99 protein-coding genes (2 of these 99 cut by a window edge) are annotated in these 115,343 nt (G+C 71.3%); 61 read left to right on the plus strand and 38 right to left on the minus strand.

The window, feature by feature from the left end:
- Positions 1 to 53: the beginning of a VOC family protein gene (locus ACIQU3_RS07540; protein ID WP_403725867.1), read on the minus strand. 373 nt of this gene lie to the left of the window's left edge; the window shows 53 of its 426 coding nt (coding positions 1–53); its start codon is at positions 51 to 53; its stop codon lies beyond the left edge, outside the window.
- A gap of 100 nt (positions 54 to 153) precedes the next feature.
- On the opposite strand from ACIQU3_RS07540, the gene ACIQU3_RS07545 reads away from it, so the two are divergent.
- Complete coding sequence (locus ACIQU3_RS07545) at positions 154 to 549, plus strand: nuclear transport factor 2 family protein (RefSeq protein ID WP_403725862.1); 396 nt, start codon at positions 154 to 156, stop codon at positions 547 to 549.
- 176 nt (positions 550 to 725) lie between these two features.
- Here the strand turns inward: ACIQU3_RS07545 and rpsT are convergent, their stop codons facing one another.
- A complete protein-coding gene (gene rpsT / locus ACIQU3_RS07550) occupies positions 726 to 992 on the minus strand; it encodes a 30S ribosomal protein S20 (RefSeq protein ID WP_031103817.1) in 267 nt (88 codons plus the stop codon).
- Positions 993 to 1,233: 241 nt separating this feature from the next.
- Here rpsT and lepA point away from each other — a divergent pair, with 241 nt between their 5' ends.
- Together lepA and ACIQU3_RS07560 are read left to right on the plus strand one after the other, a co-directional pair.
- On the plus strand, positions 1,234 to 3,102 hold the full coding sequence (gene lepA, locus ACIQU3_RS07555; protein ID WP_403725859.1) for a translation elongation factor 4: 1,869 nt from the start codon (positions 1,234 to 1,236) through the stop codon (positions 3,100 to 3,102).
- Positions 3,103 to 3,366: 264 nt separating this feature from the next.
- A complete protein-coding gene (locus ACIQU3_RS07560) occupies positions 3,367 to 5,238 on the plus strand; it encodes an AMP-dependent synthetase/ligase (RefSeq protein ID WP_403923833.1) in 1,872 nt (623 codons plus the stop codon).
- A 65-nt stretch (positions 5,239 to 5,303) separates the two neighbouring features.
- Here the strand turns inward: ACIQU3_RS07560 and ACIQU3_RS07565 are convergent, their stop codons facing one another.
- Entirely contained in the window at positions 5,304 to 5,774 is a 471-nt protein-coding gene (locus ACIQU3_RS07565; RefSeq protein WP_403725852.1) for a two-component system response regulator, read from the minus strand.
- On the minus strand, positions 5,771 to 9,796 hold the full coding sequence (locus tag ACIQU3_RS07570) for a HAMP domain-containing protein (protein ID WP_403725849.1): 4,026 nt from the start codon (positions 9,794 to 9,796) through the stop codon (positions 5,771 to 5,773). The genes ACIQU3_RS07565 and ACIQU3_RS07570 overlap by 4 nt, the downstream gene beginning before the upstream one ends.
- 192 nt (positions 9,797 to 9,988) lie before the next feature.
- Here ACIQU3_RS07570 and ACIQU3_RS07575 point away from each other — a divergent pair, with 192 nt between their 5' ends.
- Both ACIQU3_RS07575 and hemW read left to right on the plus strand, forming a co-directional pair.
- Positions 9,989 to 12,316, plus strand: a complete 2,328-nt coding sequence (locus tag ACIQU3_RS07575; protein WP_403923836.1) for a SpoIIE family protein phosphatase — start codon at positions 9,989 to 9,991, stop codon at positions 12,314 to 12,316.
- Between the two features lie 27 nt (positions 12,317 to 12,343).
- Complete coding sequence (gene hemW / locus ACIQU3_RS07580; protein WP_403725843.1) at positions 12,344 to 13,576, plus strand: radical SAM family heme chaperone HemW; 1,233 nt, start codon at positions 12,344 to 12,346, stop codon at positions 13,574 to 13,576.
- 46 nt (positions 13,577 to 13,622) lie between these two features.
- On the opposite strand, the gene ACIQU3_RS07585 is transcribed toward hemW, so the two are convergent.
- Together ACIQU3_RS07585 and ACIQU3_RS07590 are read right to left on the minus strand one after the other, a co-directional pair.
- Positions 13,623 to 14,423, minus strand: coding sequence for a DUF3097 domain-containing protein (locus tag ACIQU3_RS07585; RefSeq protein WP_403725840.1), 801 nt, complete (start codon positions 14,421 to 14,423; stop codon positions 13,623 to 13,625).
- Positions 14,424 to 14,454: 31 nt separating this feature from the next.
- Positions 14,455 to 15,186 carry an MBL fold metallo-hydrolase gene (locus ACIQU3_RS07590; RefSeq protein WP_403725837.1) on the minus strand — a complete coding sequence of 244 codons (732 nt, stop codon included), beginning with the start codon at positions 15,184 to 15,186 and terminating at the stop codon, positions 14,455 to 14,457.
- 170 nt (positions 15,187 to 15,356) lie between these two features.
- Here ACIQU3_RS07590 and hrcA point away from each other — a divergent pair, with 170 nt between their 5' ends.
- The 10 genes from hrcA (at position 15,357) to ACIQU3_RS07640 (ending at position 26,218) form a co-directional block, all read left to right on the plus strand.
- Complete coding sequence (gene hrcA, locus ACIQU3_RS07595; RefSeq protein WP_366709274.1) at positions 15,357 to 16,373, plus strand: heat-inducible transcriptional repressor HrcA; 1,017 nt, start codon at positions 15,357 to 15,359, stop codon at positions 16,371 to 16,373.
- Complete coding sequence (dnaJ, locus tag ACIQU3_RS07600) at positions 16,373 to 17,509, plus strand: molecular chaperone DnaJ (RefSeq protein ID WP_033306348.1); 1,137 nt, start codon at positions 16,373 to 16,375, stop codon at positions 17,507 to 17,509. Before hrcA ends, dnaJ begins: the two co-directional genes overlap by 1 nt.
- 214 nt (positions 17,510 to 17,723) lie before the next feature.
- Positions 17,724 to 18,797 carry a nitronate monooxygenase gene (locus ACIQU3_RS07605; RefSeq protein WP_403725833.1) on the plus strand — a complete coding sequence of 358 codons (1,074 nt, stop codon included), beginning with the start codon at positions 17,724 to 17,726 and terminating at the stop codon, positions 18,795 to 18,797.
- A complete protein-coding gene (locus tag ACIQU3_RS07610; RefSeq protein WP_403725830.1) occupies positions 18,794 to 19,534 on the plus strand; it encodes a 16S rRNA (uracil(1498)-N(3))-methyltransferase in 741 nt (246 codons plus the stop codon). Before ACIQU3_RS07605 ends, ACIQU3_RS07610 begins: the two co-directional genes overlap by 4 nt.
- A 16-nt stretch (positions 19,535 to 19,550) precedes the next feature.
- Entirely contained in the window at positions 19,551 to 19,943 is a 393-nt protein-coding gene (locus ACIQU3_RS07615; protein ID WP_403725827.1) for a VOC family protein, read from the plus strand.
- A 49-nt stretch (positions 19,944 to 19,992) separates the two neighbouring features.
- Positions 19,993 to 20,538, plus strand: a complete 546-nt coding sequence (locus tag ACIQU3_RS07620; protein WP_403923839.1) for a hypothetical protein — start codon at positions 19,993 to 19,995, stop codon at positions 20,536 to 20,538.
- Positions 20,539 to 20,583: 45 nt separating this feature from the next.
- Positions 20,584 to 23,817, plus strand: coding sequence for a S41 family peptidase (locus ACIQU3_RS07625; RefSeq protein ID WP_403725821.1), 3,234 nt, complete (start codon positions 20,584 to 20,586; stop codon positions 23,815 to 23,817).
- A gap of 122 nt (positions 23,818 to 23,939) precedes the next feature.
- Positions 23,940 to 24,293, plus strand: coding sequence for a histidine triad nucleotide-binding protein (locus tag ACIQU3_RS07630; RefSeq protein ID WP_358308606.1), 354 nt, complete (start codon positions 23,940 to 23,942; stop codon positions 24,291 to 24,293).
- A 6-nt stretch (positions 24,294 to 24,299) separates the two neighbouring features.
- Positions 24,300 to 25,205 carry a ribonuclease Z gene (locus ACIQU3_RS07635; protein ID WP_403725814.1) on the plus strand — a complete coding sequence of 302 codons (906 nt, stop codon included), beginning with the start codon at positions 24,300 to 24,302 and terminating at the stop codon, positions 25,203 to 25,205.
- A 20-nt stretch (positions 25,206 to 25,225) separates the two neighbouring features.
- Positions 25,226 to 26,218 carry an adenosine deaminase gene (locus ACIQU3_RS07640; protein ID WP_403725811.1) on the plus strand — a complete coding sequence of 331 codons (993 nt, stop codon included), beginning with the start codon at positions 25,226 to 25,228 and terminating at the stop codon, positions 26,216 to 26,218.
- Between the two features lie 13 nt (positions 26,219 to 26,231).
- On the opposite strand, the gene ACIQU3_RS07645 is transcribed toward ACIQU3_RS07640, so the two are convergent.
- Positions 26,232 to 27,545 carry an MFS transporter gene (locus ACIQU3_RS07645; protein WP_403923842.1) on the minus strand — a complete coding sequence of 438 codons (1,314 nt, stop codon included), beginning with the start codon at positions 27,543 to 27,545 and terminating at the stop codon, positions 26,232 to 26,234.
- Positions 27,546 to 27,930: 385 nt separating this feature from the next.
- Here ACIQU3_RS07645 and ACIQU3_RS07650 point away from each other — a divergent pair, with 385 nt between their 5' ends.
- From ACIQU3_RS07650 to ACIQU3_RS07685, 8 genes are all read left to right on the plus strand, one after another.
- On the plus strand, positions 27,931 to 29,220 hold the full coding sequence (locus tag ACIQU3_RS07650; RefSeq protein WP_403923845.1) for a glucarate dehydratase family protein: 1,290 nt from the start codon (positions 27,931 to 27,933) through the stop codon (positions 29,218 to 29,220).
- Between the two features lie 138 nt (positions 29,221 to 29,358).
- Positions 29,359 to 30,480 carry a carbohydrate kinase family protein gene (locus ACIQU3_RS07655; RefSeq protein WP_403725801.1) on the plus strand — a complete coding sequence of 374 codons (1,122 nt, stop codon included), beginning with the start codon at positions 29,359 to 29,361 and terminating at the stop codon, positions 30,478 to 30,480.
- Between the two features lie 145 nt (positions 30,481 to 30,625).
- Positions 30,626 to 31,693, plus strand: coding sequence for a PhoH family protein (locus tag ACIQU3_RS07660; protein WP_403725798.1), 1,068 nt, complete (start codon positions 30,626 to 30,628; stop codon positions 31,691 to 31,693).
- A gap of 14 nt (positions 31,694 to 31,707) precedes the next feature.
- Positions 31,708 to 32,205 (plus strand): rRNA maturation RNase YbeY, encoded by a 498-nt coding sequence (gene ybeY, locus ACIQU3_RS07665; RefSeq protein ID WP_403725792.1) that lies wholly within the window; start codon positions 31,708 to 31,710, stop codon positions 32,203 to 32,205.
- 9 nt (positions 32,206 to 32,214) lie between these two features.
- Positions 32,215 to 33,519 carry a hemolysin family protein gene (locus tag ACIQU3_RS07670; protein ID WP_403923848.1) on the plus strand — a complete coding sequence of 435 codons (1,305 nt, stop codon included), beginning with the start codon at positions 32,215 to 32,217 and terminating at the stop codon, positions 33,517 to 33,519.
- Positions 33,516 to 33,875 carry an MmcQ/YjbR family DNA-binding protein gene (locus tag ACIQU3_RS07675; protein WP_403923851.1) on the plus strand — a complete coding sequence of 120 codons (360 nt, stop codon included), beginning with the start codon at positions 33,516 to 33,518 and terminating at the stop codon, positions 33,873 to 33,875. The genes ACIQU3_RS07670 and ACIQU3_RS07675 overlap by 4 nt, the downstream gene beginning before the upstream one ends.
- A 20-nt stretch (positions 33,876 to 33,895) precedes the next feature.
- On the plus strand, positions 33,896 to 34,249 hold the full coding sequence (locus tag ACIQU3_RS07680) for a cytidine deaminase (protein WP_403725780.1): 354 nt from the start codon (positions 33,896 to 33,898) through the stop codon (positions 34,247 to 34,249).
- Positions 34,250 to 34,420: 171 nt separating this feature from the next.
- Positions 34,421 to 34,903, plus strand: a complete 483-nt coding sequence (locus ACIQU3_RS07685; protein ID WP_403923854.1) for a hypothetical protein — start codon at positions 34,421 to 34,423, stop codon at positions 34,901 to 34,903.
- A gap of 26 nt (positions 34,904 to 34,929) precedes the next feature.
- Here the strand turns inward: ACIQU3_RS07685 and ACIQU3_RS07690 are convergent, their stop codons facing one another.
- Positions 34,930 to 35,268 carry a P-II family nitrogen regulator gene (locus ACIQU3_RS07690; protein ID WP_053669183.1) on the minus strand — a complete coding sequence of 113 codons (339 nt, stop codon included), beginning with the start codon at positions 35,266 to 35,268 and terminating at the stop codon, positions 34,930 to 34,932.
- On the minus strand, positions 35,265 to 36,575 hold the full coding sequence (locus ACIQU3_RS07695; RefSeq protein WP_403725774.1) for an ammonium transporter: 1,311 nt from the start codon (positions 36,573 to 36,575) through the stop codon (positions 35,265 to 35,267). Before ACIQU3_RS07695 ends, ACIQU3_RS07690 begins: the two co-directional genes overlap by 4 nt.
- Positions 36,576 to 36,728: 153 nt before the next feature.
- Here ACIQU3_RS07695 and era point away from each other — a divergent pair, with 153 nt between their 5' ends.
- On the plus strand, positions 36,729 to 37,691 hold the full coding sequence (era, locus tag ACIQU3_RS07700) for a GTPase Era (RefSeq protein WP_403923856.1): 963 nt from the start codon (positions 36,729 to 36,731) through the stop codon (positions 37,689 to 37,691).
- Between the two features lie 9 nt (positions 37,692 to 37,700).
- Here era and ACIQU3_RS07705 read toward each other — a convergent pair whose 3' ends face one another.
- From ACIQU3_RS07705 to ACIQU3_RS07720, 4 genes are all read right to left on the minus strand, one after another.
- Complete coding sequence (locus ACIQU3_RS07705) at positions 37,701 to 38,147, minus strand: ATP-binding protein (protein ID WP_403725771.1); 447 nt, start codon at positions 38,145 to 38,147, stop codon at positions 37,701 to 37,703.
- A gap of 204 nt (positions 38,148 to 38,351) precedes the next feature.
- On the minus strand, positions 38,352 to 39,674 hold the full coding sequence (locus ACIQU3_RS07710; RefSeq protein ID WP_403725768.1) for a GH1 family beta-glucosidase: 1,323 nt from the start codon (positions 39,672 to 39,674) through the stop codon (positions 38,352 to 38,354).
- Positions 39,675 to 39,757: 83 nt separating this feature from the next.
- Entirely contained in the window at positions 39,758 to 40,024 is a 267-nt protein-coding gene (locus ACIQU3_RS07715; protein ID WP_366709296.1) for a protealysin inhibitor emfourin, read from the minus strand.
- Positions 40,025 to 40,044: 20 nt separating this feature from the next.
- Complete coding sequence (locus tag ACIQU3_RS07720; RefSeq protein ID WP_403725764.1) at positions 40,045 to 41,106, minus strand: M4 family metallopeptidase; 1,062 nt, start codon at positions 41,104 to 41,106, stop codon at positions 40,045 to 40,047.
- 335 nt (positions 41,107 to 41,441) lie between these two features.
- Here ACIQU3_RS07720 and leuA point away from each other — a divergent pair, with 335 nt between their 5' ends.
- From leuA to ACIQU3_RS07745, 5 genes are all read left to right on the plus strand, one after another.
- A complete protein-coding gene (gene leuA / locus ACIQU3_RS07725) occupies positions 41,442 to 43,163 on the plus strand; it encodes a 2-isopropylmalate synthase (protein WP_403725761.1) in 1,722 nt (573 codons plus the stop codon).
- A 211-nt stretch (positions 43,164 to 43,374) separates the two neighbouring features.
- The gene (locus tag ACIQU3_RS07730; RefSeq protein ID WP_403725757.1) at positions 43,375 to 44,073 is read left to right on the plus strand and encodes a TerB family tellurite resistance protein; all 699 of its coding nucleotides are present in this window, start codon (positions 43,375 to 43,377) and stop codon (positions 44,071 to 44,073) included.
- Between the two features lie 204 nt (positions 44,074 to 44,277).
- On the plus strand, positions 44,278 to 46,434 hold the full coding sequence (locus ACIQU3_RS07735; protein ID WP_403923860.1) for an MMPL family transporter: 2,157 nt from the start codon (positions 44,278 to 44,280) through the stop codon (positions 46,432 to 46,434).
- 43 nt (positions 46,435 to 46,477) lie between these two features.
- The gene (locus ACIQU3_RS07740) at positions 46,478 to 47,749 is read left to right on the plus strand and encodes a sensor histidine kinase (protein WP_403725751.1); all 1,272 of its coding nucleotides are present in this window, start codon (positions 46,478 to 46,480) and stop codon (positions 47,747 to 47,749) included.
- Positions 47,746 to 48,408: a response regulator gene (locus ACIQU3_RS07745; protein ID WP_403923863.1), complete on the plus strand. Its 663-nt coding sequence runs from the start codon at positions 47,746 to 47,748 to the stop codon at positions 48,406 to 48,408. Before ACIQU3_RS07740 ends, ACIQU3_RS07745 begins: the two co-directional genes overlap by 4 nt.
- A 12-nt stretch (positions 48,409 to 48,420) precedes the next feature.
- On the opposite strand, the gene ACIQU3_RS07750 is transcribed toward ACIQU3_RS07745, so the two are convergent.
- Genes ACIQU3_RS07750 through ACIQU3_RS07770 form a run of 5 tightly spaced genes read right to left on the minus strand, consistent with a single transcriptional unit; the run spans position 48,421 to position 54,930 of the window.
- Positions 48,421 to 49,353 carry a dihydrodipicolinate synthase family protein gene (locus ACIQU3_RS07750; RefSeq protein WP_403725745.1) on the minus strand — a complete coding sequence of 311 codons (933 nt, stop codon included), beginning with the start codon at positions 49,351 to 49,353 and terminating at the stop codon, positions 48,421 to 48,423.
- Positions 49,350 to 50,369, minus strand: coding sequence for an oligopeptide/dipeptide ABC transporter ATP-binding protein (locus ACIQU3_RS07755; RefSeq protein ID WP_403923866.1), 1,020 nt, complete (start codon positions 50,367 to 50,369; stop codon positions 49,350 to 49,352). Before ACIQU3_RS07755 ends, ACIQU3_RS07750 begins: the two co-directional genes overlap by 4 nt.
- Positions 50,366 to 52,339, minus strand: a complete 1,974-nt coding sequence (locus tag ACIQU3_RS07760) for a dipeptide/oligopeptide/nickel ABC transporter permease/ATP-binding protein (protein ID WP_403923869.1) — start codon at positions 52,337 to 52,339, stop codon at positions 50,366 to 50,368. The genes ACIQU3_RS07755 and ACIQU3_RS07760 overlap by 4 nt, the downstream gene beginning before the upstream one ends.
- A complete protein-coding gene (locus ACIQU3_RS07765) occupies positions 52,336 to 53,298 on the minus strand; it encodes an ABC transporter permease (protein WP_403923871.1) in 963 nt (320 codons plus the stop codon). Before ACIQU3_RS07765 ends, ACIQU3_RS07760 begins: the two co-directional genes overlap by 4 nt.
- Positions 53,299 to 53,301: 3 nt before the next feature.
- Positions 53,302 to 54,930 (minus strand): ABC transporter substrate-binding protein, encoded by a 1,629-nt coding sequence (locus tag ACIQU3_RS07770; RefSeq protein WP_403923874.1) that lies wholly within the window; start codon positions 54,928 to 54,930, stop codon positions 53,302 to 53,304.
- A gap of 332 nt (positions 54,931 to 55,262) precedes the next feature.
- Here ACIQU3_RS07770 and ACIQU3_RS07775 point away from each other — a divergent pair, with 332 nt between their 5' ends.
- Entirely contained in the window at positions 55,263 to 55,706 is a 444-nt protein-coding gene (locus ACIQU3_RS07775; RefSeq protein WP_403924169.1) for a protein phosphatase, read from the plus strand.
- A gap of 73 nt (positions 55,707 to 55,779) precedes the next feature.
- On the opposite strand, the gene ACIQU3_RS07780 is transcribed toward ACIQU3_RS07775, so the two are convergent.
- Positions 55,780 to 57,255 (minus strand): alpha/beta hydrolase, encoded by a 1,476-nt coding sequence (locus ACIQU3_RS07780; RefSeq protein WP_403923876.1) that lies wholly within the window; start codon positions 57,253 to 57,255, stop codon positions 55,780 to 55,782.
- Positions 57,256 to 57,858: 603 nt separating this feature from the next.
- On the opposite strand from ACIQU3_RS07780, the gene ACIQU3_RS07785 reads away from it, so the two are divergent.
- The 4 genes from ACIQU3_RS07785 to ACIQU3_RS07800 all read left to right on the plus strand — a co-directional run bounded on the left by ACIQU3_RS07785 (position 57,859) and on the right by ACIQU3_RS07800 (position 61,222).
- Positions 57,859 to 58,074 carry a hypothetical protein gene (locus tag ACIQU3_RS07785; RefSeq protein WP_403725732.1) on the plus strand — a complete coding sequence of 72 codons (216 nt, stop codon included), beginning with the start codon at positions 57,859 to 57,861 and terminating at the stop codon, positions 58,072 to 58,074.
- Between the two features lie 26 nt (positions 58,075 to 58,100).
- Positions 58,101 to 58,847: a DNA repair protein RecO gene (gene recO, locus ACIQU3_RS07790; protein WP_403923879.1), complete on the plus strand. Its 747-nt coding sequence runs from the start codon at positions 58,101 to 58,103 to the stop codon at positions 58,845 to 58,847.
- Positions 58,848 to 58,907: 60 nt separating this feature from the next.
- Entirely contained in the window at positions 58,908 to 59,741 is an 834-nt protein-coding gene (locus ACIQU3_RS07795; RefSeq protein WP_403725729.1) for an isoprenyl transferase, read from the plus strand.
- A gap of 89 nt (positions 59,742 to 59,830) precedes the next feature.
- A complete protein-coding gene (locus tag ACIQU3_RS07800; protein ID WP_403923882.1) occupies positions 59,831 to 61,222 on the plus strand; it encodes an MFS transporter in 1,392 nt (463 codons plus the stop codon).
- A gap of 209 nt (positions 61,223 to 61,431) precedes the next feature.
- Here ACIQU3_RS07800 and ACIQU3_RS07805 read toward each other — a convergent pair whose 3' ends face one another.
- The 4 genes from ACIQU3_RS07805 to ACIQU3_RS07820 are packed head-to-tail and all read right to left on the minus strand — an operon-like array spanning position 61,432 to position 64,559.
- Positions 61,432 to 61,851: a Fur family transcriptional regulator gene (locus tag ACIQU3_RS07805; RefSeq protein ID WP_403725723.1), complete on the minus strand. Its 420-nt coding sequence runs from the start codon at positions 61,849 to 61,851 to the stop codon at positions 61,432 to 61,434.
- A gap of 58 nt (positions 61,852 to 61,909) precedes the next feature.
- Positions 61,910 to 62,812: a metal ABC transporter permease gene (locus ACIQU3_RS07810; RefSeq protein ID WP_403725720.1), complete on the minus strand. Its 903-nt coding sequence runs from the start codon at positions 62,810 to 62,812 to the stop codon at positions 61,910 to 61,912.
- On the minus strand, positions 62,812 to 63,579 hold the full coding sequence (locus ACIQU3_RS07815; protein ID WP_403725717.1) for a metal ABC transporter ATP-binding protein: 768 nt from the start codon (positions 63,577 to 63,579) through the stop codon (positions 62,812 to 62,814). Before ACIQU3_RS07815 ends, ACIQU3_RS07810 begins: the two co-directional genes overlap by 1 nt.
- 20 nt (positions 63,580 to 63,599) lie before the next feature.
- On the minus strand, positions 63,600 to 64,559 hold the full coding sequence (locus ACIQU3_RS07820) for a metal ABC transporter substrate-binding protein (protein ID WP_403725714.1): 960 nt from the start codon (positions 64,557 to 64,559) through the stop codon (positions 63,600 to 63,602).
- 171 nt (positions 64,560 to 64,730) lie between these two features.
- Between ACIQU3_RS07820 and ACIQU3_RS07825 the strand changes: the two genes are divergently transcribed.
- Positions 64,731 to 66,113 carry a glycine--tRNA ligase gene (locus ACIQU3_RS07825; protein ID WP_234848362.1) on the plus strand — a complete coding sequence of 461 codons (1,383 nt, stop codon included), beginning with the start codon at positions 64,731 to 64,733 and terminating at the stop codon, positions 66,111 to 66,113.
- A 90-nt stretch (positions 66,114 to 66,203) separates the two neighbouring features.
- Here the strand turns inward: ACIQU3_RS07825 and ACIQU3_RS07830 are convergent, their stop codons facing one another.
- Positions 66,204 to 67,307: an endonuclease/exonuclease/phosphatase family protein gene (locus ACIQU3_RS07830; protein WP_403923885.1), complete on the minus strand. Its 1,104-nt coding sequence runs from the start codon at positions 67,305 to 67,307 to the stop codon at positions 66,204 to 66,206.
- Positions 67,308 to 67,620: 313 nt separating this feature from the next.
- On the opposite strand from ACIQU3_RS07830, the gene ACIQU3_RS07835 reads away from it, so the two are divergent.
- Positions 67,621 to 68,238 carry a LysE family translocator gene (locus ACIQU3_RS07835; protein WP_403923887.1) on the plus strand — a complete coding sequence of 206 codons (618 nt, stop codon included), beginning with the start codon at positions 67,621 to 67,623 and terminating at the stop codon, positions 68,236 to 68,238.
- 431 nt (positions 68,239 to 68,669) lie between these two features.
- Complete coding sequence (locus tag ACIQU3_RS07840; RefSeq protein ID WP_403923889.1) at positions 68,670 to 69,410, plus strand: hypothetical protein; 741 nt, start codon at positions 68,670 to 68,672, stop codon at positions 69,408 to 69,410.
- Between the two features lie 102 nt (positions 69,411 to 69,512).
- Here the strand turns inward: ACIQU3_RS07840 and ACIQU3_RS07845 are convergent, their stop codons facing one another.
- Both ACIQU3_RS07845 and ACIQU3_RS07850 read right to left on the minus strand, forming a co-directional pair.
- Entirely contained in the window at positions 69,513 to 69,719 is a 207-nt protein-coding gene (locus ACIQU3_RS07845) for a hypothetical protein (protein ID WP_104780685.1), read from the minus strand.
- Positions 69,720 to 69,834: 115 nt separating this feature from the next.
- Positions 69,835 to 71,268, minus strand: a complete 1,434-nt coding sequence (locus ACIQU3_RS07850; RefSeq protein ID WP_403725702.1) for an MFS transporter — start codon at positions 71,266 to 71,268, stop codon at positions 69,835 to 69,837.
- Between the two features lie 102 nt (positions 71,269 to 71,370).
- Here ACIQU3_RS07850 and ACIQU3_RS07855 point away from each other — a divergent pair, with 102 nt between their 5' ends.
- Entirely contained in the window at positions 71,371 to 72,291 is a 921-nt protein-coding gene (locus tag ACIQU3_RS07855; RefSeq protein WP_403923892.1) for a helix-turn-helix domain-containing protein, read from the plus strand.
- Here the strand turns inward: ACIQU3_RS07855 and ACIQU3_RS07860 are convergent.
- Together ACIQU3_RS07860 and ACIQU3_RS07865 are read right to left on the minus strand one after the other, a co-directional pair.
- Positions 72,273 to 73,112, minus strand: coding sequence for a hypothetical protein (locus ACIQU3_RS07860; RefSeq protein ID WP_403923895.1), 840 nt, complete (start codon positions 73,110 to 73,112; stop codon positions 72,273 to 72,275). The genes ACIQU3_RS07855 and ACIQU3_RS07860 overlap by 19 nt on opposite strands.
- Positions 73,113 to 73,141: 29 nt before the next feature.
- Positions 73,142 to 74,590, minus strand: a complete 1,449-nt coding sequence (locus ACIQU3_RS07865; RefSeq protein ID WP_403923898.1) for an MFS transporter — start codon at positions 74,588 to 74,590, stop codon at positions 73,142 to 73,144.
- A 78-nt stretch (positions 74,591 to 74,668) separates the two neighbouring features.
- On the opposite strand from ACIQU3_RS07865, the gene dusB reads away from it, so the two are divergent.
- Positions 74,669 to 75,802, plus strand: coding sequence for a tRNA dihydrouridine synthase DusB (gene dusB, locus ACIQU3_RS07870; protein ID WP_403725691.1), 1,134 nt, complete (start codon positions 74,669 to 74,671; stop codon positions 75,800 to 75,802).
- On the opposite strand, the gene ACIQU3_RS07875 is transcribed toward dusB, so the two are convergent.
- The 3 genes from ACIQU3_RS07875 to ACIQU3_RS07885 form a co-directional block, all read right to left on the minus strand.
- A complete protein-coding gene (locus tag ACIQU3_RS07875; protein ID WP_403923901.1) occupies positions 75,803 to 77,887 on the minus strand; it encodes a sulfatase-like hydrolase/transferase in 2,085 nt (694 codons plus the stop codon).
- A gap of 151 nt (positions 77,888 to 78,038) precedes the next feature.
- Positions 78,039 to 79,976, minus strand: coding sequence for a glycogen debranching N-terminal domain-containing protein (locus ACIQU3_RS07880; protein WP_403923904.1), 1,938 nt, complete (start codon positions 79,974 to 79,976; stop codon positions 78,039 to 78,041).
- On the minus strand, positions 79,973 to 81,385 hold the full coding sequence (locus ACIQU3_RS07885; RefSeq protein ID WP_403725682.1) for an MGH1-like glycoside hydrolase domain-containing protein: 1,413 nt from the start codon (positions 81,383 to 81,385) through the stop codon (positions 79,973 to 79,975). Before ACIQU3_RS07885 ends, ACIQU3_RS07880 begins: the two co-directional genes overlap by 4 nt.
- A 121-nt stretch (positions 81,386 to 81,506) precedes the next feature.
- Between ACIQU3_RS07885 and ACIQU3_RS07890 the strand changes: the two genes are divergently transcribed.
- Both ACIQU3_RS07890 and ppdK read left to right on the plus strand, forming a co-directional pair.
- A complete protein-coding gene (locus tag ACIQU3_RS07890; RefSeq protein WP_403923907.1) occupies positions 81,507 to 82,733 on the plus strand; it encodes an ROK family protein in 1,227 nt (408 codons plus the stop codon).
- A 406-nt stretch (positions 82,734 to 83,139) separates the two neighbouring features.
- Positions 83,140 to 85,887 carry a pyruvate, phosphate dikinase gene (gene ppdK / locus ACIQU3_RS07895; protein WP_403725677.1) on the plus strand — a complete coding sequence of 916 codons (2,748 nt, stop codon included), beginning with the start codon at positions 83,140 to 83,142 and terminating at the stop codon, positions 85,885 to 85,887.
- A gap of 149 nt (positions 85,888 to 86,036) precedes the next feature.
- Here ppdK and ACIQU3_RS07900 read toward each other — a convergent pair whose 3' ends face one another.
- From ACIQU3_RS07900 to ACIQU3_RS07920, 5 genes are all read right to left on the minus strand, one after another.
- Positions 86,037 to 86,555 (minus strand): NUDIX hydrolase, encoded by a 519-nt coding sequence (locus ACIQU3_RS07900; protein ID WP_403725675.1) that lies wholly within the window; start codon positions 86,553 to 86,555, stop codon positions 86,037 to 86,039.
- A 92-nt stretch (positions 86,556 to 86,647) separates the two neighbouring features.
- Entirely contained in the window at positions 86,648 to 87,145 is a 498-nt protein-coding gene (locus ACIQU3_RS07905) for an excalibur calcium-binding domain-containing protein (protein WP_403923909.1), read from the minus strand.
- Positions 87,146 to 87,248: 103 nt separating this feature from the next.
- Positions 87,249 to 88,406: an alkaline phosphatase PhoX gene (locus ACIQU3_RS07910; RefSeq protein WP_403923911.1), complete on the minus strand. Its 1,158-nt coding sequence runs from the start codon at positions 88,404 to 88,406 to the stop codon at positions 87,249 to 87,251.
- A 218-nt stretch (positions 88,407 to 88,624) separates the two neighbouring features.
- The gene (locus ACIQU3_RS07915; protein WP_403725667.1) at positions 88,625 to 90,115 is read right to left on the minus strand and encodes a sensor histidine kinase; all 1,491 of its coding nucleotides are present in this window, start codon (positions 90,113 to 90,115) and stop codon (positions 88,625 to 88,627) included.
- Complete coding sequence (locus ACIQU3_RS07920; RefSeq protein WP_403725664.1) at positions 90,112 to 90,945, minus strand: response regulator transcription factor; 834 nt, start codon at positions 90,943 to 90,945, stop codon at positions 90,112 to 90,114. Before ACIQU3_RS07920 ends, ACIQU3_RS07915 begins: the two co-directional genes overlap by 4 nt.
- A gap of 218 nt (positions 90,946 to 91,163) precedes the next feature.
- On the opposite strand from ACIQU3_RS07920, the gene ACIQU3_RS07925 reads away from it, so the two are divergent.
- From ACIQU3_RS07925 to ACIQU3_RS07935, 3 genes are all read left to right on the plus strand, one after another.
- The gene (locus ACIQU3_RS07925) at positions 91,164 to 91,769 is read left to right on the plus strand and encodes a carbonic anhydrase (protein WP_403725660.1); all 606 of its coding nucleotides are present in this window, start codon (positions 91,164 to 91,166) and stop codon (positions 91,767 to 91,769) included.
- A gap of 398 nt (positions 91,770 to 92,167) precedes the next feature.
- The gene (locus tag ACIQU3_RS07930) at positions 92,168 to 93,970 is read left to right on the plus strand and encodes a SulP family inorganic anion transporter (RefSeq protein WP_403923913.1); all 1,803 of its coding nucleotides are present in this window, start codon (positions 92,168 to 92,170) and stop codon (positions 93,968 to 93,970) included.
- Between the two features lie 480 nt (positions 93,971 to 94,450).
- A complete protein-coding gene (locus ACIQU3_RS07935; RefSeq protein WP_403728789.1) occupies positions 94,451 to 95,029 on the plus strand; it encodes a hypothetical protein in 579 nt (192 codons plus the stop codon).
- Between the two features lie 59 nt (positions 95,030 to 95,088).
- Here ACIQU3_RS07935 and ACIQU3_RS07940 read toward each other — a convergent pair whose 3' ends face one another.
- On the minus strand, positions 95,089 to 95,394 hold the full coding sequence (locus ACIQU3_RS07940) for a ferredoxin (protein WP_234848456.1): 306 nt from the start codon (positions 95,392 to 95,394) through the stop codon (positions 95,089 to 95,091).
- Positions 95,395 to 95,639: 245 nt separating this feature from the next.
- On the opposite strand from ACIQU3_RS07940, the gene arc reads away from it, so the two are divergent.
- The 5 genes from arc to prcA all read left to right on the plus strand — a co-directional run bounded on the left by arc (position 95,640) and on the right by prcA (position 101,539).
- Positions 95,640 to 97,406, plus strand: a complete 1,767-nt coding sequence (gene arc / locus ACIQU3_RS07945; RefSeq protein WP_361117146.1) for a proteasome ATPase — start codon at positions 95,640 to 95,642, stop codon at positions 97,404 to 97,406.
- Positions 97,407 to 97,640: 234 nt separating this feature from the next.
- The gene (dop, locus tag ACIQU3_RS07950; RefSeq protein WP_403728786.1) at positions 97,641 to 99,152 is read left to right on the plus strand and encodes a depupylase/deamidase Dop; all 1,512 of its coding nucleotides are present in this window, start codon (positions 97,641 to 97,643) and stop codon (positions 99,150 to 99,152) included.
- A 178-nt stretch (positions 99,153 to 99,330) separates the two neighbouring features.
- Complete coding sequence (locus ACIQU3_RS07955) at positions 99,331 to 99,549, plus strand: ubiquitin-like protein Pup (RefSeq protein ID WP_019757212.1); 219 nt, start codon at positions 99,331 to 99,333, stop codon at positions 99,547 to 99,549.
- Between the two features lie 336 nt (positions 99,550 to 99,885).
- Positions 99,886 to 100,731, plus strand: coding sequence for a proteasome subunit beta (prcB, locus tag ACIQU3_RS07960; RefSeq protein WP_381441426.1), 846 nt, complete (start codon positions 99,886 to 99,888; stop codon positions 100,729 to 100,731).
- 67 nt (positions 100,732 to 100,798) lie between these two features.
- A complete protein-coding gene (gene prcA, locus ACIQU3_RS07965; RefSeq protein ID WP_403728783.1) occupies positions 100,799 to 101,539 on the plus strand; it encodes a proteasome subunit alpha in 741 nt (246 codons plus the stop codon).
- Positions 101,540 to 101,745: 206 nt separating this feature from the next.
- Here the strand turns inward: prcA and ACIQU3_RS07970 are convergent, their stop codons facing one another.
- The gene (locus ACIQU3_RS07970; protein WP_403728781.1) at positions 101,746 to 102,813 is read right to left on the minus strand and encodes a LacI family DNA-binding transcriptional regulator; all 1,068 of its coding nucleotides are present in this window, start codon (positions 102,811 to 102,813) and stop codon (positions 101,746 to 101,748) included.
- A gap of 46 nt (positions 102,814 to 102,859) precedes the next feature.
- On the opposite strand from ACIQU3_RS07970, the gene ACIQU3_RS07975 reads away from it, so the two are divergent.
- The 12 genes from ACIQU3_RS07975 to ACIQU3_RS08030 form a co-directional block, all read left to right on the plus strand.
- Positions 102,860 to 104,119: an MFS transporter gene (locus ACIQU3_RS07975; protein WP_403923915.1), complete on the plus strand. Its 1,260-nt coding sequence runs from the start codon at positions 102,860 to 102,862 to the stop codon at positions 104,117 to 104,119.
- Between the two features lie 9 nt (positions 104,120 to 104,128).
- Entirely contained in the window at positions 104,129 to 105,490 is a 1,362-nt protein-coding gene (gene pafA / locus ACIQU3_RS07980) for a Pup--protein ligase (RefSeq protein ID WP_234848462.1), read from the plus strand.
- A 189-nt stretch (positions 105,491 to 105,679) separates the two neighbouring features.
- Positions 105,680 to 106,660: an FKBP-type peptidyl-prolyl cis-trans isomerase gene (locus ACIQU3_RS07985; RefSeq protein WP_403728775.1), complete on the plus strand. Its 981-nt coding sequence runs from the start codon at positions 105,680 to 105,682 to the stop codon at positions 106,658 to 106,660.
- A gap of 56 nt (positions 106,661 to 106,716) precedes the next feature.
- Positions 106,717 to 107,088, plus strand: a complete 372-nt coding sequence (locus ACIQU3_RS07990) for an FKBP-type peptidyl-prolyl cis-trans isomerase (RefSeq protein WP_234848464.1) — start codon at positions 106,717 to 106,719, stop codon at positions 107,086 to 107,088.
- A gap of 129 nt (positions 107,089 to 107,217) precedes the next feature.
- A complete protein-coding gene (locus tag ACIQU3_RS07995) occupies positions 107,218 to 108,195 on the plus strand; it encodes a helix-turn-helix transcriptional regulator (protein ID WP_403728772.1) in 978 nt (325 codons plus the stop codon).
- Positions 108,196 to 108,212: 17 nt separating this feature from the next.
- Positions 108,213 to 109,304, plus strand: a complete 1,092-nt coding sequence (locus ACIQU3_RS08000; RefSeq protein ID WP_403923918.1) for a helix-turn-helix transcriptional regulator — start codon at positions 108,213 to 108,215, stop codon at positions 109,302 to 109,304.
- Between the two features lie 89 nt (positions 109,305 to 109,393).
- Entirely contained in the window at positions 109,394 to 109,690 is a 297-nt protein-coding gene (locus ACIQU3_RS08005; RefSeq protein ID WP_403728767.1) for a hypothetical protein, read from the plus strand.
- Between the two features lie 108 nt (positions 109,691 to 109,798).
- On the plus strand, positions 109,799 to 109,993 hold the full coding sequence (locus ACIQU3_RS08010) for a hypothetical protein (RefSeq protein WP_403923921.1): 195 nt from the start codon (positions 109,799 to 109,801) through the stop codon (positions 109,991 to 109,993).
- Between the two features lie 260 nt (positions 109,994 to 110,253).
- Complete coding sequence (gene tatA, locus ACIQU3_RS08015; protein WP_033311911.1) at positions 110,254 to 110,535, plus strand: Sec-independent protein translocase subunit TatA; 282 nt, start codon at positions 110,254 to 110,256, stop codon at positions 110,533 to 110,535.
- A 47-nt stretch (positions 110,536 to 110,582) separates the two neighbouring features.
- Complete coding sequence (tatC, locus tag ACIQU3_RS08020) at positions 110,583 to 111,545, plus strand: twin-arginine translocase subunit TatC (RefSeq protein WP_403923924.1); 963 nt, start codon at positions 110,583 to 110,585, stop codon at positions 111,543 to 111,545.
- A 31-nt stretch (positions 111,546 to 111,576) separates the two neighbouring features.
- Positions 111,577 to 112,467, plus strand: a complete 891-nt coding sequence (locus ACIQU3_RS08025) for a diacylglycerol kinase (protein ID WP_403728758.1) — start codon at positions 111,577 to 111,579, stop codon at positions 112,465 to 112,467.
- Positions 112,468 to 112,507: 40 nt separating this feature from the next.
- A protein-coding gene (locus ACIQU3_RS08030) for a DEAD/DEAH box helicase (RefSeq protein WP_403728756.1) crosses the window boundary here: on the plus strand, positions 112,508 to 115,343 show its 5' portion. 14 nt of this gene lie beyond the right edge of the window; the window shows 2,836 of its 2,850 coding nt (coding positions 1–2,836); the start codon lies at positions 112,508 to 112,510; its stop codon lies beyond the right edge, outside the window.

Here is a 115,343-nt window from a genome sequence, read left to right on the forward strand (position 1 = left end):
AGTCTGGTCGCCACGCGGACCAGGGCGGGCGCGTCGGTGTCGTGTGCGTCCATGTCTCCACTGTGCCGTGATCGAGTCGCCCTCCTCCTGACGAAGAGGAGAATCGGGTGTATCAGCCGTACGTCGCCGAGCGACGGAGAGGTGGCGAGGGTCATGGCTGAACACCCGCACGCAGCGTTGGTCCGCAAGGGATTCGAGGCCTTCTCGCGCGGTGACATGGACACTCTGCGGGAGCTGATCGCCAAGGACGCGACGCATCACGTACCCGGCACCCATCCGCTCTCGGGCGACTTCAAGGGCCAGGACGCGATCATGGACATGTACCGGCGGCTCGGCGAGGAGACCGCCGGATCGATGCGTCTGGAGATGCTCGGGATCGCCGTCGACGGCCGCGGTCACGCCGTCGGCATGACCCGCTTCACGGCCGAGCGCAACGGCAAGAGCATCGACGACACCGGCTGCATCGTCTTCCGAATCGTCGGCGACAAGGTCACCGACCTCGACGAATGCGTCGAGGACATCGACAAGACCAACGAGTTCTGGTCCTGAACAAGGCCGAAGGCCCCACCGGCCGCTCTGGGGAAGAGCGGAGGGCGGGGCCTTCGGTTCAAGCTGCTGGATCCGCGCCCGCGTGGCGAACGCAGGCCGCGCGCGGATCCGGGGGGTGCCGGACGGGAGCGGATGAGAGAGGGCCCGCTCGATTCCCTCCGGCGTCACATCAGATGTCAGCCCTTGAGCGCGTCGACCTTCTGAGCCAGCGCGGACTTCTTGTTGGCGGCCTGGTTCTTGTGGATGACGCCCTTGGAGACGGCCTTGTCGAGGTGACGCGCGGCGAGGCGCTGGTACTCGGTGGCCTTCTCGACGTCACCCGCGGCGGCAGCCTCACGGGCCTTGCGGATCGCGGTCTTGAGGGAGGACTTGACGGCCTTGTTGCGCAGCCGCGCCTTCTCGTTGGTCTTGATCCGCTTGATCTGGGACTTGATGTTCGCCACGAATGAGCCTTCTCAGGTTCTGGCACGAAGCCGCACGGACACCGCACGATTCCCGCACCGGGTGATTTCTTGAGGTCGTGCCTCCTGCAAGAGGGCATGAGGCACAGCCACCCAGGCTACCAGCGGCCCCTTCCACGGCCCAAACCCGTCCATGGTCCCCACCCGTGGGACCATGGAGGCTACGTATCGATCCGACCCGAGACCGCAGACACTGCGGACGCCTCAAGAATCAGGACCCTGCGTGCCCGCGATCCCCAGCCACGTGCCCGAGCCGAGCCGTACCGACCCGGCTCTGATCCGCAACTTCTGCATCATCGCGCACATCGACCACGGCAAGTCCACGCTCGCCGACCGGATGCTCCAGCTGACCGGAGTGGTCGAGCAGCGGCAGATGCGCGCCCAGTACCTCGACCGTATGGACATCGAGCGCGAGCGTGGCATCACGATCAAGTCACAGGCGGTGCGTCTGCCGTGGGCCCCGACCCACGACAAGAACGACACGCACATCCTCAACATGATCGACACCCCGGGGCACGTCGACTTCACCTATGAGGTCTCCCGGTCGCTCGCCGCGTGCGAGGGGACCATCCTCCTGGTCGACGCCGCCCAGGGCATCGAGGCGCAGACCCTCGCCAACCTGTACCTGGCGATGGAGAACGACCTCACGATCATCCCCGTGCTCAACAAGATCGACCTGCCGGCCGCGCAGCCGGAGAAGTTCTCCGAGGAGCTCGCCAACCTGGTCGGGTGCGACCCGGAGGACGTGCTCAAGGTGTCCGCCAAGACCGGCCTGGGCGTCGAGGCGCTGCTCGACAAGGTCGTCGCGGAGATCCCCCCGCCGGTCGGTGTCGCGGACGCCCCCGCCCGCGCGATGATCTTCGACTCGGTCTACGACTCCTACCGCGGTGTCGTGACGTACGTCCGTGTCATCGACGGCCAGCTCAACAAGCGCGAGCGGATCCGGATGATGTCCACCGGCGCCACGCACGAGCTGCTGGAGATCGGCACCAACTCGCCCGAGATGCTGCCGGCCGACGGTCTGGGCGTCGGCGAGGTGGGTTACCTCATCACCGGTGTGAAGGACGTCCGCCAGTCCAAGGTCGGTGACACCGTCACCAGCCAGCACAAGGGCGCCGAGGAGGCGCTCGGCGGCTACAAGGACCCCAAGCCGATGGTGTTCTCCGGCCTCTACCCGCTGGACGGCTCGGACTACCCGGAGCTGCGCGAGGCCCTGGACAAGCTCCAGCTCAACGACGCCGCGCTGGTCTACGAGCCGGAGACCTCCGCGGCCCTGGGCTTCGGCTTCCGCGTCGGCTTCCTCGGCCTGCTGCACCTGGACGTGATCCGCGAGCGGCTGGAGCGCGAGTTCGGCCTCGACCTCATCGCCACCGCGCCGAACGTGGTCTACCGCGTCCTCATGGAGGACGGCACCGAGCACACCGTCACCAACCCGAGCGAGTTCCCCGAGGGCAAGATCTCGGAGGTCTACGAGCCGGTTGTGCGGGCCACCATCCTGGCGCCCAGCGAGTTCATCGGCTCGATCATGGAGCTGTGCCAGACCCGGCGGGGTGTCCTGCTCGGTATGGACTACCTCTCCGAGGACCGGGTCGAGATCCGCTACACCCTGCCGCTCGCCGAGATCGTCTTCGACTTCTTCGACCAGCTGAAGTCCAAGACCCGCGGCTACGCCTCGCTGGACTACGAGCCCACCGGCGAGCAGACCTCCAGCCTGGTCAAGGTCGACATCCTGCTGCACGGCGACAAGGTCGACGCCTTCTCGGCGATCACCCACAAGGACCAGGCGTACGCGTACGGCGTGCGGCTCGTCGCCAAGCTCAAGGAGCTCATCCCGCGGCAGGCCTTCGAGGTGCCGGTCCAGGCCGCCATCGGCTCCCGGGTCATCGCCCGCGAGACCATCCGCGCCATCCGCAAGGACGTCCTCGCCAAGTGCTACGGCGGTGACATCTCCCGTAAGCGGAAGCTGCTGGAGAAGCAGAAGGAGGGCAAGAAGCGGATGAAGATGGTGGGTTCCGTAGAGGTTCCGCAGGAGGCCTTCATCGCCGTCCTGTCGAGCGATGACAGTGCGGGGTCGGGCAAGGGCAAGAAGTAATCACGGATTACCGCGGGTTACACCGCAATCCGGGTTGAACAGGGGCTCGTCGTGCGAAAGTGCGGCGGGCCCCTGTGCGTTCCTGGGGTAGCTCTCTGTACGAAGTGACAGGCCGCGGCCCCTTACGCGGCGGCCGGTCGCCCTTTACTCTGATCCCTGCTCGATAGTTACTCACGAGTTAAACAACGGGCGTGACCTGCATCTCGTGAGTGCCACCCAGCCGCACCTGAGCCAGCCGCACCGTCGCGGGCCCCGGAGGATGTCGTGAGCGACACACAGACCCTGATCGAGAACCGTCCGCCGTCCGTGGCGGGCCTCTTCCTGGAGCGCGTGGCGGCCACGCCGGACGCCGAGGCCTATCGGTATCCGATCCCGTCAGCGGGCCAGGGGCCGGACGACTGGAAGTCGCTGACCTGGGCACAGGCCGCCGAGCGGGTCTACGCCATCGCGGCCGGCCTCATCGAGCTGGGCGTGCAGCCCGAGCAGCGCGTCGCCCTGGCCGCCGGCACCCGGCTCGAGTGGATCCTCGCCGACCTCGGCATCATGTGCGCCGGTGCGGCCACGACCACCGTGTATCCGCAGACCAACGCCGACGAGTCCGCGTACATCCTGTCGGACTCCGAGAGCCGGGTGCTGATCGCGGAGAACGCCGAGCAGCTGGCCAAGGCCGTGGAGAAGCGCGCCGAGCTGCCCGAGCTGACGCACGTCGTGGTGATCGACGCGGCCGGTGTCGAGACCGCCGACTGGATCCTCACCCTGGACGAGCTGGAGAAGCGCGGCGCGGCCCGGCTGGAGAAGGACCCCGAGCTGATCAAGGAGCGGGTCGGCGCGATCACCAAGGACCAGCTGGCCACCCTCATCTACACCTCCGGCACCACCGGCCGGCCCAAGGGCGTGCGTCTGCCGCACGACAACTGGTCGTACATGGCGAAGGCGATCGCCGCGACCGGGCTGGTCAGCGGGGAGGACGTGCAGTACCTGTGGCTGCCCCTCGCCCACGTCTTCGGCAAGGTGCTCACCTCGGGCCAGATCGAGGTCGGGCACGTCACCGCCGTGGACGGCCGGGTCGACAAGATCATCGAGAACCTTCCGATGGTCCAGCCGACGTACATGGCGGCCGTGCCGCGCATCTTCGAGAAGGTCTACAACGGCGTGGCCGCCAAGGCCCGGGCCGGCGGCGGCGCCAAGTACAAGATCTTCCAGTGGGCGGCCGAGGTGGCCCGCGAGTACGCCAAGGTCGCGCAGGACAACTTCCGCCGGACCGGGACCGCGTCCGTGCCGTTCGGGCTGGGCGCGAAGCACAAGGTCGCCGACACGCTGGTGTTCGCGAAGATCCGCGAGGCGTTCGGCGGAAACCTGCGGGCCTGCGTTTCCGGCTCCGCCGCCCTCGCGCCGGAGATCGGCTACTTCTTCTCGGGTGCCGGCATCCACATCCTGGAGGGCTACGGCCTGACGGAGTCCTCGGCCGCGTCCTTCGTGAACCCGGGCGAGGCCTACCGCACGGGCACGGTCGGCAAGCCGCTGCCCGGCACGGAGGTGCGGATCGCGGACGACGGGGAGATCCTGCTGCGCGGCCCGGGCATCATGGAGGGCTACCACAAGCTGCCCGAGAAGACCGCCGAGGTGCTGGAGCCGGACGGCTGGTTCCACACCGGGGACATCGGCGAGCTGTCGCCCGACGGCTACCTGCGGATCACCGACCGCAAGAAGGACCTCATCAAGACCTCGGGCGGCAAGTACATCGCCCCCGCGGAGGTCGAGGGACACTTCAAGGCGGTGTGCCCGTACGTCTCCAACATCCTGGTGCACGGGGCCGACCGGAACTTCTGCACGGCGCTCATCGCGCTCGACGAGGTCGCCATCACCGACTGGGCCAAGGACAACGGGCTGGAGGGGAAGTCGTACGCGGAGATCGTCGCCTCGCCGGTCACGGTGGAGATGGTCGACGGCTACGTGAAGCAGCTCAACGAGGGGCTTCAGCGGTGGCAGACCATCAAGAAGTTCCGGCTGCTGCCGCGTGACCTCGACGTCGAGCACGGTGAGATCACGCCGAGTCTGAAGCTGAAGCGGCCCGTGGTGGAGCGGGAGTACAAGCACCTGATCGACGAGATGTACGAAGGCTCGCGCGAGGCGTAGGGGGTGGTGGGGCTGATCGAGCGGCTGCGGGTTCGTTGTGGTCGCTCGCGCGGGTTGCCGCGCCCCTAGGTGCCTTCTCCCACGCGGCGTTTCAAGTCCTGGATCTCCGTCCTGAGGCGTTCCACCTCTCTGCCTTTTCGGTAGAGGTCCAGGAAGACGCTGACCTTGGCCCGGAGCACCCATGGGTCGAAGGGCTTGGTCACGTAGTCCGCGGCGCCGGTCGCGTAGCCGCGGAAGGCGTAGCCCGAGTCGTCGTCCGCGCCCGTGAGGAAGATGATCGGGACGTCGCGGGTCTGGTCGAGGCGTTTGATGTGGGCGGCCGTCTCGAAGCCGTCCATGCCGGGCATGCGGATGTCGAGCAGCACCAGGGCGATCGGCTGCCGCAGCAGGGCCTTCATCGCCTCCTCGCCCGAACGGGCCCGCACCAGGGGCTCGTTCAAGGACGCCAGGACGGCCTCCAGGGCGGTCAGGTTGTCCTCCATGTCGTCGACGAGGAGGATTCCGGCGCGTTCGGGGTGGGTGGCGGTGCCGCTCATGCTTCTTCTTCCGTGCCCTCGGGGTCCAGTAGTGCGCACACGACCGTCAGCAGGCCGTCGATGTCCACCGGCTTGGGTACGTAGTCGTTGGCGCCGCGGGCGATGGACTTCTCCCGGTCGCCGGGCATCGCCTTGGCGGTCAGGGCCACGATCGGCAGGCCCGACCAGCGGGGTGTGCGGCGGATCGCGGAGATGGTCTCGTAGCCGTCCATCTCCGGCATCATGATGTCCATCAGGACCAGTTCGACGTCCCCGCTGCGCTCCAGTGTCTCGATGCCCTCGCGTCCGTTCTCCGCGTAGAGCACCGTCATGCCGACCCGGCCCAGGACATGGGTGAGGGCGAAGACGTTGCGGATGTCGTCGTCGACGATCAGTACCCGCCGCCCGGCGAGGATCCGGCCCGGCCGGCCGGACGTCCAGGCCTCCAGCTTCGTCGGCGATGGCCAGGTGTCGTCCGAGTCGTGCGCGACCGGGAAGGGCGCGGCGGCGGGCTGGAGCGGCAGCGGCAGGTCGGCGCGTTCCTCGGGCACGGGTGCGGGCGCGGTGTGGCCGGGGCTGACGACCGGCACGTACAGGGTGAACGTCGAGCCCTTTCCGGGTTCGCTCTCGGCGACGATCCGTCCGCCGAGCAGGCCCGCGATCTCCCGGCTGATGGACAGTCCGAGTCCGGTGCCGCCGTATTTGCGGTTGGTGGTGCCGTCGGCCTGTGCGAACGCCTCGAAGATCACCGGGAGTTTGTCCGGCGCGATGCCGATGCCGGTGTCGGACACCGCGAACGCGATGACGTCGTCGGTGTCCCGGACGCCCCCGCTCTCGGCTTCTCCCGGGCGGGCCGGCCCCCGCCGGTGCTCGGCGTCCTGCACCCGGTCCACCCGCAGCTCGACCTTGCCGGACGCGGTGAACTTGATCGCGTTGGACAGCAGGTTGCGCAGGATCTGCTGGAGCCGCTGCTCGTCCGAGAACATCTCACGCGGTACGTCCTCGCCGACCGCCACCTCGAAGGCGAGCCCCCGGTCCAGGGTGAGCGGCCGGAACGTGGCGTGGACGTAGTCGAGCAACTTGATGAGCGGCAGCCGCTTGGGGCGCACGTCCATCCGACCGGCCTCGATCTTCGACAGGTCCAGGATGTCGTTGATCAGTTGCAGGAGGTCGGAGCCCGAGCGGTGGATGGTCGTCGCGAACTGCACCTCCTGGTCGGAGAGATGGCCGTCCGGGTTGTCCGAGAGCAGCCGGGCCAGGATCAGCAGCGAGTTCAGCGGGGTGCGCAGCTCGTGCGACATGTTCGCCAGGAACTCGGACTTGTACTGGGAGGACGTGGCCAGCAGGGCGGCCTTCTCCTCCAGTTCGGCGTTGGAGCGCTGCAACTCGCCCTGCTGCTTCTGCAGCTCGTCCGAACGCTCCTGGAGCTGCATGGCCAGACGCTGGGACTCGCCGAGCAGGGACTCCGTGCGGGAGTTGGCGATGATCGTGTTGATGGCGACGCCGATGGTGTTGACGAACTGGTCGAAGAACGCCAGGTGCACGTCGGAGAAGCGGGAGAACGAGGCGAGCTCGATGACGCCGAGGAGCTTGTCCTCGAAGAGGATCGGGATGATGACGATCGTGGTCGGAGCCGCCTCGCCCAAACCGCTGTTGATCTTGATGTAGTCGGGCGGGGCGCCCTCCACCAGTATCCGCTTCTTCTCCCGGGCCGCCTGCGCGACCAGGCCGTGCACCGGCAGCCCGCCGGTCTCCACGGTCGCGTCCTGGGCGGCTCCGTACCCCGCGATGAAGGCCAGGCCCTTGGAGGGGGCCGTCGCTCCGGCCTCTTCCGGGTCGGCCAGGTAGAACGCGCCGTACTGGGCGTTGACCAGCGGGGTCAGCTCGCGGAGTATCAGGTCGGCGACCTCCATCAGGTCCCGGTGACCCTGCATCAGGGCGGCGAGCCGGGCCAGGTTGGACTCCAGCCAGTCCTTCGCGCGGGTCGTCTCGCGCAGGTTGGCCACCATCAGGTTGATGTTGTCCTTCAGCTCGGCGACCTCGCCCTGCGTCTCCACGGTGATCGAGCGGGACATGTCGCCCTGGGCCACCGCGGAGGCGACCTCCGCGATCGCGCGGACCTGGGTGGTGAGGTTGGACGCGAGTTCGTTGACGTTGGTCGTCAGGCGCTTCCACGTGCCGTAGACGCCCTCGACCCGGGCCTGACCGCCGAGCCGGCCCTCGCTGCCGACCTCGCGGGCCACCCGCGTGACCTCCGAGGAGAACGAGGACAGCGTGTCGACCATGGTGTTGATGGTGGTCTTCAGCTCCAGGATCTCGCCGCGCGCGTCCACGTCGATCTTCCGGGACAGGTCGCCCTGCGCCACGGCCGTCGCGACCTGGGCGATGTTGCGCACCTGCGAGGTGAGGTTGTCGGCCATGTAGTTGACGTTGTCCGTCAGGTCCCGCCAGACGCCGGAGACGCCCAGCACCTGGGCCCGGCCGCCGAGCCGGCCGTCGGTGCCGACCTCGCGTGCCACCCGCGTCACCTCGTCGGCGAAGGCGCGCAACTGCTCCACCATCGTGTTGACGGTGTCCTTCAGTTCGAGGATCTCACCGCGCGCGTCGACCGTGATCTTCTTCGACAGGTCGCCGTTGGCGACGGCGGTGGTGACCTGGGCGATGTTGCGGACCTGCGAGGTCAGGTTCAGTGCCATGAAGTTGACGTTGTCGGTGAGGTCCTTCCAGACGCCGGAGACGCCCCGCACCTGGGCCTGGCCGCCGAGGTTGCCCTCGGTGCCGACCTCGCGGGCCACCCGCGTCACTTCGTCGGCGAAGGCGGACAGCTGGTCGACCATCGTGTTGATCGTGGACTTCAGCTCCAGGATCTCGCCCTTGGCCTCCACCGTGATCTTCTTGCCGAGGTCGCCCTGCGCGACGGCCGTGGAGACCAGGGCGATGTTGCGTACCTGGGAGGTGAGGTTGTCGGCCATGAAGTTGACGTTGTCGGTGAGGTCCTTCCAGACGCCGGACACGCCCCGCACCTGGGCCCGGCCGCCGAGGTTGCCCTCGGTGCCGACCTCGCGGGCCACCCGCGTCACCTCGTCGGCGAAGGCGGACAGCTGGTCGACCATGGTGTTGATGGTCGACTTGAGTTCGAGGATCTCGCCCTTCGCGTCGACCGTGATCTTCTGGGACAGGTCGCCGTTGGCCACGGCGGTCGTCACCTGGGCGATGTTGCGGACCTGCGAGGTCAGGTTCGACGCCATGAAGTTGACGTTGTCGGTCAGGTCCTTCCACACCCCCGACACGCCCCGCACCTGGGCCCGGCCGCCCAACTGGCCCTCGGTGCCCACCTCGCGGGCCACCCGGGTCACTTCGGCGGCGAAGGCGGACAGCTGGTCGACCATCGTGTTGACGGTCAGCTTCAGCTCCAGCAGCTCGCCGGTCGCCTCCACGGTCACCGTGCGGGTCAGGTCGCCGCGTGCCACCGCGGTCGTCACCGCCGCGATGTCCCGCACCTGGGCCGTCAGCCGGGACGCCATCGTGTTGACGGCCTCCGTCACGTCCCGCCAACTGCCTGACAGGCCCTGCACCTTGGCGCGGCCACCGAGCCGGCCCTCGGTGCCGACCTCGCGGGCCACCCGTGTCACCTCGCCGGTGAACAGGGACAGCTGGTCCACCATCTTGTTGACGGCCCGGCCCAGGCGGCGCAGATCGCCGCGTAACTGCCGTGTCCCGTCGTGCAGATCGACGCGCTGGGTCAGATCGCCACCGGCCACCGCGTCCAGGACGCGCGTGGCGTTCGCCGCCGGGGCGACCAGCGCGTCGAGCAACTGGTTCACATCGTCGATCCGCGACGTCCACAGACCCTGGCCCGGGCTGGCCGAGAGGCGCTCGTCGAGCCGGCCGTGCCGCACCAGCTCCCGTCTGACGCGCCGTACCTCGGAGGTGAAGTGCATGCTGCGGTCCATGATCTGGTTGAAGACCGCGTTGAGTTCGGCCACCATGCCATGGCCGGATTCCGGCACTTTGGTGAAGTCGCCGTCCCGGGCCGCCGTCATGGCGGCGAGCAGTGGACGCAGATCGGATGCACGAATCTGACCGTCTTCGTGCCGGTCTTCGACCACAGGGGTAGCACTGTTTTCACTCATGGCGGCCCACTTCGGTAACTCGGCGCTTATGGGCGTGGCCAGTCTGTCACTCTGTCGGCATCGACTGTGGCGTATTCGTACGAACTGCCCGGGGAGCTGTCCATGGGGGCCATTCCGACGCAACGGGAGACCGCCTCCCGTGCCTCAGAAGCGCCTGAACCCGCTTGGGAGACGCCCGTTTCCGTCCAGGAGGGGCCCGTTTCCGAGGGGCCCGCACCGTCCGGCACGGCCGACGAGGCGTCCGAGCCGGAGTGCGCGCGGGCGCACGCGACCCTGCCCGGCAGCTCCCTCGCCCCGGGCGCTGCCCGCGCCCTGGTGCGCGCCGCCCTCACCGAGTGGACCGGACTCGGCCTGCCCGGCGCCGAGTTCCTCACCGACCGCCTGGCCGACGACGCCACGCTCGTGGTCAGCGAACTCGTCACCAACGCCGTCGTGCACGCCGGCACCGACGTCGAGATGGAGTGCCGGCTGGAGGGCGAAGCCCCCGACACGGCCGCGGTCGTCGTCGAGGTCTCCGACCACCACCCCTCCCGTGCCCCGCGCGGCAGTGAGCCGGAGACCCCCCACGACACCCCCGAGTACGGGCGGGGGCTCCGACTCGTCGGCGCCCTCTCCGAGGCGTGGGGCGTCACGTACCGCACGGGCCGCAAGACCGTGTGGGCCCGGCTGCCCGCCGGGGGGAGCGCGGCAGGCGACCAGATCGAGGCGTACGCCGGGGAGCACGCGCTGGCGCGCGGCCTGCGGATGGCGGAGATCCTGGCACCCGAACCGCCGCCCGACGGGACGGCGGGGGAGGCCGTACGGGGCGGACGCGGCGGCGTGGACTCCTGGGACACGAGTGGGGAGGGAGAGCCCTGGGGCCCGCTCGACCCGCGGCATCCCGGAGAGCGGTGGGACCCGCGGGACCGCGGAGAGAGGTGGGACCCACGGGAGGGCGGGGTGACACGGGCCGGGGCCGGCGTACGGGAGACCTCCGACCCGCGGGAGACGCCTGACCTGCGGGAGACCTCCGACCTGCGCGACTGGAACGACTTACGGGACTGGCGGGACCGGCACGAGAACCGCGACGGACGGAACGGACCCGACGGCGCCTGGCTCGGCCGTGGCGCCCTGTCCTTCCTCGCCGAGGCCTCCGACCTGCTCGCCGGACAGCTCGACGAAGACCTCGTCGCGGCCCTCGCCGGACAGCTGATCGTGCCCCGGCTGGCCGACTGGTGCGCGGTGTGGCTGGAGGACGAGGCCACCGCCGGAGGCTGGAGCGGCGGAGCCGGCGTGGGCGGAGCGCGCCTGGCCCGGGTCTGGCACGGCAGCGAGAACCACATCGAGGAGCTGCGCCGCGCCCTGGAGAAGGACCCGCCGCAGCCGTTCGACCCGCTGGCGGCGTCCCCGTTCGAGCGCGGCCGGGACCAGGGCGGGTCCGGACCCGTCGACTGTCCCTGGCCCGGCGAGGCGCTCGGCGACGCCGAACCCGGTTCGGCCCTCGCCTACCGTCTGGTCGCCGGGGGACGTCCACTGGGCACCCTGGTCATCGGGCGGTCCGGGCCGGCCGGTTTCCCCGACGAGATCACCGGCCTCGTCGAGGACCTCAGCCGCCGGGTGGCCCTCGCCATCGGTGCCGCCCGCCAGTACGCCCGGCAGGCCACCATCAGCGCGGTGCTCCAGCGCGGACTGCTGCCCGGCGCCGTGGCGGAGATCCCCGGTGTGCGCAGCGCGCTCGTCTACGAGCCGTACGACAAGGGCGGGCCCAGCGGCGACTTCTACGACCTGTTCCCGGCCGGCGACGGCCGCTGGTGCTTCGCCGTCGGCGACGTCCAGGGCAAGGGCCCCGAGGCGGCCGTCGTGATCGGCCTGGCCCGGCCCTGGCTGCGGCTGCTGGCCCGCGAGGGCTACCGGGTCGCCGACGTCCTCGACCGCCTCAACCAGCTCCTGCTCGACGACGCCACGGAGGCCGCCGACGCCGCGGCGCGGGCGCTGGTCGCCGCGGGCGCCCGGCCCACCCCACCGGGCGACGGCCCGCAGACCCGCTTCCTGTCCCTCCTCTACGGCGAGCTCGTCCCCTTCGACGGCGGCGTCCGCTGCACCGTCGCCTCCGCCGGGCACCCGCTGCCCCTGGTGCTGGGGGCGGCCGGCGAGGTCCACGCCGCCGCGCAGCCCCAGACCCTCCTCGGCGTCGTCGAGGACGCCACCTACACCAGCGACACCTTCGAGCTGCGGTCCGGCGACACCCTGCTGTGCGTCACCGACGGAGTGACCGAGCGCCGCTCGGGATCCCGCCAGTTCGACGACGGGGACGGGCTCGCGACGGCGCTGGCCGGGTGCGCCGGCCTGGACGCGGAGCTGATAGCCGAGCGGATCAAACGGCTCGTGCACGAGTTCGGGGCGCGGCCCCCGGCGGACGATCTGGCACTGCTGGTGCTCCAGGCGGACTGACCGCCCGGGTGCTGGACAATGGAGGACATGCCTTCCGCACTTCCCGACGGCGAGCCCGTCCCCGACGACGGGGCGCTGCCCGCGTCCGCCCTCGCCGGGGCCGCCGGCCGTCCGCTCGGGTTCTACCTGCACGTCCCGTACTGCGCGACCCGCTGCGGCTACTGCGACTTCAACACGTACACCGCGACGGAGCTGCGCGCCGGCGGCGGCGTGCTGGCCTCCCGGGACAACTACGCCGAGACGCTCGTCGACGAGATCCGGCTGGCGCGCAAGGTGCTGGGGGACGACCCGCGGCCGGTGCGGACGGTGTTCGTGGGCGGCGGTACGCCCACCCTGCTGGACGCCGGTGACCTGGTACGGATGCTGCGTGCCGTGCGGGACGAGTTCGGGCTGGCGGAGGACGCCGAGGTCACGACGGAGGCGAACCCGGAGTCGGTGGACCCGGCGTACCTGGCGACCCTGCGCGAGGGCGGGTTCAACCGGATCTCCTTCGGCATGCAGAGCGCGCGGCAGCACGTGCTGAAGGTGCTGGACCGTACGCACACGCCCGGCCGGCCCGAGGCCTGCGTCGCGGAGGCCCGGGACGCCGGGTTCGAGCATGTGAACCTCGACCTGATCTACGGCACGCCGGGGGAGTCCGACGACGACTGGCGGGCCTCGCTCGACGCGGTGCTGGGGGCCGGGCCGGACCATGTCAGCGCGTACGCGTTGATCGTCGAGGAAGGGACGCAGCTCGCGCGGCGGATCCGCCGGGGCGAGGTCCCGATGACCGACGAGGACGTGCACGCCGACCGGTACCTGATCGCGGACGAGGTGCTCTCCGGCGCGGGCTTCGAGTGGTACGAGGTGTCGAACTGGGCGACCTCGGCGGCCGGGAGGTGTCTGCACAACGAGCTGTACTGGCGAGGAGCCGACTGGTGGGGGGCCGGGCCCGGGGCGCACAGTCACGTGGGCGGGGTGCGGTGGTGGAACGTCAAGCACCCGGGTGCGTATGCGGCTGCGCTGGCTTCGGGGCGGTCGCCGGGGGCCGGGCGTGAGGTGCTGAGCGAGGAGGACCGGCGGGTCGAGCGGATTCTGCTGGAGCTGCGGCTGCGGGAGGGGGTGCCGTTGTCGCTGCTGCGGTCGGAGGGGCTCGCTGCCTCGCGCAAGGCCCTGTCGGAGGGGTTGTTGCAGGAGGGGCCGTACGAGGCGGGGCGGGCGGTGCTCACCTTGCGGGGGCGCTTGCTGGCGGACGGGGTTGTCCGGGACCTCGTGGACTGAGGCGCTCGCCGTCGGTGCCGGTGCCGCCCCTGGCGGCGCGCATGCCCTAGGCCGTCACGAAGTCGATCAGTTCCTCGACCCTGCCCAGGAGCTCCGGCTCCAGGTCCTTGTACGAGTGGACCCCGGACAGGATGCGCTGCCAGGCCGCCCCCGTGTTGTCCGGCCAGCCCAGTGCCCTGCACACGCCTGTTTTCCAGTCCTGCCCCCGTGGGACCCGGGGCCAGGCGGTGATGCCCAGGGACGAGGGTTTCACCGCCTCCCAGATGTCGATGTACGGGTGGCCGACGACCAGCGCGTACTCGCTCTCCACCGACTGGGCGATGCGCCACTCCTTGCTGCCGGGGACCAGGTGGTCGACCAGGACGCCGAGGCGTGCGTCGGGGCCGGGGGCGAACTCGGAGACGATCGACGGCAGGTCGTCGACGCCCTCCAGGTACTCCACGACCACGCCCTCGATGCGCAGGTCGTCGCCCCAGACCTTCTCGACCAGCTCGGCGTCGTGGCGGCCCTCGACGTAGATGCGGCCGGCTCGGGCCACCCGGGCACGTGCACCGGGGACGGCCACCGATCCCGAGGCCGTGCGGGTGGGACGCGCGGGGCCGCCCGCCGAGGGCCGGACCAGGGTCACCACCCTGCCCTCCAGCAGGAAGCCGCGCGGTTCCATCGGGAAGACCCGGTGCTTGCCGAAGCGGTCCTCCAGCGTCACCGTGCCCGCCTCGCAGCGGATCACCGCACCGCAGAAGCCGGTCCCCGGCTCCTCCACGACCAGGCCCGGATCCGCCGCGACCTCGGGCACCGGCTTCGGCTTCTTCCACGGCGGGGTCAGATCGGCGGAGTACTGGCGCATTCGAATGACGATAGGAGAAGGCGGACGGCGATCACCGCGACACGCCGAAACGCGCCGCCAGCGCGTCCCGTTGCGCCCGCACGAACGCCGCGTCCACCACCGCTCCGTGACCGGGCACGTACACCGCGTCCTCACCGCCCAGGGCGAGCAGGCGGTCCAGGGCGGCCGGCCACTGCGACGGCACCGCGTCCGGGCCCGCCTGCGGCTCCCCGGACTCCTCGACGAGGTCGCCGCAGAACACCACCTCCGGATCGCCGGGCACCAGCACCGCCAGGTCGTGCGCGGTGTGCCCCGGGCCGACGTTCGCCAGCAGCACCTGCCGGCCGCCGCCCAGGTCGAGGGTCCACTCGCCGGAGACCAGGTGGCCGGGCGGGACCAGCCGGTCCGCCGCCTCCTGGGCCGTGGGCGCCGCCAGGCCCTGGCGCACCCCGTCCTCGCGCAGCTCCTCACGGTCCCGCACCCGCGACAGCAGCGCGTCCACGCCCACCGCGCCGAACACCTCGGTGTTCGGGAGCGCGGCGGCCCCGAAGACATGGTCGAAATGCGGGTGGGTCAGCGCGAGATGTGTCACACGGTGACCGGTGAGTGCCCGCGCCTGCGCGCCCAGTTTCGCGCCCTCGGCGAGGCTCGACCCCGCGTCGATCATGAGGACCGCCCCCTCGCCGGCGACCAGCCCGATCGTGCAGTCCCACACCGGCAGCCGGCACCGCCCCACCCCCGCGGCCACGCGCTCCCACCCGAGGTCTTCCCAAGTCACCGTCATACGGCGACGCTAGCGGTGGGCCCCGCTCGGGGCACGGCGCCGCACGACCAGCCTTGCCGGGGGTGTACCCCACCGCCGTACACTGGGCCGGGGAATGCTGGCACTCGCACGCGCAGAGTGCCAGGCCGGACCGGCAGGGCAAGCAGACGAGACATCTGGAGGTGTGCGCGATGCTCAGTGAACGCAGGCTTCAGGTGCTGCGCGCCATCGTCCAGGACTACGTCGGCACCGAGGAGCCGGTGGGCTCCAAGGCCCTCACCGAGCGGCACAACCTCGGCGTCTCCCCGGCCACCGTCCGCAACGACATGGCGGCCCTCGAGGACGAGGGGTACATCGCCCAGCCGCACACCAGTGCCGGGCGCATCCCCACCGACAAGGGCTACCGGCTGTTCGTCGACAAGCTCGCCGGGGTCAAGCCGATGACGGCGCCCGAGCGGCGCGCGATCCAGAACTTCCTCGAGGGCGCCGTCGACCTCGACGATGTCGTGGCGCGTACGGTGCGGCTGCTCGCGCAGCTCACGCGACAGGTCGCCGTCGTGCAGTACCCGTCGCTGACCCGTTCGACCGTGCGGCACGTGGAGCTGCTCTCCCTCGCGCCCGCGCGCGTGATGCTCGTGCTGATCACGGACACCGGGCGGGTCGAGCAGCGCGTGGTCGACTGCCCGGCGCCCTTCGGCGACGCCTCACTCGCGGATCTGCGCGCGCGCCTCAACAGCCGCGTGGCGAACCGCCGTTTCGCGGATGTGCCGAGTCTGGTGGAGGATCTCCCCGAGGCGTTCGAGCTCGAGGACCGGGGTACGGTTTCCACGGTGCTCTCCGCGCTTCTGGAGACGCTCGTCGAGGAGAACGAGGAGCGGCTGATGATCGGCGGCACCGCCAATCTGACCCGCTTCGGTCATGACTTCCCCCTCACGATCCGGCCGGTGCTGGAGGCGCTCGAGGAGCAGGTCGTGCTCCTCAAGCTGCTCGGCGAGGCGAAGGATCCGGGCGTGACCGTACGGATCGGTCACGAGAACGCCCACGAAGGACTCAACTCCACGTCCGTCGTGTCGGTCGGCTACGGTTCGGGCGGCGAGGCAGTCGCCAAGCTCGGCGTGGTCGGACCGACCCGCATGGACTACCCGGGAACGATGGGAGCGGTACGCGCAGTGGCACGGTACGTCGGACAGATCCTGGCGGAGTCGTAGTGGCCACGGACTACTACGCCGTACTCGGCGTGCGCCGCGACGCGTCGCAGGAAGAGATCAAGAAGGCCTTCCGGCGGCTCGCGCGCGAGCTGCACCCGGACGTCAACCCCGATCCGAAGACCCAGGAGCGGTTCAAGGAGATCAACGCCGCTTACGAGGTGCTGTCGGACCCGCAGAAGAAGCAGGTCTACGACCTCGGCGGCGATCCGCTCTCGCAGGCCGGCGGCGGTGGCGCGGGCGGCTTCGGGGCCGGTGGCTTCGGGAACTTCTCGGACATCATGGACGCGTTCTTCGGCACGGCGTCGCAGCGCGGACCGCGCTCGCGCACCCGCCGCGGCCAGGACGCCATGATCCGTATCGAGGTCGAGCTCGACGAGGCGGCCTTCGGTACGACCAAGGACATCCAGGTCGACACGGCCGTCGTCTGCAACACCTGCAGCGGTGAGGGCGCGGCGCCGGGCACCTCCGCCCAGACGTGTGACATGTGCCGCGGCCGCGGTGAGGTCTCGCAGGTCACCCGGTCCTTCCTGGGCCAGGTCATGACGTCCCGCCCGTGCCCGCAGTGCCAGGGCTTCGGCACGGTCGTCCCGACCCCGTGCCCGGAGTGCGCGGGCGACGGCCGCGTCCGGTCCCGCCGCACGCTCACGGTCAAGATCCCGGCCGGTGTCGACAACGGCACGCGCATCCAGCTCGCCGGCGAGGGCGAGGTCGGCCCCGGCGGCGGTCCGGCCGGTGACCTCTACGTCGAGATCCACGAGCTGCCGCACAGCACGTTCCAGCGGCGCGGCGACGACCTGCACTGCACGGTGACGATCCCCATGACGGCGGCGGCCCTCGGCACGAAGGTGCCGCTGGAGACGCTCGACGGCATGGAGGAGGTCGACATCCGCCCGGGCACCCAGTCCGGCCAGTCGATCCCGCTGCACGGCCGGGGCGTCACGCACCTGCGCGGCGGCGGACGCGGCGACCTCATCGTCCACGTCGAGGTCCAGACCCCGACCAAGCTCGACCCCGAGCAGGAGCGCCTCCTGCGCGAACTCTCCAAGCTCCGCGGCGAGGAACGCCCCACGGGGCAGTTCCAGCCCGGGCAGCAGGGGTTGTTCTCGCGGTTGAAGGATGCCTTCAACGGTCGCTGACGTGAGTGGTCCGGCTGCTGCCGGGGGTCCGGGGGTTGTCCCCCGGGCCGGCACGGTCAGCCCGGGCAGCAGGGGCTGTTCTCGCGGTTGAAGGATGCGTTCAACGGTCGCTGACCGGGCGCCCCTCGGGCAACGGGAGGCGCTTGTTCCTCTGGTCTATGCCAGTCGGCAGGCCGGTTTAGGGGTTGTCCGGAGGACGTGACAACATGCCGTCATGTCCTCCGCACTGACCGATCTCTTCCCCCACCCGATCGTGCAGGCCCCCATGGCGGGCGGCGTCTCCGTACCGAAGCTCGCCGCCGCCGTGTGCGAAGGGGGCGGGCTGGGATTCCTCGCCGCCGGCTACAAGACCGCCGACGGGATGTACCAGGAGATCAAGCAGCTCCGGAGCCTCACCGGCAGGCCCTTCGGCGTCAACGTCTTCATGCCGCAGCCGGAGTCCGCCGACCCCGCCGCGGTCGACGTCTACGCCCACCAGCTGGCCGGCGAGGCCACCTGGTACGAGGCCGAGCTCGGCGACCCGGACAGCGGCCGTGACGACGGCTTCGAGGCCAAGCTCGTGGTGCTGCGCGACAACCCCGTACCGGTCGTGTCGTTCCACTTCGGCGTCCCCAGCCGTGAGGTCGTCGACGCCCTGCACCGCGTCGGCACCTTCGTCCTGGCCACCGCGACCACCCCCGACGAGGCCCGGGCCGTGGAGCGGGCGGGCGCGGACGGGGTCATCGCCCAGGGTGTCGAGGCCGGCGGCCATCAGGGCACCCACCGGGACATCCCCGAGACGGACGGCTCCGGTCTCGGACTGCTGTCGCTGATCGCCCAGGTCCGCGAAGCCGTGAGCATCCCGATCGTCGCCGCCGGCGGCATCATGCGCGGCGGCCAGATCGCCGGTGTCCTCGCCGCGGGCGCGAGCGCGGCCCAGCTGGGCACCGCCTTCCTCGCCACGCCCGAGTCGGGTGCGCACGCCCTGCACAAGCAGGCACTGACCAACCCCCTGTTCGTGCGTACGGAGTTGACCCGGGCGTTCTCCGGGCGGCCCGCGCGCGGCCTCGTCAACCGGTTCCTGCGCGAGCACGGCCCGTACGCACCCGCCGCCTACCCCGAGATCCACCACCTCACCGCGCCCCTGCGCAAGGCCGCCGCCAAGGCCGGTGACGCGCAGGGCATGGCGCTGTGGGCCGGACAGGGGCACCGGATGGCGCGGGAGCTGCCCGCCGGGCAGCTGGTGGAGGTGCTGGCCGGGGAACTGGCCACCGCCCGGGCGTCGTTGACGAGCGGAGGTGCGCTGTGACCGCGCCGGTGTTCGTGGCCGAGGACTTCGCCGCGGGTGGTGACGGCCGGTACGTCCTCGACGGGCCCGAGGGGCGGCACGCCGTCTCCGTGAAGCGGCTGCGCGCCGGTGAGGACGTCGTCCTCACGGACGGGGCCGGCCGCTGGGCGGACTGCGTCGTGCTCGACACGGAGGGCAAGGACCGGCTGATCCTCCGGCTGGAGGCGGTGCACGAGGAGCCCGCGGAGCAGCCCCGGGTCACCGTCGTCCAGGCCCTGCCCAAGGGCGACCGGGGAGAGCTCGCCGTCGAGACGATGACCGAGGTCGGGGTCGACGCGATCGTGCCCTGGGCGGCGGCACGCTGCATCACGCAGTGGAAGGGCGAACGAGGGGCGAAGGCACTGGGCAAGTGGCGGGCGACGGCCCGGGAGGCCGGCAAGCAGTCCCGCCGGGTGCGCTTCCCCGAGGTCGCCGAGGCCGCCACGAGCAGGCAGGTCGCCGCCCTGCTGGCCGGAGCGGAGTTCGCCGCCGTGCTGCACGAGAGCGGGGACACACCCCTGGCCACCGCCGACCTGCCGGCCACCGGCGAGATCGTGCTGGTCGTGGGGCCCGAGGGGGGCGTGGCGCCGGAGGAACTGGCGCTGTTCGAGGAGGCGGGGGCCAGGGCGTACCGCCTCGGGCGGAGTGTGCTGCGCACATCGACCGCCGGGACGGCCGCCGCGGCCGCACTCCTGGCACGCACCGGACGCTGGTCCTGACCCCCTCGGAGGCACCGTGGAACTCGCACAGGTACGTCTGCTCGTGACCGACTTCACCGCCTGCTACCGCTTCTACGGCGAGGTCCTCGGCCTCAAACCGCAGTCGGGGGCGGCGGACGGGCCGTACGAGAAGTTCAGCCCCGCGGTCGGCTCCGCGGGGATCGCGCTGCAGGACCGGTCGATGATGGCCGAGGTGCTCGACGAACTGGGTGAACCGGCCGAGGGACACCGGTCCCTGGTCGTGCTGCGGGTGGACGGGCTGGACGCGTACTGCGAGGAGATCACGCTGCGCGGCGCCACGGTCCTGCACGGCCCGGCACCCATGACGGACCGTATGCGGGTGGCCCATCTCAAGGACCCCGAGGGCAATGTGGTGGAGCTTCAGGAGTGGCTCCTGCTGCGCGGCTGACGCCTTTGCGCCCTACCGCGCGACCCCCGGCAGTGGCAGGCTCCCCTCCATGGGGGCTTCGACGAGGAATCGACTGGGACCGCGCGGGCGGCGCGTGGCGGTCGCGGCGACGTTCGCCGTGCTGGCGGTGGGCGGCGCCGCCGCCTGCGAGCCCGGCAGCGTCAGCGCCGCGTCCGTCGCGTACACCACCGACGAGACCGTGACGAAAGAACTCAACCGGCAGAAAGCGGGCGTGCGGTGGCTCACCTGCACCGCCTCCTACGGGAACAACGGCGGGAAGTCGTCACCCTCGGCGCGTGAGCGGACCGTCGCCACCGTCGACTGCGAGGGCGAGACCGACGACGGCAAGGACATCACCGTCGACGGCAAGGTCACCCACGCGGTGGACGGCGCCTGCGTGCGCGGGAACATCACCGCCAAGGTGGACGGCAAGGTGTGGTTCCAGGTCGACGGCCTCGGCGACTGCGACTCCACCACCCCGGCCCCCGTCGGCGGGCCGCCGACGGGGCAGCCCGGACCGACCGTCACGGTGACCGTCACGCAGACCATCTGGTGCGAGCGGTACCCGGACTGCCGCCCTGTCGAGGGCAAGTGATCCGAACCCTGTCCGTGCGGCGGCGTCCCTGCATAGGGTGATCGGGTGACATCGCCTGCTTACCTCCGGTTCCCCCATGTGCACGGTGACCTGGTCGCCTTCACCGCCGAGGACGACGTGTGGCTCGCTCCACTCGACGGCGGCCGGGCCTGGCGGGTCAGCGCCGACAACATGCCGGTGACCCAGCCCCGGATCTCGCCCGACGGCACCACCGTCGCCTGGACCTCCAGCCGGGACGGCGCCCCCGAGGTGTTCATCGCCCCGGTCGACGGCGGTCCCGCCAAGCGGCTGACGTACTGGGGAAGTCTCAAGACGCAGGTGCGCGGCTGGACCCCGGACGGCGAGGTACTGGCGATCAGCACCCATGGGGAGGCGAGCCTGCGCCGCACGTGGGCGCGTGCCGTCCCGCTGGACGGCGGCCCGGCCACCACCCTGCCGTACGGGCCCGTCGGAGACGTCGCCCACGGCCCGCGCACCGTCCTGCTGTCCGCGCCCATGGGGCGTGAGGCGGCCTGGTGGAAGCGGTACCGCGGCGGCACGGCGGGCAAGCTGTGGATCGACCGCGAGGACGACGGGGAGTTCGTGCGGCTGCACGAGGACCTCGACGGCAACCTCGAGTACCCGCTGTGGGTGGGGACGGGGGTCCCCCCTGTTCGAGCGGAGCCGGGAACTTGGGGCAGGATCGGCTTCCTCTCCGACCACGAGGGCACCGGAGCGCTCTACTCCTCCCTCGCCGACGGCTCCGACCTGCGCCGGCACACACCGCTCGACGGCTTCTACGCCCGCCACGCCGCGACCGACGGCACCCGCGTCGTCTACTCCAGCGCCGGTGAGCTGTGGATCCTGGACGACCTGGAGAGCGCCGAGCCGCGGCGGCTGGACGTGCGGCTGGGCGGACAGCGCGTCGACCTCCAGCCGTTCCCGGTGAACGCCTCCCGCTGGTTCGGCTCCGCGTCCCCGGACCACACCGCACGTGGCAGCGCGGTCGCCGTGCGCGGCTCCGTGCACTGGGTCACCCACCGCTCCGGCCCGGCCCGCGCGCTCGCCGCGACCCCGGGCGTACGGGCCCGGCTGCCGCGCACGTTCCGCGCGGACGGCGAGCAGTGGGTGGTGTGGGTGACGGACGCCGAGGGCGACGACGCCCTGGAGTTCGCGCCGGCCACCGGACTCGCCCCCGGGGCGACACCCCGCCGGATCGCCGCCGGGCAGCTCGGCCGGGTGCTGGACCTCGCCATGGCGCCCGACGGCAGCCGCGCCGCCGTGTCCTGCCACGACGGGCGCCTGCTGCTGGTGGAGCGTGAGACGGGCGAGGTGCGCGAGGTCGACCGCAGCGAGGACGGCGACGTGTCGGGCCTCGTCTTCTCACCCGACTCGTCCTGGCTGGCCTGGTCCCACCCCGGCCCCCGGCCCCTGTGCCAGCTGAAACTCGCCAACACCACCGACCTGTCGGTCACCGAGGCCACCCCGCTGCGCTTCCAGGACTACGCGCCCGCCTTCACGATGGACGGCAAGCACCTCGCGTTCCTGTCCACCCGCTCCTTCGACCCGGTCTACGACGAGCACGTCTTCGACCTGGCCTTCGTGGTGGGCGCCCGGCCGCACCTGATCACCCTCGCGGCCACCACGCCCTCCCCGTTCGGGCCGCAGCGGCACGGCAGGTCCTTCGAGACGCCCGACCGGGAGGAGACCCCCGACAGCGAGGGCACCCCCACCACCCGCATCGACCTCGAAGGCCTCGCCGACCGCATCGTGCCCTTCCCTGTCGAGGCGGCCCGCTACACCAACCTGCGGGCCGCCAAGGACGGCGTCCTGTGGCTGCGCCACCCGGTCGCCGGTGTGCTCGGCGCGTCCCGGGCCACCCCGGACGACCCCGACCCGAAGTCCGAGCTGGAGCGTTACGACCTCGCCCAGCAGCGCCTGGAACATCTCGCCGTGGACGCCGACCACTTCGCGGTCAGCGGCGACGGCAAGCGGGTGCTGCTGTGGACCGACGGGCGGCTGAAGGTCGTCCCCAGCGACCGGCGCGCCTCCGGCGACGACGACAGCGACTCCAACATCACCGTCGACCTCGGCCGCGTGCGCCAGTTCGTCGACCCGGCGGCCGAGTGGCGCCAGATGTTCGACGAGAACGGCCGCATCATGCGTGACCACTTCTGGCGGCCCGACATGAACGGCGTCGACTGGGACGGCGTCCTCGACCGCTACCGCCCCGTCGTGGAGCGGGTCGCCACCCATGACGACCTGGTCGACCTGCTGTGGGAGGTCCAGGGCGAACTGGGCACCTCCCACGCGTACGTCATCCCGCGCGGCGGACACGGCGGCGGCCCCCGCCAGGGCCTGCTCGGCGCGGACATCTCCCGCCATGAGGACGGCAGTTGGCGCGTCGACCGCATCCTGCCCTCCGAGACCTCCGACCCGGACGCCCGCAGCCCGCTGGCCGCCCCGGGCGTCGCGGTGCGCCCCGGGGACGCCGTCGTGGCGGTCGCGGGTCAGCCGGTCGACCCGGTGGCCGGCCCCGGCCCGCTGCTGGTCGGCACCGCGAACAAGCCGGTGGAGCTGACCGTCTCCCCGGCGGGCGGCGGTGACCCCCGGCATGCCGTCGTCGTCCCGGTCGCCGACGAGGAACCCCTGCGCTACCACGCCTGGGTCGCCGACCGCCGCGCCTACGTCCACGAGAAGTCCGGCGGGCGCCTCGGCTACCTCCACGTCCCGGACATGCAGGCCCCCGGCTGGGCCCAGATTCACCGCGACCTGCGCGTCGAGGTCGCCCGCGAGGGCCTGGTCGTCGACGTCCGCGAGAACCGTGGCGGCCACACCTCCCAGCTGGTCGTCGAGAAACTGGCCCGCCGCATCGTCGGCTGGGCCGTCCCGCGCGGTATGCGTCCCTACAGCTACCCGGAGGACGCCCCGCGTGGTCCCGTCGTAGCGGTCGCCAACGAGTTCTCCGGCTCCGACGGCGACATCGTCAACGCCGCGATCAAGGCCCTGGGCCTCGGCCCCGTCGTCGGCACCCGCACCTGGGGCGGCGTCATCGGCATCGACAGCCGCTACCGCCTGGTCGACGGCACCCTGGTCACCCAACCCAAGTACGCCTTCTGGCTGGAGGGGTATGAGTGGGCGGTCGAGAACCACGGGGTCGACCCGGACGTGGAGGTCCTGCAACGCCCGCAGGACTACGCGGCGGGGAGGGACGCGCAGTTGGACGAGGCGATCCGTATTGCCTTGGAGAGCTTGGAGAGCAGTCCCGCGAAGACGCCGCCGGCCGTCCCGACTCTCTAAGGACGCGGGGCCGCGTCCATGTGCGGCTCCGCCGCGTGGGCGCGACCAGCCCGAACGCACCCGCACTCGACGACGCTACGATGCCGTCGGCACCACAACGCCCACACTTCGGAGGTAACCGAATGGCCGGGGAACCCCAGGAAGACTGCCTGTTCTGCAAGATCGTCGCAGGCACCATCCCGGCGACCATCGTCCGCCAGACGGAGACGACCATCGCGTTCCGCGACATCAACCCCCAGGCCCCGACCCACGTCCTGATCATCCCCAAGGCGCACTACGAGAACGCCGCCGCCCTCGCCGCCGCCGACCCGGCCCTCACCGCCGACGTGGTCCGCGAGGCCCAGGCCGTGGCGGACGAGGACAAGCTCGACAGCTACCGCCTCGTCTTCAACACCGGCAGCGGCGCCGGCCAGACGGTCTGGCACGTGCACGGCCACGTGCTCGGCGGCCGCGGCCTCGAATGGCCCCCCGGGTAGTCCGCCTTGTCCGTACGTGAACTCGTGGTCCTCGGCACCGCCAGCCAGGTCCCGACCCGGCACCGCAACCACAACGGCTACCTGCTGCGGTGGGACGGCGAGGGCATCCTGTTCGACCCCGGCGAGGGCACGCAGCGCCAGATGCTGCGCGCCGGGGTCGCCGCGCACGACCTGAACCGGATCTGCGTCACGCACTTCCACGGCGACCACTGCCTCGGCCTCGCCGGTGTGATCCAGCGCATCAACCTCGACAAGGTCCCGCACGGGGTCACCGCCCACTACCCCCGCTCCGGGCAGCGCTTCTTCGACCGGCTCCGGTACGCCACCGCCTACCGTGAGACCGTCGGCATCACCGAGGCCCCGGTCGCCGCGGACGGGCCCCTCGCCCGCACGGACGGGTACACCCTCGAAGCCCGGAAGCTGTCGCACCCGGTGGAGTCGTACGGCTACCGGATCGTCGAGCCCGACGGCCGCCGCATGCTGCCCGAGCGGCTCGCCGCGCACGGCGTCAAGGGCCCGGACGTGGGCCGGATCCAACGCGAGGGAGCGCTTCGCGGGGTCTCGCTGGAGGACGTCAGCGAGGTGCGGCGCGGACAGCGGTTCGCGTTCGTCATGGACACCCGGCTCTGCGACGGCGTGCACGCGCTCGCCGAGGGCTGCGACATGCTCGTCATCGAGTCGACCTTCCTCGACGACGACGAGGAACTCGCCGTCGAGCATGGCCATCTGACGGCTGGTCAGGCGGCCCGGGTGGCCCGGGACGCAGGTGTGCGGCACCTCGTGCTGACCCACTTCAGCCAGCGCTACACCGACCCGGACGAGTTCGAACGCCAGGCGCGGGCCGCCGGGTACGAGGGTGAGCTGACCGTAGCCCACGATCTACTGAGGGTGCCGGTTCCGAAGCGTCGGTGAAACGGCCGTACGATGAATTGATGTCCCTCCCCAAAGCCGAACTGCACCTTCACATCGAAGGCACCCTGGAACCGGAACTCGCCTTCGAGCTCGCCGCGCGCAACGGCGTCACGCTGCCGTACGCCGACACCGACGAGCTGCGCGAGGCCTACCGGTTCGAGGACCTGCAGTCCTTCCTGAACCTGTACTACGAGCTCATGGCCGTCCTGCGCACCGAGCGGGACTTCGAGGACCTGGCGAACGCCTATCTGGCCCGGGCAGCCGCGCAGGGCGTGCGGCACGCGGAGATCTTCTTCGACCCGCAGGCCCACACCAGCCGCGGCCTTGAGATGGGCACCGTCGTCGAGGGGCTGTGGCGGGCGCTCGGGAACAGCGAGGCCAACCACGGTGTCTCGACCCGGCTGATCCTGTGCTTCCTGCGCGACGAGTCCGCCGGGTCGGCGCTGGCCACACTGGATGCCGCCAAGCCGTACCTGGACAAGATCACCGGCGTCGGCCTCGACTCCGCCGAGGTCGGGCACCCGCCGGTGAAGTTCCGCGAGGTCTACGAGGCCGCCGCCGCGCTCGGCCTGCGCAGGGTCGCCCACGCCGGTGAGGAGGGTCCGCCGGAGTACATCACCGAGGCGCTGGACGTCCTCGGCGTGGAGCGGGTCGACCACGGGCTGCGCTGTGTGGAGGACCCGGCGCTGGTGGAGCGGCTGGTGCGCGACCGGGTGCCGCTGACGCTGTGCCCGCTGTCCAACGTCCGGCTGCGCACGGTCGACACCCTCGCCGACCACCCCCTGCCGGCCATGCTGGACGCCGGCCTGATGTGCACGGTCAACTCCGACGACCCGGCCTACTTCGGCGGCTACGCCGGCGACAACTTCGACGCCGTGCGCGCCACCCTCGGCCTCACCGAGGAGCGGCTGCGCGAGCTCGCCCGCAACTCCTTCCTCGCCTCCTTCCTGGAGGACGACGAGGAGCTGCGGGCGCGGTATCTCGCCGAGGTGGACGCCTACACCTTCAGTTAGCCATCGGCGGGTCTCAGAAGACCTCCGACCCCGCCTTGCCGTAGGCGCGCCGGGCGGGGACGGCCGGGGTCTCGACCGGGATCTCCACCACGGGCTGCTCCGGGGCGCCGATCTCGGGAATCGCGCCGGTGGGCGTCCCCGTGGCGGCGGCGACCAGTGCGGCCGGGTGCCCGCCGCGGCGGCGGATCGCGCCGGGCAGCAGCGGACGTCCGCCGGTGTGCAGGGCGACGGCGGTCATCGGCAGGGCGATCACGAGCAGGCCCGTGCCGAGGACCGCGCCCATGACCGGGAACCCGGCCTGCGCCGACAGCACGCTGCCGGCCAGCGGCCCGGCGGCCGTGCCCAGCGAGGACGCCGAGCCGACCAGCACCGCCCAGCGGCCGCGCGGGTCGAGTGAGGCGGCGAGGCCGATGAGGTACGACAGCACCACCGGGTAGAGCGTGTTCCATGCGATCTCGCCGGCCGCGAAGCTCCCCAGATCGGTCGCTGAGGCGCTGAGCGCGATGCAGGCGGCGATGAGGACGGTGCCGCCGCCGATGGGTATCGCACGTCCGAGGCGGGCCCCGAGTGCGCCGGCCGCGAGGACCCCGGCCAGGCCCGCGCCGAGGCCGAGCGCGAAGACGACACCGACGGTGGCCTCGCCGAGGTGCACCTGCTCGAGGCCGATCCGGCCGCTCACGCCCCACAGTGAGTTCTGGGCGAGCGACCAGCACACCATCGCGGCCGCCAGCAGCAGTCCCGAACGGGCATGCGGCAGCCGGGCGTTGTCGTGCCGGGTGGGCGCGATGGGAGTGCCGGCGGGCAGACGGCCGGTGAGCGGCCAGACCGCCAGGGCCGTGAGGGCGATCGCGGCCAGCGGCAGACCGTGCCCCGGGCCGAGGTGCGGCACCGTCAGATACACGGCGCCCGCGAGGGCGGAGACGGAGAGCAGCCCGGCCGTGGAGGCCCGGTGCGGATCCTTCTGCCCGGCGATGAGGGTGGCGGCGACGGTGGTGGCCGTGCCGGAGCCGAACCCGCCGACGATCGCGCCGCCGACCACGGCGGGGACCGAGGTGGTCAGGGCGGCGCCGCCGTAACCCAGCAGGGCCAGGGCGAGGCCGAGCCGGGCGAGGGTGCGGGCTCCGGCCCGCTCGACCCTGGAGGCCAGGGTGAACCCGGCGGCGGCCGAACTCAGCAGCAGGGCACTGCCGACGGCGCCGGCCTGCGTGGCGGAGAGCGGAAGGTCCGAGTCGAGCCTGCCGACGGTGGTGGGCAGCAGATACGGAGCGAGGTACCCGGCCGTGAAAAGGGCGACGAGGGGCCAGGGGGTGGTGCGGGGGGCGAACACGGGCGTTCCCAGGGCATGCGAAAGGAGCGGGAGAAAAGGGGGATTGGGCGACGACCGTCGACGGACAGGAACGCGCGAGCAATTTGTATCAAGCACGTAGTCGCGCAAGGGAGCCCGGGGTGTGTGATCTGGAGCACGTTGAGTTTGGGGCGGTGAAGCCCGGGTAGACGAACGCCTTTTGTTGGCCCCGGCGGTGTTCTCGCCGGCGCCGGTGCACCGATCAGGACCCCGACGGAACGGCCGCCTCGGCCTTGACCCGAACCTCCCGCTGATCGTGCGCGGGTGCCCGTCCGGCTCCCGGGGCGGGCCGCATGAACGGTTGACGTTCTCATACGCGACCCGCATTCTCATACATGGATAGCATCTATATGAGGAGCCGGGCTTCGTGAACCTCGCCATCACCGACGTACGCCTGACGCCGATCCTGGTCGCCGACCCGCCGCTGCTGAACACGCAGGGCGTGCACCAGCCCTACACGCCCCGGCTGATCGTCGAGGTCGACACCGCCGACGGAATCACCGGGGTGGGGGAGACCTACGGCGACGCCAAGTACCTTGAACTGGCCGTGCCGTTCGCCGAGCGGCTGAAGGGACACCAGGTCAGCGATCTGAACGACCTGTTCATGATCGCGGACGAGGTCGCGGTGGATGCCTCCCGTGTCGAGAACGCCGTCGACGTCGGCGGGCTGCGCGGCGTCCAGACCGCCGACAAGCTGCGGCTGTCCGTCGTCTCCGGCTTCGAGGTCGCCTGCCTGGACGCCCTCGGCAAGGCGCTCGGGCTGCCCGTGCACGCGCTCCTCGGCGGCAAGGTGCGCGACCGCGTCGACTACAGCGCCTACCTGTTCTACAAGTGGGCCAGCCACCCCGAGGGCGTGCCGGCCGAGAAGGACGACTGGGGCGCCGCCCTCGACCCGGCCGGGGTGGTGGAGCAGGCCCGGCGCTTCACGGAGCGCTACGGCTTCACCTCGTTCAAGCTCAAGGGTGGCGTCTTCCCGCCCGACGAGGAGATCGCGGCCGTACGGGCGCTCGCCGAGGCCTTCCCCGGGCATCCGCTGCGGCTCGACCCGAACGGCGCCTGGTCCGTCGAGACGTCCGTGAAGGTCGCCCGGGAGCTCGGGGACGTCCTGGAGTACCTGGAGGACCCGGCGCTCGGCACCCCCGCCATGGCCGAGGTCGCCGAGCGCACCGGGGTGCCGCTCGCCACCAACATGTGCGTGACGACGTTCGCCGAGATCCCGGAGGCGTTCACCACGGGCGCCGTCCAGGTGATCCTCTCCGACCACCACTACTGGGGCGGTCTGCGCAACACCCAGCAGCTCGCCGCGGTCTGCCGCACCTTCGGAGTCGGCGTGTCGATGCACTCCAACACCCACCTCGGCATCTCGCTCGCCGCGATGACCCACGTGGCGGCCACCGTCCCGAACCTCCATCACGCCTGCGACTCCCACTACCCGTGGCAGTCCGAGGACGTCCTCACCGAACGGCTCACCTTCGACGGCGGCCGGGTCACCGTCTCCGACGCGCCCGGCCTCGGGGTGGAGCTCGACCGCGAGCGGCTGGCCGTACTGCACCGGCGGTGGCTGGACGACGACGGCGCCCTGCGGGACCGCGACGACGCGGCGGCGATGCGGATCGCCGACCCGGAGTGGGCGACCCCCGCGATGCCCCGCTGGTAGGGCCCGGCGAGCCCGGCACAGGGGCGCGCGAGGGCCCCGCGTGAGCTGACGGGACGGGTGGGTACGGCGTGACCGGCGTCACGCCCGCGGTGATGTGGTGCAGACTGGCCTGGTCCGTACCACGTCAGGGAGCGCATCGTGACCGCGTCCACCGCCCCGGCCGGAAAGGGATCGCACCGCCAGAGCCAGGTCGATCCCCTCGCCCCGCTGCGCGCACCGGACGACCCGCCCTGGGACGTCTACCTCACGGGCACCGTCTTCCTGGACATCATCTTCACCGGCCTCGACTCCGCCCCGGTGCGCGGGACGGAGTCATGGGCGCGCGGGATGGGGTCGAGCCCCGGCGGCGTCGCCAACATGGCGACGGCCCTGGCCCGCCTCGGCCTGCGCACGTCCCTCGCGGCGGCCTTCGGCGACGACCACTACGGCGACTACTGCTGGGACGCCCTGGAGCACGGCGAGGGCATCGACCTCTCACCGTCGCGCACGGTGCCCGGCTGGCACTCCCCGGTGACCGTCTCCATGGCCTACGAGGGGGAGCGCACGATGGTCTCGCACGGCCACGAGCCACCCCCCGAGGAGCCGGCCCCGGAGTGCCCGCCCCGCGCCCGGGCCGCCGTCGCCTCCCTCGCGCCCGGCGTGAGCGCACCCTGGATCGCCCAGGCCGCGGGCAACGGCACCCGGGTCTTCGGCGACGTCGGCTGGGACGACACCGGTGCGTGGGACCTGGCCGCCCTGCCCGACCTGCGGCACTGCGAGGCGTTCCTGCCCAACGCGGAGGAAGCCATGCGGTACACGGGCGCGGACTGTCCCCGGGCGGCGGCACACGCCCTGACCGAGTACGTCCCGCTCGCGGTGGTCACCCTCGGCGCCGACGGGGCCTACGCGGTGGACCGGCGGACGGGGGAGACGGCGGAGGTGCCGGCCATCGCCGTCGAGGCGCTCGACCCGACCGGGGCCGGTGACGTGTTCGTCGCCGGGTTCGTCGCCGGGACCCTGGCGGACTGGCCGCTCGCCGACCGGCTGGCCTTCGCCGGGCTGACGGCGGCGCTGTCGGTGCAGGAGTTCGGGGGGTCGCTGTCGGCGCCGGGCTGGTCGGAGATCGCCGCGTGGTGGCGGAAGGTGCAGTCGGTCGAGGAGCAGTCGCCGGCGGCGCTGGACAGGTTCGGGTTCCTGGCGGGGCTGGTGCCGGAGGAGTTGGTGAGGCCCTGGCCGTTGCGGCGTGCCGTCCCCACGATCGGTTTCCGCCGCTCGGCGTGACCGAGCCGCCGTCGTCTCCCGTTTCCGACCCCACCCCAAAACCCCTACGGCGTTGTCACTCCCCCGTCGTACCCTGGGAATCGCGAGGCCGCCCTCAGCTGAGCGGCCGTGACGAGGAGGAACCGCAGGCCTTAAGCGCCGGCCCATGACTCAATCATCGACAGCTCACACCCCCGCGCAGGAGCAGGCGAGAGCACAGCTCACCGTCCCCGCCCAGCACCCCATGGTGACCGTGCTGGGGTCCGGCGACTCCCTCCTGCGCGTGATCGAGAAGGCCTTCCCGGCGGCCGACATCCACGTCCGGGGCAACGAGATCAGCGCGGTCGGCGACCCGAAGGACGTCGCCCTCATTTCGCGCGTGTTCGACGAGATGATGCTGGTGCTCCGCACCGGGCAGCCGATGACGGAGGACGCAGTGGAACGCTCGATCGCCATGCTCAAGGCGAGCGACAACGGCGAGAGCGACGGCCAGGAGACCCCGGCCCAGGTGCTCACGCAGAACATCCTGTCCTCGCGCGGCCGCACCATCCGCCCCAAGACGCTGAACCAGAAGCGCTACGTCGACGCCATCGACAAGCACACGATCGTCTTCGGCATCGGTCCCGCGGGCACCGGCAAGACCTACCTGGCGATGGCCAAGGCGGTGCAGGCCCTGCAGTCCAAGCAGGTCAACCGCATCATCCTGACCCGCCCCGCCGTCGAGGCCGGCGAGCGGCTCGGCTTCCTCCCGGGCACGCTCTACGAGAAGATCGACCCGTACCTGCGCCCGCTCTACGACGCGCTGCACGACATGCTCGACCCGGACTCGATCCCCAAGCTGATGGCGTCGGGAACCATCGAGGTCGCGCCGCTGGCGTACATGCGAGGCCGTACGTTGAACGACGCCTTCATCATCCTGGACGAGGCCCAGAACACGAGCCCCGAACAGATGAAGATGTTCCTCACCCGCCTCGGCTTCGACTCGAAGATCGTGATCACGGGTGACGTGACGCAGGTCGACCTTCCCGACGGGACGAAGAGCGGCCTGCGGCAGGTGCAGGACATCCTGGACGGCGTCGAGGACGTGCACTTCTCCCGGCTGTCGTCGCAGGACGTGGTCCGGCACAAGCTGGTGGGCCGTATCGTCGACGCGTACGAGAAGTACGACACCACGCACGGCACCCAGAACGGCTCGCACAAGAGCCGCGGCAAGTCCGGGCACAAGGGGAAGTAGACACACACAGCACCATGTCGATCGACGTCAACAACGAGTCCGGCACCGAGGTCGACGAGCAGGCGATCCTCGACATCGCCCGCTACGCGCTCGCCAGGATGCGCATCCACCCGCTCTCCGAGCTCTCGGTGATCGTCGTGGACGCCGACGCCATGGAGCAGCTTCACATCCAGTGGATGGACCTCCCCGGCCCGACGGATGTCATGTCCTTCCCCATGGACGAGCTGCGCCCGCCGTCCAAGGACGACGAGGAGCCGCCGCAGGGCCTGCTCGGCGACGTCGTGCTGTGCCCCGAGGTCGCCGAGAAGCAGGGCAAGGAAGCCGAGACGCAGCACACCATGGACGAGGAGCTCCAGCTGCTCACCGTCCACGGCGTGCTGCACCTGCTGGGCTACGACCACGAGGAACCGGACGAGAAGGCCGAGATGTTCGGCCTCCAGGCGGCCATCGTGGACGGCTGGCGCGCGGAGCGGGGCCTGACCGGCCCGTCCCCGGCGCCGACGGTCTCGTAACGCCCGCCGATGAGTCCTCAACTCGCCCTGGGCGCCATCGCCCTGGTCGTCGTGGCATGGCTCGCCGCCTGCGCGGAGGCGGGCCTCGCGCGTGTCTCCAGCTTCCGCGCCGAGGAGGCCGTGCGCTCCGGCCGCCGCGGCAGCGCCAAGCTCTCCCAGGTCGCCGCCGACCCGACCCGCTACCTGAACGTGGCGCTGCTGGTCCGCGTCGCCAGCGAGATGGCCGCCGCCGCGCTGATCACCTACGGCTGCCTCCAGGAGTTCGACGGCACCACCGAGGCCCTCCTGGTCGCCATCGCGGTCATGGTCCTCGTGTCGTACGTCGCGGTCGGAGTCTCCCCGCGCACCATCGGCCGCCAGCACCCGCTGAACACCGCGACGGTCTCCGCGTACGTCCTGGTGCCGCTGGCCCGGATCATGGGCCCCATTCCGTCGCTGCTCATCCTCATCGGTAACGCGCTCACCCCCGGCAAGGGCTTCCGCCGCGGCCCCTTCGCCTCCGAGGCGGAGCTGCGCGCCCTGGTCGACCTGGCCGAGAAGGAGTCCCTCATCGAGGACGAGGAGCGCCGCATGGTGCACTCCGTCTTCGAGCTCGGCGACACCCTCGTGCGCGAGGTCATGGTCCCGCGCACGGACCTGGTGGTGATCGAGCGCTTCAAGTCCATCCGCCAGGCCCTCACCCTCGCCCTGCGCTCCGGCTTCTCGCGCATCCCGGTCACCGGGGAGAGCGAGGACGACATCGTCGGCATCGTGTATCTGAAGGACCTCGTCCGCAAGACGCACATCAGCCGCGACGCCGAGTCCGAGCAGGTGTCCACGGCCATGCGCCCGGCGTTCTTCGTGCCCGACACCAAGAACGCCGGCGATCTGCTGCGCGAGATGCAGAAGGAACGCAACCACGTCGCCGTCGTGATCGACGAGTACGGCGGCACGGCCGGCATCGTCACCATCGAGGACATCCTCGAGGAGATCGTCGGCGAGATCACCGACGAGTACGACCGCGAACTGCCGCCGGTCGAGGAGCTCGGCGAGGACCGCTTCCGCGTCACGGCCCGCCTCGACATCAGCGACCTGGGCGAGCTGTACGGCCTGGAGGAGTTCGACGACGAGGATGTCGAGACGGTCGGCGGGCTGCTGGCCAAGGCGCTGGGCCGGGTCCCCATCGCGGGTGCCTCGTCGGTCGTGGACCTGCCCGACGGCCGGGAGCTGCGCCTGACCGCGGAGGCCGCGGCCGGCCGCCGGAACAAGATCGTGACGGTGCTGGCGGAGCCGGTGGCCACGGCCGGCCCGGACGAGGAGGAGAAACCCGAGTGACCCCGCAGGAACTGCGCGCGTTCTGTCTGTCCTTCAACGCGGCGGTGGAGGACTTCCCGTTCAGCCCGGAGATCTCGGTCTTCAAGGTGCGGGGCAAGCTCTTCGCCCTCTCGTTCCTGGACGCGCGCCCCCTGAAGGTCAACCTCAAGTGCGACCCGGACGAGGCCGTCCGCCTCCGCGGCGAGCACGAAGGCCTCATCGTCCCCGGCTGGCACATGAACAAGCGCCACTGGAACACCGTCACGGCCGACGGCGGGCTCCCGGACCGGCTGGTCCGGGAGCTCGTCGAGGACTCGTACGACCTGGTCGTCGCGGGCCTGCCGCGGGCGGACCGCCTGCGCCTCGACCGCCCCTGACGCTTCCGTATGCTCGGATCATGACCGACAGCAGCGCGCTCGACCCCGAGGACCGCAAGATCGTCACCCTGGCCCGCTCCGCCCGGGCCCGCAACGGCGTGCCCGAGGGCGCGGCCGTACGCGACGAGACCGGACGCACCTACGTCGCGGCCACCGTGGCACTCGACTCCCTGAAGCTCAGTGCCCTGCGGACGGCCGTGGCGATGGCGGTGGCCTCGGGTGCGACGTCCCTGGAGGCCGCGGCCGTCGTGACGGAGGCGGAGACCGCGTCCGACGCGGACCGGGCGGCCGTACGGGACCTCGGCGGCGCGGGGACGCCGGTGCTGGTTGCGGGACCCGACGGAACGGTCCGGACCACCGTCACCGCCGGCTGAACTTCGCTGTAACCGCCGGTAATTAGGCCAGTTTTCAACCTTGCCGCCGCCTGCCCCACACGCATCAATGGAACCGTAAGTTCTGACGGACCGTCAGGTTCGGCTCTCGCGCAGCGTGCCCGCACTCACCTGCCGAGCGGTCCCCCCCCATGGAAAGGGAGCCGGAATCCCATGAGATGCAAGCGAAAGCGAATCGGAGCAGGTGCGGCCCTGGCTGCCGGGGCCCTCGCGGTCACCGGGCTCGCCTTCGCCCCGGCGGCCCTCGCCGTCACCCCCCAGACGGCGACGATCACCGCGGACTGCGGCGGCTTCGGCAGCGGCGAGGCCACGCTCACCGCCACGCAGGACGGCACCGCCGCCACCCTCACCCTCAAGTCCTCCGCGATCACGGCGCCCATCGCGCTGGGAGAGGACTCGATCACTTCCACCCTCACCCTGGTGAAGAGCGGCGGCGGCACCGTCGACTTCACCGGCACGGAGAACCCGGCGATGGCCGTCGGCGCCCCCGTCGAGGTCGGTCCCCTCAGCTCCACCGTGGCCTCCGGCGACAGCCTGGAGGCCTTCGGCGGCTCGCTGAAGATGACCGTCTTCGGCATCACCATCACCTGCACGGCGACCGGGCCGCAGTCACCGGGCCCGTTCGTGTTCGACTGAGAACGACCGCGAACGCGGCCCCGCAGTCAGAGCGCGTCGGGGCCGCGCTCGCCCGTCCGCACCCGCACGACCGTGTCGACGGGCAGCGCCCACACCTTGCCGTCGCCGATCTTGCCGGTGTGCGCGGCCTTCACGACCGCGTCGATGACGGCCTCGGCGTCCGCGTCCTCGACGACGACCTCGATCCGCACCTTCGGCACCAGGTCCACCTGGTACTCGGCGCCGCGGTACACCTCGGTGTGGCCGCGCTGCCGGCCGTAGCCGCTGGCCTCGCTCACGGTCAGACCGTGCACGCCGAGTTCCTGAAGGGCGTTCTTGACCTCGTCGAGGCGGTACGGCTTGACGATCGCGGTGATGAGCTTCATGCCTGGGGGGTGACCTTCTGGGCGGGGGAGAGGACGGAGGAGGAGACCGGGGCGCCGTGGCCCAGGACCCCGTGATCGTAGGCCGTCTCGGCGTGCACCGTAAGGTCCAGGCCGGTCTGCTCCTGCTCCTCGCTCGCGCGCAGGCCCATCGTGGCGTCGATCAGCCTGCCGATCCCGTACGTCACGCCGAACGCGTACACCGCCACCACGACCACCGCCACCAGCTGCCTGCCGAGCTGACCGAGCCCGCCGCCGTACAGGAGGCCCTCGGTGCCGCCGGTCATCGACTCCACGGCGAAGACGCCGATGAGGAGCGTGCCGATGACACCGCCGACCAGATGGACACCGACCACGTCCAGGGAGTCGTCGTAGTTCAGCTTGAACTTCCAGCTCACGGCGTACGAGCAGACGACACCGGCCGCGAGGCCCACGACCAGCGCGCCGAGCAGGGAGACCGACCCGCAGGACGGGGTGATGGCGACCAGGCCCGCGACCGCGCCGGACGCGGCGCCCAGGGTGGTGGGGTGGCCGTCGCGCTTCTGCTCCACGAAGAGCCAGCCGAGCAGGCCGGTGCAGCCCGCGGCGAGGGTGTTGAGGAACGCGGCGGCCGCGAGGCCGTTGGCGCCGAGCGCGGAGCCCGCGTTGAAGCCGAACCAGCCGAACCACAGCAGACCGGCGCCCAGCATCACCATGGGCAGGTTGTGCGGGCGCATGGCGTCCTTCTTGAAGCCCATGCGCGGGCCCAGGACCAGGCACAGCGCCAGCCCCGAGGCACCGGAGACGATCTCCACGGGCAGCCCGCCGGCGAAGTCCAGGGCGCCCAGCCGCTCCAGGATCCAGCCGCCCGGCCCCCACACCCAGTGCGCGACCGGAACGTATACGAGCAGCGCCCACACCGGCACGAAGACCAGCCAGGCCCCGAACTTCGCCCGGTCCGCGACGGCACCGCTGACCAGGGCGGCCGTGATGATCGCGAAAGTGAGCTGGAAGGTGGCGAAGAGGACGGTGGGGACGGTGCCCTGGACGCTGTCCGGGCCGAGGCCGCTCATCCCGGCGTGCTCCAGCCCGCCGATGAGACCGCCGGCGGCGTCCTCGCCGAAGGTGAGCGAGTAGCCGGCAGCCAGCCACACCACCGTCACCAGGGCGATCGAGACGAAGCTCATCATCAGCATGTTGAGGACGCTCTTCGTGCGGACCATGCCGCCGTAGAAGAGGGCCAGACCCGGGGTCATCAGCAGGACGAGGGCGGTGGCGGCGAGCAGCCAGGCGGTGTCACCGGTGTCGGCGCTTGCGGCGGCGAGGGTCACGGTTGTCTCCAACGGTGCGGGGGCTCGTCAGAGATTCACCGCCCCTCGTTTCCGGTTGCGTACGGGTGTGTTTCGGTGACGTTTCGTTGCGTGAGGGTTTCGGGAAGCTCACGGAAGGCGTCCGGTGCGGGGCGGGTCCGGGGATCAGGGACAATGGGCGCCATGAGCGTTCGTACCCAGTCATCCGAAGAGCCGGCCGGAGCTGTCCACAGGGCTGGCTTCGCCTGCTTCGTGGGCCGTCCCAACGCGGGCAAGTCCACCCTCACGAACGCTCTGGTCGGCCAGAAGGTGGCGATCACGGCGAACCAGCCCCAGACGACGCGGCACACCGTGCGGGGCATCGTGCACCGCCCGGACGCCCAGCTGATCCTGGTCGACACCCCCGGCCTGCACAAGCCGCGCACGCTGCTCGGCGAGCGGCTCAACGACGTGGTGCGCACGACGTGGGCCGAGGTCGACGTGATCGGTTTCTGTCTTCCGGCCAACGAGAAACTCGGCCCCGGCGACCGTTTCATCGCGAAGGAACTGGCGTCCATCAAGAAGACGCCGAAGATCGCGATCGTCACGAAGACCGACCTGGTGGACGGCAAGACGCTCGCCGAGCAGCTCATCGCGATCGACCAGCTCGGCAAGGAGCTCGGCTTCGAGTGGGCGGAGATCGTCCCGGTGTCGGCGGTCGGCGACAAGCAGGTGGGCCTGCTGGCCGACCTGATCGTCCCGCTGCTGCCGGAGGGGCCGGCGCTCTACCCCGACGGGGAGCTCACCGACGAGCCCGAGCAGGTCATGATCGCGGAGTTGATCCGCGAGGCCGCGCTGGAAGGAGTGCGCGACGAGCTGCCGCACTCCATCGCCGTCGTCGTCGAGGAGATACTTCCGCGCGAGGACCGTCCCGCCGACAAGCCCCTCCTCGACATCCACGCCTTCGTCTACATCGAGCGTCCCAGCCAGAAGGGCATCATCATCGGCCCCAAGGGCAAGCGCCTGAAGGAGGTCGGCATCAAGTCCCGCAAGCAGATCGAGGCGCTGCTCGGCACACCCGTCTTCCTCGACCTGCATGTGAAGGTGGCGAAGGACTGGCAGCGGGACCCCAGGCAGCTGCGGAAGCTGGGTTTCTGAGGGCCCTCGTCAGAGGGTCGCGGGGAGGCTCGCCCATACCGCGTTGCCGCCGGTGAGGGTCGAGCGGGTGATGCCCCAGGCTTCGGCTGTCTCCCGTACGAGCAGCAGGCCGCGGCCGCCCTCGTCGTCGGGGCCGGGGCAGCGGTCGGGGATGCCGCGGCCCGTGAGGTCGCCGTCGTGCACCTCCAGCCGGAAGCGCGCGTCCGTCATCAGCTGGACACCGCACAGGATCCGTTCGCTCAGCGTGTGCAGTACGGCGTTGGTCACCAGCTCGGACACGAGCAGCACCGCGCTCGCGCACAGCTCGTCGGGCACGTGCCACGCGTCCAGCCGGGCACGCATCGCGTGGCGGGCGACTCTGACACTGGTCCGCTGCGGTGGCAGCTCCAGCCAGTCGGTGCGGTCCGGGCGTACCGCGTCCAGGAACCGGGGCGTGGGTGTCGTGTGGGGGGACACGGCGATCGCCTTCCGTGGGGGGTGGGCGCAATCAAGGAAGGGATGAGCGGACAACGGACCGGCCGGGTGGGGGAGTTGCTGGTTCCGGAAGCCTGGTCACACAAGTAATCATGCTCGCAGAGCAGTTCACGCTGCAACCATCTGTTCGATGGGACCTGACGGGCGACGTCCCTGCGGACCTGCCGGAGCCCGCCCCCGTGGGCGTCAGGCGGTGGGGCGCTGTGCCTCCAGCAGCTCCCGGTACCAGTGGTAGGACGCCTTGGGGGTCCGCTCCAGGGTGTCGAAGTCGACGTGGACCAGGCCGAAGCGGCGTGCGTAGCCCTCCGCCCACTCGAAGTTGTCGAGCAGGGACCACACGAAGTAGCCGCGCACGTCGACGCCCGCCTCGACCGCCCGGTGCAGGGCCCGGACGTGGCCGTCCAGGTAGGTGATGCGGTCCTGGTCGTCGACGTCCGGGTACGAGCAGCCGTTCTCGGTGATGACCACGGGCGGGAGCCGGTCGCCGTAGCGGGCGCGGAAGGCGGTGAGGAGCTCGGTGAGGCCCTCCGGGACGACCGGCCAGCCGAAGTCCGTGACCGGGCGCCCCTCGATCTCCCGCACGGAGAAGGGCAGTTCGGCGGGCATGGTGATGCCGCCGAACTCGATCTCCGCGCCCTGCGGAGCACCCACCCTGGTCGGGGCGTAGTAGTTGATCCCGTACCAGTCGAGCGGCTCGGCGATCACCTTCAGGTCCGCCTCCACGTCTCCCGGCATCAGCTCGCCGATGCCGTCCGGGTACCGCCCCAGCAGCAACGGGTCCGCGAACACACGGTTCAGCAGCAGGTCGTAGAAGTCCGCGGCCTCCACGTCCGCCGCCTCGGCCGACGCCGCCCAGGTCGGGCCGTGCGAGTTGGCGACACCGATGTCCGTGGCGCCCGAGGCGCGCAGGGCCCGGACGGCCAGGCCGTGGGCGAGCAGCTGGTGGTGGGCCGCCGGCAGCGCGTCGAACAGCAGCTGTTTGCCCGGTGCGTGCACGCCCAGGGCGTGGCCCAGCAGGGTGTGCTCGGCGGGCTCGTTCAGGGTGATCCACTTCGTCACCCGGTCGCCGAGGCGGCCCGCGACCGTCGACACGTACGCGGCGAAGCGCTCGGCGGTGTCCCGCTCCAGCCAGTCCAGGCCGGTCGGCAGATCCCAGTGGAACAGGGTCGGCACCGGGCGGATCCCCGCCGCGCACAGGTCGTCGACCAGCCGGTCGTAGAAGTCCAGGCCCTTCTCGGAGCGCACCCGCGGCCACGAGATCGAGAAGCGGTAGGCGTTCACGCCCAGGCCTGCCAGCAGGGCCACGTCCTCGCGGTGGCGGTGGACGTGGTCGCAGGCGACCGCGGCCGTCGAGCCGTCCTTCACCCGTCCCGGCACGGCCGTGAAGGCGTCCCACACGGACGGCTCGCGTTCGTCCGCGCCGCCCTCGATCTGGTGCGCGGAGGTGGACACGCCCCAGAGGAAGCCGGCCGGGAAGCGGGGGATCGGGTTGCCTGCGTCAGTCGCCATGCGCTGGATCATCCGTACCGGCGGTAACGGAAGTCAACGGCCGGGCGGGAGGGAGCTGTTGCCCGGCCGGTGGGGTGGGACCGTCACGCCCCTTCCTTCAGCACCCGGGAGATCAGCCTGCGCTGCTCGTCCGTCAGCCGGGGGTCCGCGCAGTACACGGTCTTCCCGTCCACCGTGAGCTGGTAGGCGAACCCGTCCGGGACCCCGACCGGAGGCGTGCTCCGCCCGGCGGCCAGGGCCTGATCGGCCAGGGCGTGCCATTCCGGGGCATCGGGCCGGTCCGCGGTGTCCACCTCGGCGTACCGCTCGATGCCCGCGAACCCGCCCGTGCGCCTCACCTGAATCCGCATGGCACCTGTCTAGTACGGAACTACAGGGTCCGCACCCCGACCTGCTCCCAGGCCTTCGAGACGGCGTCCAGTTCCTCCCCGTCGCCGAAGCGCTCCCGGGCGGCCTTCACGGTGAGCGTCGCGAAGTCGGCGAACATCGCCTGCTGCTTCAGCTCGCCGCCGGTCAGGACGTCGTACCAGACCTGTCCGGCCCGTTCCCAGGCGTGGCCGCCGAGGGCCGTGGCGGCCAGGTAGAAGGCGTGGTTCGGGATGCCGGAGTTGATGTGGACACCGCCGTTGTCGCGGCCGGTGCGCACGAAGTCGTCCATGGTCGCCGGCTGCGGGTCCTTGCCGAGGACGTCGTCGTCGTACGCCGTGCCCGGCTCCTTCATGGAGCGCAGCGCCACGCCCGTCACCCGCGGGGCGAGCAGGCCCGCGCCGATCAGCCAGTCGGCCTCGGCGGCGGTCTGGCCGAGCGTGTACTGCTTGATCAGGGCGCCGAAGACGTCCGACAGGGACTCGTTGAGCGCGCCGGGCTGGCCGAAGTAGGTGAGGTTGGCCGTGTACTGCGTGACGCCGTGCGCGAGTTCGTGGCCGATGACGTCGATCGGGATGGTGAAGTCGAGGAAGATCTCGCCGTCCCCGTCGCCGAAGACCATCTGCTCGCCGTTCCAGAAGGCGTTGTTGTAGTCGCGGTCGTAGTGCACCGTCGCGTTCAGCGGGAGGCCGTCGCCGTCGATCGAGTCGCGCCGGTAGGCCTGGAGGAACAGCTCGAAGGTGGCGCCGAGGCCCGCGTAGGCCCGGTTGACGGTGGCGTCCTTGCCGGGCTTGTCGCCCTCGCCGCGGACCTTGTGGCCGGGCAGGTCGGTGCCGTGCCGGGCGTCGTGGATCGTGCGCTGCGGCTTGCCGTCGGCGACCGCTGCGACGGCACTCGCGCCGATGACCGTGGTGAGGCGGCGCTGGGTGCGCTCGAAGGCGTCGCGCTGCAGGGTGCGGCGGGCGGGTCCGGCGAGCGCGGGGTCCTCGGCCTGGGCGAGCCGGTCGAGGACGTGGGGCGGAACGATGGTGCAGAAGACGGGCTCGAAGCCCCCGTGAGTCGTCATGCCCGGCACCCTTGCACTGCGTGACGAAACTGTCACTAGTCGCCACCATGATTGGTGAAATACCGGGACAACGGCCCTCACGCTCCGTGCAGGGTGCTATGAGGAAGTGGGATGGCGCACTTTTTGTCCCGTTTGGGCGTACGGTCCCGCATACTGATACGACCCCACGCGCCGGGGAGAGGCTCGGCTAGCATGCTGCGCATCATGCGTTTCGGGCTGCTTCTCCTTAGCTGCCGCGGCGAGGGCCTGTAGTCGAGGCCGACTCCCTCCCCGCGGAGCTTGGTGCTGCGTCGTCGGCCGTCCTTCCGGACACCTCCTGAGGAGCCCTAAGCATCATGGCGAACCGCCAGCAGCCCAGTTCCATGCCGATCCACAAGTACGGCCGCTACGAGCAGGTCGACATCCCGGACCGCACCTGGCCGGAGCAGCGCATCACCACCGCCCCCCGCTGGCTCTCCACAGACCTGCGCGACGGCAACCAGGCCCTGATCGACCCCATGTCGCCCGCCCGCAAGCGCGCCATGTTCGACCTGCTGGTCAAGATGGGCTACAAGGAGATCGAGGTCGGCTTCCCGGCCTCGGGGCAGACCGACTTCGACTTCGTGCGCTCCATCATCGAGGAGCCCGGGGCCATCCCCGACGACGTCACCATCTCCGTACTGACCCAGGCCCGCGAGGACCTGATCGAGCGCACGGTGGAGTCCCTGAAGGGCGCCAGGCGCGCCACCGTCCACCTGTACAACGCCACCGCGCCGGTCTTCCGCCGGGTCGTCTTCCGCGGTTCCAAGGACGACATCAAGCAGATCGCCGTCGACGGCACGCGCCTGGTCATGGAGTACGCCGAGAAGCTGCTGGGCCCCGAGACCGAGTTCGGCTACCAGTACAGCCCGGAGATCTTCACCGACACCGAGCTGGACTTCGCGCTGGAGGTCTGCGAGGCGGTCATGGACGTCTGGCAGCCCGGGCCGGGCCGCGAGATCATCCTGAACCTGCCGGCCACCGTGGAGCGCTCCACGCCCTCCACGCACGCCGACCGCTTCGAGTGGATGGGCCGCAACCTCTCCCGCCGCGAGCACGTCTGCCTGTCGATCCACCCCCACAACGACCGCGGCACCGCCGTCGCCGCCGCCGAGCTGGCCCTGATGGCCGGCGCCGACCGCGTCGAGGGCTGCCTGTTCGGCCAGGGCGAGCGCACCGGCAACGTCGACCTGGTCACCCTGGGCATGAACCTGTTCTCGCAGGGCGTCGACCCGCAGATCGACTTCTCCGACATCGACGAGATCCGTCGTACGTGGGAGTACTGCAACCAGATGGAGGTCCACCCGCGCCACCCGTACGTGGGCGACCTGGTCTACACGTCCTTCTCCGGCTCCCACCAGGACGCCATCAAGAAGGGCTTCGACGCCATGGAGGCCGACGCCGCCGCCAAGGGCGTCACCGTCGACGACATCGAGTGGGCCGTCCCCTACCTGCCCATCGACCCCAAGGACGTCGGCCGCTCCTACGAGGCGGTCATCCGGGTCAACTCGCAGTCCGGCAAGGGCGGTATCGCCTACGTCCTGAAGAACGACCACAAGCTGGAACTGCCGCGCCGGATGCAGATCGAGTTCTCGAAGCTGATCCAGGCGAAGACGGACGCCGAGGGCGGCGAGGTCACGCCGAAGGACATCTGGGCCGTCTTCCAGGACGAGTACCTGCCGAACCCCGAAAACCCGTGGGGCCGGATCCAGGTGCGCAACGGCCAGTCGACGACCGACACCGACGGTGTGGACACGCTGAAGGTGGAGGCCACGGTCGACGGCCGGGACACCGTCCTCGCCGGTACGGGCAACGGTCCGATCTCGGCCTTCTTCGACGCCCTGCAGTCCGTCGGCATCGACGTACGCCTGCTGGACTACCAGGAGCACACGATGAGCGAGGGCGCCTCCGCGCAGGCCGCCTCCTACATCGAGTGCGCGATCGACGACAAGGTTCTGTGGGGCATCGGAATCGACGCCAACACCACCCGGGCCTCGCTGAAGGCCGTGGTCTCTGCCGTCAACCGCGCGGCTCGCTGATCGGCCGTACGGGTCTGCGGCCACCGACCGCCCACGGAAGCCACAGGGGCTCCGTCCGCCGTTGTCCGGCGGGCGGGGCCCCGTCGCATACCGGCCATTCGCTGTGGAGGTCACGGAAAGGTCTCCTCCGGGGTGCTGACTCCTCGTCTTGGATGTGGCTAACATCACGCAAGCGCGGCGACGTTGCCGTGCGGCGTGACGGAGGTGCGACGTGCTGCCAGGACGGGGACGAAACGGCCATGCCGCCAGGCTTTCTCGCATCCTGGGCACCCGAACCGCGTGGACGGCCGCCGGTGACGGAGAGTTCTTCTGCCCCGGCTGCGGCGGCGACCGCAACTACCAGCGGCTGACGGGACAACGCCGCTTCACCCTGCTCGGCCTGCCCGTGCTGCCGCGCGGCGAGACCGGGCCGGTCGTGGAGTGCGCGGCCTGCCGCCGCCACTTCGGCACCGACGTCCTCGACCATCCGACCACCACCCGCTTCTCCGCGATGCTCCGCGACGCCGTGCACACCGTGGCCCTCGCGGTGCTTGCGGCGGGCGGCGCCGGATCGCGTACGGCACTGGAGGCCGCCGTCCTCGCCGTGCGCGCGGCCGGTTTCGACGAGTGCACGGAGGAGCAGCTGGCCGCCCTCGTCGAGGCGCTGGAGGCCGACACCGGCCGGATCGCCGGTGAACCCTGCGGTGCGGGGCTGGCCATAGAGCTCCACGAGGCGCTGGACCCGCTCACTCCGCACCTCGCCGCCGTCGGCCGCGAATCGATCCTGCTTCAGGGCGCCCGCATCGCCCTGGCCGACGGCCCGTACACCCCGGCCGAGCGGGACGTGCTCGCGACCGTGGGGGCGGCGCTCACCATCTGCTCCGACGACGTGACCCGGCTGCTCGCCGCGGCGGCACGCACCCCCTCGTAGAGCGCACGCCCCCTCGTCAGAGCGGGCACCCCGGGGTCCGCCCCCTGCGCAGGGTCCACCCCCTGCTACTCCCCGGGGAGTAACGCGCGGCCGGGACCGCCCCCGGCAGTACTCCCCGGTTCGGCCTCACGCCCGACGAACCGGCCCCCGTCCGGCGGGAGTCTGGAGACCGATCCAGACACCCGACCGGAGGGAGCCGCACACATGGGGGCCGTAAGGACGCGCACCGGGCCGAGGCGGGCCGTGCCCTGGGTGGTGCTCGGGCTGTGGCTGGCCGCGCTCGTGCTGGTCGGGCCGCTCGCCGGCAAGTTCGCCGGCATCCAGCAGAACCGTGCCGTCGACTACCTGCCCGACCGCGCCGACTCGACGCAGGTGGCGCGGATCCAGGACGAGTTGCCCGGCGGTGAGGCGACCGACCTGGTGCTCGTGTACCACCGCGGCGGCGGCCTCACCGACGCCGACCGGCGCACCGCCGACGAGCAGATCACCGAGGTGAGCGGCGCCTACGACCTGACGGGGGAACCGAAGGGCATCCCGTCGAAAGACGGCTCCACCCTGATGTACCCGGTCTCCACCACCCAGCCCGGCCAGGACGACGAGGCCCGCGACGCCTTCGTCGACGGGGTGCGGGACATCGCCGAGGGCGGTGACGGACTGACCGTCGAGGTCGGCGGGCCGGGCGCGCTCAACACCGACATGAACAAGGTGTTCGGCACGCTCGACGCCACGCTGCTGTTCGCCACGCTCGGCGTCGTCACCGTGCTGCTGATCCTCATCTACCGCAGCCCCTTCCTCTGGCTGGTGCCGCTCGCCGTGGCGGGTGTCGCCGCCGCCGTGGCGATGGCCGCCGGGTACGGACTTCACGAGCTGTTCGACGTGACCGTCACCGGCCAGAGCGGCGGCGTGATGACCGTGCTCGTCCTCGGCGCGGGCACCGACTACGCGTTGCTGATCGTCTCCCGCTACCGCGAGGAACTACGGCGCCACGAGCGGCCGTACGACGCCATGCGCGCCGCGCTGCGCGGCTGCGGACCGGCCGTCCTGGCCTCTTCGGGGACCGTCGCGGCCGGGCTGCTGTGCCTGCTCGCCGCGGACCTCAACAGCAGCCGCGGCATGGGACCGGTCGGCATGGCCGGGGTGCTGGCCGCGCTGGTCGCCATGACGACCCTCCTGCCGGCGGTCCTGGTGCTGCTGGGGCGGCGCGTCTTCTGGCCGCTGGTCCCCGCCTTCGGCAGCGAGCCCAAGGCCCGGCGGTCGCTGTTCGCCGCGATGGGCTCCTCGGCGACCCGGCGCCCCGCCCTCGTGCTCGCGGCCGGTGCCGTGCTGCTCGGCGCCCTCGCGCTCGGCACGTTCAACCTGTCCGGCAGCCTGAAGCAGGAGGACTCCTTCACCGAACGGCCCGAATCCATCACCGCCATGCAGATCCTGGCGCGGGAGTATCCCGAGCGCAGTAGCCGGCCCGTGACGGTCATCGCACCTGAGCAGCGGGCCGGGGCGGCCGCCGACCGCGCCCGCGCGACCGAGGGCGTCGCCGAGGTGTCCCCCGGCCGCAGCGGCTCCGGCTGGAGCGAGATCGCCGTCTTCACCACCGCCGCCCCCGAGACACCGGCCGAGACCCGGACCATCGAGGCACTCCGGGCCACGCTCGACCCCATGGGTGCGTACGTCGGCGGGCCCAGCGCCCAGCAGATCGACCTGGCCGACAGCGAGTCACGGGACCGGAAGGTGATCGTGCCGCTGGTGCTGGCCGCCGTGTTCGTCATCCTGGTCGGCCTGTTGCGCAGTCTGGTCGCGCCGCTGCTGTTGCTGACCGCCGTGGTGGCGGTCTGGGGCGCCGCGCTCGGCATCGGCGGGCTGGTGTTCGAGCCGGTGCTGGGGTTCGCCGGGACCGATCCCGGACTCGGGCTGCTGTCCTTCGTGTTCCTGGTCGCCCTCGGCGTCGATTACGGCATCTTCCTGATGCACCGGATGCGGGAGGAGTCCGTGCGCGGGGCCGAGCCGGAGGCGGCGGCGCTCACCGCGCTGCGGACGACCGGTGGGGTCATCGCCTCCGCCGGTGTGGTGCTGGCGGCGACGTTCGCGGTGCTCACCACGCTGCCGATGGTGGGCCTGGTGGAGCTCGGGTTCGTGATCGCGGTCGGGGTGCTGCTCGACACCTTCCTGGTGCGGACGTACCTGGTGACGACGGCGAGTGTGCTGCTGAAGCGGCGGGTGTGGTGGCCGGGGGAGCTCTCGCGTGTGCCGGAGTCCGGCGTCGGTGCCGGGGCCGGGGTGATCCGCAACCCGGTGGAGCGGGGTGCCGCTCTCGGTGGGACGGGTGCCGCCCCCAGCGGCACGCATGCCCGCAGCCAAGCGGAATAGAGCGGCGTCCCTCCCTCCCGGAGGGGCGCCTTCCTGACCGAGGATGAGGACCGTGCAGGCACCCACCACCCCGCATCCCCCCACCCCGCATCCCCCCACCCCGCAGACGACTTGGTCGCGGTCCGCCGAGCGGATCATCGGCGTGATCAACCGTGACCCCCTGACCGCCCCGCACGCCGCCCGCAACGACGCGCTGCTCGCCGTCGTCGCCGCGGCGCTCGCCGTCGCCCTGGCGCTGCTCGTCGACGACGGGCGCAGGCCCGACGCGCTGGGCTGGACGCTGCTGGTCGCCTGCAACGTGCCGATCGCGTGGCGGCGCCGGCGACCGTTGCTCGTGCTGCTCGCGGTCGTGGCCTGCGTCGCCCCGTACCACGCCCTCGACAACACCCACTCGGCGCCGACCCCGGCGACGTACATCGCCCTCTACACCGTCGCCGTGACCGGCCGGACGCTGCGTACCGTCCTGGTCGGCGCCGGCGTCATCGGCCTCTCGGTCAGCGTGATGCTCACCGTCAGCATGCACGAGGCGCTGGAAGTGCTCCGCATATCGGGCTGGGTCGTGGCCGTGCTGTTCTGCGGTGTCGACGTGCGCGTCTACCGCCAGTACGTCGCCTCGATCGTGGAGCGGGCCGAACGGGCCGAACGGACCCGGGAGGAAGAGGCCCGGCGGCGGGTCGCCGAGGAGCGGCTGCGGATCGCCCGGGACCTGCACGACCTGCTCGCCCACAGCATCACCCTCATCGGTGTGCAGACCTCCGTCGCCGCCCACGTCCTGTCCGCCGACCCCGAGCGGCTCGACCGGGAGACGGTGGCCAAGGCCCTCGACGACATCTCCGACACCTGCCGCAGCGCCCGCGGCGAACTCCGCACGACCCTGGAGGTGCTGCGCGAGCACGGTCCCCCGGACGCCCGCGGGCCGCTGCCCGGCCTCGACGGGCTGCCCGACCTGGCGGAGGCGGCACGGCTGGCCGGTGCCCGGGTCGAGCAGACCGTACGCGTGGGACAGGCACCGCCCGCCGTCGGCGTCGCCGCCTACCGCATCGTGCAGGAGGCACTGACGAACGCCGTACGGCACGCGGGGCCGGAACCGGCCGTCCACGTCGAACTGGACGAACGGCAGGGCGCCCTGCACCTGTCGGTCCGTGACGACGGCACCGGCCCGGCCCCGGGCGGCACCCCGGGGTTCGGGCTCGTCGGGATGCGGGAGCGGGCCCGCAGCGTCGGTGGCACACTCGACGCCGGACCGCGTGCCGGGGGCGGATACGAGGTGACGGCGGTCCTGCCGCTGACCATGACGGGGGAGGGAGCCGGATGACCGTACGGGTGCTGCTCGCGGACGACCAGACGCTGGTGCGGGAGGCGTTCGCGATGCTGGTGGAGTCGGCCCGGGACATGGAGGTCGTCGGCCGGGCCGCCACCGGCCGGCAGGCCCTCGAACTGGCCCGCGGCGCACGCCCCGACCTCGTGGTGATGGACATCCGCATGCCCGACCTGGACGGCATCGAGGCGACCCGGCTCATCGCCGCCGACGACGACCTCGCGGGCGTGAGGGTCCTCGTCCTCACCACGTACGACACCGACGAGAACATCGTCGAGGCGCTGCGGGCCGGTGCCTCCGGGTTCCTGGTAAAGGACACCCGGCCGGCCGAACTCCTCGACGCCATCCGCACGGTCGCCGCCGGCGAGGCCCTCCTCTCGCCCGGCCCCACGGCGCGGCTGATCCAGCGGTTCCTGCGCAGCCCCCGCGCACCCGAGACGGGCGGGCCCGAGTGCCTGTCCGGGCGGGAACGGGAGGTGCTCGCGCTCGTCGCGCGCGGCCTCAACAACACGGAGATCGGCGACGCGCTCGGTCTGAGCCCGCTCACCGCGAAGACGCACGTCAGCCGCATCATGGGCAAGCTGGCGGCACGGGACCGGGCCCAGCTCGTGATCGTCGCCTACGAGTCGGGGATGGTGACGCCGGGCAGCTTCTGACGGACCGGCCCGCTACAGCAGTCCGGCCGCCGCGAGGTATTTCCCGACCTGCTCCACCTCGCCCGGCGCCAGCGGGATCTGCGGCTGCGCCGTCGCCGGGCAGTCGATGATGCCGCGCAGGTGCAGCGCGGCCTTGAACGCCCCGATCGCCGAGGAGTTCGGGCCCATGCGGGCCGGATCGCCGACCGTCACCATGCCGAACAGGGCGCACAGCCGCTCCTGTTCGGCACGGGCCCCGTCCGGGTCGCCGGCGCGGCACAGCCGGTCCAGGCGCACATAGCCGTGCGGGTCGACGTTGCCGAGGCCCGGCACCGTGCCGTCCGCGCCGATCGCGAGGGCCGCGTCGACGATCAGCTCGGACCCGGTCAGCACGCTGAAGCCGGTGATGCCCCGGCGCTGCCGGACACCCGTCACGACCTGGCGGAAGGCGGCCAGGTCCCCACTGGAGTCCTTGAGCCCGGCCACGACCCCGTCGGCGGCGAGTTCCAGCACCACGTCTACCGGCAGCTTCGTGTGGACGGCGACGGGAAGGTCGTAGGCGATGACCGGGACCGGGCTCGCGGCGGCGATGGCGCGGTAGTGACGGGCGATCTCCGCGGGGTGCGTGCGGGTGTAGAACGGGGCGGTGACGACGACGGCGTCCGCGCCCGCCGCCGTCACCGACGCGACATGGTCCAGGACCCGTGGTGTCGTCATGTCGATCGCCCCGGCCAGCACCGGGAGTTGCCCGCCCAGATGACCCGTGACCGACTCCACGACCAGCCTGCGCTGCCGGTCCGGCAGGAACGCCGCCTCCGAGGTCGAGCCGAGGACGAACAGTCCGTGCACCCCGCCGGCCACCAGATGGTCGGCCAGCCGGAGCAGGGAGGGGACGTCCACCTCGCCGTCCGGTGTCAGGGGCGTGCAGACGGGCGGGATGACACCGGTCAGCGGGGTGAACGTCATGGGGCCTCCATCGGGTCGCACCGGCGGACGAGGTCGCGGGTCGAGTCGTCCTCCCGGACAGGATGGTGGCAGCGGTAGCGGTGTGCGGGCGCCGACGCGGCGGAGAAGCCCGGCATCTCCTGCGCGCAGGTGCCGTCCGCCTTCCAGCAGCGCGTGCGGAACGGGCAGCCGCTCGGCGGGCGGGTCGCCGACGGCACCGGACCCACCAGCGGAATGGGGTCGACCGGGTCGAGCAGGCCGGGCGTGGCGGAGAACAGGGCGCGGGTGTACGGGTGCCGGGCCCGGCCGGTGACCAGGGCGGCCGGGGCGTCCTCCACGATCCGGCCCAGGTACATGGTGATCACCCGGTCGCTCATCCGCCGTACCGTGCGGATGTCGTGGGAGACGAACACCAGGGCCAGGCCCAGGCGTTCCTTCAGGTCGAGCAGGAGGTTGAGGATCTGCGCACGGACCGACACGTCCAGTGCGCTGGTCGGTTCGTCCGCCACGACCAGACCCGGGTCCAGCGCGAGCGCGCGGGCGATCGCGACGCGCTGGCGCTGCCCGCCCGACAACTGGGCCGGCAGAGCGGCGGCGAGGGCCCGGGGGAGACCCACGAGGGACATCAGCTCACGCACTCTCTCCTCACGTCGGCCTTTCGTGCCGCGCTCGTGCACGTCCAGCGGGTCGCGCAGGATCTGCCGGACGGTCAGACGGCGGTTCAGTGCCGTCGACGGGTCCTGGAAGACCATGCCGACGCCGCCGCCGACGGCCCTGCGGCGCTCGGCGGCCGGCATCGCCCACAGGTCGCGGCCCCGGAACGACACCGTCCCGCGCGTCGGCCGCTCCGCCCCGACCAGCACCTTCGCCAGCGTCGACTTGCCGCAGCCGGACTCGCCGACCACCCCCACGGTCTCGCCGGGCGCGACGGCCAGATCGACGCCGGTCAGCGCGTACACCCGGTCCCGGGTGAACAGGCCCCCGCTGCGGGCCCTGTGGACGACGTGCGCATCCGCCAACTCCACCAGCGCGTTCATGACACCGCCTCGGTCTCCGTGGCCGCCGGACGCACGGCCGGGTGATGACAGGCCGCCGTGTGTCCGGGAGGGCCGGACCGGGCCGGGGCCGTCGTACGGCACACCTCGGCGACGCGCGGACACCGGCCGGCGAAGCGGCACCCCGCCGGGAAGTCCGCCGGGGACGGCACGACGCCCCTGATCTGCGTCAACCGCTCCTGTGCCGACTCCAGCGACAGCACACTGCCGAGCAGGCCGCGCGTGTAGTGGTGCGCCGGTGCCTCCACCAGGTCGGCGGTCACGCCCGTCTCCACGATCTGACCGCCGTACATCACCACCACCCGGTCGGTGACGTCCGCGACCAGCGCCAGGTCGTGCGAGACGAGGATCAGGGCGAAGCCGAGCTCCTCGCGCAGCCGCAGCAGCAACTCCACGACCTGGGCCTGCACGGTCACGTCCAGGGCGGTCGTCGGCTCGTCGGCGACGATCAGCCGCGGATCGCGGGAGAGGGCCATGGCGATCAGGACGCGCTGGCGCTGGCCGCCGGACAACTCGTGCGGGTAGCTGCGCAGGGTGCGTCCGGGGTCGAGACCGACCATCGTCAGCAGCTCCGCCGGACCGCGGCGCCCGCCACGCCGCACGACCTGCTTCAGCTGCGCGCTGATCGTCATCGCCGGGTTCAGCGACGACAGCGCGTCCTGGTAGATCATCGCCATGTCGTGGCCGAGCAGCCTGCGCCGCACACGCATCGGCTCGGCGAGCAGATCGCGTTGCAGGAACCGGACCTGGCCGCCGACCCGCGCCCCCTTCGGCTCCAGGCCCATGATCGCCAGCGCGGTGAGGGATTTGCCGCAGCCCGACTCGCCGACCAGCCCGAGCACCTCCCCGGGGTGCACCTCGAAGCTGATGCCGTCCACGACGTCGACGCCGCCGTGCCGTCCGTCGAAGCCGATGACCAGGTTCTCCACGGCGAGCAACGGCTGCCCGTCCCGGGCCACGTGCCGGGCCCGGGCCCGCAGCCTGCGGGCGGCCTCCACCAGGCCGGGCAGCGGCACGACCTCCCCGCCGCCGGGCTCCGCGGCCTCCGGCCGGCCGTCGTCCGGTGCGTCCACCGCCCGCGCCGAGGGCGCCGCCCAGGCGTCCGACACCCCCTCGGACAGGATGTTCAGCGACAGCACCGTCACCAGCATCAGCAGCCCGGGGAACACCGTCGCCCACCAGCCGCCGGTCAGCACCATGTTCTTGCCGTCCGCGATGACACTGCCCCAGGACGGATCCGGCGGCCGCACACCCGCCCCGATGAACGAAAGCGACGCCTCGAAGACGATCGCCTCGGCGACCTGGACCGTGCAGAACACCAGCACCGGCGCGGCACAGTTGACCGCCACGTGCCGCAGCACGATGTACGGCGTCCGCGCACCGATCACCCGTTCCGCCGTCACGTAGTCCTCGCCGTACTGGTCGAGGACGTTCGCCCGGACCACTCGCGCCACCGGCGGTGTGAACAGGAACGCGATCGCACAGATCAGCACCGTGATGCCGCCGCCGAAGACCGCCACCAGCACCGCGGCCAGCGCGATGCCCGGGAACGCCATCACGACGTCCAGGCAGCGCATCAGCGTCTCGTCGACCGCCTTGCGCGAGGTCGCCGCGACCGCCCCGAGCAACGCACCGGCCACCAGGGCGGTCCCCGTGGCGCCGAGCCCGACGGCGAGCGACCAGCGCGCCCCGTACATCAGCCGGCTGAGGATGTCCCGGCCGAGGCTGTCCTGGCCCATCCAGTGCTCGGCGGACGGATGGCCGGTGCCGTCGACCGGTGGCCGCTGGTCGAGCGGGTCGTGCGGCGCGAGGAGCGGGGCCAGCAGCGCCACCAGGGCGACCACGGCCAGGAAGCAGACGGCGATCTTCGACAGCGGAGGCAACCGGCGCAGGCCGCACAGCCGTACGCCCGGCCGGGACAGCGCCGCGGTGAGACTCTTCCGGGTCATCATGGCGTCGCATCCCTCAGTCGCGGATTGACCAGCAGGTACAGGACGTCGATGACGAGGTTCACCACGACGAATCCGGCGGCCGTGGTCAGTACGACCCCCTGGACCACGGCCGGATCGCCGTTCTTCACGGCGTCGATCATCAGCTTGCCCATGCCGGGCAGCGAGAAGATCGTCTCGATGACGACCGCGCCGCCGAGGAGGTAGCCGACCCGCAGCCCGAGCACGGTGAGTGGATTGATCAGGGCGTTCCTCAGGACGTTGCGCCCCACCACGACATGGGGCGGCAACCCGCTCCCGATTGCCGTCCGGACGTAGTCCTTGTCGAGCTCCTCCACGACGGCCGTCCGCACGATCCGGGTCAGCTGCGCCGCCACCGGGAGGGAGAGGGCGAGCGCCGGGAGCGTCATCGTCCTCAGCCAGCCGGTGAAGGAGTCGGCCGGGTTGACGTAGCCGCCGGTCGGGAACCAGCCCAGGTCGACCGCCAGGTACTGGATCATCAGCAGCGCCAGCCAGAAGCCGGGCGCGGCGACGCCGGTCAGTGACACCACCCGGATGATCTGGTCGGGCAGCCGGTCCCGGTGGATCGCCGCGGTCACCCCGCCCACGAGGGCCAGCACGACGGCGATGCCCAGACCGAGGAACGTCAGCTGAAGGGTGAGCGGCAGCGCGGTGGTGACCTGGTCGATCACCGGCGCCCGGGTCAGCGCGCTGGTGCCCAGGTCGCCGTGGAGCAGATCGGCGACGAAGTCGGCGTAGCGCACCGGCAGGGGATCCAGCAGGCCGTGTTCCTCGCGGAAGTCGTGCAGTTGCTGCGGCGTCGGGTTGGCGCCCTGGAAGAACGCGGACGCCGGGTCGACGTCCGAGAACCGCATCACCAGGAACACGAACAGCACGATGCCGAGCGTGAGGGGCACGAGCAGGACGAGACGGCGGAGCAGGATGCGCGCGACGGCCGTCATCCGTCAGGCCCACCTGGCCTGGAGGAGGTTGATGCCCGGGTACGGCTGGGCCCTTATCCCGCTGAGCCGCGCCGGGTCCCAGGCCGTCATCAGCTCGTTGTGGACGACCGGGTAGAGCACGGCCTGTTCGGCGACGACGTCGATGCAGTCCTGGACGATCGCCTTCTTCCGCGCCGGGTCGGGCTCCCGGGTGGCCCGGTCCATGTCCTTGAAGAGCTGCCTGGCGACGGGGTCGGCGGCCCAGTGGGTGTACTGCATCCAGAGGTTCCCGGGGCCGTAGTTGTAGTGCATGATCAGGTCGGCGTCGAGGCCGAACTGGTTGGGGTTCGAGGCGGCGGCGACGACCTGGTAGTCCTGCTTCTGGTCCAGTTTCGTGAACACGGCGGTGGTCTCCTGCGGCGACAGGGTCGTCCTCACCCCGATCGCGTCCCAGGACGCCTTGACGGTGGGCAGGCAGTCGACGATCCAGCTGACGTTGACGGCCAGGATGTCGATGCTCAGCCCCTCGACCCCGGCCTCCTTCAGCAGCGCCTTCGCCTTGTCCGGGTCGTGGTCGTAGACCGTCTTCGCCCGGCGGTAGGACGGGTTGGCCTCGTCGAGGAACGAACTGGAGGGCCTGCCGTGGCCCTTGAGAGCGACCTCCACCATCTTCTCGGTGTCGATGGCGTAGTGCAGCGCCTGGCGCACCCGCACGTCGTCGAACGGCTTGTGGGCGGTGTTGAACATCAGGAACAGGTTGTTCATCCCGGCACCGCCGGCGACCGTCATGCCCCCGCTCTCCAGCTGCCCGATGTTGGCGTACGGGATGTTGTCGGCGATCTGCGCGCCCGCGCTCGACCCCGAGATCTTCGCCACGCGTGGTGCGGCGTCCACGATCGTCAGCCAGTTCATCTTCCGGAAGGCGGGCCTGCGGGGCCCGTTGTAGCCGTCGAACGCCTCGAAGGTCGTGTTGGACTTCGGATGGTGCGCGGTCTGCCGGTACGGTCCCGAGCCGATCGCCTTGCCCTTGATGGCGTCGTCCCAGGCGCCCGGCCGGGAGAACACGTGCCTGGGCATGACCTTGGCGAGCGTCAGCCGCGAAAGCCCGTCGGGGAAGGGGAATTTCAACACCAGCTCGACGTTCCGCGCGTCGATCGTCCGGACCTCCTTCAGCCAGCTCGCGAAGAAGCCCTTGGCGAGGGTCTGGGTGTCCGGGTCGAGGATCCGCTCGAAGACGAAGACGACATCGTCGGCGGTGACGGGCTTGCCGTCGTGGAACGTCGCACCCGCCCGAAGCGTGAATCTCCACGTGGTGCCGTCCGGGTCCTTCGGCACCTCGGTCGCCAGCGCGGCGTACGGCTTGCGCGAGATCGGGTCCGTGTCCAGCAGCCCCTCGTAGATGTGGTGGTTGGCCGCCATGCAGAACGCCGACGCCGTCTGCGTGGGGTCCCAGCTGCCGTCGTTGCCGTAACCGATCACTGCGGTGAGGGTCCGGTCGCGGCCGCCGTCGCTGCCGGTGTCGTTGGTGGACTCCGGTCCCGCCGAGCAGGCCGACAGCGACGCGGAGACGGCGGCGGCCGCGCCCAGCGCGCCCGTGTACTTCAGGAACGCCCGGCGGTGCGGCGCCGGCACGTCGGGGGTCACGTCGCGCACGGGTCCTCCAGCGAGGTCTGGGGGGAGGGGACTTGCAGCGGAGATACGACGTCCTACGTCCGGTCGGTCAGCGCGACCATAGGAGGGGCCGTAGGGGTGGTCAAGGGCTCGCACACGAATGGCGTAGCCACCAGAGGCCGAACCAATGGCGCCGCGCCACCGGGAGGGTTGACGGCACGTCAGCCCTGGTGCCGCACCGGACGTGTGGCGGCACCGGACATGTGGCGACACCGGGATGTGCGGCCGCACCGGACATGTGGCCGGGGTGGAACGTCGGGTGTCCGGATTCCGGGCCGAATCCGCCACCGGGAGGGCGGGAGCGGACCAGGATGATGGCCGTGAGCGAACTGTGGAACGAAAGCGACGCCGGCGTCCTGAGGCTGCCGTCCGGCCGGCTGGTACGGGGCCGGGGCCTGCGCCACCCCCTCGACCCCGGGGCACCCCGGCCCTCTTACGGTGTCTACCTGCTGGGCCGGCAGCCGCCCGAGGTCCCCTGGGAATCCGCCTGGATCCGCTGGCCCGACTTCCGTCTCCCGGCGGACCGGGCGGCCGCCCGGTCGGTGCTGGCCGGCGCGTGGGAACGCAGCGCCGGGGAACGGGTGGAGCTCGCCTGCGGAGGCGGCCGGGGCCGCACGGGTACGGCACTGGCCTGCCTGGCGGTGCTCGAGGGGATGCCCGGGGAGGAGGCGGTGGCCTACGTGCGGCGGCACTACGACCGGCACGCCGTGGAGACCCCGTGGCAGCGACGGTACGTGCGCCGCTTCGGCGAGGGGTGAATCCCGCCTGGGAGGTACGTGCGTCCGTGCGGCCAGGGAGGAGCCTCTCCCTTCGGCACGGCGGACTGGAACCTCAGTCGCAGTAGAGGTCGGCGGCGGGCCGGGTGCCGGTGGCCAGGAACCGGGAGACGGTCCGGTCGCCGCAGGCGTTGCCGTTGTCCAGATAGGCGTCATGGCCGGTGGAGTTCACGGTGACCATGACCGCCCGGTCACCGAGGGCCCGGCGCAGCTTGCGGGCCCCGGCGAGCGGGGTGGCGACGTCCCGCTCGTTCTGCACGAGCAGGATGTTGGAGGGCCCGCGGTCGGTGATCCGCACGGCCGGCTCCCTCGGAGCGTACGGCCAGGCGGCGCACACCATCGGCCCGCGCGGCATGCCCGCGGTCAGCGGGTACGCGGCCCGGCTCTCGTGGACGTCCTTCTGGTAGGCGGCGGCCGAGTCGGGCCAGTCGACGTCGTTGCAGACGGTGCCGACGCCGACGGCGGCGATGTTCTGGAGGACCGGCTCGGGCGGGGCCTCGGGCACCGGCGGCACATCCCCCTCGCGGGCGGCCCGGATGGCCCTGGCCAGTGTCGGGTAGTCGTCGGGGTCGTAGAGGCTGGACAGCATGATCTGGCGGAGCGCGTTGCCGTCCAGGCGCGACGGGTCGGCGCCGGGCCAGGGGAGTGGTTCACGGTCCAGCCGGGCGGCGAGCCGCAGGAAGCCGGACCGCACCTCGGCGGGTGTACGGGCGACCCGGTACGGATTTCCGGGGCGGGCGGCCCACTTGGCGAATTCGGGGAAGTTGTCCTCGACGCCGACCTCGAAGGCGGCGAGCCAGCCGCGGGTCACGCGAGTGTGGTCGGGATCGTTGTTGCTGTCCAGCACGATGCGGTCGGTGCGGTGCGGGAACAACTGGCTGTAGACGACGCCGACATAGGTGCCGTACGAGACGCCCCACGCGGAGATCCTCTCCTCGCCCAGGGCGGCCCGGACGCGGTCCAGGTCACGGGCCTCGTTGGCGGTGCTGATGTGCCGGATCAGTTCACCGCCGTCACGGGCACAGGCCTCGGCCGTACGGCGGGCGGTGGCCATGTTCTCGCCCACGGAACCGTCGGGGGCGGGCCAGGGCAGACGTCTCGTCATGCTGATGTCGGCGGGGTCGAGTGCGCAGTCGACGGCGGTGGAGGGCGCCAAGCCGCGCGGTGCGAACCCGATGAGATCGTAGGCCTCCCGCACCTTCCGCGGCAGCTTCTGCCCCTTCCCGGAGGGGTCGCCGAGACTGTCTCCGCCGGGACCGCCCGGGATGAGCAGCAGAGCGCCCCGCCGCGCGGACGGCTTCTCACTGGGGATCCGCGAGACGGCGATGCGGATCTTGGGGCCGCCGGGGTCGGAGTAGTCCATGGGCACGTCGAGAGTGGCGCACTGCTGTCTGGGGTCGAGGCCGGGGCCGGTGCACGTGCCCCAGTCGAGGGAGCCGGGTGCGGTGGCGGACGCCCCGCCCGGCCCGGCAAACCCCAGCACCGCTCCGGCGGTGGCGACGAGCGCCGCATGTTTCGTGATTCGCTTCATGTCCAGCAGCCTGACCGCCCCGGGCGGCCGACCACATCCGGGCAACTGCCTTATCGGTCAGGGGGTTTACCCCCGGTCCGCCCCGGGGGTCCTACTTTCGTGGCGTTCCGGATCCCGGCGCATCACCACCGCCCGCAGTTCGGCTGTCGCCTCGACATCCGACGGTGGCGCGGGACGCAGGGGCCAATCCCGATCCGGGTACCGCTCCGTCGCTCTCACGGCCGGATGGTTTCGAAAGACACCCGTTCCGCAGCGCACCGTGCCGAACCCCCGCGCTTCACGGCGCAGTTGTGGCCCCTGCGCCCCGCCGGTGCGCAGTCGCCGAGCGTCATCACCAGGACGCGAAGAGTGAAAACCCGCAGGAAGGGGGAGCACGGGGAGGTACGGAACTCGGCGCACCCGCGCCGAAGGAACGGAGGACGCGGTGAAGGAATTGCGGGCAGAACTCGCCAGGGCCGGAATTGTCCTGCCCACTCTTGAACTTGCCCCGGTGAGTCTCGCGCGAAAAGCGCCCTGCCCGCTCGTCGCACCGGGCCGGTCCGCCGTGCGCGGCACCGGCCGTAGGGCCCTGCCGGACACCCCTCGGCTCGCGGCGGTGCCGCGGTGAAGCCTCCGGTCGGCGCGTACGTCGTGGACACCCGAAGCGGCCGCATCGGCATCGTCATGGGGCATGAGGGGCCCTACGTCCAGCTGAGACCGTACGGGGGCGGCAGGGAGTGGGACGCCGCCCCCGGGGCCGTCCGGCACGCCACCCCGGCCGAGCGGCTGAGCGCGGCGACCGCGTACGCCAACGCCCGCAGCAGGGGCGAGGTCCCTTGACGTGACGACCCTGCCAGAATGACTCCATGAGTCTGTTCCGCGACGACGGCATCGTGCTGCGCACCCAGAAGCTGGGTGAGGCGGACCGGATCATCACGCTGCTCACGCGCGGTCACGGACGGGTACGCGCGGTGGCCCGGGGCGTGCGCCGGACGAAGTCGAAGTTCGGTGCGCGCCTCGAACCGTTCTCCCACGTCGACGTGCAGTTCTTCGCCAAGGGGAGCGAGCTGGTCGGCCGCGGACTCCCGCTGTGCACCCAGAGCGAGACCATCGCGCCCTACGGCGGCGGCATCGTCAGCGACTACGCCCGGTACACGGCCGGGACCGTCATGCTGGAGACCGCCGAGCGGTTCACCGACCACGAAGGGGAGCCGGCCGTGCAGCAGTACCTGCTGCTGGTCGGCGGGCTGCGGACGCTCGCCAAGGGCGAACACGCACCCCACCTCGTGCTCGACGCGTTCCTGCTCCGCTCCCTCGCCGTCAACGGGTACGCCCCGAGCTTCACCGACTGCGCGAAGTGCGGGATGCCCGGACCCAACCGGTTCTTCTCGGTCGCCTCGGGCGGATCCGTCTGCGTGGACTGCCGCGTACCCGGCAGCGTCGTACCCTCGCCCCAGGCCCTGGAACTCCTCGGCGCCCTGCTTACGGGAGACTGGGAGACCGCGGACGCGTGCGAGGCGCGCTACGTCCGCGAGGGCAGCGGGCTGGTGTCCGCGTATCTGCACTGGCACATGGAGCGCGGCCTGCGCTCCCTGCGCTACGTCGAGAAGTAGCGCGAGCAGCGCACAACAGAGCAGCACGGAAGCAAGCGAGCACGAGGAGACGAGAAACACATGGCCGTACGCGGGATCCTGGGGCGCCAGCGCCGGGAGTACAGGACGCCGGAGCCGCACCCGTCCGGCGCGCGGCCCCCGAAGATCCCCGGGGAGTTCGTACCGCAGCATGTGGCGATCGTCATGGACGGCAACGGCCGCTGGGCCAAGGACCGGGGCCTGCCGCGCACCGAGGGGCACAAGGTCGGTGCCGAGCGCGTGCTGGACGTGCTCCAGGGGGCCATCGAGATGGGCGTGGGCGCCATCTCCCTGTACGCCTTCTCCACCGAGAACTGGAAGCGCTCGCCCGACGAGGTGCGCTTCCTGATGAACTTCAACCGGGACTTCATCCGCAAGACCCGGGACCAGCTCGACGAACTGGGCATCCGGGTGCGCTGGGTCGGGCGGATGCCGAAGCTGTGGCGGTCCGTGGCCAAGGAGCTCCAGGTCGCCCAGGAGCAGACCAAGGGCAACGACAGGCTCACGCTCTACTTCTGCATGAACTACGGCGGGCGGGCCGAGATCGCCGACGCGGCCCAGGCGCTGGCGGAGGACGTGAAGAGCGGCAAGCTCGACCCGTCCAAGGTCAACGAGAAGACCTTCGCGAAGTACATGTACTACCCGGACATGCCGGACGTGGACCTGTTCCTGCGGCCCAGCGGTGAGCAGCGCACCTCCAACTACCTGATCTGGCAGAGCGCCTACGCCGAGATGGTCTTCCAGGACGTGCTGTGGCCGGACTTCGACCGGCGCGACCTGTGGCGGGCGTGCCTGGAGTTCGCCTCGCGGGACCGCCGCTTCGGCGGGGCCGTCCCCAACGAGGAACTGCTGGCCATGGAGGGCAAGCAGGAGTAGGCCCTCGGGCCCCGGAAGCCCCAGGAGCCCCGGGAAGCCCGGCAGCCCCTCCGGTGGCAGCCGGGCCGCTGCGGCGGTGTCCTGGTCGCATGGGTTCCACCGCCCTCAGCGCACCCGGCCGGACCGCACACCAGGCCACCGGGGCCTTCATCGCGTCCTCGCTGGCTCTCTTCTGCATCCAGCTGGACTTCTTCGCGCTCAACCTGGCCATCCCCGGGATCTCCGCCGAACTGGACACGACCGTTTCCGCGGCGCAGTGGACGCTGTCCGCGTACATGCTCGCCATCGGCTGCCTGTTCATCGTCGGGGGGCGGCTGGGCGACCTCCTCGGCCGGCGCCCGGTCCTGCTGGCCGGGACCGGGCTGTTCGCCGCCGCCTCCGTCGGCTGCGCCCTCGCGCCGAGCCTCGGCGTGCTCGTCGTGGCCCGGATCGTGCAGGGCGCGGGCGCGGCGCTGATCTTCCCCGTGTCGGTCTCCGTCATCACCAACGCCTTTCCGGAGGAGACCCGGGCCCGGGCGCTCGGCGCGATGTTCGGCATCGCCAACGTCGGCACCGCCCTCGGGCCGTTCGTCGGCGGCGGCTTCACCGACGGGCCCGGCTGGCGGTGGATCTTCTGGCTGCTGGCCCCGCTCAGCGCCCTCTCGCTGCTGATCGCCCTGCGCTACGTCCCCGACTCGCGGGACGAGAGCGCTCCACGCCAGGTCGACCTGCCGGGCTGCCTGGCCGTCGTCACCGGTCTGGCCGCCCTGACCCTGGCCGTGGAGCGGGGGAGCGCCTGGGGCTGGGGCCACGCCCGCACGCTCGCACTGTTCGGGGTCGCCGTGGTGTCCGGCGGCCTCTTCGTGCTGCGGGAGCGGACCTGCCGGCACCCGCTGGTCGACTTCCGGCTGTTCCGCAACGTCCGCTTCGATCTCGTCACCGTGATGGGGTCGGTCGCCAACATGGGCTACGCCGTCACCGTGTTCCTCGCCACCCTGCAATTGCAGCAGGTGCGGGGCCTGTCGGCGGTCCTGTCCGGCACGGTGTTCCTGGCCCCGGCCGTCATGGTCGCCTGCTCGGGCCCGATCGGCGCCTGGCTGTCCGGCCGGATGCGCGCCACCAGCGTCATGGCCCTGGCCGGGACCGTCGCCGGCACCGGCATGATCGGGCTGAGCTGGGCCTGGTCCTGGTGGGTCTACCTGCCGGTCTTCACCTGGTGCGCGCTCGGGCTGGGCCTGGGCTGGACCTTCGCCAGCGTGGCCACCCAGCAGGTCGTCTCACCCGCCCGCGCCGGAGAGGCCTCGGGCGTCGTCCTCACAGCCCTCGTCACACTCGGGGCGATCGGCCTCGCGGCGGTGGCGGCGGCCATCACCTCGCTCACCCCCGAGACCGGCCCGGAAGACGCCTACGACCTCGTCCTACGAGTCGGCGGCACGGTGATCCTGGCCTCCACGGCCCTGTCTCTGCTCGTCCGGCGCGCACTGAGAGCCCGGGGCGCATAGGAACCAGGAGGCTTGCGACCACAGGGGCGCGGGAAACAACGCGAACGGCCACAACGCACCTCACAGGGGCGCGGGGAACTGCGCGAAAAAGACCCACGCACCCGCAGCCGGCAACGCACCTCACAGGGGCGCGGGGAACTGCGCGAAAAAACCCACGCACCCGCAGCCGGCAACGACGCCTCACTCCCGCGGCGGGAACAAAACCCGGCTCAACCGCCGGAGGCCTTCGCACAGTCCGCACACGTCCCGAAGATCTCCACCGTATGAGCCACGTTCACATACCCGTGCTCCGCCGCGATGGACTCGGCCCACTTCTCCACGGCCGGCCCCTCGACCTCGACGGCCTTGCCGCAGCCCCGGCACACCAGGTGGTGGTGATGGTCGTCGGTGGAGCAACGCCGGTACACCGACTCACCGTCGGCCGTGCGCAGGACGTCGACCTCACCGGCGTCGGCGAGGGACTGCAGGGTGCGGTAGACCGTGGTGAGCCCGACCGAGTCGCCCTTGTGCTTCAGCATGTCGTGCAGTTCCTGCGCACTGCGGAACTCGTCGACCTCTTGCAGGGCCGCCGCCACAGCGGCCCGCTGCTTGGTGGCGCGGCCCTTCACGGACGGTCCAGCGGTCGTCACCGTTGCCTCCTCACGTCTGCCTTGCCCGGGCCATTGTGCCAGCCCCGGGTGAGGGCGGTCAGACGCCGACTTCGTCGGTGGCCTGCCGGCTGCCCGGGATCGCGCACTCGGCGGGATCGGCCGCACCGTCCGCGGCCGCCCGGGCCCGGGCGCGGCGGCGGGCCAGCGGGGCCGCGAGCGCCGTCAGAGCGATGAACGCGCCGATGGTCAGCAGCACGATGGTCGCCCCCGGCGGCACGTCCTGGTAGTACGAGGTGACGGTGCCGCCGATCGTCACGCTCACGCCGATGGCCACAGCGATCACGAAGGTCGCGGCGAAGCTGCGGGCGATCTGCTGGGCGGCCGCGACGGGGACCACCATCAGCGCGCTGACCAGCAACAGTCCGACCACCCGCATCGCCACCGTCACCGTGACGGCCGCGGTGACGGCCGTCAGCAGGTTCAGCACGCGCACCGGCAGGCCCGTCACCCGGGCGAACTCCTCGTCCTGGCTGACCGCGAACAGCTGCCGCCGCAGGCCGAGGGTGACCAGGACGACGAAGGCGGCCAGGGCGCAGATCGCCGTGACGTCCGACTGGGACACCGTCGACAGGGAGCCGAACAGGTACGACGTCAGATTGGCGTTGGAGCCCGTCGGCGCGAGGTTGATGAACATCACACCGCCGGCCATGCCGCCGTAGAACAGCATCGCGAGGGCGATGTCGCCGCGGGTCTTGCCGTACCAGCGGATCAGCTCCATGAGGACCGCGCCGAGGACGGAGACCAGGGTCGCCATCCACACCGGGGACCAGGTCAGCAGGAAGCCGAGGCCGACGCCTGTCATCGCGACGTGGCCGATGCCGTCGCCCATCAGGGCCTGGCGGCGCTGGACCAGGTAGATGCCCACCGCGGGCGCGGTGATGCCGACCAGGACGGCGGCGAGCAGGGCCCGCTGCATGAAGGCGTAGTCGAGGAAGTCCATCAGCTCAGCAGTCCCGTGCGGATCGGTTCGGCGCCCGCGGGTGCGTGCGGGTGTACGTGGTCGTGACCGGGCAGGGCGTGCTGCCCGACGGCCTTGGGGGGCGGGCCGTCGTGGACGACGCAGCCGTCGCGCAGTACGACCGCCCGGTCGATGAGGGGCTCGAGCGGGCCCAGTTCGTGCAGCACGAGCAGCACGGTGGCACCCCGGGAGACCTGCTCGGTGAGGGTGTGCGCGAGGACCTCCTGGCTGGCCAGGTCGACCCCCGCCATCGGCTCGTCCATGATCAGCAGCTCGGGTTCGGAGGCGAGCGCACGGGCGATCAGGACGCGCTGGTGCTGGCCACCGGAGAGGGCGTCGACCGGGTCCTTGGCCCGGTCGGCCATGCCGACGAGCTCCAGGGCGCGTCGTACGGCCGCGTGGTCGGCCTTGCGCAGCAGGCCGAAGCGGGCCCGTGACAGGCGGCCGGAGGAGACCACCTCGGTGACCGTGGCGGGCACCCCGCCTGCGGCCGTGGTGCGCTGCGGGACGTAACCCACGCGGTGCCAGTCGCGGAACCGCCTGCGCTCCGTGCCGAACAGCTCGATGGCACCGGCGCCGGTCTGCACCTGGCCGATGATGCTGCGCACGGCCGTGGACTTGCCCGAGCCGTTCGCGCCGAGCAGGGCGACGACCTCGCCGCGGTGCACGGTGAGGTCGATGCCGCGCAGCACGGGGCGCGAGCCCAGGTCCGCGCGGACGCCGCGCAGGGATACGACGGGCTCGGTCATGCCGTCCTCCGATGGGTCGATCACTTGGCTCCCAGGGCCGTCTGCAGGGCCTTGAGGTTGGATTCCATGACCTGGAAGTAGTCGTCGCCGCGGGACTTGCCGGTGATGCCCTCGATCGGGTCGAGGACGTCGGTCTTCAGGTTCGCGTCCCGGGCCAGGGTCTTCGCGGTCTTGTCGGACACCAGTGTCTCGTAGAAGACGGTGGTGACGCCGTCGGCCTTCGCCTCCTGCTGGAGCTCGCGGACACGGGCGCCGCTGGGCTCGCTGTCGGGGTCGACGCCGGAGATGGCCTCCTGGGTGAGGCCGTAGCGCTCGGCGAGGTAGCCGAAGGCGGCGTGGTTGGTGAAGAACACCTTCGTCTTCGTGTTCTTCAGGCCGCTCTCGAAGTCGCCGTCCAGGCCCTTCAGCTTGCTGACCAGGGCCTCGGTGTTCTTCTGGTAGTCGGCCGCGTGGTCCGGGTCGGCCTTCTCGAAGGCCTTGCCGACGCCCTGCGCGATCTCGGCGTACTTCACCGGGTCGAGCCAGACGTGCGGATCGCTGCCGTGCTCCTCCTCGTCGGAGTGCTCCTCGGAGTGGGCTTCCTCACCCTCGTGGCTGTGGCCGCCGGTGCCGTGGTCCTCGAGGTGGGTCAGCGTGGCCGCGTCGATCTTGGTCTTGATGCCGGTCTGGCCGACGGCCTCGTCGACGGCGGGCTGGAGGCCCTTGAGGTAGAGCGCCGCGTCGGCCTCCTCCAGCTGCGCGCGCTGCTGGGTGCTGATCTCCAGGTCGTGCGGTTCCTGGCCGGGCTCGGTCAGGCTGGTGACGTTCGCGTGGTCGCCGCCGATCTGCTGGGCGAGGAAAGCCATGGGGTAGAACGACGCGACGACGTCGAACTTGTCCGTGTTGCCCGTCGCCACGCTGTCGCTGGAGCAGGCGGTCAGGGCGCCGAGGCCGAGAGCGGAGGCCACGGCGGCGGGTATGAGGCGTCGTCGTACGTTCATGACACTCATTTTCAACAAATATGGAAACCGTTGTCAACAAAGAGTCCGGGCAGGGCCTTGAGCTCCACGGAGGGGGAGCGATTTGATTGAGGGGGCGTCCCCGCCGGTAACCTGAGACATTCGCTGGAAGCAACTCGCTTCGTCGCCCGTCGTCGTAATGAAGAGAGCACCGTGGCCGCCGACAAGATCGACACCATCGTCAGCCTGAGCAAGCGCCGTGGCTTCGTATTCCCCTGTAGTGAGATCTACGGCGGTCAGCGCGCCGCTTGGGACTACGGCCCCCTGGGTGTCGAGCTCAAGGAGAACCTCAAGCGCCAGTGGTGGCGCTACATGGTGACGTCGCGCGAGGACGTCGTGGGCATCGACTCGTCCGTGATCCTGGCCCCCGAGGTCTGGGTCGCCTCCGGTCACGTCGCCACCTTCACGGACCCGCTGACCGAGTGCACCTCCTGCCACAAGCGGTTCCGCGCGGACCACCTGGAGGAGGCCTACGAGGAGAAGAAGGGCCGGGCCCCGGAGAACGGCCTCCTCGACGTCAACTGCCCCAACTGCGGCAACAAGGGGCAGTTCACCGAGCCCAAGCAGTTCTCGGGCCTGCTGTCCACCCACCTCGGCCCGACGCAGGACTCCGGCTCCGTCGCCTACCTGCGTCCCGAGACCGCGCAGGGCATCTTCACCAACTTCTCGCAGGTGCAGACCACCTCGCGCCGCAAGCCGCCGTTCGGCATCGCCCAGATGGGCAAGTCCTTCCGCAACGAGATCACGCCCGGCAACTTCATCTTCCGCACCCGCGAGTTCGAGCAGATGGAGATGGAGTTCTTCGTCAAGCCGGGCGAGGACGAGAAGTGGCAGGAGTACTGGATGGAGCAGCGCTGGAACTGGTACACCGGTCTCGGTCTGCGCGAGGAGAACATGCGGTGGTACGAGCACCCGCAGGAGAAGCTCTCCCACTACTCCAAGCGCACCGCCGACATCGAGTACCGCTTCCAGTTCGGCGGCAGTGAGTGGGGCGAGCTCGAGGGCGTCGCCAACCGCACCGACTACGACCTCGGCGCCCACTCCAAGGCCTCCGGCCAGGACCTCACGTACTTCGACCAGGAGGCCGGCGAGCGCTGGACGCCGTACGTCATCGAGCCCGCGGCCGGTGTGGGCCGCGCGATGCTGGCGTTCCTCCTGGACGCCTACATCGAGGACGAGGCGCCCAACGCCAAGGGCAAGATGGAGAAGCGCACCGTGCTGCGCCTCGACCACCGCCTCGCCCCGGTGAAGGTCGCCGTGCTGCCGCTGTCCCGCAACCCGGAGCTGTCCCCGAAGGCCAAGGGCCTGGCCCAGGCGCTCCGGCAGAACTGGAACATCGAGTTCGACGACGCCGGCGCCATCGGCCGCCGCTACCGCCGTCAGGACGAGATCGGTACGCCGTTCTGCGTGACCGTGGACTTCGACACGCTCGAGGACAACGCGGTGACCGTGCGCGAGCGCGACTCGATGAAGCAGGAGCGCGTCTCCCTCGACCAGATCGAGGGCTACCTGGCGGCCCGCCTCGTCGGCTGCTGATCGCCTCTCACTGCGGCGCGGTGCCGGGTTCCTCCACGAAAGGGGCCCGGCGCCGCCGCGTTTCACGGGTCCGCCGGTCGACGTGACCCTTCAGAGGTCCAGGTCCACGTAGACCGCCGCGTGGTCCGAGGCGCGGTTCCACTTCGAGGTGACGGTGTCGAAGGACTTGACGGTGGACGGGGCCCAGACGCCCCGCCGTTCCACCTCCACGTGCTGCACCTGCTCCCACAGTGGCGGCGGCAGCAGCACGTAGTCGAGCTTCTGGCTCTCGGCGGTGCCCGTGCCGTGGGTGCCCGGGGCGCCCCGGTAGGACGGGTGGCTCATCACGTCCCGCAGACCCGTGCCCAGCAGGGCCCTGATCGCCTCGCTGGACGGCTCGTCGTTGAGGTCGCCGGCGACCACGACGTACGGGGAACGCTCCAGGGCGGTCTGGTGGATCGACGCCACCCGCCGGGCCTGGGCGATGCGCAGCTCCGGGTCGTCGCCGCTCTGGCTCTTGAGGTGGTTGCCCAGCAGCCACAGCGGCGTCGCGCCGATCTGGATCTCGTACTCGGGGCAGTCCCGGCTGAAGAGGTACGCGCCCGGGCGGTCCGGGTCGGTGTCGAACACGTGCGAGCGCAGGGACGTGATCGGATGGCGGCTGAGGACCCCCACGTCGATGCCGCGCGGGTCGTTGCCGTCGATCACCATGTCGTACGGGTACGGAGTCTTCTTCAGGTCGGCGCCCAGCACCTGCTCGTTGAAGCGGCGCAGGGTCGTGCGGTCCTCCACCTCCACCGTGAGCAGGATGTCCGCGTCGACCTCGGCGACCACGCGGCCCGTGTTGTGCACGACCTCCCAGTCGAGGTCGTCACGGACCAGCTCCACCCAGCCCGTCCACCCCGAGCGGCCCTTGGCCACGATCTCGAAGCTGACGTGTGCGCCGCCGCCCTTCGTCTTGAACAGCGTGCCCTGGCCGCGCGTCTCGTTGACGAAGAACGGCCTGTCCCCGCGTGAGTCGTGCACCCGGTGCTTCTTCAGGAGTTCGGCGGCGCGGGCCTTGGTGTCGTCGTCGTAGGTCTCCTTCTCCAGGAGGGAGACCAGTTCGGCGTAGTCGTCGAGGATCTCTCGGCGCTGCTTGTCGCCGGGCAGGCGGAAGACCTTGGGGCGGCGGAAGAGGTTCTCCGTGTTGAAGGTGGCGATACGGATCGTCATGGCGCGCTCCCTCGGGCGGCGCAGGAGTTCCGCACGACAGGTGGGCGGGCGCCGCCGGGGAGACCGCTCACCGGCACTTTCCATTGTCCGAGCGGGTGTGAAGCGTGTCGAACGGTGGGGCGGTTGAGGTCCCTGGGTGCCTTGTGGGGGAGGAGAGCGGTGAGGCTTCTGCGGTCCTTCTTCGGGGGTCGGCAGTCTTGTTGTCGGGGCAGCGGTGAGGCCTCCGCCGTCCCCGGGACGCGGCGGATTGGTCCTGGAGTGCCGGGGGTGATTGGTCCTGTTCCGTTGGGCTGGGCGGCGCCAGGGTGGCGACATGAGCATCGCGTTCCTGCTGACCACCCTCGTCATCGTCGCCACGCCGGGCACCGGCGTCGTCTACACCCTCGCCGCCGCGCTCTCCCGGGGCAGCCGCGCCGGCGTCGTCGCCGCCGTCGCCTGCACGCTCGGGATCGTCCCGCACCTGCTGGCCTCGGTCACCGGCGCCGCCGCGCTGCTGCACACGAGCGCGACCGCGTTCCAGGTGCTCAAGTACGCGGGTGTCGCCTACCTGCTGTACATGGCGTGGGCGACGGCACGGGACAAGAAGGCCCTCGTGGTGGAGGAGGGCGGAGCCGCCCAGGAGGTGTCGACGCGGCGGGTGATCGTGCGCGGCGTGCTGGTCAACATCCTCAACCCGAAGCTGACGATCTTCTTCTTCGCGTTCCTGCCGCAGTTCGTGAACCCCGGGGAGCCGCACGCGGTGCTGCGGATGGCGGCGCTCGGCGGGGTTTTCATGCTGGCGACCTTCGCCGTGTTCGCCGCCTACGGGGTACTGGCCGCGTCCGTGCGCCGGCACATCGTGGGCCGGCCGCGGGTGACGACCTGGCTGCGGCGGGGCTTCGCGGGGTCGTTCGTGGCACTGGGGGCGAAGCTGGCGCTCACGGCGCGGTAGCCGCAGCGGGGCGGGGCGGCAGCGGGGCGTATGCCATATTCAATATCGCTGCATGTATAGACCAAGGCTGCCCTAATGTGCAGGAATTCGGCCACGTCCGGGGGTGTGATCTGTGCATTCATTTACGAGGGAAGTCGGTGGCTGAAAATGGACGATCCGGCGTCGAGATGGGTGTTCGTGGCGGCCCTACAAATCCCCTTCGAACATCCTGTCCGCTTCCCTGGAACCCGTAGAAGGCCTGGTGGATTGCGGGAAACGGCAACGATGTGAAACCGGTCACCCTGGTCCTCCCAGTGATTACGAGCCGCGTCGCTGCCTGATAGATATCGCTCTGCCTGCCGCTCAAATCGGCCGCTCCGGCAGGCGAAAGGGACAGCATCATGGGAATCGAGCTGATCATTGTCGGGCTCATTTCCGGGGTTACTCAGGCGATGGCGTCAGAATCGTGGACTGCCGCTCGAGACCGCATCGCCCGCACGCTCACGGACAACGCCACCGACCGCCACGACCTCCTCGTACTCCTGGACGGGGACCGTGCCGCAGTCCTGGCCGGCGACCCCGACGGTGTGGAGAGCCGTCTCGCCCACCGCTTCCGCCGGTACGCCGAGAGCCGTCCGGATGCCGAGGCCGACCTCCGGCAGCTGCTGGCCGGCCTGTCGAACGGGTTCCCCACCGCGGCAGCCCAGGACAACAGCTTGCACATCCACGGGAACGTGGGCTCGATCATCGCCGCCGCGCCCGGTGCGACCGCCGCCGGGGGGAGCGTCGACCACGGGACGATCAACAGCGGCGTCATCAACCACGGCCGCATGAGGACCGGCGCGCTCACCGGCCAGGCCGCCCGGACGCCGTCATCGAGGGAGACGGGTGACGCCCGCCCTCGCCTGCTCGCCCGCGCCCTGATCACCGTCGTACTGGCCGGTGGCATCGCGGGATTCGCCTACGGCTACGACTGGGACGGCCCCGCTGACGGTGGAGAGGTCAGGACCTGCCGCCAATTCCTGGACATGGACACCGGCTTCCAGAAGAAGGCGCTCCTCGACATCGCGCGTGCGGTCGGCAACAAGGAGGCGGCGACCGACGAGAGCATCGTCGAGCACACGCGCTACGCGTGCATAGGCGCCGAGAACGCGGTCCTCACGGACGTTCTCGCCCCCACCCCGGCCCCGTAAGGCCGTCCGGCGCACGCCTGGCAGGCCCGCCCGGCGCACCGCCGCGGTGGGCCTTCGCGTGCGGATCACCAAGCCCGTTCCGGCGGCCCGACGCCCGTGCGCTCACGCCGCCGTGGGATCGACCGTGGCCTGGTGGGCCTCCAGCAGGTGTTCCTCCGCCTTCAGCCAGGGCAGGAACTGGGCGCCTCTGTGCCAGCCGCAGGTGTCGCATCTGATCGTGCGCTGCACACCCGTACGGTGCACCCGCACCACGTGCTCCCGGCCGTGCTGGTCCCACCGGCTGACCTTGCTCGTGTCGATCTGTGCCATGAAGCCTCCCGCGTGAGGAAATCCGCCGTCCCGGTCCGCCCGCAGCAAGGAGTGTGCAGCACGACCGACATCAACGGGGTTTCCCCGGAAGCGCGTTATCAGGCCGTGAGAGACCTCAGGCGACGGTGCGGGGCAGCCGCAGGCTCAGCAGGCCGGTCAGCACGACACCGCCGAGCTGCACCAGCAGCGTCGTGACCAGGGCGTCGCGCATGCCCAGCCCCGGCACCAGGGACAGGAACAGCGTGCCCAGGGTCGCCACACCGAGGGCCAGCGCCGACTGCTGGGTGGTGATCATCACGCCGCTGCCGACTCCGGCCCGGGCGGGCGGCACCTCGGACAGGATCACCCGGTAGAGGACGGGAAGTTGCAGCGCCTGGCCCGCACCGGCGACCGCCGCGCCCGGGAGCAGTTCGACGAAGCCGAGGTGCGGCCAGAACCGCCAGGCGGCCATCGTCATCAGGGCCAGACCCACACCCTGGAGGGCGGCGCCGGCCGTCACCACCCGGGTGCCGTACCGGGCGACCAGGCGCGGACCCAGCAGCGAGAACACGAAGAACACCACCGCCAGCGGCACGAGCGCCAACCCGGCGTCGACCGGACTCAGCCCGGCGCCCTGCTGCAACGCCACCGCGATCACGAACATGAACCCGCTGAAGCCGATCGAGAAGGGCAGCACCAGCAGAAGTCCGCGGCGCAGCGAGGTCAGTGCGAACAGGCTCGGCGGCACCAGCGGCGTACGGCCCGCGCGGTCGGCCCGCCGCTCCACCGCGTAGAACGCGGCCGTCACGAAGGGGAACGCAGCCAGGGACAGCCACGTCCACAGCGGCCAGCCCGCCGCCCGGCCCTCGGTGAGCGGCACGAGCAGGGCCAGGAGGGAGGCCGCGAGGAGGAACGTGCCCGGGACGTCGACGGGTTCCGGGCGCGGCGAGCGGGTCTCGGGGACGGCCCGGAAGGCCGGCACCAGCCCCGCGAGCACGACCGGCACATTGACGAGGAACACCGAACGCCAGCCGGTCCCGGCGATGTCCGCGGCCACCAGGACCCCGCCGAGGATCTGCCCGGCGACCATCGCCAGCCCCGCCGTCGCGCCGTACAGTCCCATGGCCCTGGCCCGCCGGGGGCCGGTGGTGGTCGCCTGGATGGTGGCGAGCACTTGTGGCAGCATCGCGGCCGCCGACGCGCCCTGCGCGACCCGGGCCGCGACGAGCGACCAGGCCCCGGGCGCCAGTCCGCAGGCCAGCGAGGTCAGCCCGAAGGCCGCCATCCCGGCGAGGAACAGCCGTCGCCGGCCGAACAGATCGCCGAGCCGGCCCCCGAGGACCAGCAGGACCGCGTACGACAGCCCGTACCCGGCGACGACGAGTTCGAGCACGGACTCGCTCGCGGCGAGGTCCGTGCCGATGGTCGGCAGGGCGACGTTGACGATGAAGAAGTCGATGAGGGGGAGGGCCGCGGCCAGCAGCACCGCGAACAGCCCGAGACCGCTGAGCACGGGAGCGGGGGCGGTGGGCGAACGGACGGGACTCGGGGCAAGGGATTCGGTGGTCACGGTCACGAGCCTGCGACGTCGCCCAGGCTGGTACCAGAGTGTTCTTATCCTGGTAGTGGAACCACCTGGAAACAGGGTCCGGGCAGGGGCATGCTGGAGCGCATGACGACCACGGCGCACGAGACGTCGCCCCGCGGGCCCGAAGCGCAGCCCGTGCCCGTTGACACCGACGTGCGCCGGCACGAGCTGGCTGCCTTCCTGCGCAGCCGCCGGGAGCGGATCGCCCCCGAGCAGGTCGGGCTGCCCCGGGGCCGTCGGCGCCGCACCCCCGGACTGCGCCGGGAGGAGGTCGCCCAGCTCTCCGCGGTGGGCGTCACCTGGTACACGTGGCTGGAGCAGGCCCGGGACATCCAGGTCTCCGTGCAGGTCCTCGACGCGCTGGCCCGCGCGCTGCTGCTCGACCCGAGCGAACGCGCACACCTCTTCCAGCTCGCCGGTGCCGCCGATCCGGCCCCGGCGACCACCTGCCCCTCGGTCACACCGGCGATGCGGGCCCTGCTGGAGCAGGTGGAGCCGTTCCCGGCGTGCCTGCAGAACAGCCGGTACGACATCCTCGCTTTCAACCGCACCTACGGGCTGCTGCTGTGCGACCTGGACGCGGTCCCGCCCGAGGACCGCAACTGCATCGTCCTCTCCTACACCCACCCCGAGTGGCAGTCCTCGATCGTGCACCTGGAGGAGACCCAGCGCCTCATGGCGGCACGCTTCCGCGCGACGATGGCCGGCCATCTCGCCGAGCCCGCCTGGAAGGCGCTCCTCGACCGGCTGCACAGCGAGTCCCCCGCGTTCCGCAAGGCCTGGGACCGCCACGAGGTGGTCGCCCACCGCTCCAAGCGCAAGGAGTTCCGCAACCGCCATGTCGGCCGCGTCACCGTCGACCACACGGACCTGTGGCTGACGCCGGGGGCGGGACCGCGGATGGTCACGTACGTCCCGGCGGACGAGGAGTCCCGGCAGCGGCTGGACATGCTCCAGGCGATGGCGCTGAGCAGGGAGACGGACCCTCAGGCCCTCTCCCGGTAGTTCATGAACCAGTGGGTGTCGAAGTAGCGGGCCATCGTGAACCGGTGGTGCGGTTCGGTGAGGATGCGGCAGACGAACTCCGCGGTCCGGTAGGCGAAGGGGACGTCCTCGCCGTCGGAGGACCGCACCACGACGGGCCATCGGTCGGGGTCGTCGCCGTCGGTCCTCCAGCAGTACAGGTCCTCGTGTTCCGTGCCCGCCCAGATGAGCAGGCCCTCGTCCCGGTAGTGCGTCCACGGTTCCTGGTTGAGGCCCAGGTATCCGTCGAAGGCGCCCGCGCCGAACGTCTCCACCATGCGCTTGTAGTCGCCGGGCAGGGCGGTGCCCAGGCGGGACTCCGTCTCCGTCCAGTCCAGGTCCGGCCGCCGGGCGGGCCCGCTCCAGCCGGTGATGCGCGTGAGCCGTTCCATCCAGTCGACGTCGACGTCGACGTCGACGTCGACGTCGATGCCGACGCCGGTGTCGTCGTCGAGGGCGGGCGCCGGGAGCTCCGGCACCTCCCGGGGAGCGACGACCAGCACCGGCCGCTCGATCCCCTCCCCGTCCCGCGCCGTACCCGTGCCGATCCACTGGTCCCCGTACGCCCACGCCCGTATCTTCACGGCCCGGTCCTCGAAGGGGGCGAGGAGGTCCGCGCCCCTGGACTCGTCGACCGTCGGATCGGTGAACCCGTCGAGGACGAGCGTGCGCGGGGCGCCGTACCTGCCCTCGAGCAGGTCGGTCAGGGCCTGTGGGTCCACGTCGACGGGCAGGAGGAGGTGGCCGTTCGCCGGGCCGAGCCGGGCCAGCAGTTCGTTGAGGGTCGCTTGCGTGAGCTCCATGGCGGCAGTGAAGCGGACGGCACTGACAATCACCTGTCGGCGGCCACCAGCACATCGCGCACGTCCGCCGACTCCAGCCTCCGGGCTGCCCGCTCCGCAGTGCCCCTGGCCCACCGGCCGTTGGTCAGCACCCCCAGTGCCAGTACCGCGAAACCGCACACCGCGAGGATCCACCAGCCGGGCCGTGCCGCGGACACGAACGTCTCGCGGTACGGGGACGCGCCGACACCCGAGGCGAGCACCGCGCCCACCACGGCCACGCCCAGCGTCTGGCCCAGTTGCCGGCTCGTGGAGGCGACCGCGGCGGCGACGCCCGCCTGGGCGCGCGGCATGCCGGAGACCGCAGTGTTGGTGATGGGCGCGTTGACGAACCCGAAGCCGATGCCGAAGAGGACGTAGCCGGCGAAGAGCGTGACGTTCGAGGTCTCCGCCTCGAACGCGGCGAACAGGACACCGCTCGTCGTCATCGCCGTGCCCGCGATCAGCAGCGGCAGCCGGGGGCCGCGCGCACCCACGAGGCGTCCCGACAGCGGCGCGCAGAGGAACGTCGGCACCGCCATCGGCAGCATCCACAGGCCCGCCTCCAGCGCGGTCAGACCCCGCACGTTCTGCAGGTACAGCGTCGACAGGAACAGGAAGCCGCCGAGCGCCGCGAACGCGCTGATCGCGATGACCGTCGCCCCGCTGAACGGCGCCGAACGGAAGAAGCGCAGGTCGATCAGCGGTTCCCTGCGGCGCGGCTCGTGGACGAGCAGGCCCAGCAGCGCGGCCAGGGCCACGGCCGCCGGCGGGGCGATCGAGGCGAACGGCGTGCTCGGCGCCTCGATGATCGCGTACGTCAGCGACCCGAACAGCGCGATCACCAGGAGCTGCCCGACGGGGTCGGGGCGGCGGGCCCGGGGCGCGCGGGACTCGGGGACGAAGCGGAGGGTGAGCAGCAGGGCCGCCAGGCCAACGGGCAGATTGATCCAGAAGATGGAGCGCCAGCCGACGGAGTCCACCAGCAGGCCCCCGACCAGCGGACCGGCGGCCATCGATATGCCGACCACCGCGCCCCAGACCCCGATCGCCCGGGCCCGCTCGCGCGGATCGGTGAAGGTGTTGGTGATGATCGACATGGCGACCGGGTTCAGCATCGAGCCGCCCACCGCCTGCACCATCCGGAACGCGATCAGCGCCTCCAGGTTCGGCGCCAGGGAGCACAGCACCGAGCCGACGGTGAACACGACCAGACCCGCCATGAAGACCCGCTTGCGGCCGATCCGGTCGGCCGTGGAGCCCGCGAGCATCAGCAGGGAGGCCAGGACCAGGGTGTATGCGTCGATCGTCCACTGCAGACCCGAGGTGCTCGCGTGCAGGTCCTGCTGCATGGACGGCAGGGCCACGTTCAGGACCGTGTTGTCGAGGCTCACGATCAGCAGGCTCATGCAGCAGATCGCGAGCACCAGCATGCGGCGGCGGTGACGGAGCTCGGGCATGCGCTCCATCGTACGCCGATTTCGATAGTGTGGCTAACTAATGAGTTTTGCCATCTCATTGCACGGCACAATGGAGGCATGTCCACGCCCCTCCAGATCGGTCCGCACACCGTCCGGCCGCCCGTCGTCCTGGCCCCCATGGCCGGGATCACCAACGCGCCCTTCCGCACCCTGTGCAGGGAGTTCAGTGCCGGCAAGGGCCTGTTCGTCAGCGAGATGATCACCACCAGGGCGCTGGTCGAGCGCAACGAGAAGACGATGCAGCTGATCCACTTCGACGCGACGGAGACGCCGCGCTCGATCCAGCTGTACGGCGTGGACCCCGCGACCGTCGGCAAGGCCGTCCGCATGATCGCGGAGGAGGACCTCGCCGACCACATCGACCTGAACTTCGGCTGCCCCGTGCCCAAGGTGACCCGCAAGGGCGGCGGCTCCGCGCTGCCGTACAAGCGGAACCTGCTGCGGGCCATCCTGCGGGAGGCCGTCAGCGGGGCCGGTGATCTGCCGGTGACGATGAAGATGCGCAAGGGCATCGACGACGACCACATCACCTTCCTCGACGCCGGCCGGATCGCCGTCGAGGAAGGCGTCACCGCCATCGCGCTGCACGGCCGCACCGCCGCCCAGCACTACGGCGGCACCGCCGACTGGGACGCCATCGCCCGGCTCAAGGAGCACGTGCCGGAGATCCCGGTGCTCGGCAACGGCGACATCTGGTCCGCCGAGGACGCCCTGCGGATGGTGCGCGAGACCGGCTGCGACGGCGTGGTCGTGGGCCGCGGCTGCCTGGGGCGGCCCTGGCTCTTCTCCGACCTGGTCGCCGCCTTCGAGGGCCGCACCGAGGACATCGCCCGCCCCGCCCTGCGCGAGGTCGCCGACGTCATGGTCCGGCACGCCACGCTGCTCGGCGAGTGGATCGGCGACGAGTCGAAGGGTGTCGTCGACTTCCGCAAGCACGTCGCCTGGTACCTGAAGGGTTTCGCGGTCGGCTCCGAGATGCGCAAGCGTCTCGCGATCACCTCGTCCCTGGAGGAGCTGCGCTCCGGCCTGGACGAGCTGGACCTCGACCAGCCCTGGCCCGCCGGCGCCGACGGGCCCCGCGGCCGCACGTCCGGCAACAACCGCGTGGTGCTGCCGGACGGCTGGCTGAAGGACCCCTACGACTGCGCCGGGGTCGGCGAGGACGCCGAACTCGACACCTCCGGCGGCTGATCAGCCCTTCGAGGGGCGCGGCGTGGAGCCGAACGCCGTCAGGAAGCGGTCACGGAAGGAGCTCATCCTCCACACGGGCGCGTCGCGGTCCGGCCTGAGGCCCTCCGTCCAGTTCCAGCCGGCGACCTTGTCCAGGACCTTCGGATCCTTCGCGACGATCGACACCGGCACGTCCCGGGAGGCGTGGTCGCCGCTGACCCGGGCGATGGGCTGGTGGTCGCCGAGGAACACCAGGACGGTGTCGTCCGTGCCGTAGCGCTCCAGCCACTGGGTGAGGCTGGTGACCGAGTACTGGATGGACTTGCCGTACTCCTCGCGGGACTTGGTGGTGTCGGTGATGATGTCCGACGCCTTGTTGCCGGCCTTCTGGATCGCGTCGAAGACCGAGCCGTCGCCGAGTTCGTCCCAGCCGACCGTCTTCGGGATGGGCGCCCAGGGCTGGTGGCTGGAGGTCAGGATGACGAACGACATCAACGGCTTGTCCCGCTTCTTCCCGTGCACCCGCTGCTGGAACGCCTCCAGCGCGTACTGGTCGGGCATGGTCGACCAGCTGAACTTCGGGCCCTCGTAGCCCAGGTCGAAGGCGTCGTAGAGCTTGTCGAGGCCGTACCACTTCTGCTCCGGCCAGCCCTTCTGCACGCCCGGCATCACACCGACCGTGTCCCAGGCGCCGGTCTTCTGGAAGGCCTTGGTGAGGGTGAGGTGGTCGCCCGCGCTGACCGTGCGGTAGCGCCGCTGGTTGTCGATCCACAGGCCGGACATGGTCGTGGAGTGGCCGAGCCAGCTGCTGCCGCCGTAGGTCGCCGACGTCAGCCACCCGCTGCGGGCGGCGAAACCGGCCTTCTTGAGGGCGGCGGTGCTCGCGTCCAGGGTCCGGTCGACGCCGGGTGCCATGACCGGGTCCTCGATGGCGCTGCGGCCGTAGCTCTCGATGAACGTGAAGACGACGTCCTTGCCGCGCAGGTCCGGCAGCAGCTCACCGGGCGGGGTGTTGCCGAAGGTGTCGGCCTTCGACTGCTCCGCGAACGCCGCCTCGTCCCGCAGTGATTCCACCGTCCGCTGCGCGTGCACCCGGAGGGCCCCCGCGCCCCGCTCGGAGGCGATCGGGCCGCCGAACAAGGTCAGGCCCAGCGCGGAGCAGGTCACCCAGACGACCCCGGCGGCCAGGGCACCCTGCGAGGCCCGCACCCGGTGGCGGGCCAGCACACCGGCGAGCCGGACCGACGCCGCGACCATGACGGCCGCCACGAGCAGCACGAGCACGACCGCGCCGACCGCGGCGGCGGTCGCGACGCCCCCGCCGAGCGTGTCCTCGACGTACGCCTGCGCGTCGGGCAGCAGGTCCCAGTCGAGCGCGGCGTTGAAGCCCCGGCCCAGGTACTCGTTGAACCCCATGTCGAGCAGGTTCACCGTGGTCAGCACGGTGAGGCCGAGCCCGTACAGCACCGCGGCGGCCAGCCGGGGCCGGCGGGGCAGCGCCAGGACGACGACGGCCCCGAGGACCGCCTCCACCGGCATCCGCAGGAAGCTGGCCGCCTTCAGGGCGGGAAGCGTGTCGGGCAGCAGCAGGGCGCCGAGGACCAGGACGGCGGCGAGGGCGGTGGTGCCCGTACGGAGGGTCCGTGCGGCACGGGGGTGGCGGGTGCGCCAGGTGCGCAGACGCGGGCGAAGGGGACCGGGGTTGGTACCCGCGGCGTCCGAGACCGGCCCGCCCACCGCCGCCCCCTCCTCAGGCCCACCCTGCCCCGGCTCCCCTCCGTCCGCCGCGATCTCGGCCTCGTCCGCGACCCCGCGCTCCGCGGCGGCCTCGGTCTCCGCCGCGCCGCCGCCCTCCGCGGTAACTTCGGCCTCGTCCGCGACCCCGCGCTCCGCGGTGGCCTCGGTCTCCGCCGCGCCGCCACCTTCCGCGGCAACTTCGGCCACGGCCGCCGCCCCGCGCTCCGCGGCGACTTCGCCCCCCGCCGCGCCCCCGGCCCCGGCCTCGGCCTCCGCCGTGCCCTCGGCGTCAGCCGTGGTCTCGGCCCTGGCCTCGGGCATGTCGTCACTCGGTTGCGACGACTCGCTGAAGCGTGTGAAGACAGGCACCCGGAGGTCCTTCCCGTGCGGAACAGGTGAGGTGGCGGACCCGGGTGGGGGTGCGGGTCCGCCACCGTTCCGTACGGTGCGTCCACCAGGTGTGTTCAGCCCGCCGGGCCAGCGCTCGGCAAACACCCGGCAAACGGCGGGCCAACCGGTCTCAGACCACGCCGACCGCCGTGAGCAGCGCCAACGGGGCGGACGCCGAACGGGATTCCCGCACGCACGCGTGCGGGTACGGCACCGGCTCCGGGTGGGTGTCGCGGCCGTAGCCGGCGAGCACCTCCGGGAGCCGGTGGCCCGTCGCGGCTGCCGCGTCGACCAGGCCGTGGGCGATCGCGCGGGCCTCGTCGTGCAGCCCGTAGCGGGCCAGGCCCAGGGCGATCAACGCGTTGTCGTGCGGCCAGACCGAGCCGCGGTGGTAGGAGAGCGGGTGGTACGCAGGCTGCCCGGCGGCCAGGGTGCGCACGCCCCACCCGGAGAAGAAGTCCGGTTCCAGGAGCCGCCGGCCGACGAGTTCGCCGTACTCCTTGTCCAGCAGACCCGACCACAGCAGGTGCCCGGCGTCGGAGGCGAGCGCGTCCACCTGGCTGCCGCGGCCGTCGAGCGCGAGAGCCGGGAAGGAGTGCTCCGGCATCCAGAAGTCCCGCTGGAAACGGTCGCGCAGATCGCCGGCCGCCTGCTCCAGCAGGTGCGCGTACGTGGTGTCCTGCCACACCGTGCGGGCGAGTCCCGCCGTGCGGCGCAGGGCGTCGTAGGCGTAACCCTGCGCGCCCGCAGCCGTCACCGGCCCGTGCGGGCGGGTGCCGTCGGCGGAGCAGATGGCGCCGGGGGAGTCCTTCCAGTTCTGGTTGGCGAGGCCGCCCTGGTCGGCGCGGTAGACCAGGTAACCCCGCGAGGTCAGCCCGCCGTGGTCGAGCATCCAGGTGATCGCGGCCCGGGCGTGGCGTTCGAGGCGGCGGGCCGGGCCGGTGTCGCCGGTGTGCTCGGTGTACGCGCCGAGCAGGACCAGGAACAGCGGGGTGGCGTCGACCGAACCGTAGTAGCGGCCGTAGGGGACCTGGCCGAAGTGGGCCAGTTCGCCGTGGCGTACCTCGTGCACGATCTTGCCGGGCTGGGCGATCTCGTCGGTGCCGGTTGAGGTGGCCTGCGTCGCGGCGAGCGCGGGCAGCGTGGCGGCGGCCAGGCCCGGCCGGTAGGGCAGGGCGAACAGCGAGGTCAGCAGGGCGTCCCGGCCCAGCAGGGTCAGGAACCAGGGGGCGCCGGCCGCCGGGACGCGCAGCTCCTCGCCGTCGGGGCCGGTGGCCGGGACCTGGAGGGCGGCGAGGTCGGCGAGGCCCCGGGCGCAGGCAGCGGCCAGCTCGGGCCGGCCGGCCGGGAAGTCCACACCCCGTACGAACTCGTTCTCACGGGCGCGGAGCCGTTCCCGGACGGCGGCGGGGGAGCGGGGGACGCGCAGGGCACGTCGGTCTCCGTGCGGGCGGGCCATGACCCGCAGGGTCAGCTCGGCCGTGCCGTGCGGTGCGAGGTCCAGGGTCCACACCAGGCGGCGGGCACCGGTGCCGGTCTCCTCCACGGCGTCCGGCTGCGGGTCGGCCGTCACGGTCGTGACGGATCGCCACTCGCCGCGCCGGTAGGCGAACTCCACGCCGTACTCGAGGATCCGGCGGGAGCGGACGGCGCCGGCCTTGTTGTAGGTGCGGTGGTCGGAGCGCAGCTCGAACTGGTCGGTGAAATCGGCGTCGGCGGTGACCGCGAGGCGGACCGTCGTCGGCGTGGGACGGTTGCTGGTGACACGCAGTGACTCGACGAACGAGGCGTCATCGACGGCCTGTTCGCGAAAGAGCGTGTACGCGGGCGGCTCGTCGCGGCCGCCGCGCGGGACGAGCACACAGGTCGCCGTGTCCCCGTCGGTCACCGGGGTGAGCGTGTCGGGCACGGCTCCGTCGACGGTGAGCTGCCAGCGGCTCAGGTGCCGCGCGTCCCGTACGAACAGGCCGTCCGGGGCGCTGCCGCCCCGGTAGCCGCTGATGTCGCCGCGGTCGCCGACGGCGGCGAACGTCCGGCCGTGCACGAGCAGATGGTGCCGGTCCGTCATGCTCGGTCCCCTTCCTTGAGCGTCGTGAGGCCGTTCCTGCCCCGTGCGGGCCGGTCGTGCAGCAGGTCGAGCGTGAGCGCGGCGGTCCAGCCGAAACCGGTGACGCCGCAGGCCTGTGCCGTGTACGGGTCGACGTACTCCGCGAAGCCGGAGGCGCCGGCGGTGTGCAGCATGCCCTTGCGCAGGGCGTCGGCCCGGCCGCGCTCGCCGTGCAGCCGCAGGCCCCGCTCCAGCAGCCAGTTGGTGTTGAACCAGGCCGGGCCGCGCCAGTAGCGGTGCGGGTCGAAGGCGTCACCGAGCAGGTCGTAGCTCGGGACCATGCGGGTCGTGCCGCCGAGGCCGAAGTGCGGGCCGCAGACCGTGCGGACGAGGGTGGCCGCGAGGTCGCGCGGCAGGGCGGGCAGCAGCAGCGGGACGAGACCGGAGACGCCGCGCTCGGGGATCAGCTCGCCGGCGCGCACGTCCCGGCACAGGAACATGCCCGCCGACGGCTCCCACAGCCGCTCCACGAGCGTGGCGGTCAGCCGCTCGGCGCGGCCCGGCCGGGCCGGTTCGGCCGCGCCCAGCTCCCGTGCGATCCGGTCCAGGGCGTACTCGGAGGCGATGAGCAGGGCGTTGAACGCCGGGTCCTCGACCACGAAGTCACCGGGCCCGTCGGCGTATCCGCCGTCCCGGTAGTCGGCCGCCAGCCGCACGTACCGTCCGTAGTCCAGATCGGTCGGCCGGTCCTCGGGGATGCCGTGGTCGAGGTCGGCGCGCCGGAAGGAGCGGGCCGGGGCGGGTGTGACGCGGGACAACGGGCGGTCCCAGCTGGGGCTGTTGTCCATACCCTGTTCCCAGGGGTGCACGACGGACACGAGGCCGCCCCCGCCGTGGTCGCGCCGGTGCAGGAGGTAGTCGTGCCAGGCGGCCAGCCGGGGGTGGGCCCGGGCGAGGAAGCCGCGCGCCCTGGACAGGCCCGGGTCCGCGAGGTGCACCAGCCACGCGGCCAGGGCGTGGACCGGTGGCTGCACGATGCCGGAGGTCTCCACGCCGCGCGGGGCACCGGCGGCGCGCCCGGCGGACGAGGAGCGCCAGAAGTCGGGGCTCGGGAAGTACGCGTCGAGGGGGACGGAGGGGTTGAAGACGATGTGCGGGATCCGCCCGTCCGCCCACTGGGCCGCCAGCAGCGTCTCCAGCTCCGTCTGCGCCCGTAACGGCGAGAGGTGCCGCAGGCCGATCGCGATGAACGCCGAGTCCCACGACCACTGGTGCGGATACAGACTGCGCGAGGGCACCGTCGACGCCCCCGTCCAGCCGGCCTCCAGCACTGCGGCGGCCCTGGTGTGCAGGGGCGGCGCGGAGGCGGCCGGATCGTATGCGACGGTGCGTCCTGGGGGACGTGGGGCGCGTTGGGCGGTGCGGTCCACTCGGGGCTCTCCGAAAAGACGTCCGGCCGGCCGGTTCGGCTGCGGCTACCGTGGGGTTACGTCTATTTAACACGCAAAACCCACTATGTAAGGCAAGGTTGGGAAACACAAGGGGGTGTGCATGACCGGACAGGCCGGGAGAACCGGACGAGGCGCGGGTCAGGCGAGCGCCGGCGATCTGCTCGAACTGGTGCGCAGTCGCCGCGCCGTGACCCGGGGCGCGCTGCAGCGGGCGACCGGACTGTCCCGGGCGACCGTCGGGCAGCGGCTGGACCGGCTCTTCCGTGCGGGCTGGCTGCGCGAGGGCGCCGGGGGGCCGGTGGACTCGCCGCTGGGCGGACGGCCCTCCATCACGTTGGAGTTCGACGACGAGCACGCGGTCGTCCTCGCGGGCGACCTCGACACCCGGCACGCCAGGGCGGCCGTGCTGTCGCTGAGCGGCGAGATCCTCGCCGAGCACTCGGGCACCCTCGTCATCGAGGACGGGCCGGACGCGGTCCTCGGCGAACTCGGCCGCTGGTTCGCCGAGTTGCTGGAGAAGACCGGGTGCGGGGCCGCGGCGGTCTGCGGGGTCGGGCTCGCGGTGCCCGGCCCGGTCGACACCGAGACCGGCCGTGTCGTCCAGCCGCCGATCATGCCCGGCTGGGACGGCTACGACATAACGGGCCGGCTGGCCCGGGCGCTCGCCGAGCACGCGGGGGCCGCCGGGGTGCCGGTCCTGGTGGACAACGACGCCAACCTCATGGCGTACGGCGAACAGCGCGCCGGCTACCCCGACTGCTCCCCCTTCGTGCTGGTCAAGGTCTCCACCGGCATCGGCGCCGGGGTCGTGGTGGACGGCGCGCTGTTCCGGGGGGTCGACGGCGGCGCCGGCGACATCGGGCACATCCGGGTGCCGGAGGGCGCCGAGACCCTGTGCCGCTGCGGCGCGTACGGCTGCCTGGCCGCCGTCGCGAGCGGTGGCGCGGTGGCGCGGCGGCTGGCGGAGTCCGGGGTGCCGGCGGCCTCCGGCTCCGATGTGCGCGACCTGCTGGCGGCCGGGCACCCGGAGGCGGTCGGACTCGCCCGCCAGGCGGGCCGCCGGGTCGGGGATGTTCTCGCGACCGTCGTGACATTGCTCAACCCCGGCGTCCTGATGATCGCCGGGGATCTGGCCGGAACTCCCTTCCTGACAGGCGTGCGCGAGCTGCTGTACCAGCGGGCGCTGCCCCGCTCCACCGCGCACCTGGACGTGGTGACCGCACGGCTGGGCGAGCGGGCCGCGCTGGTCGGAGCCGGTGCGATGGTCGTCGAGCACCTCTACGCGCCCGAGCGGGTCGAGGAGCGGCTGCGCGCGCTGGGGGTGTGACGGCCGCGTTTCGGTCCCGAGTCGCGTCCGCATGGTGAAATCCGGGCGGCTGTGGCAGCGTGATTCTCGCCACCCCTGATAAGGGTTGCGCTCAGATGAGCGGATCTTGAGCGGCTGCACTTCTCCAAGGTGTGGCACTGAGTGCCACGCTTTGATCGTTCATCGAGCGAAATCAAATGTGCGGAAACTCCGCTCACATGAGCGCTCAGCGGGGTTCAGGGAGGTTCTTGCGTTCAAGAAGTGAAAACATGCGGCTGCGATCGCTTGCCCAGCCTTGACTTTCGATCCGCTGGCGGACGAGTGGTTACAGGCGCATGACGCACGAGTGGACGTACCCAGACGCCTTTGATCTGGGTATGTTCCTCGCCGTCAGGGCAGCCACCGCGTCCTCGAGGAGTCGAGACCCGTGTCGGAAAACAAAGATCTCCCGGTAGCCGAGCAGGCCGCGAGCGTTGAGGGCGTGAAGTTCGTCTACGACTTCACCGAGGGCAACAAGGACCTCAAGGACCTCCTCGGTGGCAAGGGCGCGAACCTCGCCGAGATGACGAACCTGGGCCTTCCGGTCCCTCCCGGCTTCACCATCACCACCGAGGCCTGCAAGGTCTACCTGGAGAGCGGCGAGGAGCCCGCGGCCCTGCGTGACGAGGTGACCGCACACCTCGACGCCCTTCAGGCCCGCATGGGCAAGAAGCTCGGCCAGGCCGACGACCCGCTGCTGGTCTCGGTGCGCTCGGGCGCCAAGTTCTCCATGCCCGGGATGATGGACACCGTCCTCAACATCGGCCTCTCCGACAAGTCGGTCCAGGGCCTCGCCAAGCAGGCCGGCGACGACCGGTTCGCGTGGGACTCCTACCGCCGCCTCATCCAGATGTTCGGCAAGACCGTCCTGGGCGTCGACGGCGAGCTCTTCGAGGACGCACTGGACGCGGCCAAGGCGGCCAAGAAGGTCACCGTCGACACCGAGCTGGAGGCCGCCGACCTCAAGAAGCTCGTCACCAAGTTCAAGAAGATCGTCAAGACCGAGGCCGGCCGGGACTTCCCGCAGGACCCGCGCGAGCAGATGGACCTCGCCATCCACGCGGTCTTCGACTCCTGGAACACCGACCGGGCCAAGCTCTACCGCCGCCAGGAGCGCATCCCCGGCGACCTCGGCACCGCGGTCAACGTCTGCTCCATGGTCTTCGGCAACCTCGGCCCCGACTCCGGCACCGGTGTCGCCTTCACCCGCGACCCCGCCTCCGGCCACCAGGGCGTCTACGGCGACTACCTCCAGAACGCGCAGGGCGAGGATGTCGTCGCGGGCATCCGCAACACCGTGCCGCTCGCCGAGCTGGAGCAGATCGACAAGAAGTCGTACGACCAGCTGATGCAGATCATGGAGACGCTGGAGAACCACTACAAGGACCTCTGTGACATCGAGTTCACCATCGAGCGCGGTGTGCTGTGGATGCTCCAGACCCGCGTCGGCAAGCGCACTGCGGGTGCGGCCTTCCGCATCGCGACCCAGCTGGTGGACCAGGGCCTGATCGACGAGGCCGAGGCCCTCACCCGCGTCAACGGCGCCCAGCTCGCCCAGCTGATGTTCCCGCGCTTCGACGAGGACGCGAAGGTCTCGCAGGTCGGCCGGGGCATCGCCGCCTCCCCGGGCGCGGCCGTCGGCAAGGCCGTCTTCGACTCCTACACGGCCGTCAAGTGGTCGCGTTCCGGCGAGAAGGTCATCCTGATCCGCCGTGAGACCAACCCTGACGACCTGGACGGCATGATCGCCGCCGAGGGCATCCTGACCTCCCGCGGCGGCAAGACCTCCCACGCGGCCGTCGTCGCCCGCGGCATGGGCAAGACCTGTGTCTGCGGCGCCGAGGAGCTGGAGGTCGACACCAAGCGCCGCCGGATGACCGTCCCGGGCGGGCACGTCGTCGAGGAGGGCGACGTCGTCTCCATCGACGGCTCCTCCGGCAAGGTCTACCTCGGTGAGGTACCTGTCGTGCCGTCGCCGGTCGTGGAGTACTTCGAGGGCCGGATGCACCCGGGCGCCGACGACGCCGACGAGCTGGTCGAGGCCGTCCACCGGATGATGGCCTTCGCCGACCGCAAGCGCCGCCTGCGGGTGCGCGCCAACGCCGACAACGCCGAGGACGCGCTGCGCGCCCGCCGCTTCGGCGCCCAGGGCATCGGCCTGTGCCGCACCGAGCACATGTTCCTCGGTGACCGGCGCGAGCTGGTGGAGCGGCTGATCCTGGCCGACACGGACGCCGAGCGCGAGGAGTCCCTCAAGCAGCTGCTGCCGCTGCAGAAGCAGGACTTCGTCCAGCTCTTCGAGTCGATGGACGGCCTCCCGGTCACCATCCGCCTCCTCGACCCGCCGCTGCACGAGTTCCTCCCGGACATCACCGAGCTGTCGGTCCGCGTGGCCCTCGCCGAGTCCCGCCAGGAGCCGCACGAGAACGAACTGCGCCTGCTCCAGGCGGTCCACCGCCTGCACGAGCAGAACCCGATGCTGGGCCTGCGCGGGGTCCGTCTCGGCCTGGTCATCCCCGGCCTGTTCACCATGCAGGTCCGGGCGATCGCCGAGGCCGCCGCCGAGCGCAAGGCCGCCAAGGGCGACCCGCGGGCCGAGATCATGATCCCGCTCGTGGGCACGGTCCAGGAGCTGGAGATCGTCCGCGAGGAGGCCGACGCGGTCATCGCCGAGGTCGAGGCGGCCTCGGGCACGCAGCTGAAGCTGTCCATCGGCACGATGATCGAGCTGCCGCGCGCCGCGCTGACCGCCGGTCAGATCGCCGAGGCCGCGCAGTTCTTCTCCTTCGGCACGAACGACCTCACCCAGACGGTGTGGGGCTTCTCCCGGGACGACGTGGAGGCGAGCTTCTTCACCGCGTACCTGGAGAAGGGCATCTTCGGTGTCTCCCCGTTCGAGACGATCGACAAGGACGGCGTCGGCTCGCTGGTGAAGCTGGCCGCCAAGGCCGGCCGCGAGACCCGGCCCGATCTCAAGCTCGGCGTGTGCGGCGAGCACGGCGGCGACCCGGAGTCGGTCCACTTCTTCCACGAGGTCGGACTCGACTACGTCTCCTGCTCCCCGTTCCGCATCCCGGTGGCCCGCCTGGAGGCGGGCCGGGCGGCGGTCCAGTCCCAGGGCAGCGACCACCGCTGACCCGGGGGTAGAGAACCCGGAGCCGTCGGCGGTCCCCGACCCTCACCGATCGCGGCGGCTCCGGCGCACGAAGAAGAGCGGGGCGGCACCTGTGCGGAGGTACCGCCCCGCTCTCGCGCGTTCGTTCCGCGTTCAAGGCCCGCAGACGGTCACTGCGGCAGGCCGTCCCGCAGGCATACGACCGTGCCGGTGCGCTCCGCGTTCAGCAGGGCGGTGAGGGCGGGCAGCCCGGTCGCCAGCGGCGTGGACTCCAGGTCGGCGAGGGCGAACAGGCCGTGCCGGTCGTGCTCCGAGCTGCGCCGGACGGGCTGACCGGCCGGGAGCCGGCCGCCGTGGAAGTAGAAGTCGATCACCGGCCCCGTCTCCAGCACGTCGGCCCGGTGGTCGTACCCGAGGAAGCGCATGTCGCCCTCCAGGGCGATGCCGGTCTCCTCGTGCAGCTCCCGACGCGCGGCACCGACGGGGTCCTCACCGTGGTCGAGCATGCCGCCCGGCAGCCCCCAGAGCCCCGCGGCGGGCTGGCCCCCGGCGTAGCGCAGCAGCAGGATCCGGTCCTCGGCGTCGAGCAACAGCACGCAGGACGCGACGATGGTCTGCGGCAACGTCTTGACCCACTCGGCGCGCGGCAGCACGAGTGGTACGTCGGTGGCGGGCACGGTCGTGTCCACGGTGAAGTCCCTTCCGTCGGTCGGACAGCCCGCTGCGAACTGCCCAACCGGTGGAACGGCCGTACCCGCGGATGGTCACCGGCGGGTACGGCTCAGATGTCGCAGGCGACCCCGTCGCCATCCCGGTCCAGGTGGGAGGCGTACCCGGGCTCACCCCGGTGGATGGGCGCGGCACCGGCGGCCCGGACCTCGCTGCAGTTGCCGTAGTACACGTCCCCACCGCCCCCTGAGCCTCCCGAGCCGCCGTCGTCGGACCCGCCGTCCGCCGCCGGCTGTGCGGTGACCGTGGTGGTGACCTTGACGGTCTTCGTGGCGGTGACGGTGGGAGCGGGCTTCGGCTCCTTGGCGGGCGGCGTCGCGGTGGCCGTGGTCGTCGCGGTGACCGTGACGGTCGGCCGGGGCTCGGCGGACGCGGGCTTCGCGTCGTCGGTGCTCTCCCCGCCGCCCGTGCCGATGCCGATGCCGAGGAACAGGGCGAGTCCGAGCGCGGGCAGGGCATAGCGCTTCCGGGCCCACCGGGGCGCCGGTCCGCCGGGCTGCGGCAGCGGCGGTGCGGGGTACGGGCCGGTGTACGGATTGGTCCTGGTCATCCCCCCAGGGCTGGCACGTGAGGGGACGACCGTAAGACCGGATGGCCGGGCGTGAGGGACAGGTGACCAACTTGTGATGGTCATGTGAAGCCGGGTCGGTTGGCTACGAGCGGAACGGGCCCGTCACCTCGTAGGTGATGCCGCCCGAGGAACTGCCGCTGGTGCCGCGCTGGCTGGAGAAGTACAGGCGGGTGCCGTCCGGGGAGAAGGCCGGGCCGGTGATCTCCGAGGCGGACTGGCCGTCGACGCGCAGGAACGAGGCGACGACGTCGTCCGGGGTGATCACGCAGATCTCCATGTTGCCGCCGTCCTCGGCGACGAAGAGGTCGCCGGAAGAGGTGCCGGTGATGTTGTCGACACCGGTGAGCGGGGCCGTGCCGTTGACGAGGGAGTCGTCGTAGGCCAGTTCGTAGGTGTGGGTGAGGAGGTTGAGCTGCCAGACGCGGTTGTCGCCCTTGGTGGTGAACCAGACGGTGTCGTTCGCGTAGTGGCAGCCCTCGCCGCCGTTGAAGGACTTGGAGCCGGAGACCTGGGAGCGGGTGGCGGTGGGGGAGCCGTCCGGGTCGGGGACGTCGGCCCAGGTGAAGGAGCCGCCGGTGGCGCTGCCCGCGACCATCACCTGGAGCCTGCCGGACGACAGGTCGCCCCAGGCCGTCGGGACGAAGCGGTAGAACCGGCCGTTCGTCTCGTCCTCGGTCAGGTAGATCACCCTGCGCACCGGGTCGGCCGCCGCCGCCTCGTGCTTGAAGCGGCCCATCGCCGCGCGCTGCACCGCCGCGTTCGTGCCCCACGGGTCGGTCTCGTAGACGTAGCCGAGGGACACCTCCTCGCAGGACAGCCAGGTGTTCCACGGCGTCTTGCCGCCCGCGCAGTTCTGGCGGGTGTTGGACAGGACGCGGTACGCGGCCGTGATCGTGCCCGTCGACGAGAACTTCACCGCGCTCGCGCCGCCCGAGGGGTTGATCTCGGAGTTGGAGACATAGATCCAGCCCGTGCCGTCGGCGTAACAGGCGCCGCCGTCCGGGGCGTTGTGCCAGGTGTACGACGTGGCTCCGACCTGCTGGCCCGACCGGGCGATCACCCGGCTCGTGAAGCCGGCGGGGAGTCTGATGCCGTTGGCGTCCGGGGAGCCCAGCGGCCCGTAGGGGCCGGCGCCGGGCTGGGCCGGGGCCGCGTACGCGGCGCCGCGCCACAGGGTTCCGCCCAGAGCGGCCGAGGTGCCGCCGAGGACGGCCGCACGCAGAAGGCTACGACGTTCCACTCTCACTCCAGAGGTGGCGTACCGCCCCGCCGCCGGTCGACGGCAGGGTCGAGCGTGGGGGAGGCACACGGAACGCTAGGGGTGCCGAGTTGACGGGGCGTGGCCAACTCGTGGCCGTAGGGCGGCATGCCGGGTTCCGCCGCCTGCGTGCCCGCGCCACGGCGGCCGGGCCGGGCCGTGTCGTCGGGGGCGTCCCGGAGGCGTGGGGACCCCGGTGGTTACGCCGGCAGCGCCGGTGCCTCCCGCCTCGGCCTCCTCGGGCGGTCGCCGCCCGAGCCGGTGCCGGGCTCGCCCGACGGTCGCGCGGAGGGCAGCCGGATCACCACGTCCAGACCGCCGGTCGCCGCCTCACGCAGGGCCGCCTCGCCGCCGCTGGCGTGGGCCAGGCGCTGCACCAGGGCGAGACCGAGCCCCGTACCGCCCTTGGGGGCGCCCGGGGCGCGCCAGAAACGGTCGAAGGCGCGCATCCGCTGCTCCTCCGTCATGCCCGGGCCCTCGTCGGTGACGTGCAGGTCGACCCAGCGCGGCCGGCCGTCGCGCAACGCCCGCCGGGGAGGGGCCTGGAGCCGCGGCTCGATCGTGACGGTGCTGCCCGCCGGGGACGCCCGCAGGGCGTTGGACAGCAGGTTGTCCAGGATCTGCTCGACGGCCCCCGGCACCGCGAGCACCGGGCCCGTGCTTCCCGCGAAGAGCACGAGGGAGACACCCTCCCGCTCGAACAGGGGCTGCCACGTCCGGTGCCGTTCCGCGCAGACCGCCCCCAGGTCGACACCGGCGGGGATCGCCGCGTGCTCCTCCAGCCGGGCCATGGCCAGCAGGTGCTCGACCATTCGGGCCAGCCGGTCCGTCTCGGTGACGGCGGCGGTGAGGCTGCCCCGGGCCCGGGCGGCGATGTCCGGCTCCAGGTTCTCCAGGCGCAGCCGCAACGCCGCCAGGGGTGTCTTCAGCTGGTGCGAGGCCTCGCCCGCGAACGCCCGCTGGGACGCCAGCAGATGGGCGAGCCGGGCGGCGGTGTGGTTGAACGCGGCGGCCAGACTGCGTACCTCCGGCGGCCCCTTGGTGACCGTCACCGGAGTGAACCGGCCGCCGCCCTCGGCCAACTCGTGTGTCGCGTCCTCCAGTTCCCGGATGGGGCGGCCGGCCCAGCGGGCGAAGGCGAAGCCGACCCCGGCCACCGCGGTCAGCACGGCCAGTCCGCCCAGGGCGAGCAGCAGCCACACGTGGTGGACGCGCTCGTGCACCGTCCGGGTGGGCACCGTCAGCCACACGGCGCCCACCGGCCGTGTCCCCTGGCCGACCGGCGCGGCCACCGACAGATACTCCACACCGCCGATCCTCGACGTGCGCACGTCCACGGTCGAGGCGCCCCGCAGCGCCGCCGAGATGCCCGGCCGGGCGGCCAGTGAGCCGGACATCTCGACGTCCAGCGGGTGCGAGGTGGCGAGCGGCGTGCCGGAGGCGTCGACGACCACCACCTTGCCGCCGATGCGCTCCGCACAGTGCGCCACCCGCGCGGGCAGGTCCTGCGCCGCCCGGCCCGCCGCGAGGGACAGCGCGGCGTACGCGGAGACCGACTCGGCCTCGTCCTTCGCCGCGTTGACGACCCGCTCCCGCTCACCGCGCGAGTAGACGAAGCCCAGCGGGATCTCCAGGCAGACCAGCACCAGCGCCGCGAGGCTGAGATAGCTGAGCAGCAGCCGGCGGGTCACGGAGAGGCCACCTGCGCGGCGGGCGACGTGTGCACGGACAGCCGGAAGCCGACGCCCCGCAGCGTCCTGATCCACGCCGGGTGCCCCAACTTGCGTCGCAGTGCGGCCACATGGACGTCCAGGGTCTTGGTCGGGCCGTCGTAGTGGGGGTCCCAGACGCGGTCGAGGATCTGCTGCCGCGAGTAGACCGCGCCCGGATCCTCACTGAGCAGCGCCAGCAGGTCGAACTCCTTGGGCGTGAGCGGGACGGGGGCGCCACCCACCCAGACCTGGCGGGTACGGCGGTCCACGACGAGCGGGCCCGGGTCGTGCGGCGGGTCCGGGGAGCGGTCGTACGAGGTGGCCGCCGGGGGCTCGTAGGACAGCGCCGGGGCCGGTTCGTGGGCGGGGGCCGGAGCCGGTTCGTAGGGCGGCGGCTCGGGGACGGCCCGCGTGCCCGGCGTCTCCGGGAAGGCCTGCGGTGCCTGGGGGGCGCGGAGCGTGCGGCGGGTCACGGCGCGCACGCGGGCGACCAGTTCCCGCACGCTGAAAGGTTTCGCCAGGTAGTCGTCGGCACCCAGCTCCAGCCCCAGCACGCGGTCGGCCTCCTCGCCGCGCGCGCTGAGGATGACGATGGGTACGTCCGAGACCTGCCGGATGCCGCGGCAGACGTCGATGCCGTCCATGTCCGGCAGCCCCAGGTCGAGCAGGACGACGTCGTTGTACGGCCCCCGCAGGCCGTCCGTCCCGGTGGCGACGTGGTCGACCGCCAGCCCGAAGTGGCCGAGCCCTTCGGTGAGCGGCTCGGCGATCGTCTCGTCGTCTTCGATGAGCAGCACTCGTAGGCCCATGGGTCCTGTCTCTCCGTGAAACCGGCATGAAATCCGGGCAGCGTCAATTCGCATTCCCTGCCGCGGAGTCCACACGCTACAAGAAGACGCCGGATCTGGGAATGAGGGCAAGGAATGTTCAATTGATGTCCGGGTGCTGGACTTTACTTAACCTTCCTCTGTAGGTCGGCGGTCTACGGTGGGGTGCATCGGATGAACACCCAGCTCAGGAGAGTGTTTTGAAGGCTTTGCTGGAGCGTGCCCGTGCGTTCAGGACACGCGTAGATTTCGACAGCGACGAATTTCGGAAACTGGCTGAAGGGCAATATCCGGAGGTTCTTTTCGTCACCTGCTCGGACTCGCGTGTCATACCCGCGATGATCACGGCCGCGCGACCCGGGGAGATATTCGAGCTCCGGAACGCGGGCAATATCGTGCCGCCTTACGGGTGGCCCGGGGCCTGTGGAGAGGCGGCCACCATCGAGTACGCACTGGAGGTGCTCGGGGTTCAGGACATCGTGGTGTGCGGTCACTCACACTGCGGTGCGATGGGTGCGCTGAAGTCCGGCGACGACCTGTCGGCGCTGCCCGGTGTGGACGCCTGGCTCCGCATCGCCAGCCCCGAGCTGACCTCGGTCCTCCGGACCGCGCCGGACGACCCGTCCCTGCCGGAGGTCTCCCAGAGCAACGTCGTCAACCAGCTTGCGGCACTGCGGAGTTACCCCGTGGTGCGACAACGCCTCGACTCGGGCCGGCTCCGGCTGCACGGCTGGTACTACGAGGTCGACACCGGCTTCGTGTACGAACTCGGCGACGACGGCGACTTCCGGGTGCACGCCGCGTGAGCGGGGCACACGCGCGGGGGAGGACACGGTCGGGCCCTGGGGGCGGGCGGTCCGGCGGGCTGCCGGGCGGCGAGGGGGGCCGGTGGACGGGCGGCCCGCCGCAGGGGGGTGCCGAATGGGGGGCCGGTGCCGCTGGGGATGCGGTGGGCTGGCCGGGCGGAGACTCGGTGGGGGATCCAGGGGGCTGGCAGGGCGGGGGTTCGGTGGGGGATGCGGGGGACTGGCCGGGTGGGGGGCCCGTGGGGGAATCCGGTGGCTGGTCGGGCAGTTGGGCCGGGAGCGGATCAGGGGGGTATCCGGACCGTGGGCCGGGCGGGGACTTCCCCGGCGGCAGCCCGGACGCCGTGGGCCGTGCGGGCGCGGCGGGTGGTCCGGGCACAGCAGGGGGGCCGGGTGCCGTGGGCGGCCCCGGCACCCCTGGCGGTCAGGACGCCGGGGGCGGTGGCGCGCTCGGTGGGGTGATGCGGGCCGTGATGAGCGGCGCCAAGGGCCTGGGCGGTAAAGGCCTTGGCCGTGGGCTCGGTGGGTTCGGTGGGGGCGGTGGCGGCAAGGGGGGAGCCAGGGGGGACCTCGTCACCGACATCACCGCCTCCCTCGTCGTCTTCCTCGTCGCCCTGCCCCTGTGCATCGGTGTCGCCGTCGCCTCCGGCGTCCCCGCCGAGCTCGGGATCATCTCCGGGGTGATCGGCGGTCTGGTCGTGGGCGCGGTCCGCGGCAGCACGCTCCAGGTCAGCGGCCCGGCCGCGGGCCTCGCCGCGCTGGTCGCGGAGACCGTCGCCGAGGTCGGCGTGGCCATGCTCGGCGTGATCGTGCTGTTCGCCGGCATCCTCCAGATCGTCCTGGGACTGGTACGCCTAGGCCGGATGTTCCAGGCCATCTCCGTGGCGGTCGTCCAGGGCATGCTCGCCGGCATCGGCGTCCCGCTGATGTTCAGCCAGGCCTACCCGATGGCCGACGCCAAGGCCCCCGGCACCCCGATCGAGAACATGGCCGGGATCCCCGGGCTGCTGGCCGGCATCCTGACGAACCCGCAGGCGATGATCGCCACTCTGCTCGGCGTCGCCACGATCGTGCTCAGCTTCGTGTGGAAGAAGGTGCCGGGACCGGCCGGGAAGATTCCCGCAGCCCTGGTCGCCGTGGGTGTCGGCGTGGTCGTCGCCGCGCTGCCCGGCGTGGAGGTGAAGACGCTCCAGGTGGGGAATCTGCTCGACTCGGTGCGGGTGCCGGGCGCGGAGCAGTTCGCGGGACTCGCCGACGGGACGATCATCACCGCCATCCTCACCTTCACGGTCATCGCGTCCGCGGAGAGCCTCTTCACTGCCGCGGCCGTGGACCGCATGCACAGCGGTCCCCGCACCCGTTACAACACCGAGCTGATCGCGCAGGGCGCCGGCAACACCGTCGCGGGCATCCTCGGCGCGCTCCCCGTCACCGCGGTGGTGGCGCGCAGTTCCGCCAACGTCCAGGCCGGGGCCAAGACCCGGCTCTCCCGCACCCTGCACGGCCTGTGGCTGCTCGCGTTCGCGCTGCTGCTGCCTCAGGTGCTCGCGCTGATCCCGATCTCGGTGCTGGCCGGTGTCCTCGTGCACAGCGGCTGGAAGCTGTTCGGGCCCGCGGAGTTCCCGAAGATGTGGCGGCAGGACAGGGGCGAGTTCGCGGTAATGACGCTGACCATGCTGGTCATCGTGGCGACCGCGCTGCTGGAGGGCGTGCTGTTCGGCCTCGCCGCGGGGATCGTGCTGGCCGCGCTGCGCATGTCGCAGACGGTGGTCCGCCAGCACGTCGAGCAGGACACGGCGAAGGTCGTCATGGCGGGCAACGCCACGTTCCTGCGGCTGCCGAAGGTGATCGACGCGCTGGAGGCGGCCGCCGCGTCCGGGAAACCCCGGATCCGCCTCGATCTGACCGGCGTGACCCACCTGGACCACGCCTGCCGCAACCAGGTCGAGGAGTTCACCGCGCAGCAGCGGGGGCTGGGGCTGCGCGTGGAACTGCTGTTGCCGGGGGAGGCGGCACCCGCCGTTTCCGAGGCATCCGTCTTCGAGGCTCCCGCGGCGGCGCCGCTGCCGAGGCGCCCGGTGCCCACGTCGGGGGAGGCGACGGCCGAAGCGCCGCCCTGGCCCACCGCCGATGCCGAGTGGTTCTACCTCGACACCCGGCCGCTGCCGGAGGAGCAGGCGCGTTCGCCCCTCGTGGGCTGACCCACGCGCTGCCGGACATGCCGTCATGCCGGACCAGCCGTGAGGCCGGACATGCCGCGGTGGGGGGGGGGCCCCCCCCCGGGGGGCCCCCCCCCCGGGGGGGGGGGGGGGGGGGGGGGGGGGGGGGGGCGCCGGCGGGGGGGGGGGGGCGCCGCCCCCCCCCCCCCCGCCCCCCCCCCCCCCCCCCCCCGGGCCCCCCCGCCCCCCGCCCCCCCCCCCCCCCCCCCCCCCCCCCCCCCCCCCTTCCGTTGCCGCCGCGGGTCCGTCCCCGTCCGACGCCGTCGACCCGCCGCGCGGGCCGTGAGGCCCGGGCGGGCCGCCGCGCGGGCACGGCCCCGTCGGTCCGCTGACACAGCGGCAGGAACCGTAACCCCTCCGACTTCCCCGGCACAGGAGATGCACACCCCGCCGTTCCCTCGCGCTGTGACGTGTGGCACCATGCTGGCCACCCCACCGGCACAGCCTCAGGAGACCCTCCTAGTGCAGTCTTCCGCCGTCCCGGAGCTCGCCCACGCCCACACCCGCCCCATCCACTGGCTCGCCACCGCGACGGCCGTCGCCGGGGTGGTGGCCTTCTCCTCGGTCCTGCAGCCCGGCGCGGCGACCGCCGCCCAGCCCGCCGCCCCCGAGACCAAGAGCGCCCCGGCGCACCTGACTCCGCCCGACCCGGCCGCCGTGGCGTTCCCGATCGAGTGCGGCCCGGTGAAGGCCGTGGTGAAGAAACGGGCTTCCGGAGACCTGGACGGCGACGGCCGGCCCGAGACGGTTGCCGTGGTCCACTGCGACTCCCCGATGGGCACCCCGCCGGACGGCGTGTACGTCCTGACCCGCGACACCGACGGCGCCGAGCCGCGGGTCGTGGCCACCCTGCTCGACCCCAAGGACGGCACCACCGTCACCGACTTCGGCATCGTCGACGGAGCCGTCAAGGCCACGCTCCTCGGCTACTCCTCGGCCGACGTGCCGCGTTGCTGCCCCGACGTGAAGAGCGACGCGAAATGGCGTTGGCGTGACGGCTCTTTCGTCCGCTCGACGCCTGCCGGGGCACGCAGCGTGTGAGGCGTGTGCGACGCCGCGTGTGAGATATCAGACAGCAGTGACGCAATGTAGAGAAGTGGTCACTCTGCGTCCGGCCCGTAGACCTCGGCCCTGTCCGAAACCCGCCGTACGTGGATGCACTCGCCCGGACACTCCTTCGCGGAGTCGATCACGTCCGTGAGAAGTGGCAGCGGAACGGGCGTTGTCGCTCCCTTGTCCTGGAGCAACTCGTCGTCGGCGCTCTTCACATAGGCCAGACCGTCGATGTCCAGCTCGAACACCTCGGGCGCGTACTGGGCGCAGATGCCGTCACCGGTACACAGGTCCTGGTCGATCCAGACCTCCAGCTCCTCGCCCGCTGCCCCGGCCACCTGCTGCACGCTCATCTCTCCTGCCGTTTCTCCGCCGGGCCGGGTCGGGAATCCGGCCAGCTCCGGCGGGTGTTGAACAGTTCGACCCTACCTTCGCCTGGGTTCCAATCATGTTCGCTGGGTATTCCCCTGGCGTGAGGGAGAGCGCAAGGGTGAAGATCGGACACACCCCGACCGTCTTTGTGATCTAGGGGTTTCAATCGACACCCGCCCAGGTAGGGTCTGGAAGCGTCCAGCTCCCCTTGGAGGAGGTGAGGACCGTGGCAGCCCACGACGACGACATGAACCGCGGCATCCGCCCGGGACGCGGGTCCGACGACCCGGCCGGGCAGATCGCCTACCTTGAGCAGGAGATCGCCGTCCTGCGGCGCAAGCTCGCCGACTCTCCGCGACACACGAGGATTCTCGAAGAGCGGATCGTCGAGCTGCAGACCAATCTGGCCGGCGTGTCCGCGCAGAACGAACGACTCGCCAACACGCTCCGTGAGGCCCGGGACCAGATCGTGGCCCTCAAGGAGGAAGTCGACCGGCTCGCACAGCCGCCGGCCGGCTTCGGGGTCTTCCTGACGGCGAACGAGGACGGCACTGCCGACATCTTCACCGGCGGCCGCAAGCTCAGGGTGAACGTCAGCCCCAGCGTCGAGCTCGACGAGCTCCGGCGCGGCCAGGAAGTAATGCTCAACGAAGCGCTCAACGTGGTCGAGGCCATGGAGTTCGAGCGCGTCGGTGACATCGTCACCCTCAAGGAGATCCTCGAGGACGGCGAGCGGGCCCTCGTGCTCGGGCACACCGACGAGGAGCGGGTGGTACGGCTCGCCGAGCCGCTGCTGGACGTGAACATCCGGCCCGGTGACGCCCTGCTGCTCGAACCCCGCTCGGGTTACGTCTACGAGATCGTTCCGAAGAGCGAGGTCGAGGAACTCGTCCTCGAAGAGGTCCCCGACATCGGCTACGAGCAGATCGGCGGTCTCGGCGGCCAGATCGAGGCCATCCGCGACGCGGTCGAGCTCCCGTACCTCTACCCGGACCTGTTCAAGGAGCACGAACTGCGGCCGCCCAAGGGCGTCCTGCTGTACGGGCCCCCCGGATGCGGCAAGACGCTCATCGCCAAGGCCGTGGCCAACTCGCTGGCCAAGAAGGTCGCCGAAGTGACCGGCCAGGCCGCCGGCAAGAGCTTCTTCCTCAACATCAAGGGCCCCGAGCTCCTGAACAAGTACGTCGGTGAGACGGAGCGGCAGATCCGCCTCGTCTTCCAGCGGGCCCGTGAGAAGGCCAGCGAGGGCACGCCCGTCATCGTCTTCTTCGACGAGATGGAGTCCCTCTTCCGCACCCGTGGCTCCGGTGTCAGCTCGGACGTGGAGAACACCATCGTCCCGCAGCTGCTCGCCGAGATCGACGGTGTGGAGGGCCTGCAGAACGTGGTCGTGATCGGCGCCTCCAACCGCGAGGACATGATCGACCCCGCCATCCTGCGGCCCGGCCGGCTCGACGTGAAGATCAAGATCGAGCGTCCGGACGCCGAGGCGGCCAAGGACATCTTCGGCAAGTACCTCACGGAGCGCCTCCCGCTGCACGGCGACGACCTCGCCGAGCACAGCGGCTCCAAGGCCACCACGGTCCAGAGCATGATCCAGACGGCCGTGGAACAGATGTACGCCGAGTCCGAGGAGAACCGCTTCCTGGAGGTCACCTACGCCAACGGTGACAAGGAGGTCCTCTACTTCAAGGACTTCAACTCCGGCGCCATGATCGAGAACATCGTGGGCCGTGCCAAGAAGATGGCGATCAAGGACTTCCTCGAGAAGAACCAGAAGGGCCTCCGCGTCTCCCACCTCCTCCAGGCCTGCGTGGACGAGTTCAAGGAGAATGAGGACCTGCCGAACACCACCAACCCGGACGACTGGGCCCGGATCTCCGGAAAGAAGGGCGAGCGGATCGTGTACATCCGTACGCTCATCACCGGAAAGCAGGGCGCGGACACCGGACGCTCCATCGACACGGTGGCGAATACCGGCCAGTACCTGTAAAAGGCAGGGCGGCTGCGGGTGCCCTCGGCGGGTACCCGCAGCCGACTGTTTTTCGGGCCACGGCTGGAGCAACGCAATGACGCAAATGATCTCCCCACCAGCGCAAAGGCGTTCTAGGCTCTTGCGTACCGCCGAGTCGCGCAGTGCGGGGACGGGCACCGCACACGCAACCGAGCGCCAGCGGTATCTGAGTGGCGCCCACGACCGAGGGTGCCGCCGGGCAAGGAGGGCCGCATGACCGTACGGCGAGTAATGGGCATCGAGACGGAGTACGGGATCTCCGTCCCCGGCCACCCCAACGCCAATGCCATGCTCACCTCGTCCCAGATCGTGAACGCCTACGCGGCTGCGATGCACCGGGCCCGCCGGGCTCGCTGGGACTTCGAGGAGGAGAACCCGCTGCGGGACGCGCGAGGTTTCGACCTCGCCCGCGAGGCCGCCGACTCCAGCCAGCTCACCGACGAGGACATCGGCCTGGCCAACGTGATCCTCACCAACGGTGCACGGCTCTACGTCGACCACGCACACCCCGAGTACAGCTCCCCCGAGGTGACCAATCCCCGGGACGCCGTCCTCTGGGACAAGGCCGGCGAGCGGATCATGGCGGAGGCCGCGGAACGGGCCGCGCAGCTGCCTGGTGCCCAGCCGATCCACCTGTACAAGAACAACACCGACAACAAGGGCGCGTCCTACGGCACGCACGAGAACTACCTGATGAAGCGGGAGACCCCCTTCTCGGACATCGTGCGTCACCTGACGCCGTTCTTCGTCTCCCGTCAGGTCTTCGCCGGGGCGGGCCGCGTCGGCATCGGCCAGGACGGGCACGAGCACGGCTTCCAGCTCAGCCAGCGAGCCGACTACTTCGAGGTCGAGGTCGGCCTCGAGACGACGCTCAAGCGCCCCATCATCAACACCCGCGACGAGCCGCACGCGGACGCCGAGAGGTACCGGCGGCTGCACGTGATCATCGGCGACGCGAACCTGTCGGAGATCTCGACCTATCTCAAGCTGGGCACGACCTCGCTGGTGCTGTCGATGATCGAGGACGGTTTCATCGCCGTCGACCTGGCCGTCGACCAGCCCGTCCGCACCCTCCACCAGGTCTCGCACGACCCGTCCCTCAAGCGCGTCATCACGTTGCGCAGCGGCCGTACGCTCACGGCGGTCCAGTTGCAGATGGAGTACTACGAGCTGGCGCGCAAGTACGTGGAGGAGCGCTTCGGCGCCGACGCGGACGAACAGACCAAGGACGTCCTCGCACGCTGGGAGGACACCCTCACCCGTCTGGAGCACGACCCGATGAGCCTGGCCGGAGAGCTGGACTGGGTCGCCAAGCGGGAGCTCATGGAGGGCTACCGGCGCCGGGACAGTCTCGACTGGGACGCGGCGCGACTGCACCTGGTCGACCTCCAGTACGCCGACGTACGGCCCGAGAAGGGCCTGTACAACCGTCTGGTGGCCCGCGGGCGCATGAAGCGGCTGCTGACCGACCCGGACGTGGAGAGGGCCCGTACGACGCCACCGGAGGACACGCGGGCGTACTTCCGCGGCCGCTGCCTGGAGCAGTACGCGGACGACGTCGCGGCGGCCTCCTGGGACTCGGTGATCTTCGATCTGCCCGGCCGGGATTCGCTGCAGCGGGTCCCAACCCTGGAACCGCTTCGCGGAACGCGTAATCACGTCAAGGAGCTCCTCGACCGCTGCCGCACCGCGGAAGACCTGGTCAGGGTCCTGTCCGGGGGGTGAGCGCAGATCGCGGGTACTCGGGAGGGGCCCGCAGGGCAGGGTGGAAAATCCCTGGCCCGGGAATCATCGAGGTGGTCCCCGTACGTTGGAGCAACTGCGGGGCCATTGTCAGACCCGGCGAGTAGGGTCTGATCTTGACCGAGCAACTGTGTCGGGCGAACCGAGCGGGGTGAGGGATATGGCGACCAAGGACACCGGCGGCGGACAGCAGAAGGCCACCCGGTCCACCGAGGAGGTCGAGGAGCAGGCTGCGGAGACGCAGGCTTCGGAGGACCTCAAGGAGCGTCAGGAGAAGCTGAGCGACGACGTGGACTCGGTCCTGGACGAGATCGACGACGTACTCGAGGAGAACGCCGAGGACTTCGTGCGGTCCTTTGTTCAAAAGGGTGGCCAGTAAGGCGCCTGAACCTTCATTCCGAAGGTGAACGGAGCGCATGGGTGAGGACTAGCCGAAGCGCGGAGCGCTGCGTGCGGGGCACCGCATGACGTGATGCCCTGACGCGCGGCACTCCGGGCGTCGGCGGGCCCCACGGCCCGCCGGCCGCTCGGCGTGCGCGGGCGGCGAGTGCGGCGCCGCTCCGGCGGAGTTGGTCCCGCCGGGCATGTGGATCACCGCCTGAGGACGGGTAGGGTCCGAGGCATACCGAGCCCCCGGTGGCAACCGGACCGGGGTTTGTTCCAAGGATCGGCCCGACGTCACAGGGCGGGCTGTCGCATACGTGGAAGGAATCGCGTGGAAGCCAACACTCGTAGCACCGGGCGTCTACCAGCTGCCTTCCTGACGCCAGGGTCCTCCTCCTTCATGGACTTCCTGTCCGAGCACCAGCCGGAGATCCTCCCCGGCAACCGGCAACTGCCCCCCACCCAGGGCGTGATCGAGGCACCGCACGGCACGACCATCGTCGCCGTGACGTTCCCCGGCGGTGTGGTCCTCGCCGGCGACCGGCGGGCCACCATGGGCAACGTCATCGCGCAGCGGGACATCGAGAAGGTCTTCCCGGCCGACGAGTACTCGGCGGTGGGCATCGCCGGCACGGCGGGCCTGGCCGTGGAGATGGTGAAGCTGTTCCAGCTCGAACTGGAGCACTTCGAGAAGGTCGAGGGCGCGCAGCTGTCCCTGGAGGGCAAGGCGAACCGGCTGTCGACGATGATCCGCTCCAACCTGGGCATGGCCATGCAGGGCCTGGCCGTGGTGCCGCTGTTCGCCGGGTACGACGTGGACCGCGACAGGGGCCGCATCTTCTCCTACGACGTCACCGGCGGCCGCTCCGAGGAGCACAACTACGCCGCCACCGGTTCCGGGTCGATCTTCGCGCGCGGCGCGATGAAGAAGCTCTTCCGGGACGACCTCAGCGAGGCCGAGGCCACGACGCTCGTGGTCCAGGCGCTCTACGACGCGGCAGACGACGACTCGGCGACCGGTGGTCCCGATGTCGCCCGCCGGATCTATCCCATCGTCACCGTGATCACCGACGACGGCTTCCGCCGGCTCACCGAGAACGAGGCCTCCGAGATCGCGCGCTCGGTTCTGGAGCGGCGGCTGGAGCAGCCCGACGGGCCGCGGGCCGCGCTGCTGTAGCGGCGATCGTCTTCGTGAGGGTGGTCCAGTGAACCGACGCAATCTTCAAGAGAGGGACGGATAACCGGTGTCGACGCCGTTCTATGTCTCACCCCAGCAGGCCATGGCCGACCGGGCGGAGTACGCCCGCAAGGGCATCGCCCGTGGTCGCAGCCTCGTCGTGCTGCAGTTCGCCGACGGCATCGTGTTCGTCGGCGAGAACCCGTCCCGTGCGCTGCACAAGTTCAGCGAGATCTACGACCGGATCGGCTTCGCGGCCGCCGGCAAGTACAACGAGTACGAGAACCTGCGGATCGGCGGCGTGCGCTACGCCGATCTGCGGGGCTACACCTACGACCGGGACGATGTGACGGCCCGCGGCCTGGCGAACGTGTACGCGCAGACGCTCGGCACGATCTTCTCCAGCGCCGCCGAGAAGCCGTACGAGGTCGAGCTGGTCGTCGCCGAGGTCGGGGAGACGCCCGAGGGCGACCAGATCTACCGGCTGCCGCACGACGGCTCCATCGTGGACGAGCACGGCTCGGTCGCGGTGGGCGGCAACGCAGAGCAGATCAGCAGCTACCTGGACCAGCGCCACCAGGAGGGCATGACCCTCGCGGAGGCGCTGAAGCTGGCGGTGCAGGCGCTGTCCCGCGACACCAACGGCAGCGAGCGAGAGATCCCCGCGGAGCGGCTGGAAGTCGCCGTGCTGGACCGCACCCGGCCGCAGAAGCGCAAGTTCAAGCGGATCAGCGGGCCTCAGCTGTCCCGTCTGCTCGCTGCGGGTGCCGCGGGCGGCGACGAGGGGGCGTCGGACGACGCCGAGTAGTCCTGAGGCGGTCATGGGCGCGCTCCGGCCAGTGGTTCGTGGCCGGGGCGCGTCGGTGTGCGCGGGTGCGGGCTCACTCAGCCTGCGGGCATGCGTGCCGCCGGGCAATGGGTGTCCCCCCTGCTCGTGACGCCGAGAGCCAGGGGGAGGGTGGGCGCAGGCAGCACCTCGCCGCGCCGAGTTGCGCCTCGACCCCGCCTCGGCGGCTACGCCGGGCTCAGCCGGCGGGGCGGTGCTGTGGAGTCGCGTACGACCAGGTGGACCTGGATGTCACCCTCCTCCGGTGCGCGGCCCTCCAGCACCGCCAGGAGCGCCCGCATGCCCCGCTCCCCGAACAGCTCCGCGTTCAGGTGGACCGTCGTCAGCTCCGGGTCCATCGCCGTGGCCAGGGCCAGGTCGTCGACGCCCGTGACCGACAGATCGTCCGGGATGCGCAGCCCCAGGCGTCGGGCCGCCTTGTATGTGCCGGCCGCGAGCTGGTCGTCGTCGCAGATGACGGCGGTGGGACGGTCGCCGGGGGCGGAGAGGGCGGCCTGGGCGGCCGGCACCGCCCCCTCGATGGAGATCGGGGAGCGGGCCGTACGCACCGTCGTGCCCGGCACCTCGTCCAGCCGCGCCGCCAGTTCCCGGGCGCGGACCTCGAACGTCCAGGACGGGACGTCCGCCGCCAGGTGCAGGAAGTGGCGGTGCCCCAGGGACAGCAGGTGCTCGGCGGCCTGCCGGATGCCGTCGGCGATGTCCAGGTTCACCGTCGCCGCACCCAGGCTCCCGGCCGGGTCGCTGTCCAGCATCACCAGCGGGAGCGCCTCGCCGCGGATCGCGGTCAGGGCGTCCGCGGCCATGGAGGAGGCGATCACGCCGTCCAGCGCGGACTGCGCGGAGGCGAAGGGGTCACGGGCCGGGCCGATGCCCTCGGGGGAGGGGTAGAGGACCACGCCGAAGCCGTGCTCGGCGGCGACCCTGGCTGCGCCCGTGTAGACGCCGGCGAAGAACTCCGTGGTGAGGGCCGGGACGACCAGCAGGACCGTACGGGTGCGGCCCAGGCGCAGGTTGCGGGCGGCCAGGTTCGGGCGGTAGCCCAGGTCGCGGGCGGCCGCCCGGACGCGTTCAGCTGTGGCCTCGGAGACCCGGCCGCGCCACTTGTCGCCGAGGACCAGCGACACGGCCGCCTGGGAGACGCCGGCGGCCTGGGCGACGTCCCGGCTCGTCGGTCGGGTGCTGCCTCGTGCCACCGTCGGCCCGCTCCTTCGTCTGGACTCGTGAACAGCGGACATGGTACGTATGAGATCCGACGTTATACGTAAAACCTAGGGCGGGGACATGGCCACGGGATACCTGGAGATCCTCCGGGCGCGACACGCCGCCCGGCTGCTCGTCGGCACGCTCGTGGGCCGGCTGCCCTGCGCCACGGCCCCCATCGCGATCGTGCTGTTCGTGCGGGCCGAGGGAGGTACGTACACTCTGGCCGGTGCCCTGGCGGCCGTGTACGGCGTCGCCAACGCCGTCGGGCAGCCCGTGCTGGGCAGGATCGTGGACCTGTGCGGGCAGCCGCGCGTGCAACTGCCCGCGGCCGTCCTCTCCGGGGTCGCGATGGCCGTCTTCGCCTTCGCGGGGATCGGGACACTGCCGCTCGCCTACGCGGCCGTGGCCGGGGCCGGGCTCTTCACTCCGCCCCTGGAGGGCGGACTGCGGGCGCTGTGGCCCTCCGTGCTGCGCCGGGAGGACCAGGTGCACACGGCGTACGCCATGGACGCCGTGGCCCAGGAGGTCATGTTCACCGTCGGGCCGCTCCTCGTGACGCTCTGCGTGTCCCTGTGGTCAGCCCAGGCCGCGCTGCTCCTGCTGAACGTCGTCGGGGTGCTGGGAGCGCTGTCCGTCGTCGTGTCGGAGCCCTCGCGTGCCTGGCGGTCGGCGCCGCGCGAGGCCCACTGGCTGGGTGCGCTGCGCTCGTCGGGGCTGCTGGCGCTGCTGACGGCGTTTCTGTTCATCGGGATGGCGCTCGGGTCCATCACCGTGGCCTCCGTGCCCTACGCGGACGAGCACGGTGGCGACGCCGTGTACGGGTGGCTGATGGCGGCCCTGGGCTTCGGCGCGCTGGTCGGCGGCACGGTGTACGGCGCGCGGCAGTGGGCCGGTGAGCCCGCGCGGCGACTGCGGGTGCTGGTCGCGCTTCTGGTGGTGTGTTACCTGCCGCTGATGCTGATGCCGGACGCGGTCGCCATGGTGGCGCTGACCGCGCTCGCGGGGGTCTTCCTCGCGCCCGCCATCGCCTGTGCGTTCGTCCTGGTGGACCGGCACGCCCCACGAGGCACCGTCACCGAGGCGTTCTCCTGGCTCGTGACGACGTTCACCGTCGGCCACTCGGTCGGAACGGGCGTGGCAGGGCCCGTCGTCGAGCAGGGCGGGGCCCTGTGGGGCTTCGCCGTACCGGGTGTGGCAGGTGGCGTGTCCTTGCTGGTTTTGGTCGCCACAGGACGGGTAGTCGCAGCTCCCGGCCAGGAAGCGGTTGTTGCGGCCGGTTCGGAAAATGATCCAAACCGTGCCGTCGAACCCCGTTTCAGTTCAGGGGATCGGGCGTAATGTTCCCTCATGGACCGCCGCATTTTCGGGCTGGAGAACGAGTACGGCGTCACGTGCACGTTCAGGGGACAGCGCCGCCTGTCTCCTGACGAGGTGGCGCGGTACCTCTTCCGCCGTGTCGTGTCATGGGGCCGCAGCAGCAACGTCTTTCTGCGAAACGGCGCCCGCCTCTATCTCGACGTGGGATCGCATCCGGAATACGCGACACCGGAATGCGACAACGTGACCGAACTGGTCACCCACGACAAAGCGGGCGAGCGCATTCTCGAAGGACTCCTGGTGGACGCCGAACGACGCCTGCACGAGGAGGGAATCGCGGGCGACGTCTACCTCTTCAAGAACAACACCGACTCGGCGGGCAACTCCTACGGCTGCCACGAGAACTATCTGGTCGCCCGGCACGGGGAGTTCTCCCGACTCGCGGACATTCTCATTCCGTTCCTGGTCACCCGGCAGTTGCTGTGCGGTGCGGGCAAGGTGCTGCAGACACCGCGCGGCGCCGTGTACTGCGTCAGCCAGCGCGCCGAGCACATCTGGGAGGGCGTCTCCTCGGCGACGACCCGCTCCCGGCCCATCATCAACACGCGTGACGAGCCGCACGCCGACGCCGAGCGCTACCGCCGCCTGCACGTCATCGTGGGCGACTCCAACATGTCCGAGACGACCATGCTGCTCAAGGTCGGTGCCACCGACCTGGTGCTGCGCATGATCGAGGCGGGCACGGTGATGCGGGACCTCACCCTGGAGAACCCGATCCGGGCGATCCGCGAGGTCAGCCATGACATCACCGGCCGCCGCAAGGTGCGCCTGGCCAGCGGACGCGAGGCCTCCGCCCTGGAGGTGCAGCGTGAGTACTACGAGAAGGCCCTGGACTTCTGCGAGCGCCGGGGCATCCGCACCGGCACCGTCGAGCAGGTCCTGGAGCTGTGGGGCCGGGCCCTGGACGCGATCGAGTCCGAGGACCTCGACCGCATCGGCACCGAGATCGACTGGGTCATGAAGTACAAGCTCATCGAGCGGTACCGCGCCAAGCACAACATGACCATGTCGCATCCGAGGGTCGCGCAGATAGACCTCGCCTACCACGACATCCACCGCCGTCGTGGCCTGTACTACCTGCTCGAGAAGAAGGGCCAGGCGGCCCGTATCTGCAACGACTTGAAGATCTTCGAGGGCAAGTCCGTCCCGCCGCAGACGACGCGTGCCCGGCTGCGCGGGGACTTCATCCGGAGGGCCCAGGAACAGCGCCGTGACTTCACGGTCGACTGGGTCCACCTCAAGCTCAACGATCAGGCCCAGCGGACCGTGCTGTGCAAGGACCCGTTCCGTTCCGTGGACGACCGGGTGGAAAAGCTGATCGCCGGAATGTGAGGCGTGCGGCCCGGCCGCCAAGCCGATGCCCGAAGGTTTTCGCGCCTTCGGGCATCGGCGTTTTTCCCGCCCTGTTCCACACCGTGAGCCGCCGGAACAGGGGCGTAGTGCCGCGCGGTGTGGGGAGCGTGGTGCGGGTACGCCGTAGAGTGGCTGGCATTGCCCCCACCCCCGATCCCAGTTGGACTGATGAACTACAACACGAAACGACTCGTGGCCGCGCTGCTGGCCGTTCCCGCCCTGTTGTTCACCGCCGCGTGCGGATCGGACGACGGGAACAACGGCGACGCGGCGGGAGGCGTCGCAGAGGTCAAGGGGAAAGTCGGGGCGAAGCCCGAGATCTCCGTTCCGAAGGACGGCAAGCCGTCCGGCGAGACCGTGGTCAAGACGCTCTCGGCGGGCAGCGGGACCCCGATCAAGGGATCGGACTTCGTCCGTCTGGACTGGACCGTCGAGAAGTGGGGCGGTGACCAGGAGCTCGGCGGCACGTGGGCCGCGACGCCGGCGGGTGACAAGGCGCCCCGGCGGCAGTCCATCGAGCAGATCGGCAAGCCCAGCCAGCAGCTGCCCGAGAAGGTCCTCGACGCGGTGAAGGGCAAGAAGCCCGGCAGCCGCGTCCTGGTGCAGGGCACCGCGGGCGACCTGATCGGCCAGAACCTGAACACGTCCTCCGGGATCTCCGCCAAGGACGTGCTGATCTGGGTCATCGACCCGGTAGGTGCCGCGAGCGTCGACACCAAGTCCGAGGTCAAGGGTGAGCAGGCGCCCTCCGAGCCGGGTATGCCCGAGGTGGAGTCGCCCTCGCAGAAGGCCGCGGACATCACCGTCCCCAAGGGCGAGAAGGCTCCCAAGGACCTCAAGGAGCAGGTCCTGATCAAGGGCGACGGCAAGAAGGTCGAAGCCGGTCAGGGACTCATCGCCCAGTACACCGGGGTCAAGTGGGAGGACGGCAAGAAGTTCGACTCCTCCTGGGACCACGGCGGCGCCACCGCCTTCCAGATCGGCAACGGCTCCGTGGTGGCAGGCTGGGACAAGGGCCTCGTCGGCAAGCACGTGGGCGACCGGGTGCTGCTGGTGATCCCGCCCTCGCTGGGCTACGGCGCCAACCCCCAGAGTGAGCTGGCCAAGAACACCCTGGTCTTCACGGTGGACATCCTCGGCACGGTCTGACCCGTCCGGTCTGTGAGACTGTTCCCGACGCAGGTCACGTAACAAGGAGAGATGAAGTGAGCATCGACAAGCCCGAGATCGACTTCCCGGGCGGCGAGCCCCCGGCGGACCTCGAGATCAAGGACATCTGGGAGGGCGACGGCCCGGTCGCCGAGGCCGGCCAGACCGTCACCGTGCACTACGTGGGTGTCTCCTTCAGCACGGGCGAGGAGTTCGACGCCAGCTGGAACCGCGGCACCCCCTTCCGCTTCCCGCTGGGCGGCGGCCGGGTCATCAAGGGCTGGGACCAGGGCGTGCAGGGCATGAAGGTCGGCGGCCGCCGCCAGCTGACCATCCCCGCCCACCTCGCCTACGGCAACCAGAGCCCGTCTCCTCTGATCAAGCCCGGCGAGACGCTGATCTTCGTGGTCGACCTGCTCGGAGTCTGAGCAAGCTCCGGACAGACTCGATCACGTGGGGCCCATGCCTGTTCGGGCATGGGCCCTCGGCTTTTGCCGTGCCACCGTGTGGCGGTACGGTCATCGCTCGTAAGCACCATAGGGAGGCGAAGCGCATCGATGGCCATTGCCAAGGCAGAGCGGCTGATGAACCTGGCGCTGTGTCTGCTCGGGACGCGGCGGCCCCTCAGCAAGCGTGAGCTGCGCGACTCCATCGAGGCCTACGTCGAGGCCTTCGGGCCGGGGACCGGCGCGACCGGCTCCGATGATTCCTTCAACCGCATGTTCGAGCGCGACAAGGACGACCTGCGCGAGCTCGGCCTGGTCATCGAGACCGTCGAGAGCCTCGACGGCGAGATCGGCTATCTGGCCCGCCGCGACAGCAACCGCCTGCCGCCCATCACTCTGGACGCGGAGGAGGCCGCCGCCCTCGGGCTGGCCGCCAAGGTGTGGCAGCAGGCCCGGCTCGCCGGAGCGGCCAGCGGCGCCCTGCAGAAGCTGCGCGCGGCCGGACTCCCCGAGGACGTCGACCCCTACGGGTCGCACGGCGCGCTGGAGCCGCGCATCCCGGTGCACGAGGCCGCGTTCGAGCCGCTGATGCTGGCGTGCCGGGACCGCAGGCCCGTCGCCTTCGACTACCGCAAGGCCACCGCCGCCCGTCCCGAGCAGCGGCACGTGGAGCCCTGGGCGCTGGAGTGCTGGCGGGGCCATTGGTATCTGGCGGGCTGGGACCGTGACCGTGGCGCCGAGCGGGTCTTCCGGCTGTCGAGGATCACCGGCAAGGTCCGCTCGCGCGGCGGCCGCTACACCGCCGAGGTGCCGGACGTCGTCACCGTCCGGGAGACCGTAGCGAGCTGGGCCGGGGAGATCGCCGACCGCTCGGCGCGGATCCGGCTGCGCGCCGGCGCGGGGTACCCCCTTCGGGCGAAGGCCACCTCCGTCCGGGAACTCGGCGACGGCTGGGACGAGTTGGAGATTCCGTACGGCCACGGGCTGGACGCGTGGCTGGTGGAGTTCGGGCCGGACGTGGTCGTCCTGGAACCCGCCGAGCTGCGGGCCGACGTGGTGGACCGGCTGCGGGCCGTGGCCAAGGGCTGAGGGGGAGCGGACAGACAGTGGCAGGCAAACCGGTCAGGCCCGTGAACGCCATCGACCAGACCCGGCGGATGCTCTCGCTGGTGACGTATCTGCGGGAGCGTCCCGGAGCCCGGGTCGAGGACGTCGCGCGTGCCTTCGGCATCAGCGAGGACGAGCTGGTCTCCGACCTCGACGTGCTGCCCATGTGCGGCACCAGCTTCCGCGGCGGCGACCTGCTCGACATCGACACCGACGGCGAGCGCATCTGGTGGCACAACCCGGCAGCCCTCGCGGCGGAGGCGGCCGAACCGCTCAGACTCGCCGCCGACGAGGCCACCGCCCTGCTCGTGGCCGCCCGCGCGGTGTCCACGCTGCCCGGACTGCGCGAGAGCGACCGGCAGGCGCTGCTGCGCGCGACGGCCAAGGTGGAGACCGCGGCCGGTGAGGCGGCGGGTGCCAGCTCACGCCTGTCGGTGACCTTCGAGTCCGAGGGCGGCGTCTTCGCCGACGTCGACCGCGCGATCGCCGAGCGCCGCCGGCTGTGGATCCGCTACTACTCGCCCGCGCGCGACGAGGTCACCGAGCGGGAGATCGACCCCATCCGCCTGGTCAGCGTCGGGCACACCTACGTCGAGGCCTGGTGCCGCCGCTCCGAGGCGCGCCGCACCTTCCGCCTCGACCGGGTCGCCGAGATCAAGATCCTCGACGAGCCGTCGGCGCCGCCCGAGATCGAGCTGCGGGACCTCTCCGAGGCCCTGGTGCAGCCCGCGGCCGAGGACCCGGAGGTCGTGATCGAGGTCGGACCCGGCGGCCGCTGGGTCGCCGAGTACTACCCGCACGACAGTGCGGATGAGCTTCCGGACGGCGGGCTGCGTATCACTCTGCGGACCCCCGACCCGGCGTCGCTCCGGCGTCTGGCCCTGCGGCTCGGGCGGGACGGCCGGATCGTCTCCCCGCCGGAGCTCGCCGGCAGTGCCCGCCAGGCGGCCCGCGAGGCACTGGCGGCGTACGACGGGATCGAGGCGATGGACGAGATTGAGGCGGGGCGGACGGATCGCGCCGTCCGGGACACCGACGGTCCGCAGGTGGCGCGGACGGTTCCGGACGGGCCGGGCGACGGGCCCGAGTGAGCCACAGGCGTCACCCGGGGGCCGCGTCCGGCGCCGCGGTACCGGTCGTGCACCCCGGAGGGGTACGACCCAGGAAGAGGAGCGAGGGCTTGAGCGAGTCGGTGACGCCGGGTGGTGTCCGGGGCATGACGGTGGAGTCCGCGTTCGCCGGGATGAGAAGCGTGACCCCGGTCCTGTTCCGGGCCGGCTGCCCCGACTGCCGGGGAGCGTTCGAGCTGGCCGCGGGCGCGCTGCGCCTGGCCATCGGCGCCACGAGCCGCACCACCTTCTACTCGTTCACCTGCCCCGAGTGCGGCGCGTCCGTCCGCAAGCCCGCGGGGGAGCGGATAGTGGAGCTGCTCACCGGCGGCGGCGTGCGGACCCTGCGACTGCACTCCACCGTCTAGTGCCGCCTCAGGCGGTGTTCGCGCCGCTCCTGCACGGGCGAACGTCGTCTGCCGCGGGACTGGTGGGTCGGGGATCCCGCCCGTTCAGGAAGGTCTAGGCTCGGCGTCATGTTCTGGCCGATGTTCGCGGTAGCTCTGGGATTCGTGGGTCTCGTCGTGCTCGGGGTGCTCGCCGTGCGGGTCTTCGTGGAGGCGCAGCGCCTGGGCAGGCAGGTCACGGACTCGGCGCGCCGTATCAACCGGGCCGCCGAGGACCTGGAGCGGTCGGCGCAGAGCGCGGCCCGTTCCGTCGACGCTCTGTGAGGTGTCCGGCGGGCGGCCGGGAGTTGCGTTTCGGGACACTTCGCCCTGTCACGTCGACGGCCCGTACAGGTACGCTGCTGATCGCGGCCCGGTTAACGAGGCACTGGTCGCGGACGGGAGTGCGCACAAGGGATGCAGAGGGATTGCCTCACGTTTACCCCCGAGCGTTACGATCGCTGACAGCACGATCGTTCGGACATGTGTCCGACCGGTCGGACAGCACCCCCACCACAGCCGCCTCGGTGAGAAGGTAAAGACTTATGTTCGGAAGGCTCGGAGCTCCCGAGATCATTCTCATCCTCGTCGTCATCATCCTGCTGTTCGGCGCGAAGAAGCTTCCGGACATGGCTCGGTCGCTCGGCAAGTCGGCCCGCATCCTCAAGAGCGAGGCCAAGGCGATGAAGGACGAGAACAAGTCGTCCACGACTCCCGCCGGCCCGCCCAACAACGACGAGCCCTCGCAGCGCACCATCCAGGCAGCGCCCGGCGACGTGACCAGCTCGCGCCCGGTCAACGAGCCCACGGACACGACCAAGCGCTGACGCAGGGCCGGTGACCTCCGGCCCGCCGCACGAGATGGGAACGTGGGTTGCTGAAGTCTGCCCGCAAACAGGAGAGGGATCCCGAGGGGCGCATGCCCCTCGCGGAGCACCTTCGCGAGCTCCGCAACCGGCTCGCCAAGGCGATGCTGGCGATCGTCCTCGTCACGGTCGTCGCCGCCTTCTTCTACAACGACATCATCAACTTGATCACCAAGCCGATCCTCGACTCGGTCGGCTGTGACAAGACATTCGAGGAACTCGCCAGGTCGCAGGCGGGCACCAAGCCCTGTGCGCAGATCACCATCAACGGCCTTCTCACCCCCTTCACGCTCGCGCTGAAGGTGTCCCTGATGGCCGGCGTCGTCCTCGCCTCGCCGATCTGGCTCTACCAGCTGTGGGCCTTCGTCGCGCCGGGCCTGCACCGGCACGAGAAGAAGTACGCCTACGCCTTCGTCGGCACCGGCGCCCCGCTGTTCGTCGTCGGTGCCTACTTCGCGTACACGGTCCTGCCCACCACGGCGAAGGTGCTCCTGGAGTTCACCCCGGGCGGCACGTCCAACCTCCTGCCGCTGGACGACCTGCTCGACCTGGTCATGCGGATGGTGCTGGTCTTCGGCCTCTCCTTCGAGCTGCCCCTGCTACTGGTCATGCTCAACCTCACCGGGGCGCTCACCGGCAAGCGCATGCTCGGCTGGTGGCGCGGCATGATCATGGGCATCACGGTCTTCGCGGCCGTCGCCACGCCCAGCACGGACCCGCTGACCATGCTGGCACTCGCGGCGCCGATCTGGGTCCTGTACTTCGCGGCCGTCGCCTTCTCCCTGCTCAACGACCGCCGCAAGGCCCGGCGCGAGGCCCTCGGCCCCGCCGACGACGAGGCCTCCGAGCTGGACCTCACCCCCGAGGACATCGGCGAGATCGAGCCCGTGACGACCGGCCGCGCGGCGCTGCCCGAGCAGGCCGGCCCGGAGCGCACGGACCGGGTCAACGGTTATGACGACGTGACCTGAAGATCGGCGGACAGCTCGTAGGGTCGGTCCCGTGACCAGCGAGATCACCCTCTTCGTCAACCCCACCGCGGGCCGCGGCCGGGGCGCCCGCGCGGCGCAGCCGGCCGCTTCCGCGTTGCGGGCCGCCGGCTTCTCGGTACGGACCGTCCTCGGCGAGGACGCCGCGGACGCGTTGGTCCGCGCCCGTGCGGCCGTCGCGTCCGGCACGGGCGCCCTGATCGCCGTGGGCGGCGACGGGATGGCGGGCCTCGCCCTGGAGGCGGTCGCGGGCACCCGCACCCCGCTCGGCCTGGTCGCGGTCGGCACCGGGAACGACTTCGCCCGTGCCCTCGGCCTGCCGGTGCGCGAGCCCGCCGCCGCGGGCCGCATGATCGCCGACGCCCTCAAGTGCGGCCGGATCCGCGACATCGACCTCGGGCGGGCCGGCGACCGCTGGTTCGGCACGGTCCTCGCCTCCGGCTTCGACTCCCGGGTGAACGACCGCGGCAACCGCATGCGATGGCCTGCCGGCCGTCTGAAGTACGACCTGGCGATGATCGCCGAACTGTCCGCGTTCCGGCCCGTCCCGTACCGGATCCGGCTCGACGACGGCGAGGTCCGCGAGGTCGAGGCGACCCTGGTCGCCGTCGGCAACGGCTCCTCGTACGGCGGCGGCATGCGGATCTGCCCCGGCGCCGACCTGACCGACGGGCTGTTCGACGTGACGGTGGTCGGCGACTGCAGCCGGGCGACGCTGCTGAAGGTGTTCCCGCGGGTGTACCGGGGGACGCACGTCGACCATCCGCAGGTGACCGTGGAGCGGGCGGCGCGGGTCGAGCTCGCCGCCGACGGAGTCACCGGCTACGCCGACGGGGAGCCGCTCGGCCCGCTGCCGCTGGTCGCGCGCTGCGTGCGCGGGGGCGTGCGGGTCGTCGGCCCCTGAGCTGCACGGATCCGAGGTTTCACAGGAACGGATCCGGATAATGATCGTCCTGTTGTCAGTGCGGCCCGGTACGCTCGAAAGCACGATGACAGAGGACCTCTCACCGGCCGAGCGGTACGCGGCAGCCCGTAAGCGCGCTGCCGAGCAGGCCACCGCGCTCGCCTCCTTCCGCGAGATGTACGACTTCGGCCTCGACCCCTTCCAGATCGAGTCCTGCCAGGCGCTCGAAGCGGGCAAAGGCGTGCTCGTCGCGGCGCCCACCGGCTCCGGCAAGACGATCGTCGGCGAGTTCGCCGTCCACCTCGCCCTCCAGCAGGGCAAGAAGTGCTTCTACACGACACCCATCAAGGCCCTGTCGAACCAGAAGTACGCCGACCTGTGCCGCCGTTACGGCACGGACAAGGTGGGCCTGCTGACCGGCGACAACAGCGTCAACTCCGAAGCGCCGGTGGTGGTGATGACCACCGAGGTGCTGAGGAACATGCTGTACGCCGGTTCCCAGACCCTCCTCGGCCTCGGCTACGTGGTCATGGACGAGGTGCACTACCTCTCCGACCGCTTCCGGGGAGCCGTGTGGGAAGAGGTGATCATCCATCTGCCCGAGTCGGTCACGCTGGTCTCGCTGTCGGCGACGGTGTCCAACGCCGAGGAGTTCGGCGACTGGCTGGACACCGTCCGCGGCGACACCGAGGTGATCGTCTCCGAGCACCGGCCCGTGCCGCTGTTCCAGCACGTGCTGGCCGGGCGGCGGATGTACGACCTGTTCGAGGAGGGCGAGGGCCACAAGAAGGCCGTCAACCCCGACCTCACGCGGATGGCGCGCATGGAGGCGAGCCGCCCGTCTTACCAGGACCGCCGGCGCGGCCGGTCGATGCGCGAGGCGGACCGGGAGCGCGAGCGCCGCCAGCGGTCCCGGATCTGGACGCCGAGCCGGCCCGAGGTCATAGAACGGCTCGACGCCGAGGGGCTGCTGCCCGCCATCACCTTCATCTTCAGCCGCGCCGCCTGCGAGGCCGCCGTCCAGCAGTGCCTGTACGCGGGGCTCAGGCTCAACGACGAGGAGGCGCGCGAGCGCGTCCGCTCGCTCGTGGAGGAGCGCACGGCGTCCATCCCGCGGGAGGACCTGCACGTCCTCGGCTACTACGAGTGGCTGGAGGGCCTGGAGCGGGGCATCGCCGCCCACCACGCGGGCATGCTGCCGACCTTCAAGGAGGTCGTCGAGGAGCTGTTCGTACGCGGCCTGGTCAAGGCCGTGTTCGCGACCGAGACCCTCGCGCTCGGCATCAACATGCCCGCCCGCTCGGTGGTGCTGGAGAAGCTCGTCAAGTGGAACGGCGAGCAGCACGCGGACATCACCCCGGGCGAGTTCACCCAGCTGACGGGCCGGGCCGGGCGGCGCGGCATCGACGTCGAGGGCCACGCCGTGGTGCTCTGGCAGCGCGGCATGAGCCCCGAGCACCTCGCGGGCCTGGCCGGCACACGCACGTACCCCCTGCGCTCCAGCTTCAAGCCGTCGTACAACATGGCGGTCAACCTGGTCGAGCAGTTCGGGCGGCACCGCTCGCGCGAGCTGCTGGAGACGTCGTTCGCGCAGTTCCAGGCGGACAAGTCGGTCGTCGGCATCTCCCGCCAGGTACAGCGCAACGAGGAGGGTCTGGAGGGCTACAAGGCCTCCATGACCTGTCACCTCGGCGACTTCGAGGAGTACGCGCGGCTGCGCCGCGAGCTGAAGGACCGGGAGAACGAGATCGCCCGGCAGGGCGTGGCGCAGCGGCGCGCGGAGGCCGCCGTCGCGCTGGAGAAGCTCAAGCCCGGTGACGTCATCCATGTGCCCACCGGCAAGTACGCGGGCCTGGCGCTGGTGCTGGACCCGGGCCTGCCGGCGGGCCGCTCGAACGGCCACCGCGGCTTCGACCACCACGACGGGCCGCGCCCGCTGGTGCTGACCGCCGAGCGGCAGGTGAAGCGGCTGGCGTCGATGGACTTCCCGGTGCCGGTCGAGCCGCTGGAGCGGATGCGGATCCCGAAGTCCTTCAACCCCCGTTCCCCGCAGTCCCGTCGGGACCTCGCGTCGGCGCTGCGCACCAAGGCCGGGCACATCCCCGCCGAGCGGCACCGCAAGCGCCGCTCCCAGGCGGCCGACGACCGCGAGATCGCCCGGCTGCGGACGGCCCTGCGGGCGCACCCCTGCCACGGGTGCAGCGACCGCGAGGACCACGCCCGCTGGGCCGAGCGCTACCACCGGCTGCTGCGGGACACCTCGCAGCTGGAGCGCCGGATCGAGGGCCGTACGAACACGATCGCCCGGACCTTCGACCGTATCGTCGCGCTGCTGACGGAGCTGGACTACCTGCGCGGCGACGAGGTCACCGAGCACGGCAAGCGGCTCGCGCGGCTGTACGGCGAGCTGGACCTGCTCGCCAGCGAGTGCCTGCGCGAGGGCGTCTGGGAGGGCCTCGGCCCGGCCGAACTGGCCGCGTGCGTCTCGGCGTTGGTGTTCGAGTCCCGGGTCGCGGACGACGCGATGGCACCGAAGGTGCCGTCCGGGAACGCCAAGGCCGCGCTGGGCGAGATGGTGCGGATCTGGGGGCGGCTGGACGCGCTGGAGGAGGAGTTCCGGATCACCCAGACCGAGGGCGTCGGGCAGCGCGAGCCCGACCTCGGCTTCGCCTGGGCCGCGTACGAGTGGGCCTCCGGGAAGGGGCTCGACGAGGTGCTGCGCGAGGCGGAGATGCCGGCCGGGGACTTCGTGCGGTGGTGCAAGCAGGTCATCGACGTGCTGGGGCAGATCGCGGCGGCGGCTCCGCAGGGTTCCTCCGTGGTGAAGAACGCCCGGAAGGCCGTGGATCTGTTGCTGCGGGGTGTGGTCGCCTATT

This window comes from Streptomyces sp. NPDC101110 (assembly GCF_044759525.1).
GTDB lineage: Bacteria > Actinomycetota > Actinomycetes > Streptomycetales > Streptomycetaceae > Streptomyces.

Excerpts from the sequence above, each read along its gene's own strand:
- ACIQU3_RS07545 (WP_403725862.1), top strand. The coding sequence starts at position 154 with ATGGCTGAACACCCGCACGCAGCGTTGGTCCGCAAGGGATTCGAGGCC.
- ACIQU3_RS07565 (WP_403725852.1), bottom strand. The coding sequence starts at position 5,774 with ATGAGCGGCACCGCCACCCACCCCGAACGCGCCGGAATCCTCCTCGTC.
- ACIQU3_RS07570 (WP_403725849.1), bottom strand. The coding sequence starts at position 9,796 with ATGACGGCGGCCCGGGACGGCGACTTCACCAAAGTGCCGGAATCCGGC.
- ACIQU3_RS07575 (WP_403923836.1), top strand. The coding sequence starts at position 9,989 with ATGGGGGCCATTCCGACGCAACGGGAGACCGCCTCCCGTGCCTCAGAA.
- hemW (WP_403725843.1), top strand. The coding sequence starts at position 12,344 with ATGCCTTCCGCACTTCCCGACGGCGAGCCCGTCCCCGACGACGGGGCG.
- ACIQU3_RS07585 (WP_403725840.1), bottom strand. The coding sequence starts at position 14,423 with ATGCGCCAGTACTCCGCCGATCTGACCCCGCCGTGGAAGAAGCCGAAG.
- ACIQU3_RS07590 (WP_403725837.1), bottom strand. The coding sequence starts at position 15,186 with ATGACGGTGACTTGGGAAGACCTCGGGTGGGAGCGCGTGGCCGCGGGG.
- hrcA (WP_366709274.1), top strand. The coding sequence starts at position 15,357 with ATGCTCAGTGAACGCAGGCTTCAGGTGCTGCGCGCCATCGTCCAGGAC.
- ACIQU3_RS07605 (WP_403725833.1), top strand. The coding sequence starts at position 17,724 with ATGTCCTCCGCACTGACCGATCTCTTCCCCCACCCGATCGTGCAGGCC.
- ACIQU3_RS07620 (WP_403923839.1), top strand. The coding sequence starts at position 19,993 with ATGGGGGCTTCGACGAGGAATCGACTGGGACCGCGCGGGCGGCGCGTG.
- ACIQU3_RS07630 (WP_358308606.1), top strand. The coding sequence starts at position 23,940 with ATGGCCGGGGAACCCCAGGAAGACTGCCTGTTCTGCAAGATCGTCGCA.
- ACIQU3_RS07640 (WP_403725811.1), top strand. The coding sequence starts at position 25,226 with ATGTCCCTCCCCAAAGCCGAACTGCACCTTCACATCGAAGGCACCCTG.
- ACIQU3_RS07660 (WP_403725798.1), top strand. The coding sequence starts at position 30,626 with ATGACTCAATCATCGACAGCTCACACCCCCGCGCAGGAGCAGGCGAGA.
- ybeY (WP_403725792.1), top strand. The coding sequence starts at position 31,708 with ATGTCGATCGACGTCAACAACGAGTCCGGCACCGAGGTCGACGAGCAG.
- ACIQU3_RS07670 (WP_403923848.1), top strand. The coding sequence starts at position 32,215 with ATGAGTCCTCAACTCGCCCTGGGCGCCATCGCCCTGGTCGTCGTGGCA.
- ACIQU3_RS07680 (WP_403725780.1), top strand. The coding sequence starts at position 33,896 with ATGACCGACAGCAGCGCGCTCGACCCCGAGGACCGCAAGATCGTCACC.
- ACIQU3_RS07685 (WP_403923854.1), top strand. The coding sequence starts at position 34,421 with ATGAGATGCAAGCGAAAGCGAATCGGAGCAGGTGCGGCCCTGGCTGCC.
- ACIQU3_RS07690 (WP_053669183.1), bottom strand. The coding sequence starts at position 35,268 with ATGAAGCTCATCACCGCGATCGTCAAGCCGTACCGCCTCGACGAGGTC.
- era (WP_403923856.1), top strand. The coding sequence starts at position 36,729 with ATGGGCGCCATGAGCGTTCGTACCCAGTCATCCGAAGAGCCGGCCGGA.
- ACIQU3_RS07710 (WP_403725768.1), bottom strand. The coding sequence starts at position 39,674 with ATGGCGACTGACGCAGGCAACCCGATCCCCCGCTTCCCGGCCGGCTTC.
- ACIQU3_RS07715 (WP_366709296.1), bottom strand. The coding sequence starts at position 40,024 with ATGCGGATTCAGGTGAGGCGCACGGGCGGGTTCGCGGGCATCGAGCGG.
- ACIQU3_RS07720 (WP_403725764.1), bottom strand. The coding sequence starts at position 41,106 with ATGACGACTCACGGGGGCTTCGAGCCCGTCTTCTGCACCATCGTTCCG.
- leuA (WP_403725761.1), top strand. The coding sequence starts at position 41,442 with ATGGCGAACCGCCAGCAGCCCAGTTCCATGCCGATCCACAAGTACGGC.
- ACIQU3_RS07735 (WP_403923860.1), top strand. The coding sequence starts at position 44,278 with ATGGGGGCCGTAAGGACGCGCACCGGGCCGAGGCGGGCCGTGCCCTGG.
- ACIQU3_RS07740 (WP_403725751.1), top strand. The coding sequence starts at position 46,478 with ATGAGGACCGTGCAGGCACCCACCACCCCGCATCCCCCCACCCCGCAT.
- ACIQU3_RS07745 (WP_403923863.1), top strand. The coding sequence starts at position 47,746 with ATGACCGTACGGGTGCTGCTCGCGGACGACCAGACGCTGGTGCGGGAG.
- ACIQU3_RS07750 (WP_403725745.1), bottom strand. The coding sequence starts at position 49,353 with ATGACGTTCACCCCGCTGACCGGTGTCATCCCGCCCGTCTGCACGCCC.
- ACIQU3_RS07755 (WP_403923866.1), bottom strand. The coding sequence starts at position 50,369 with ATGAACGCGCTGGTGGAGTTGGCGGATGCGCACGTCGTCCACAGGGCC.
- ACIQU3_RS07760 (WP_403923869.1), bottom strand. The coding sequence starts at position 52,339 with ATGATGACCCGGAAGAGTCTCACCGCGGCGCTGTCCCGGCCGGGCGTA.
- ACIQU3_RS07765 (WP_403923871.1), bottom strand. The coding sequence starts at position 53,298 with ATGACGGCCGTCGCGCGCATCCTGCTCCGCCGTCTCGTCCTGCTCGTG.
- ACIQU3_RS07775 (WP_403924169.1), top strand. The coding sequence starts at position 55,263 with ATGGCCGTGAGCGAACTGTGGAACGAAAGCGACGCCGGCGTCCTGAGG.
- ACIQU3_RS07780 (WP_403923876.1), bottom strand. The coding sequence starts at position 57,255 with ATGAAGCGAATCACGAAACATGCGGCGCTCGTCGCCACCGCCGGAGCG.
- recO (WP_403923879.1), top strand. The coding sequence starts at position 58,101 with ATGAGTCTGTTCCGCGACGACGGCATCGTGCTGCGCACCCAGAAGCTG.
- ACIQU3_RS07795 (WP_403725729.1), top strand. The coding sequence starts at position 58,908 with ATGGCCGTACGCGGGATCCTGGGGCGCCAGCGCCGGGAGTACAGGACG.
- ACIQU3_RS07800 (WP_403923882.1), top strand. The coding sequence starts at position 59,831 with ATGGGTTCCACCGCCCTCAGCGCACCCGGCCGGACCGCACACCAGGCC.
- ACIQU3_RS07810 (WP_403725720.1), bottom strand. The coding sequence starts at position 62,812 with ATGGACTTCCTCGACTACGCCTTCATGCAGCGGGCCCTGCTCGCCGCC.
- ACIQU3_RS07815 (WP_403725717.1), bottom strand. The coding sequence starts at position 63,579 with ATGACCGAGCCCGTCGTATCCCTGCGCGGCGTCCGCGCGGACCTGGGC.
- ACIQU3_RS07820 (WP_403725714.1), bottom strand. The coding sequence starts at position 64,559 with ATGAACGTACGACGACGCCTCATACCCGCCGCCGTGGCCTCCGCTCTC.
- ACIQU3_RS07830 (WP_403923885.1), bottom strand. The coding sequence starts at position 67,307 with ATGACGATCCGTATCGCCACCTTCAACACGGAGAACCTCTTCCGCCGC.
- ACIQU3_RS07835 (WP_403923887.1), top strand. The coding sequence starts at position 67,621 with ATGAGCATCGCGTTCCTGCTGACCACCCTCGTCATCGTCGCCACGCCG.
- ACIQU3_RS07840 (WP_403923889.1), top strand. The coding sequence starts at position 68,670 with ATGGCGTCAGAATCGTGGACTGCCGCTCGAGACCGCATCGCCCGCACG.
- ACIQU3_RS07845 (WP_104780685.1), bottom strand. The coding sequence starts at position 69,719 with ATGGCACAGATCGACACGAGCAAGGTCAGCCGGTGGGACCAGCACGGC.
- ACIQU3_RS07855 (WP_403923892.1), top strand. The coding sequence starts at position 71,371 with ATGACGACCACGGCGCACGAGACGTCGCCCCGCGGGCCCGAAGCGCAG.
- ACIQU3_RS07860 (WP_403923895.1), bottom strand. The coding sequence starts at position 73,112 with ATGGAGCTCACGCAAGCGACCCTCAACGAACTGCTGGCCCGGCTCGGC.
- ACIQU3_RS07865 (WP_403923898.1), bottom strand. The coding sequence starts at position 74,590 with ATGCCCGAGCTCCGTCACCGCCGCCGCATGCTGGTGCTCGCGATCTGC.
- dusB (WP_403725691.1), top strand. The coding sequence starts at position 74,669 with ATGTCCACGCCCCTCCAGATCGGTCCGCACACCGTCCGGCCGCCCGTC.
- ACIQU3_RS07880 (WP_403923904.1), bottom strand. The coding sequence starts at position 79,976 with ATGACGGACCGGCACCATCTGCTCGTGCACGGCCGGACGTTCGCCGCC.
- ACIQU3_RS07890 (WP_403923907.1), top strand. The coding sequence starts at position 81,507 with ATGACCGGACAGGCCGGGAGAACCGGACGAGGCGCGGGTCAGGCGAGC.
- ACIQU3_RS07905 (WP_403923909.1), bottom strand. The coding sequence starts at position 87,145 with ATGACCAGGACCAATCCGTACACCGGCCCGTACCCCGCACCGCCGCTG.
- ACIQU3_RS07920 (WP_403725664.1), bottom strand. The coding sequence starts at position 90,945 with ATGGGCCTACGAGTGCTGCTCATCGAAGACGACGAGACGATCGCCGAG.
- ACIQU3_RS07940 (WP_234848456.1), bottom strand. The coding sequence starts at position 95,394 with ATGAGCGTGCAGCAGGTGGCCGGGGCAGCGGGCGAGGAGCTGGAGGTC.
- dop (WP_403728786.1), top strand. The coding sequence starts at position 97,641 with ATGACCGTACGGCGAGTAATGGGCATCGAGACGGAGTACGGGATCTCC.
- ACIQU3_RS07955 (WP_019757212.1), top strand. The coding sequence starts at position 99,331 with ATGGCGACCAAGGACACCGGCGGCGGACAGCAGAAGGCCACCCGGTCC.
- ACIQU3_RS07970 (WP_403728781.1), bottom strand. The coding sequence starts at position 102,813 with ATGTCCGCTGTTCACGAGTCCAGACGAAGGAGCGGGCCGACGGTGGCA.
- ACIQU3_RS07975 (WP_403923915.1), top strand. The coding sequence starts at position 102,860 with ATGGCCACGGGATACCTGGAGATCCTCCGGGCGCGACACGCCGCCCGG.
- pafA (WP_234848462.1), top strand. The coding sequence starts at position 104,129 with ATGGACCGCCGCATTTTCGGGCTGGAGAACGAGTACGGCGTCACGTGC.
- ACIQU3_RS07985 (WP_403728775.1), top strand. The coding sequence starts at position 105,680 with ATGAACTACAACACGAAACGACTCGTGGCCGCGCTGCTGGCCGTTCCC.
- ACIQU3_RS07995 (WP_403728772.1), top strand. The coding sequence starts at position 107,218 with ATGGCCATTGCCAAGGCAGAGCGGCTGATGAACCTGGCGCTGTGTCTG.
- ACIQU3_RS08010 (WP_403923921.1), top strand. The coding sequence starts at position 109,799 with ATGTTCTGGCCGATGTTCGCGGTAGCTCTGGGATTCGTGGGTCTCGTC.
- tatA (WP_033311911.1), top strand. The coding sequence starts at position 110,254 with ATGTTCGGAAGGCTCGGAGCTCCCGAGATCATTCTCATCCTCGTCGTC.